The sequence below is a fragment of the Rubrilithobacter danxiaensis genome, assembly GCF_047272945.1.
In the GTDB taxonomy this organism is placed as follows: domain Bacteria; phylum Bacteroidota; class Bacteroidia; order Sphingobacteriales; family Sphingobacteriaceae; genus Rubrolithibacter; species Rubrolithibacter danxiaensis.
On record NZ_JBKOPS010000002.1, the window covers coordinates 286934 to 402276 of the forward strand.

General features: G+C 38.8%; 108 protein-coding genes (2 of these 108 running past the window's edge). 68 read left to right on the forward strand and 40 right to left on the reverse strand.

The genetic code is table 11. From position 1 onward, the window contains the following. From ACLCDL_RS03360 to dcd, 3 genes are all read right to left on the reverse strand, one after another. A protein-coding gene (locus ACLCDL_RS03360; RefSeq protein WP_423146745.1) for an ATP-dependent Clp protease adaptor ClpS crosses the window boundary here: on the reverse strand, window positions 1-268 show its 5' portion. Its footprint begins 29 nt before the window's first position; only the first 268 of its 297 coding nucleotides appear in the window; it begins with the start codon at window positions 266-268; the stop codon falls past the left edge of the window. Window positions 269-358: 90 nt separating this feature from the next. After that, window positions 359-3052, reverse strand: coding sequence for an alpha-2-macroglobulin family protein (locus ACLCDL_RS03365; protein WP_423146747.1), 2694 nt, complete (start codon window positions 3050-3052; stop codon window positions 359-361). A 62-nt stretch (window positions 3053-3114) separates the two neighbouring features. Beyond that, on the reverse strand, window positions 3115-3651 hold the full coding sequence (dcd, locus tag ACLCDL_RS03370; RefSeq protein ID WP_423146749.1) for a dCTP deaminase: 537 nt from the start codon (window positions 3649-3651) through the stop codon (window positions 3115-3117). A 72-nt stretch (window positions 3652-3723) separates the two neighbouring features. On the opposite strand from dcd, the gene ACLCDL_RS03375 reads away from it, so the two are divergent. The 6 genes from ACLCDL_RS03375 (at window position 3724) to ACLCDL_RS03400 (ending at window position 10507) form a co-directional block, all read left to right on the forward strand. Further along, window positions 3724-4371 carry a 4'-phosphopantetheinyl transferase family protein gene (locus tag ACLCDL_RS03375; protein ID WP_423146751.1) on the forward strand — a complete coding sequence of 216 codons (648 nt, stop codon included), beginning with the start codon at window positions 3724-3726 and terminating at the stop codon, window positions 4369-4371. Beyond that, window positions 4368-5087 (forward strand): lipoyl(octanoyl) transferase LipB, encoded by a 720-nt coding sequence (lipB, locus tag ACLCDL_RS03380; protein ID WP_423146753.1) that lies wholly within the window; start codon window positions 4368-4370, stop codon window positions 5085-5087. Before ACLCDL_RS03375 ends, lipB begins: the two co-directional genes overlap by 4 nt. 45 nt (window positions 5088-5132) lie before the next feature. Beyond that, on the forward strand, window positions 5133-5606 hold the full coding sequence (locus ACLCDL_RS03385) for a low affinity iron permease family protein (protein WP_423146755.1): 474 nt from the start codon (window positions 5133-5135) through the stop codon (window positions 5604-5606). Window positions 5607-5777: 171 nt separating this feature from the next. Then, window positions 5778-8285 carry a glycoside hydrolase family 9 protein gene (locus ACLCDL_RS03390; protein ID WP_423146757.1) on the forward strand — a complete coding sequence of 836 codons (2508 nt, stop codon included), beginning with the start codon at window positions 5778-5780 and terminating at the stop codon, window positions 8283-8285. A 407-nt stretch (window positions 8286-8692) separates the two neighbouring features. Next, entirely contained in the window at window positions 8693-9721 is a 1029-nt protein-coding gene (locus tag ACLCDL_RS03395) for an aldo/keto reductase (protein WP_423146759.1), read from the forward strand. Window positions 9722-9799: 78 nt separating this feature from the next. Next, window positions 9800-10507: a 3-keto-disaccharide hydrolase gene (locus ACLCDL_RS03400; RefSeq protein ID WP_423146761.1), complete on the forward strand. Its 708-nt coding sequence runs from the start codon at window positions 9800-9802 to the stop codon at window positions 10505-10507. Between the two features lie 14 nt (window positions 10508-10521). Here ACLCDL_RS03400 and ruvB read toward each other — a convergent pair whose 3' ends face one another. Both ruvB and ACLCDL_RS03410 read right to left on the reverse strand, forming a co-directional pair. Further along, window positions 10522-11547: a Holliday junction branch migration DNA helicase RuvB gene (ruvB, locus tag ACLCDL_RS03405; RefSeq protein WP_423146763.1), complete on the reverse strand. Its 1026-nt coding sequence runs from the start codon at window positions 11545-11547 to the stop codon at window positions 10522-10524. Window positions 11548-11569: 22 nt separating this feature from the next. Beyond that, window positions 11570-12004, reverse strand: a complete 435-nt coding sequence (locus ACLCDL_RS03410; protein WP_423146765.1) for a winged helix-turn-helix transcriptional regulator — start codon at window positions 12002-12004, stop codon at window positions 11570-11572. Window positions 12005-12097: 93 nt separating this feature from the next. Between ACLCDL_RS03410 and ACLCDL_RS03415 the strand changes: the two genes are divergently transcribed. After that, on the forward strand, window positions 12098-12748 hold the full coding sequence (locus ACLCDL_RS03415) for an NAD(P)H-dependent oxidoreductase (protein ID WP_423146767.1): 651 nt from the start codon (window positions 12098-12100) through the stop codon (window positions 12746-12748). A 270-nt stretch (window positions 12749-13018) separates the two neighbouring features. After that, window positions 13019-14083 (forward strand): branched-chain amino acid aminotransferase, encoded by a 1065-nt coding sequence (locus ACLCDL_RS03420; RefSeq protein WP_423146769.1) that lies wholly within the window; start codon window positions 13019-13021, stop codon window positions 14081-14083. A gap of 131 nt (window positions 14084-14214) precedes the next feature. Here ACLCDL_RS03420 and ACLCDL_RS03425 read toward each other — a convergent pair whose 3' ends face one another. After that, window positions 14215-16101, reverse strand: a complete 1887-nt coding sequence (locus ACLCDL_RS03425; protein ID WP_423146771.1) for a hypothetical protein — start codon at window positions 16099-16101, stop codon at window positions 14215-14217. 242 nt (window positions 16102-16343) lie between these two features. On the opposite strand from ACLCDL_RS03425, the gene miaB reads away from it, so the two are divergent. The 8 genes from miaB (at window position 16344) to ACLCDL_RS03465 (ending at window position 24755) form a co-directional block, all read left to right on the forward strand. Next, window positions 16344-17783 (forward strand): tRNA (N6-isopentenyl adenosine(37)-C2)-methylthiotransferase MiaB, encoded by a 1440-nt coding sequence (gene miaB / locus ACLCDL_RS03430; RefSeq protein WP_423146773.1) that lies wholly within the window; start codon window positions 16344-16346, stop codon window positions 17781-17783. A gap of 98 nt (window positions 17784-17881) precedes the next feature. Continuing rightward, window positions 17882-19123 carry a sigma-54 interaction domain-containing protein gene (locus tag ACLCDL_RS03435; protein ID WP_423146775.1) on the forward strand — a complete coding sequence of 414 codons (1242 nt, stop codon included), beginning with the start codon at window positions 17882-17884 and terminating at the stop codon, window positions 19121-19123. Between the two features lie 8 nt (window positions 19124-19131). After that, window positions 19132-19644 carry an LptE family protein gene (locus ACLCDL_RS03440; protein WP_423146777.1) on the forward strand — a complete coding sequence of 171 codons (513 nt, stop codon included), beginning with the start codon at window positions 19132-19134 and terminating at the stop codon, window positions 19642-19644. A 29-nt stretch (window positions 19645-19673) separates the two neighbouring features. Next, a complete protein-coding gene (locus tag ACLCDL_RS03445) occupies window positions 19674-21104 on the forward strand; it encodes a hypothetical protein (RefSeq protein ID WP_423146779.1) in 1431 nt (476 codons plus the stop codon). Between the two features lie 6 nt (window positions 21105-21110). Then, a complete protein-coding gene (secG, locus tag ACLCDL_RS03450; RefSeq protein ID WP_423146781.1) occupies window positions 21111-21443 on the forward strand; it encodes a preprotein translocase subunit SecG in 333 nt (110 codons plus the stop codon). 222 nt (window positions 21444-21665) lie between these two features. Next, window positions 21666-21941, forward strand: coding sequence for a co-chaperone GroES (locus ACLCDL_RS03455; protein WP_423146783.1), 276 nt, complete (start codon window positions 21666-21668; stop codon window positions 21939-21941). Window positions 21942-22084: 143 nt separating this feature from the next. Then, window positions 22085-23722, forward strand: coding sequence for a chaperonin GroEL (gene groL, locus ACLCDL_RS03460; RefSeq protein ID WP_423146785.1), 1638 nt, complete (start codon window positions 22085-22087; stop codon window positions 23720-23722). 247 nt (window positions 23723-23969) lie between these two features. Beyond that, window positions 23970-24755 (forward strand): mechanosensitive ion channel family protein, encoded by a 786-nt coding sequence (locus ACLCDL_RS03465; RefSeq protein ID WP_423146787.1) that lies wholly within the window; start codon window positions 23970-23972, stop codon window positions 24753-24755. Between the two features lie 2 nt (window positions 24756-24757). Here ACLCDL_RS03465 and ACLCDL_RS03470 read toward each other — a convergent pair whose 3' ends face one another. From ACLCDL_RS03470 to ACLCDL_RS03480, 3 genes are read right to left on the reverse strand one after another with little or no spacing between them, the layout of a single operon-like run. Continuing rightward, window positions 24758-25450: an SGNH/GDSL hydrolase family protein gene (locus tag ACLCDL_RS03470; protein WP_423146789.1), complete on the reverse strand. Its 693-nt coding sequence runs from the start codon at window positions 25448-25450 to the stop codon at window positions 24758-24760. Window positions 25451-25504: 54 nt separating this feature from the next. Beyond that, window positions 25505-26800 (reverse strand): HAD-IB family phosphatase, encoded by a 1296-nt coding sequence (locus tag ACLCDL_RS03475; protein ID WP_423146791.1) that lies wholly within the window; start codon window positions 26798-26800, stop codon window positions 25505-25507. Then, window positions 26793-27773: an NAD-dependent epimerase/dehydratase family protein gene (locus ACLCDL_RS03480; RefSeq protein ID WP_423146793.1), complete on the reverse strand. Its 981-nt coding sequence runs from the start codon at window positions 27771-27773 to the stop codon at window positions 26793-26795. The genes ACLCDL_RS03475 and ACLCDL_RS03480 overlap by 8 nt, the downstream gene beginning before the upstream one ends. A gap of 76 nt (window positions 27774-27849) precedes the next feature. Between ACLCDL_RS03480 and ACLCDL_RS03485 the strand changes: the two genes are divergently transcribed. Beyond that, window positions 27850-29031: a formimidoylglutamase gene (locus ACLCDL_RS03485; protein ID WP_423146795.1), complete on the forward strand. Its 1182-nt coding sequence runs from the start codon at window positions 27850-27852 to the stop codon at window positions 29029-29031. 36 nt (window positions 29032-29067) lie between these two features. Further along, window positions 29068-30207, forward strand: a complete 1140-nt coding sequence (locus ACLCDL_RS03490; protein WP_423146797.1) for a redoxin domain-containing protein — start codon at window positions 29068-29070, stop codon at window positions 30205-30207. A gap of 10 nt (window positions 30208-30217) precedes the next feature. On the opposite strand, the gene ACLCDL_RS03495 is transcribed toward ACLCDL_RS03490, so the two are convergent. Further along, window positions 30218-30808: a hypothetical protein gene (locus tag ACLCDL_RS03495; protein WP_423146799.1), complete on the reverse strand. Its 591-nt coding sequence runs from the start codon at window positions 30806-30808 to the stop codon at window positions 30218-30220. 94 nt (window positions 30809-30902) lie between these two features. Continuing rightward, window positions 30903-32177, reverse strand: a complete 1275-nt coding sequence (gene purD / locus ACLCDL_RS03500; RefSeq protein WP_423146801.1) for a phosphoribosylamine--glycine ligase — start codon at window positions 32175-32177, stop codon at window positions 30903-30905. Between the two features lie 184 nt (window positions 32178-32361). On the opposite strand from purD, the gene secA reads away from it, so the two are divergent. The 8 genes from secA to ACLCDL_RS03540 all read left to right on the forward strand — a co-directional run bounded on the left by secA (window position 32362) and on the right by ACLCDL_RS03540 (window position 42021). Continuing rightward, the gene (gene secA / locus ACLCDL_RS03505) at window positions 32362-35664 is read left to right on the forward strand and encodes a preprotein translocase subunit SecA (RefSeq protein ID WP_423146803.1); all 3303 of its coding nucleotides are present in this window, start codon (window positions 32362-32364) and stop codon (window positions 35662-35664) included. A 128-nt stretch (window positions 35665-35792) separates the two neighbouring features. Then, window positions 35793-36977, forward strand: a complete 1185-nt coding sequence (locus ACLCDL_RS03510) for a M20 metallopeptidase family protein (RefSeq protein WP_423146805.1) — start codon at window positions 35793-35795, stop codon at window positions 36975-36977. Between the two features lies 1 nt (window position 36978). Next, entirely contained in the window at window positions 36979-37917 is a 939-nt protein-coding gene (locus tag ACLCDL_RS03515; protein ID WP_423146807.1) for a hypothetical protein, read from the forward strand. An 82-nt stretch (window positions 37918-37999) separates the two neighbouring features. Continuing rightward, on the forward strand, window positions 38000-38215 hold the full coding sequence (locus tag ACLCDL_RS03520; protein ID WP_423146809.1) for a hypothetical protein: 216 nt from the start codon (window positions 38000-38002) through the stop codon (window positions 38213-38215). Further along, the gene (locus tag ACLCDL_RS03525; protein WP_423146811.1) at window positions 38206-38649 is read left to right on the forward strand and encodes a type II toxin-antitoxin system VapC family toxin; all 444 of its coding nucleotides are present in this window, start codon (window positions 38206-38208) and stop codon (window positions 38647-38649) included. Before ACLCDL_RS03520 ends, ACLCDL_RS03525 begins: the two co-directional genes overlap by 10 nt. Window positions 38650-38671: 22 nt before the next feature. Next, window positions 38672-40588 (forward strand): DNA primase, encoded by a 1917-nt coding sequence (gene dnaG / locus ACLCDL_RS03530; protein WP_423146813.1) that lies wholly within the window; start codon window positions 38672-38674, stop codon window positions 40586-40588. After that, window positions 40588-40944 carry a YraN family protein gene (locus ACLCDL_RS03535; protein WP_423146815.1) on the forward strand — a complete coding sequence of 119 codons (357 nt, stop codon included), beginning with the start codon at window positions 40588-40590 and terminating at the stop codon, window positions 40942-40944. The genes dnaG and ACLCDL_RS03535 overlap by 1 nt, the downstream gene beginning before the upstream one ends. A 6-nt stretch (window positions 40945-40950) precedes the next feature. Next, on the forward strand, window positions 40951-42021 hold the full coding sequence (locus ACLCDL_RS03540) for a glutaminyl-peptide cyclotransferase (RefSeq protein ID WP_423146817.1): 1071 nt from the start codon (window positions 40951-40953) through the stop codon (window positions 42019-42021). A 129-nt stretch (window positions 42022-42150) separates the two neighbouring features. On the opposite strand, the gene ACLCDL_RS03545 is transcribed toward ACLCDL_RS03540, so the two are convergent. The 6 genes from ACLCDL_RS03545 to pgi form a co-directional block, all read right to left on the reverse strand. Next, the gene (locus ACLCDL_RS03545) at window positions 42151-42603 is read right to left on the reverse strand and encodes a QcrA and Rieske domain-containing protein (RefSeq protein WP_423146819.1); all 453 of its coding nucleotides are present in this window, start codon (window positions 42601-42603) and stop codon (window positions 42151-42153) included. Window positions 42604-42620: 17 nt separating this feature from the next. Next, a complete protein-coding gene (locus ACLCDL_RS03550) occupies window positions 42621-43544 on the reverse strand; it encodes a DUF5777 family beta-barrel protein (protein ID WP_423146821.1) in 924 nt (307 codons plus the stop codon). A 2-nt stretch (window positions 43545-43546) separates the two neighbouring features. Then, window positions 43547-44107, reverse strand: coding sequence for a YceI family protein (locus ACLCDL_RS03555; protein ID WP_423146823.1), 561 nt, complete (start codon window positions 44105-44107; stop codon window positions 43547-43549). Then, entirely contained in the window at window positions 44088-45242 is a 1155-nt protein-coding gene (locus ACLCDL_RS03560; RefSeq protein ID WP_423146825.1) for a hypothetical protein, read from the reverse strand. The genes ACLCDL_RS03555 and ACLCDL_RS03560 overlap by 20 nt, the downstream gene beginning before the upstream one ends. Further along, window positions 45239-45805, reverse strand: a complete 567-nt coding sequence (locus ACLCDL_RS03565; RefSeq protein WP_423146827.1) for an RNA polymerase sigma factor — start codon at window positions 45803-45805, stop codon at window positions 45239-45241. Before ACLCDL_RS03565 ends, ACLCDL_RS03560 begins: the two co-directional genes overlap by 4 nt. 145 nt (window positions 45806-45950) lie before the next feature. After that, a complete protein-coding gene (gene pgi / locus ACLCDL_RS03570; protein ID WP_423146829.1) occupies window positions 45951-47597 on the reverse strand; it encodes a glucose-6-phosphate isomerase in 1647 nt (548 codons plus the stop codon). A gap of 230 nt (window positions 47598-47827) precedes the next feature. On the opposite strand from pgi, the gene ACLCDL_RS03575 reads away from it, so the two are divergent. Together ACLCDL_RS03575 and prfB are read left to right on the forward strand one after the other, a co-directional pair. After that, window positions 47828-49393 carry an FAD/NAD(P)-binding protein gene (locus ACLCDL_RS03575; protein WP_423146831.1) on the forward strand — a complete coding sequence of 522 codons (1566 nt, stop codon included), beginning with the start codon at window positions 47828-47830 and terminating at the stop codon, window positions 49391-49393. Between the two features lie 55 nt (window positions 49394-49448). Next, window positions 49449-50526 (forward strand): peptide chain release factor 2 gene (gene prfB / locus ACLCDL_RS03580; protein ID WP_423146833.1). Its coding sequence is split into 2 segments (ribosomal slippage): window positions 49449-49508 and window positions 49510-50526, totalling 1077 coding nucleotides; the frame shifts between segments, so codons are not numbered across the junction. A 3-nt stretch (window positions 50527-50529) separates the two neighbouring features. On the opposite strand, the gene ACLCDL_RS03585 is transcribed toward prfB, so the two are convergent. Continuing rightward, the gene (locus ACLCDL_RS03585; protein WP_423146835.1) at window positions 50530-51384 is read right to left on the reverse strand and encodes a transglutaminase-like domain-containing protein; all 855 of its coding nucleotides are present in this window, start codon (window positions 51382-51384) and stop codon (window positions 50530-50532) included. Window positions 51385-51441: 57 nt separating this feature from the next. Here ACLCDL_RS03585 and ACLCDL_RS03590 point away from each other — a divergent pair, with 57 nt between their 5' ends. Continuing rightward, window positions 51442-52227 (forward strand): O-methyltransferase, encoded by a 786-nt coding sequence (locus ACLCDL_RS03590; RefSeq protein WP_423146837.1) that lies wholly within the window; start codon window positions 51442-51444, stop codon window positions 52225-52227. On the opposite strand, the gene ACLCDL_RS03595 is transcribed toward ACLCDL_RS03590, so the two are convergent. From ACLCDL_RS03595 to ACLCDL_RS03605, 3 genes are all read right to left on the reverse strand, one after another. After that, window positions 52224-52574, reverse strand: a complete 351-nt coding sequence (locus ACLCDL_RS03595; protein WP_423146839.1) for a HepT-like ribonuclease domain-containing protein — start codon at window positions 52572-52574, stop codon at window positions 52224-52226. The two genes, ACLCDL_RS03590 and ACLCDL_RS03595, sit on opposite strands and share 4 nt — an antisense overlap. After that, window positions 52561-52869: a nucleotidyltransferase family protein gene (locus ACLCDL_RS03600; protein WP_423146841.1), complete on the reverse strand. Its 309-nt coding sequence runs from the start codon at window positions 52867-52869 to the stop codon at window positions 52561-52563. The genes ACLCDL_RS03595 and ACLCDL_RS03600 overlap by 14 nt, the downstream gene beginning before the upstream one ends. A gap of 92 nt (window positions 52870-52961) precedes the next feature. Next, complete coding sequence (locus tag ACLCDL_RS03605) at window positions 52962-54107, reverse strand: BamA/TamA family outer membrane protein (RefSeq protein ID WP_423146843.1); 1146 nt, start codon at window positions 54105-54107, stop codon at window positions 52962-52964. A gap of 124 nt (window positions 54108-54231) precedes the next feature. On the opposite strand from ACLCDL_RS03605, the gene ACLCDL_RS03610 reads away from it, so the two are divergent. The 19 genes from ACLCDL_RS03610 (at window position 54232) to ACLCDL_RS03700 (ending at window position 73671) form a co-directional block, all read left to right on the forward strand. Beyond that, a complete protein-coding gene (locus ACLCDL_RS03610) occupies window positions 54232-55212 on the forward strand; it encodes a deoxyhypusine synthase family protein (protein ID WP_423146845.1) in 981 nt (326 codons plus the stop codon). A gap of 247 nt (window positions 55213-55459) precedes the next feature. Continuing rightward, window positions 55460-56746 (forward strand): cytochrome c3 family protein, encoded by a 1287-nt coding sequence (locus tag ACLCDL_RS03615; RefSeq protein WP_423146847.1) that lies wholly within the window; start codon window positions 55460-55462, stop codon window positions 56744-56746. A 42-nt stretch (window positions 56747-56788) separates the two neighbouring features. Continuing rightward, a complete protein-coding gene (locus ACLCDL_RS03620; protein ID WP_423146849.1) occupies window positions 56789-59818 on the forward strand; it encodes a TAT-variant-translocated molybdopterin oxidoreductase in 3030 nt (1009 codons plus the stop codon). A gap of 29 nt (window positions 59819-59847) precedes the next feature. Further along, a complete protein-coding gene (gene nrfD / locus ACLCDL_RS03625) occupies window positions 59848-61317 on the forward strand; it encodes an NrfD/PsrC family molybdoenzyme membrane anchor subunit (protein ID WP_423146851.1) in 1470 nt (489 codons plus the stop codon). Window positions 61318-61319: 2 nt separating this feature from the next. Next, the gene (locus ACLCDL_RS03630) at window positions 61320-61856 is read left to right on the forward strand and encodes a DUF3341 domain-containing protein (RefSeq protein ID WP_423146853.1); all 537 of its coding nucleotides are present in this window, start codon (window positions 61320-61322) and stop codon (window positions 61854-61856) included. After that, window positions 61849-62436 carry a c-type cytochrome gene (locus ACLCDL_RS03635; RefSeq protein WP_423146855.1) on the forward strand — a complete coding sequence of 196 codons (588 nt, stop codon included), beginning with the start codon at window positions 61849-61851 and terminating at the stop codon, window positions 62434-62436. The genes ACLCDL_RS03630 and ACLCDL_RS03635 overlap by 8 nt, the downstream gene beginning before the upstream one ends. 18 nt (window positions 62437-62454) lie before the next feature. After that, a complete protein-coding gene (locus ACLCDL_RS03640) occupies window positions 62455-63675 on the forward strand; it encodes a quinol:cytochrome C oxidoreductase (protein WP_423146857.1) in 1221 nt (406 codons plus the stop codon). A gap of 34 nt (window positions 63676-63709) precedes the next feature. Then, entirely contained in the window at window positions 63710-64921 is a 1212-nt protein-coding gene (locus ACLCDL_RS03645; protein WP_423146859.1) for a cytochrome c oxidase subunit II, read from the forward strand. 18 nt (window positions 64922-64939) lie between these two features. Next, a complete protein-coding gene (locus ACLCDL_RS03650; protein ID WP_423146861.1) occupies window positions 64940-66832 on the forward strand; it encodes a cytochrome c oxidase subunit I in 1893 nt (630 codons plus the stop codon). 155 nt (window positions 66833-66987) lie between these two features. After that, on the forward strand, window positions 66988-68004 hold the full coding sequence (locus ACLCDL_RS03655; protein ID WP_423146863.1) for a COX15/CtaA family protein: 1017 nt from the start codon (window positions 66988-66990) through the stop codon (window positions 68002-68004). A 9-nt stretch (window positions 68005-68013) separates the two neighbouring features. After that, window positions 68014-68883, forward strand: coding sequence for a heme o synthase (gene cyoE / locus ACLCDL_RS03660; protein ID WP_423146865.1), 870 nt, complete (start codon window positions 68014-68016; stop codon window positions 68881-68883). Between the two features lie 10 nt (window positions 68884-68893). After that, on the forward strand, window positions 68894-69472 hold the full coding sequence (locus ACLCDL_RS03665; protein WP_423146867.1) for a cytochrome c oxidase subunit 3: 579 nt from the start codon (window positions 68894-68896) through the stop codon (window positions 69470-69472). Window positions 69473-69492: 20 nt separating this feature from the next. Continuing rightward, the gene (locus tag ACLCDL_RS03670) at window positions 69493-70185 is read left to right on the forward strand and encodes a cytochrome c oxidase subunit 3 (RefSeq protein ID WP_423146869.1); all 693 of its coding nucleotides are present in this window, start codon (window positions 69493-69495) and stop codon (window positions 70183-70185) included. Between the two features lie 17 nt (window positions 70186-70202). Continuing rightward, window positions 70203-70541, forward strand: coding sequence for a cytochrome C oxidase subunit IV family protein (locus tag ACLCDL_RS03675; protein WP_423146871.1), 339 nt, complete (start codon window positions 70203-70205; stop codon window positions 70539-70541). After that, window positions 70541-71242: an SCO family protein gene (locus tag ACLCDL_RS03680; RefSeq protein ID WP_423146873.1), complete on the forward strand. Its 702-nt coding sequence runs from the start codon at window positions 70541-70543 to the stop codon at window positions 71240-71242. Before ACLCDL_RS03675 ends, ACLCDL_RS03680 begins: the two co-directional genes overlap by 1 nt. Before the next feature lie 9 nt (window positions 71243-71251). Continuing rightward, entirely contained in the window at window positions 71252-71791 is a 540-nt protein-coding gene (locus tag ACLCDL_RS03685; RefSeq protein WP_423146875.1) for a DUF420 domain-containing protein, read from the forward strand. A 25-nt stretch (window positions 71792-71816) separates the two neighbouring features. Then, window positions 71817-72092 (forward strand): hypothetical protein, encoded by a 276-nt coding sequence (locus ACLCDL_RS03690; RefSeq protein WP_423146877.1) that lies wholly within the window; start codon window positions 71817-71819, stop codon window positions 72090-72092. A 67-nt stretch (window positions 72093-72159) separates the two neighbouring features. Next, a complete protein-coding gene (locus tag ACLCDL_RS03695) occupies window positions 72160-72822 on the forward strand; it encodes a DUF2461 domain-containing protein (protein ID WP_423146879.1) in 663 nt (220 codons plus the stop codon). Window positions 72823-72831: 9 nt separating this feature from the next. Continuing rightward, window positions 72832-73671, forward strand: coding sequence for an OmpA family protein (locus tag ACLCDL_RS03700; protein ID WP_423146881.1), 840 nt, complete (start codon window positions 72832-72834; stop codon window positions 73669-73671). Between the two features lie 18 nt (window positions 73672-73689). Here the strand turns inward: ACLCDL_RS03700 and rfbC are convergent, their stop codons facing one another. From rfbC to ACLCDL_RS03715, 3 genes are read right to left on the reverse strand one after another with little or no spacing between them, the layout of a single operon-like run. After that, window positions 73690-74238, reverse strand: coding sequence for a dTDP-4-dehydrorhamnose 3,5-epimerase (gene rfbC, locus ACLCDL_RS03705; protein WP_423146883.1), 549 nt, complete (start codon window positions 74236-74238; stop codon window positions 73690-73692). Beyond that, window positions 74238-74543 carry a DUF4286 family protein gene (locus ACLCDL_RS03710; protein ID WP_423146885.1) on the reverse strand — a complete coding sequence of 102 codons (306 nt, stop codon included), beginning with the start codon at window positions 74541-74543 and terminating at the stop codon, window positions 74238-74240. Before ACLCDL_RS03710 ends, rfbC begins: the two co-directional genes overlap by 1 nt. Window positions 74544-74567: 24 nt before the next feature. Next, window positions 74568-76373 carry a tetratricopeptide repeat protein gene (locus tag ACLCDL_RS03715; protein WP_423146887.1) on the reverse strand — a complete coding sequence of 602 codons (1806 nt, stop codon included), beginning with the start codon at window positions 76371-76373 and terminating at the stop codon, window positions 74568-74570. 239 nt (window positions 76374-76612) lie between these two features. Here ACLCDL_RS03715 and ACLCDL_RS03720 point away from each other — a divergent pair, with 239 nt between their 5' ends. Genes ACLCDL_RS03720 through ACLCDL_RS03730 form a run of 3 tightly spaced genes read left to right on the forward strand, consistent with a single transcriptional unit; the run spans window position 76613 to window position 80919 of the window. Continuing rightward, window positions 76613-78508 (forward strand): S9 family peptidase, encoded by a 1896-nt coding sequence (locus tag ACLCDL_RS03720; RefSeq protein WP_423146889.1) that lies wholly within the window; start codon window positions 76613-76615, stop codon window positions 78506-78508. After that, complete coding sequence (locus ACLCDL_RS03725; RefSeq protein WP_423146891.1) at window positions 78508-80175, forward strand: sensor histidine kinase; 1668 nt, start codon at window positions 78508-78510, stop codon at window positions 80173-80175. The genes ACLCDL_RS03720 and ACLCDL_RS03725 overlap by 1 nt, the downstream gene beginning before the upstream one ends. A 54-nt stretch (window positions 80176-80229) precedes the next feature. Continuing rightward, a complete protein-coding gene (locus ACLCDL_RS03730) occupies window positions 80230-80919 on the forward strand; it encodes a response regulator transcription factor (protein WP_423146893.1) in 690 nt (229 codons plus the stop codon). Window positions 80920-81023: 104 nt separating this feature from the next. On the opposite strand, the gene ACLCDL_RS03735 is transcribed toward ACLCDL_RS03730, so the two are convergent. The 8 genes from ACLCDL_RS03735 to hemW all read right to left on the reverse strand — a co-directional run bounded on the left by ACLCDL_RS03735 (window position 81024) and on the right by hemW (window position 89761). Then, window positions 81024-81902, reverse strand: a complete 879-nt coding sequence (locus ACLCDL_RS03735; protein WP_423146895.1) for a UbiA prenyltransferase family protein — start codon at window positions 81900-81902, stop codon at window positions 81024-81026. A 38-nt stretch (window positions 81903-81940) separates the two neighbouring features. Next, the gene (locus ACLCDL_RS03740; RefSeq protein ID WP_423146897.1) at window positions 81941-83200 is read right to left on the reverse strand and encodes a metallophosphoesterase; all 1260 of its coding nucleotides are present in this window, start codon (window positions 83198-83200) and stop codon (window positions 81941-81943) included. Window positions 83201-83240: 40 nt separating this feature from the next. Next, complete coding sequence (locus ACLCDL_RS03745) at window positions 83241-84752, reverse strand: sigma 54-interacting transcriptional regulator (RefSeq protein ID WP_423146899.1); 1512 nt, start codon at window positions 84750-84752, stop codon at window positions 83241-83243. 32 nt (window positions 84753-84784) lie between these two features. Further along, window positions 84785-85885, reverse strand: a complete 1101-nt coding sequence (locus ACLCDL_RS03750) for a vWA domain-containing protein (RefSeq protein ID WP_423146901.1) — start codon at window positions 85883-85885, stop codon at window positions 84785-84787. Between the two features lie 86 nt (window positions 85886-85971). Then, a complete protein-coding gene (locus ACLCDL_RS03755) occupies window positions 85972-86871 on the reverse strand; it encodes a carbohydrate kinase family protein (protein WP_423146903.1) in 900 nt (299 codons plus the stop codon). Window positions 86872-86948: 77 nt separating this feature from the next. After that, the gene (locus tag ACLCDL_RS03760; protein WP_423146905.1) at window positions 86949-87830 is read right to left on the reverse strand and encodes a cupin-like domain-containing protein; all 882 of its coding nucleotides are present in this window, start codon (window positions 87828-87830) and stop codon (window positions 86949-86951) included. A 143-nt stretch (window positions 87831-87973) separates the two neighbouring features. Next, a complete protein-coding gene (locus ACLCDL_RS03765; RefSeq protein ID WP_423146907.1) occupies window positions 87974-88528 on the reverse strand; it encodes a fasciclin domain-containing protein in 555 nt (184 codons plus the stop codon). A 99-nt stretch (window positions 88529-88627) separates the two neighbouring features. Then, window positions 88628-89761 carry a radical SAM family heme chaperone HemW gene (hemW, locus tag ACLCDL_RS03770; RefSeq protein WP_423146909.1) on the reverse strand — a complete coding sequence of 378 codons (1134 nt, stop codon included), beginning with the start codon at window positions 89759-89761 and terminating at the stop codon, window positions 88628-88630. A 222-nt stretch (window positions 89762-89983) separates the two neighbouring features. Here hemW and ACLCDL_RS03775 point away from each other — a divergent pair, with 222 nt between their 5' ends. Together ACLCDL_RS03775 and ACLCDL_RS03780 are read left to right on the forward strand one after the other, a co-directional pair. Next, entirely contained in the window at window positions 89984-90706 is a 723-nt protein-coding gene (locus ACLCDL_RS03775; protein WP_423146911.1) for an EcsC family protein, read from the forward strand. A gap of 105 nt (window positions 90707-90811) precedes the next feature. Further along, window positions 90812-91618: a glycosyltransferase family 2 protein gene (locus ACLCDL_RS03780; protein ID WP_423146913.1), complete on the forward strand. Its 807-nt coding sequence runs from the start codon at window positions 90812-90814 to the stop codon at window positions 91616-91618. Window positions 91619-91672: 54 nt separating this feature from the next. Here ACLCDL_RS03780 and ACLCDL_RS03785 read toward each other — a convergent pair whose 3' ends face one another. Continuing rightward, the gene (locus tag ACLCDL_RS03785; RefSeq protein WP_423146915.1) at window positions 91673-92101 is read right to left on the reverse strand and encodes a hypothetical protein; all 429 of its coding nucleotides are present in this window, start codon (window positions 92099-92101) and stop codon (window positions 91673-91675) included. Window positions 92102-92269: 168 nt separating this feature from the next. Here ACLCDL_RS03785 and ACLCDL_RS03790 point away from each other — a divergent pair, with 168 nt between their 5' ends. Continuing rightward, window positions 92270-92470 (forward strand): hypothetical protein, encoded by a 201-nt coding sequence (locus ACLCDL_RS03790; protein WP_423146916.1) that lies wholly within the window; start codon window positions 92270-92272, stop codon window positions 92468-92470. Between the two features lie 106 nt (window positions 92471-92576). Beyond that, window positions 92577-92993 carry a Dabb family protein gene (locus ACLCDL_RS03795; RefSeq protein ID WP_423146918.1) on the forward strand — a complete coding sequence of 139 codons (417 nt, stop codon included), beginning with the start codon at window positions 92577-92579 and terminating at the stop codon, window positions 92991-92993. Window positions 92994-93060: 67 nt separating this feature from the next. Here ACLCDL_RS03795 and ACLCDL_RS03800 read toward each other — a convergent pair whose 3' ends face one another. The 4 genes from ACLCDL_RS03800 to mgtE form a co-directional block, all read right to left on the reverse strand. Then, window positions 93061-93813, reverse strand: coding sequence for a sulfite exporter TauE/SafE family protein (locus ACLCDL_RS03800; RefSeq protein WP_423146920.1), 753 nt, complete (start codon window positions 93811-93813; stop codon window positions 93061-93063). A 37-nt stretch (window positions 93814-93850) separates the two neighbouring features. Then, entirely contained in the window at window positions 93851-94852 is a 1002-nt protein-coding gene (locus ACLCDL_RS03805) for a sugar phosphate isomerase/epimerase family protein (protein WP_423146922.1), read from the reverse strand. 88 nt (window positions 94853-94940) lie between these two features. Further along, window positions 94941-95237 (reverse strand): DUF3892 domain-containing protein, encoded by a 297-nt coding sequence (locus tag ACLCDL_RS03810; protein ID WP_423146924.1) that lies wholly within the window; start codon window positions 95235-95237, stop codon window positions 94941-94943. 74 nt (window positions 95238-95311) lie between these two features. Then, on the reverse strand, window positions 95312-96682 hold the full coding sequence (gene mgtE, locus ACLCDL_RS03815; protein ID WP_423146926.1) for a magnesium transporter: 1371 nt from the start codon (window positions 96680-96682) through the stop codon (window positions 95312-95314). Between the two features lie 144 nt (window positions 96683-96826). On the opposite strand from mgtE, the gene ACLCDL_RS03820 reads away from it, so the two are divergent. From ACLCDL_RS03820 to ACLCDL_RS03850, 7 genes are all read left to right on the forward strand, one after another. Further along, entirely contained in the window at window positions 96827-97225 is a 399-nt protein-coding gene (locus tag ACLCDL_RS03820; RefSeq protein ID WP_423146928.1) for a hypothetical protein, read from the forward strand. 299 nt (window positions 97226-97524) lie between these two features. Then, window positions 97525-98085: a hypothetical protein gene (locus ACLCDL_RS03825; protein ID WP_423146930.1), complete on the forward strand. Its 561-nt coding sequence runs from the start codon at window positions 97525-97527 to the stop codon at window positions 98083-98085. 13 nt (window positions 98086-98098) lie between these two features. After that, the gene (locus tag ACLCDL_RS03830; RefSeq protein ID WP_423146932.1) at window positions 98099-98905 is read left to right on the forward strand and encodes a hypothetical protein; all 807 of its coding nucleotides are present in this window, start codon (window positions 98099-98101) and stop codon (window positions 98903-98905) included. Window positions 98906-98908: 3 nt separating this feature from the next. After that, the gene (locus ACLCDL_RS03835; RefSeq protein WP_423146934.1) at window positions 98909-99589 is read left to right on the forward strand and encodes a response regulator transcription factor; all 681 of its coding nucleotides are present in this window, start codon (window positions 98909-98911) and stop codon (window positions 99587-99589) included. Beyond that, window positions 99586-100935, forward strand: coding sequence for a sensor histidine kinase (locus ACLCDL_RS03840; RefSeq protein ID WP_423146936.1), 1350 nt, complete (start codon window positions 99586-99588; stop codon window positions 100933-100935). Before ACLCDL_RS03835 ends, ACLCDL_RS03840 begins: the two co-directional genes overlap by 4 nt. A 74-nt stretch (window positions 100936-101009) precedes the next feature. After that, window positions 101010-104036, forward strand: coding sequence for a glycosyltransferase family 117 protein (locus ACLCDL_RS03845; RefSeq protein ID WP_423146938.1), 3027 nt, complete (start codon window positions 101010-101012; stop codon window positions 104034-104036). Between the two features lie 55 nt (window positions 104037-104091). After that, on the forward strand, window positions 104092-104529 hold the full coding sequence (locus tag ACLCDL_RS03850) for a hypothetical protein (RefSeq protein ID WP_423146940.1): 438 nt from the start codon (window positions 104092-104094) through the stop codon (window positions 104527-104529). 63 nt (window positions 104530-104592) lie between these two features. Here the strand turns inward: ACLCDL_RS03850 and ACLCDL_RS03855 are convergent, their stop codons facing one another. Beyond that, entirely contained in the window at window positions 104593-104817 is a 225-nt protein-coding gene (locus ACLCDL_RS03855; protein ID WP_423146942.1) for a hypothetical protein, read from the reverse strand. Between the two features lie 146 nt (window positions 104818-104963). On the opposite strand from ACLCDL_RS03855, the gene ACLCDL_RS03860 reads away from it, so the two are divergent. The 6 genes from ACLCDL_RS03860 to porN all read left to right on the forward strand — a co-directional run bounded on the left by ACLCDL_RS03860 (window position 104964) and on the right by porN (window position 111640). After that, window positions 104964-105965 (forward strand): DUF4271 domain-containing protein, encoded by a 1002-nt coding sequence (locus ACLCDL_RS03860; protein ID WP_423146944.1) that lies wholly within the window; start codon window positions 104964-104966, stop codon window positions 105963-105965. A gap of 7 nt (window positions 105966-105972) precedes the next feature. Continuing rightward, window positions 105973-106740, forward strand: a complete 768-nt coding sequence (locus ACLCDL_RS03865; RefSeq protein WP_423146946.1) for a uroporphyrinogen-III synthase — start codon at window positions 105973-105975, stop codon at window positions 106738-106740. Between the two features lie 275 nt (window positions 106741-107015). After that, the gene (gene porK, locus ACLCDL_RS03870; RefSeq protein WP_423146948.1) at window positions 107016-108332 is read left to right on the forward strand and encodes a T9SS ring complex lipoprotein PorK/GldK; all 1317 of its coding nucleotides are present in this window, start codon (window positions 107016-107018) and stop codon (window positions 108330-108332) included. A 51-nt stretch (window positions 108333-108383) separates the two neighbouring features. Then, complete coding sequence (gene porL, locus ACLCDL_RS03875) at window positions 108384-109193, forward strand: type IX secretion system motor protein PorL/GldL (protein ID WP_423146950.1); 810 nt, start codon at window positions 108384-108386, stop codon at window positions 109191-109193. Between the two features lie 46 nt (window positions 109194-109239). Continuing rightward, complete coding sequence (porM, locus tag ACLCDL_RS03880) at window positions 109240-110769, forward strand: type IX secretion system motor protein PorM/GldM (RefSeq protein WP_423146952.1); 1530 nt, start codon at window positions 109240-109242, stop codon at window positions 110767-110769. Between the two features lie 7 nt (window positions 110770-110776). Then, entirely contained in the window at window positions 110777-111640 is an 864-nt protein-coding gene (gene porN / locus ACLCDL_RS03885) for a type IX secretion system ring subunit PorN/GldN (protein ID WP_423146954.1), read from the forward strand. Window positions 111641-111667: 27 nt separating this feature from the next. Here porN and uvrC read toward each other — a convergent pair whose 3' ends face one another. Beyond that, window positions 111668-113482, reverse strand: a complete 1815-nt coding sequence (gene uvrC / locus ACLCDL_RS03890) for an excinuclease ABC subunit UvrC (protein WP_423146956.1) — start codon at window positions 113480-113482, stop codon at window positions 111668-111670. A 26-nt stretch (window positions 113483-113508) separates the two neighbouring features. Beyond that, window positions 113509-115343, reverse strand: the 3' portion of a protein-coding gene (locus tag ACLCDL_RS03895) for a penicillin-binding protein 1A (protein WP_423146958.1). 433 nt of this gene lie beyond the right edge of the window; the window shows 1835 of its 2268 coding nt (coding positions 434-2268); its start codon lies off the right edge, out of view; the stop codon is at window positions 113509-113511.

Sequence of the window (115343 nt, forward strand, 5' to 3'; positions counted from 1 at the left end):
GTTGGAGTATTTTGCGGTACACTTCAAGCTCGGTGTACGATCCTTCCAGTATGGCGCACTTTCCCTGGGTGTGAACGGTCCAGGCAATTTTTTCTGCCTGAGGATCAGAATAGTCCAGGTATTTTACCAGGCAATAAATAACATGATCAAATGTATTTACTTCGTCATTCCACAAAATCAGCCGTTTATTAGTTTTTAAGCCGGCCAAGACCTCTTCAAGTGTTAATGTTTCCTCCTGAGTCTCAGTATCAGCAAAACGAATATTCATCCTGCAAAAATAAATAAAAATACCCGATTGTTTTTACAGGCGTTGCTACTGGTTAAAAATTCAGATCAGGATATTCTAAAGTTTTATTTGTCATTTCACCTCGAAATAATGTACCTGTCTTCCAAGCTTGCCATCCACGTTTAATCCTTCAATTACTGTTCGGAAGCGGCCACTGGCGCTGGAAGTGTAAAACTCTACTGTCGCTTTTCCCGATTCGTCGGTTATGATATTAGGAGTCCAGAAAATGGTGGATCGCAGATCAGGCTTTTTATTATCCGCTTTTGGATCAGAATAAACAGGAGAATAAAATTCTTTGCTGATAAAATATCCCTGGGGAGAAATGCTGGCAACTCCCCTTGCATATGAATTTGGATTCATGTTTCGTTCGCCGTGTTTGGTGTTAACTATAATTATTCCGTTTCCTCCCTGCAAGCCATAGGTAGCTAAAAAATTTGCATTCCTTAAAACTTCAATGCTTTCTACATCATTAGGATGTAATATACTTAAATAATCAGGGGAGGTAAAAACTCCATCCAGCATTACACGCATAGGGCGGAAACCCCGTGTAGAATATGGAATGCCGTTTCTGAAGTATACTCCTAATAATCGGCCTTCCAGGCAATTTACAAGGGAAATACAGTTTTTAAGATTATCGGCTGTTACTATCTGATCAGCATTACCTGCACCGTTGAGGTTGCTTGAATGCGGCACCTTGGGTTTTTTATCTATTACTTTTACCTCCTGCAGCACAATACTCTTTCCTGAAAATACCTTTTGTCTGAGATTATCGTAATAGGCCTTGTTGTTTTTAAGATATGGCAATATGCTTTGATTTACATTTATTTCTATATCAGGAGTGTTTTTATTTCGGGTAACCAGGGGTGCGGGAATTTGATTTATATCGATGTACACATTCTTCTTGTTTTGTGCCGAGCGTGCTTCTATAACAAACTTGGTATTATCAGTAAACATAAGATTGGGGAAAGAAAAGCGTCCTTCGGCATCGGTTATCGTATCAAGGGCTATACGGTCTCCGCTGGTAGAAAGCACTTTTACTTTTCCGCCTACTACCGGTTTGTCTCTGGCTGTTGTCACTCTTCCGCTTATTTCTAAACTTTGCTGCGGAAAATAACTCAGGGGCGGAAAAGATTCCTGCATGATATTTTTCCACGAAAATCTGCGCCAGCCCTGCGTAAGCATTAAATTATCCAGGTGCTTTTCTTTTTCAGCAGTTGTGGCGGTAAAGTAATAATTGGGTTTTTCAATATATCCTTTCAGGTCAGACGTCAGCAAGAGATCAGAAAAAATAGTGTTTTCAGAATCTTCGTCCACAGGTACTTTGGTATTATCGGTAACAGCTATAGAAAAAGTTCCTCTAACCGGTTTCCCATCCGGGCCTTCTGCCTGTACTACCATTTTAACTTTCTCTTTTTGAGTATAGCTCTCTTTATCACTAACTGCTTTGAGTTTTAATTCGTCATTATTTTGAATAAATACCAGTCTTTCTGCTACGGGCTGGAAAGAAGGTGAAAAAAGAGTTAGCTGAAGAATTCCAGTATTAAAGCGTTTTTTAGGTAAAGTAGCTGCAACAACTGTCTTTTCAAGCTTACTTCTGGAAGCATATTGAACAATACCGTTGCTTTGGCCAACAACAGCAATTTCTCCTTTGTTAAGTAATGAGGGACTTGTTGTTACCTTAATATAGAGATTGTCGGGATCCTGGGTGCTTACTGATAACACATATCCTTCTTTTGCTGCTTTTGGTAATGCAATCTTTTTTTCAGACCCGTCCGGAAGTTTTATGGATGCAGAATAAGTGGCTCCATCGGCGGGTGTAAGGCGAAAACTTCCCATCCCTGCATGTTCAGAGTTAAAATCTGTAATTTTAGTATTGTTTGCATCGATAATTTCACCCGATATATCCACTCCCAACCCGTCTGCTCCAACAGCTTTAAAGCCTACTTTAGATGGGATGTTGTTTACCAGTTGCCCGCCTTCCGGGAAAAACTGAATATCTACATTATCAGATGTTGATTTAATTGCAAAGCTTTTGCTTACAGATTGTTTATCAGAAAGTTTTAACGAGGTATTTAGTTTTCCTGACTTTAAAAGAAAGGGCTGGGTATTCGTAAAATCTATTACAATCTTTCCCTGCTTATTTGTTACTCCTTTCCCTTTTGCGATATTTCTAAACTGGAGAAGTACTTCGTAATTAACCTCTTTGCCGGCAAGAGGATTCCCGGTTAAATCGGTATAATTAATTTCTGCCCGCACTTTTTCAGTATTTCCAACTTTTGAAAAATGGTAGGTTACGTTGGTAAGAATATTATTGGAAAATGAATTACCGATTTTTATAGTTTTATCAAAGAAAAATTCTTCACCGAAATTTCGCATCCAGTTGGTATAGGCTCTTATACGGTAATTTCCTTCATCTAATGAATCTGTTAAAGGAATATCTCCCCAGCTAAGCCCCGATGCCACAGGTAGCAGCAATGATTTCTTTATTGAATCTCTTTCATTTATCAATTCTACATATAGTATTTTGCTAAGAGCTGATAGCTGATTTTTTTCAGCATTAGCAAGATAGGCTTTAAACCAAATGGTATCGCCTATACAGTAATAGGGCTTGTCAAAATGAAGGTGTATTTTTTCCTGCGGATACCGGTCTGTGAAAAGAGTAAGCTTGCCGAGAAGATTCTTTAAAGGATCTTCATCCTTTATAAACCCAAAAGTAAAAACAGCTAAAAAGCAAATAGCTGCAAAATATGGGAGGCGGGTTTTCATACGAAAAAAATTAAGCCTCAATTTACTAAAATTGAGGCTATTATTCTTAACAAATGAAGTACTTAAAAAGTGTTACGCCACATCATACTTTCTACCGGCCGCGTAGTTTTATTGTTGTATTTCGCGTTCCCCTTAGTGTTATACATAATTTCTATTTCGCCGGCCACCTCAAAATAAATTAACTGACCTATAGGCATGCCGGCGTAAATTCGTACGGGTTGCGCTACAGAAATTTCAAGTGTCCAGGTGTTGCAAAAACCAACATCGCCTTTTCCGGCAGTAGCATGAATATCAATTCCCAACCGTCCGGTACTTGATTTTCCTTCCAGAAATGGTACATGGCTGTGCGTTTCCGTATATTCCATTGTTACACCCAGGTACAAGGTATTAGGCTGTAAAACAAAACCGTCTTTCGGTATTTCAAAATGATCAATTTCATTATGCTGTTTGGCGTCGAGTACACGGTTTCGGTAAGTTGCCAGGTATTTCCCAAGATGCACATCGTAGGAGTTTGTTCCCAGGCATTCTCGTTTAAAGGGTTCAATGATAATGCTCCCTTTATCGATTTCTTCTAAAATTCTTTTATCAGAAAGGATCATAAATAAGGTGAAGGTTCGGCCTAAAATTATAATTATTTTAAGATAATTTTACACCTAAATTTATTTTAACTGATGAGTCTGGTATATCGCAAAGAGCTGGATAAGACAACTGCTTTTGGCTTGTGGAAAATTGAGGAAACAGAAGAAGAACTTTTAAGTCAGCTGCAGCTTAAGGAGCACGAAACCGATTATCTTGAAACTTTGAATGGTGGTAAACGTCACCTGCACTGGCTAAGTACCCGGGTTTTATTAAGAAAAATGCTGGGAGATCCGGCCTATATTGATTGTCGTATAGACGAGCATGGTAAACCTTTTCTTACCAACTTCCCTTATCATATTTCACTTAGCCACTCGTTTGAGTATGCTGCGGTAATGATAAGTGAAGATAAAGAGGTTGGAATTGATATTGAACAGATCAGAAATAAAATTGAAAAAATTGCAAACAAGTTTATGACAGATGCTGAACTTGAATTTATTTGTGAAGAACAGCGTACGCATCATTTATACATCTGCTGGTGTGCAAAGGAAGCAGTTTACAAGCTGCAGGGAAAAAGGAACGTTTCTTTCAAAGATCACATCCATTTAAAGCCCTTCCCATATACTGAAAAAGGTAAATTTGAAGCCCGCTTAGAATCTACGGAAGATAACAGAACTTTCGATGTTTATTTTGAAAGATTTGAGGATTACATGATCGGTTATTGCGCTGCAGAAAAAGTATGAAAAATAAGGATGTTTTTTTTGAAGACTGGGGTTTGATGGATTATCGGCAGGCCTGGGATAAACAGGAAGCAATTTTCTCTAAGATAGTACAGGTAAAAACTGAAAACAGGATAAATGATACAAACCTTTTAACACCTAATTACCTTGTTTTTGTAGAACATCCGCATGTTTATACTTTAGGTAAAAGCGGCAAGCCGGAAAATCTGTTGCTGGATGAAAACGGCCTAAAAGAGAAGAACGCGTCATTCTATAAAATTAATCGCGGAGGGGATATAACTTACCACGGTCCCGGCCAGATTGTTGGGTATCCCATTCTCGATCTGGATAATTTTTTTACAGATATTCATTTATACCTCCGTACGTTAGAAGAAGCCGTCATATTAACCCTGGCAGAATATGGAATACAAGCAGGGCGTTATCCGGGATATACTGGTGTATGGCTGGATGCAGATAATGAAAAAGCAAGAAAAATTTGTGCAATGGGAGTACGCTGCAGCAGGTGGGTAACAATGCACGGCTTTGCATTTAATGTAAATGCCGATCTGGATTATTTTAACAATATAGTCCCATGCGGAATTGACGATAAGGATGTTACCTCTATGGAAAGGGAACTTGGGAAAAAAGTGCCTCTTGAAGAAGTAAAGCAAAAACTTTCAGCAAATATAGCCGCATCATTCGGCATGAACCTGATACATGCTCAGGATGCTAATTCTTAAAAACCATGACTTATATACAAGGTTGAATTATAAAAATCAACCTTCATGGAAAAGCAGACAAAAAATTTATTTGAAAGAGTAGCAAATAAAATTACCTGGTGGGCCGGCAGTTCATTCGCATTTTTATTTGCAATAGGAATAGTAGTTATATGGATTGTTACGGGTTCTGTTTTTCACTATTCTGACAGCTGGCAGCTTGTTATTAATACCGGAACTTCTATTATTACATTTCTGATGGTATTTCTTATTCAGAAAGCCCAGAATAAAGATTCGAAAGCAATACAGCTAAAGCTTAATGAACTTATTGCTGCAAGCAGACATACCAGTAATCGGATGGTTGATATTGAAGACCTGGGGGAAAAAGAGTTAGATGAATTAAGGCGTTTTTATAAAAAACTTTCAGATTTAGCTGAGCAGGATGACGATATTCATCGTTCTCATTCTATTGATAAAGCTGAAAAACTGCAGGATGAGAAGCGAAATTTAGAAAATCGAAATAATGATGCAGGATTGAGTTGAAATCAAAACTGTTTTTTGCAATGTCTTAATTCTCAGCAAAGTTTACAGCTAGGTTAACATATAAGTACCTATTTGGAAACATTTTTGTCCCTGTATCTTTTTTTTCTTCTTTATTTTAGCGATTACCAATTGAATAAGTAATTAACTAACCTTTTCGCTAAAACTTCATTTATGAAAGAACCCTTAATCAGGAAAACTCTATCCGGGTTTTTAATTTTTTTCGCATGTTCTGCATATTACCCCTCTTTTGCTCAAAGTAAAAATCCATCCGACCATTTGACCCTAAACGAGCAGGAGTATTTAGAAATGACGGGATTGAATGTAATGCTTGCACATGATTTCTATCCTGAAAGCCATCAGGGTGGAGTAGGTATAATACAAAACGGGTTGCGGGTAGCTACCAACGGGGATATTCGTTTAGAACCAACTCCCGGGCAATGGCAACCCGTTCCGAAAGTGGGTAAACGGATGGTTGATCGTTCTACCGGTGAAATAAGCGTAAGAATGCAATATCCTGATCCGGATAAAAACCGGAAGGGATTTAACCCGATTATTTATCCGAATTTAAATTTTAGTTATAACCTCCGTGTAGTGCCCGAGGGCAGATCTTTCAGAATAATTGTTGATCTGGACAAAGCCCTTCCCGATGAATGGATTGGAAAAGTAGGATTTAACTTCGAATTGTTCCCGGGTATTCTTTTCGGTAAAAGTTTTTACATGGATAAAGAATTTGGAATATTTCCGCGGCAGTTGAATGGTCCCGGCTTTTACGATAAAGATAAAGAATACCAGACAAAGCCGATGGCAACAGGCCATAAGCTTGTTATTGCTCCCGAAACTCCGCGGCAGACAATGACGATCCAAAATTTAAAAGATAATGAACTGCAGCTAATTGACGGACGGGCAAAGCACAATAACGGCTGGTTTGTAGTTCGCTCTCTGGTTCCTAAAGGCGCTACAAAAAATGCCATTGAATGGCTTGTTACTCCCAATGCAATTCCCGGCTGGAAATACGATCCTGTAGTGCAGGTATCTCAGGTAGGATATCACCCGAAACAGCAAAAAGTTGCTGTTATAGAAACAGACAAAACTGATACGAAACGTTATCCGGTAACTCTTTTCAGGATTAAGGAAAATGGCGGACTGGAGAAAGTGATAGAAACCGCTCCGAAAGAATGGGGAGATTTCCTGCGCTACCATTACCTGCAGTTTGATTTTACAAAGGTTGAAAAACCTGGAATGTATCAGGTTAAATACGGCGACTATGAAACAAGTCCTTTCCAGATCAGCGAGCAGGTTTTTGAACGCAATGTATGGCAGCCTGTTCTCGAATATTTCCTGCCTGTTCAAATGTGTCACATGCGTATTAACGATCGTTATAAGGTTTGGCATGACGTATGTCACCTTGACGACGCCCGCATGGCTCCGGTAAATCATAATCATTTTGATGGCTACCTGCAGGGTTCAAGTACCCTGACAAAATATAAATCAGGTGAGCATGTTCCCGGTCTGGATGTGGGAGGATGGCACGACGCAGGCGATTATGATATGCGTGTGGAATCGCAGGCAGACGAAATACGGATACTTTCTCTGGCGTTTGAAGAATTTGGAGTGAAATATGATAACACTACCATCGATCAGAAAATTAAAGTGGCAGAGCTTCAGCAGCCCGATGGTAAAAACGATATACTTCAACAGATTGAACACGGAGCGTTAACCATTGTCGGCGGGTACCGATCGCTGGGGAGGCTTTACCGGGGAATTATTGAACCTGACCTGCGTCAGTATGTATTGTTAGGAGATGCAAGTTCACAAACTGATAATAAGGTTTTTACTGCTTCAACAGCTCCTGACCCTGTTCCGGCTATCGGATTGCCTGGGTCGCCGGACGACCGTTGGGTATTTACGGAAGAGAATCCCGGAAGGGAACTTTTAGTGGCTACCGGACTTGCTGTAGCTTCAAGAGCCTTGAAAGGGTATAATGGCGAACTTTCAAAAGAATGTCTTGCAATAGCTGAAGAACTTTGGACTCGTACTAAAGAGAATAATAAAATGCAACGGGTTAATGCAGCAGTAGAATTATTCCTTAGTACAAAAAATAAAAAGTATGCAGATTTTTTAGTGGGGATGACCGCTGACATTAGCAAAAATATTGAACGTACCGGTTGGGTTGTGGGCCGCACCGTACCTTTAATAAAAGATAAAAACTATAAGAATACTATAATTGAAGCAGTTAAAAGGCTGAAAGCAAAAGTAGATGCACAGGAAAAAGAAACTCCTTACGGAATGCCTTACCGGCCGGATATTTGGGGTGCGGGCTGGGGAATCCAGGAGTTTGGGGTGGAACAATATTTCCTTCACACGGCTTATCCCGATATCTTCCCGGCAAATTATATGCTTCATGCCATGAACTTTATTTTAGGAGTTCATCCCGGTACAAATGTTTCCTCTTTTGCTTCGGGTGTAGGAGCAAAATCATTAACAGTTGCTTATGGTAATAATCGCGATGAGTGGTCCTATATTCCGGGTGGAGTAGGTTCGGGTACAGCACTGATCCGGCCAGATTATCCCGAATTATTGACCTGGCCGTATTTGTGGCAGCAAACAGAATATGTTTTAGGAGGAGGTTCGTCTAATTTCATGTTCCTGGTACTCGCTGCTGATAAGATGCTGAAATAGATAAAAAATAAAGCCGGGAGGATCTAAAACTGTCGGTCTTATTTTTAAAATTTCGCTCTTTGGCCTTTGGGATATCCATCGCTTAGAGGGAGAGAGTAGCATGAACTTTAAATTTCTACCCGTTAATTTTTAGGGCCGCTTAACTAAAGTTAAAGGAAGTACACACTAATTTCTTTTCGGGATTGCAAGATCCTGATCTCCGAAATTTCTGAAAGTGTGAGTTCATCGTAAATGAAGGTTTCTTTGCTTTTTCTATTTTTTGTTGAACAAGATAATCTTGTCTTATCACAAATATCCTTATAGAAAGTTTAAAAATTTTCAATAAGCTGTCGTTAAAGGTTCGGCAATTAGGATATCCGTTAAAAGATCAATAATTTTAGCTGTCTGCGTTAAAAATCACTTCAATCATGCAATATAAATTATTAGGAAGATCAGGCTTAAAAGTGTCTGAAATCTGTCTCGGAACAATGGGATTTGGCACTGAAAACGGCTGGGGAACTGATGAAGCCCAGAGCCGGGAAATATTTAATGTATTTACCGAAGCAGGAGGCAACTTTTTAGATACTGCCAATTATTACACGAAAGGCACCAGCGAAAAGTTTCTGGGTAAATTTATAGCTCGCGAGCGTGATAAGTACGTAGTTGCAACCAAATACAGTCTGTTTGAAAACAAGGAAAGCGTAAATGCCAGTGGCAATAGCCGTAAAACCATGATGCAAACAGCAGAAGCGAGCCTGAAGAGATTAAATACTGATTATATCGATGTTTTATACCTGCACATCTGGGATAATTTAACACCTATTGATGAAGTGATGCGTGGGCTTGATGATTTGGTGCGTCAGGGTAAAGTGCTTTACATTGCAATTTCTGATACGCCTGCCTGGGTTGTTTCAAAGGCAAATACACTGGCGGAATTGATGGGTTGGTCGCGGTTTATAGGTTTACAAATAGAGTACAGTTTGATTCAGCGCACTCCCGAGCGGGATCTCATTCCGATGGCCAATTATTTTAATATGACGGTTTTACCATGGGCACCGCTTGCCGGCGGAGCTTTAACAGGCAAATATTTAAAAGGCGATAGGGGAAGGATCAAAGAAGGAAGCCTGCGTTTAAATGAAAGGAGTAAAAGGATTGCTTCGGAAGTAGTAGCAATAGCTGAAGAGCTTGGAGTGAAAGCATCAAATGTGGCATTAAAATGGACCATGCAACAAGGATTTTCATGTATTCCAATTGTTGGTGCTACAAAGCCAGAACAATTACAGGAAAACTTTAAATCGCTTGATCTGGTACTTAGCCAGGATCATTTAAAACGTTTAGATGAAGTAAGCAAGATTGAAATAGGTTTTCCTCATTCTATGTTTCAGGAAGAAGCTGTTAAAACAAACTTGTTTGGAGGCTTTTATGATAAAGTCGAACACCGGCCTTTTTTAAAATAAAATTGTGCTGCAATAACCTACAATACGGAAAATAAATAAAATACTATTTTAGGCTTGTTTAACAGAACTTAAACTAATATGAAACTTAAATCGCTTTTATTAATTTTTTCTTTATTTCTTTCTGCCGCCCAGGCGCAATCCGTTAATACATTAACGTCTGCAGAGAAAAATTCCGGATGGAAATTACTCTTTAATGGCAAGAATTTTAATGGCTGGCATAATTATAACAAAAAAACAGTAGGGCAAAGATGGGTTATAGATAAGGGAGCTATAAAACTGAATACGGGTGCTGAAGAAGGCGGTGATATTGTAACCGATCAGGTAGTTGCCGGTGATTTTGAATTCAAAATTGATTGGAAAATTGCGCCTTACGCTAATAATGGGGTTTTCTTTTTTGTTTCTGAATCACCCGCTTTTAAATCCATGTATGATACAGGGCTTGAATTGCAGGTAATTGATAATGCGGTGTATAAAGATGAAAAAAAAGATAATAAACATCTGGCGGCAGACTTTTTTGGTATCATGAAAGCGAATAACACGACTTTAAAACCGGTAGGCAAGTGGAACCAGTTTCATGTTATTCATCAAAAAAATAAGCTCATGGTATTTTTAAACGGGAAAAAAGTACAGGATATAAATTTGAAAAGCCCGGTTTGGCAGCAAGCAGTTTCAAAGAGCTTTTTAAAATCTGCGCCATTTGCAAAAGGGAAATTCCAGGGAAATATAGGCATACAGGACTGGCACAGCGAAGTATGGTATCGTAATATAAAGATCAGGCAGCTTTAATCTTTACAGTATTATTAAAACAAAGTGCCGCTTCCGCCGTGTTTTAAGCGTCCTAAATGTTTATAGGCTGCTTCAGTGCATTCGCGGCCACGGGATGTCCTCATAATATACCCTTCCTGGATAAGGAAGGGTTCATAAACCTCCTCAATTGTACCTTCATCTTCGCCAACCGCTGTAGCAATGGTTTTTAATCCAACCGGGCCTCCTTTAAATTTATCAATAATGGTAAGCAGGATTTTGTTATCCATTTCGTCCAGGCCGTGTTCATCTACATTTAAGGCATTAAGTGCATATTTAGCAATTTCGGTATCAATTTTTCCGTTTCCTTTTATTTGTGCAAAGTCCCGTGTCCTGCGAAGCAGGGCATTTGCAATACGGGGTGTTCCGCGACTGCGACGGGCAATTTCAAAAGCACCTTCTTCGGTAATGGGAGTTTTTAAAATGGATGCTGACCTCAAAACAATCGTGGTTAATAGTTTTGCATCGTAATATTCTAAACGCGAATTAATTCCAAACCTTGCCCTTAAAGGAGCTGTAAGCAAACCTGAACGGGTTGTTGCGCCAATCAGGGTGAACGGGTTTAAAGAGATTTGCACTGAGCGTGCATTAGGTCCGGATTCCAGCATAATATCAATGCGGAAATCTTCCATGGCAGAGTACAGGTATTCTTCAACCAGCGGACTAAGGCGGTGAATTTCATCTATAAAAAGAATATCGCCATTTTCCAGATTGGTTAAAAGTCCGGCAAGATCGCCCGGTTTATCTAAAACAGGCCCGGATGTGATTTTTATATTCACACCCATTTCATTTGCAATAATGTTTGAAAGGGTAGTTTTACCTAATCCCGGAGGACCATGGAGCAAAACATGATCCAATGCCTCACCCCGAAGTTTGGCTGCTTTAACAAAGATCCGTAAGTTTTCCAGCACTTTATACTGACCTGTAAAATCTTCAAATGCCTGAGGGCGAAGTACTTTTTCTATTTCGCGTTCAGCAGAAGATAAACGTTCAGCAGCAGGATCAAGATTCTCGTTTAGCATAAGGCTAAAATACAAACATTAATTAAATGCTATTTTCTTTTTTGGGGCAATGGCTCTCCCGTGAATGAAGAATTTCACCCATATTTTCTGTTGCCCACTTTGATAGGGAAACTAATTGCTGCAGTAAGCCCCTCCCCAATTCTGTCAACTCATATTCAACCCGTGGAGGGATTTCAGGATAAATGGTTCTTGAAATTAAGCCGTCTTCTTCGAGGTGACGAAGCGTTACTGTCAGCATCCGCTGGGAAATTCCGCTGATCGCTTTCTTTAATTCGTTAAATCGCATTTTGCCATTGCACCCCAATTTTGTTATGGCATAAATGGACCATTTATCGGCGACACGATCAAGGACATCTTTAATCGGGCAAAAAACATTTGTTAATTGTTTGTCAGAAAAAGAATGTTCTGAATTTTCTTTTGCGTGTTCTTTCGCTGCTTTCTCAAGAGTTACTTCCATGATACTGAGTAATAAAATAATGCCTTCTTGTTTGCTGCTAAGTTACTAAATAGTTTTGAGTTACTAAAAGTAACTTATATAAATACTTGTATTATGAGCATTATCAATCAATTAAACTGGCGCTACGCTACAAAACGTTACAACGGAAAAAAAGTGCCGACTGAGAAACTTGACAATATCTTAGAAGCCATTCGTTTGTCAGCATCATCCATCGGCTTACAGCCTTACTCCATATTAGTGATTGAAGATCCGGAGTTAAGGAAACAACTTGCACCTGCAGCCAACAACCAGCCACAAATTACAGAGGCTTCTCATCTTTTAGTATTTGCAGCCTGGGAAAATATTACATTGGATGATGTGGACGAATACCTTCAGCAGACAGCAGAAATAAGGAAAGTAAGTTTAGAGTCACTCAGTACCTTAAAAGCATACTTGTTAAATATTGTAAATAATCCTGCTGAGCAAAATTTTAACTGGGCGGCAAGACAGGCTTACATTGCCCTGGGAACTGCATTAGTTGCAGCTGCAGACGAACAGATTGATGCAACGCCGATGGAAGGATTTAATTCAGCGGAATTTGACAGATTATTAGGGCTGGGTGAGAAACGTTTAAAAAGCGTGGCTTTACTTTCAATAGGTTACCGCGATGCGGAAAATGACTGGAACGCGAATCTTCCGAAAGTAAGAAGAGATAAAGAAAAACTTTTTATACAGATGGAAAGCCTTAAAGAGGAAGCAGCATAACCTCAGAATCAGAGCTTTAAAGTGTTGGCATGTAATGTCAGCACTTTAACTTTTGGATAATCTTAAGTACCAATAAACAGGTATTTGATCTTGGGGGCAGGAACAAGGATGATACCTGCAACACAACAATCTAAAGCTATTCTACATTGAAAACAAGCGTTAACAAAGAAGTATATTGAATAACCCGCTTCCTCATCTCTTAATTCTTCACTTTGACTAAAAAAAATCCAATAAAAACTGTTTATTTGCAGCTCGACAAATTATTAACAAATGACTGATACATTGGATATTAAAATTAACAGAACCAATGCATCGCGTTTGCAGGAAACAGACTTTAATGATATAGGATTTGGGAAGATATTTTCCGATCACATGTTTGTAGCAGACTATGCAGATGGGCAGTGGAAGAATTTTGAAATAATTCCTTATGGAAATTTATCGCTCAGTCCGGCAATTTCAGTCCTCCATTACGGACAGGCTTTTTTTGAAGGGCTGAAGGCATATAAGCATGCAGATGGGAAAGTGGCTTTATTTAGACCGTATAAAAATGCCGAACGCTTTAACCGTTCTGCGGAAAGGCTCAGTATGCCTGCGCTTCCGGAAGATATTTTTGTTCAGAGCATTGCATCATTGGTTGATACAGACCGCGTTTGGATTCCAACCGAACTGGGCACTTCGCTCTATATTCGCCCGTTTATGTTTGCTACCGATCCGTATCTTGGAGTTCGTCCGTCTTTAACCTATAAATACATCGTTTTAACAGGCCCTGCCGGCGCATACTATTCTGCAAACTTAAAAGTCAAAATAGAAACAAACTATTCCAGGGCGAGTGAGGGAGGCTTTGGTTTTGCGAAAGCTGCAGGAAATTATGCCGGATCTTTGCTTCCTGCAAGCGAAGCGGTAAAAGAAGGCTTTGATCAGTTAATCTGGACCGACTCGAAGGAGCATGCTTATATTGAAGAGCTTGGCACCGCAAATATAATGTTTATGCTGGATGGTAAACTTGTAACTCCATCTACCCGCGACACTATTTTAAAAGGCGTTACCCGGGATACGATTACAATTTTAGCCCGAAGCTGGGATATTGAAGTAGAAGAACGCAGGGTGAGTGTCGCTGAAATTATTGAAGGTCTTAAAACAGGAAAAGTAACCGAGGCTTTTGGTGTGGGCACCGCTGCTACCATAACTAAAATCGCTTCAATCAGTTACGAAGGAACTCAGTATAATTTGCCTGACCCGGATAATGCAGAATTTTCAAACAAAGCGTTGGCAGCTTTAAATGACATTCGATACGGGTTAAAACCCGATCCGTTTGGATGGAATTATGCTGTATAAAAATAGAAAAAGGGCTTCTTAAGCCCTTTTTTGTTAAAGCCCTATTATGATCCTGTAACCATGCTGAAAAAATATGAAAGTTCGGATTTTAAATTACTGGAAAACTGGATAGTTGATGAAGATCTTTTATTTCAATTCGATTTTAAACTGTCCTGTTCCTCTGTTTCCTGCTCTTTTTTCTTTTCTTCTTTTTCTGCCTTTTTTTCTTCCCTTTCTTTACGTCTTTCCGCTCTTCTTTCTTCTCTTTCTGCTTTATTTTCTTCGTGTTTTTCCTTTAGTTTTTGCAAAAACCCGCCAATTTTGGAAGCTGTATTTTTAATTTTTCTTTCTTTTTTACTGCTTACTCCAACACTTTCTTTAATTCCGGTAAACAGACTCTTCCATAAAAAACTAAAGAACGAGGCATAATAAGGTCGTTTATAATAAATTGTGCCAGGTGTAAAATCTCCCCGGAAGTTTGGGTTGTTTTCGTGGACAACAAAAATATTAGCAATCTGTGAGAGGAACCCTTTCGTTTCCAGTTTTCCGGTTTCTTCATCGCGTTTCAATACCTGCACATTCAAATTGCTGTAATAAAATTGCATAGTACCGGTAGCAAGTGTGTTATTGGCTTTTAAATGAAAGGTGAGTTTTTTTACATCAGCTCTTTTAATTTCTATCAAGCCGAGGGGCTTTGTAATATTATTTAAAACGGTGCCATCAATTTTATATAGTGTTCCCGTGCAACTAAAAGCGCCCTTAGTGTCAGTCAGATTAAAGTTAAAGCTGGTTTCAAATCTGCCTGCATCCATAAAGCGGCTTGTTAAGGATGCTTTCATAAAATGATTCTTTTTCAGAGAGGCCGAATCATTTGTCAGATTGGAAAATTTGGCACTGGTGTTATTGAAAGTAATGGTACCCGTCCTTTTCGAATCGGGATTATACTCAGAATAACTGATAAGGGCGTTTCTGATATTCAATACATCGATCCTGACATTTAAGGCAAGCTTTTGTAATTGCTGGTGAGGAAAACGACCCGTTTTGTTTTCCATATTTCTTTTATAAGCCATGTTATTGTACACTTCAACACGTGCCTTTTTAACGATCATGTTGCCTGCATATAAGGTTTGATCCCGTAAGAAACGGTTTAAATTGATTTTATTGATTGAAATCCCCGTGAAACCGATATCGTACCTGTCTTTAGCAAATCCTGCTTTTTCATAATGTTTCAGTTTGGAGTACCGTGGAATCACGGAAACCTTATCAAGCAGCAATTGCTTGTCTGACGATGAGAATGACAGGTTATTGAAATCAATGAAGTACAGCCCATCACTTGTTGCTATACGGTAACTCTTCAGCTTGACAGCTATATTTTTTGAATGATAGAACCTGGAACGATCGTTTTCCGATAAAGAATCAATCAGCAGATCTGTAGCGTTGATATTGAGGTTTTTAATAGCCGTTTTCTTTTTCCTGGAGTTACCCGTATTAATTAAAGTGAAATCAATATCCTGTAATAAAATTTTATCTATCCGTATTTCAGTAAAGACTTTGGAAATAACCTGATAAAGCGATTTTGGCTTTGTATTATCTTCATCGTTATTATAAGGCAGCGGATGATTGGTAATAGTAAGCGTTGGATTATCAATAATAATTGTATTTATATTAAGTTTTTTGTCGGAATAAAGCCTTTTTGGATGAAATTGTCTGATCACTACATTTTCGACACTTAAATCAAACAGGTTGTCAGGTGCCTTTTTTTGAGCCAAGAGTTTTTTATAAACCGACTGGTTCGGAATCAGTTTCAGGTCTTTAACGGTAGCATTGCCTGTAACCGGATTCAGGTTCAGATAAGAATATTGTATACTGTAAAGGCTGTCAGTAGATGCAATTACCAACTCTTTAAGCTGAGTCTCCAGAGCAGGTTTTAACTTGTTGCTATATTGTTTATATATTCCCCAAAGGCACAATGCAGCTACAACAGTTATTGCAACTACCCAGGCCCAGATTCTTGGAGAGGAAAACTTCTTTCTTCGCATTTAACTATGAACCAACATATAAGTCTGCTTGTTTGTACCAAGAATGCTGAAATGAATACAAAAAGAGTTTTTATGAATATCAGAGCTAAGAACTTAATTTTTAATACAATTGTTGGCGGATGAATTATAGATTATGTAATAATAAAAACTTCCACTATACAGTTCTCTTTTTACAAATCCCTTGCTGTCAGAATGTCATTTTATATAAAAAAAGAGTATTTTTGCGCTCCAATAGTTAGAATATGTTCAATCCGCAAATCAGCTCAAAAGATACGATACGCCTTTCTGCAGGCGAGCATGACGAAGCAAGGCAGGGAGAGGCTTTAGTGCTTGAAAAGGGTTCAAAAAATAATGACCGTAAGCTTTACATCGAAAGCTATGGCTGCGCTATGAATTTCTCCGACAGTGAAATAGTAGCCTCGATAATGATGGATATGGGTTTTCAAACTACAGGCGACTATAAGGAAGCCGATGTGGTTTTTATAAATACCTGCTCTATTCGCGAAAACGCCGAGCAACGTGTAAGAAACAGGCTTAAAGAGTTTGGAAGTGCCAAAGTGCGCAAGCCTGGAATGGTAGTGGGGGTTTTGGGCTGTATGGCAGAACGTTTGAAATCCAAGTTCCTGGAAGAGGAAAAACTGGTAGACGTGGTTATTGGTCCCGATTCATACCGTGATCTTCCAAATTTAATCGAACAGGTAGACGAAGGAAACCGGGCGGTAAACGTATTATTGTCACGGGAAGAAACATACGCAGATATAAGTCCCGTAAGATTAAATTCAAACGGAATAACAGCGTTTATTTCTATAATGAGGGGATGCGATAATATGTGCTCTTTCTGCGTGGTTCCATTTACCCGTGGAAGGGAACGCAGCCGCGATCCGTATTCTGTTGTAAATGAGGCAGAAGAACTTTTTAATCAGGGGTACCGTGAAGTAACCTTACTCGGACAAAATGTAGATTCATACAAATGGACACCCGAAGGAGCGGAACCGGTAAATTTCGCCCGTCTGCTGGAGCTCGTTGCACAGGTGAATCCACTTTTACGTGTCAGGTTTTCAACTTCTCATCCCAAGGATATTACCGATGAGGTTTTATATACCATTGCTCGTTACGACAATATATGCAACTATATTCACTTGCCCGTTCAGTCTGGTAATTCTAGAGTATTGGAATTAATGAACCGTACTTACGATCGTGCATGGTATATGGAAAGGGTGGATGCAATTCGTCGTATTATTCCTGAATGTGGAATTTCTACTGATATGATTGCCGGCTTTTGTACAGAAACAGAAGAAGAACACCAGGAGTCGCTCAGTATGATGGATTACGTGCAATACGATTTTGCGTATATGTTTACTTACTCTGAACGCCCGGGCACTTTAGCAGCTAAACGATACAAAGATGACATTGCCGAAGATGTGAAAAAAAGAAGGTTAAACGAAATTGTTGCAAAGCAGCAGTTTTACTCACATCAACGTCTTACAGAACAAATTGGCAAGGTTCATAAAGTGTTAATTGAAGGCTTTTCTAAGAAATCCGATAAAGATTATTCAGGACGGAATGATCGGAATTCAACCATTGTTTTTCCGGTTGATGAACGATTTAAACCAGGCGATTATGTAGATGTTATTGCCGAAAAATGTACCCCGGCAACGCTGATAGGAAGAATAGTAAACTGAAGTAAAAGCAAAGTTGAAGGTATAAGCAGGATTTACAACATAGAGTAACAGCGAGTTTTTGACCTGTAACTTACAACTAAAAACTTACAACTTATTAAATGGACGCTCAGGATATAAAAAACCGTTTTGGGATAATTGGAAACTCCCCATTACTTAACCGGGCAATTGATATTGCACGGCAGGTAGCACCGACCGATATATCTGTGCTTATTACCGGTGAAAGCGGCAGCGGAAAGGAAGTTTTTTCACATATAATTCATCAGTTAAGCGCACGTAAGCACGGGCCTTTTATTGCCGTGAACTGTGGCGCAATTCCTGAGGGAACAATAGATTCTGAATTATTCGGCCACGAAAAAGGATCTTTTACCGGAGCTCACGAAGCTCGTAAGGGATACTTTGAAGTAGTTAACGGCGGAACAATATTTCTGGATGAAGTTGCAGAATTGCCGCTGGGCACCCAGGCACGCCTTTTACGGGTGCTGGAAACAGGCGAATATTTGAGGGTGGGTTCTTCTAAAGTTCAGAAAACAAATGTGCGTGTTATAGCTGCTACTAATGTGGATGTGTTTGACGCAGTAAAAAATGGCAAATTCAGAGAAGATTTGTATTACCGGTTAAATACGGTGCCGCTTAAAATACCTGCTTTACGGGAGCGAAAAGAGGATATTTATTTATTGTTCAGAAAATTTATTGCAGATTTTACCGATAAATACCGCAGTCCGAACGTTCAGCTTGATGAAGGAGCAAAGCAGGTTTTGATAAATTACAGCTGGCCAGGAAATGTACGGCAGCTGAAAAATATTGCAGAACAAATCGCTGTTCTTGAAAAAGACCGTAATCTTACTGCAGAATCAATTACTAATTACATCCCCGTCGAATCTTCCAGCTCTTTGCCTGTACGTGTTGCCAGGGATAATAAAGAAGATTTTTCTGAACGCGATATTTTGTACAAGGTTTTATTCGATATGAAAAGGGATATGATGGAGCTGAAAAAACTGGTAGCAGAAATTATTCAGCATGGAGGAAGTGCGCCTGTAATATCTCAAAATCCGCATCTTATAAGCCAGCTTTACCGGGATATTGAATTGTCATCACAGCCCGAACCTGATCATCAGCCTTTAACAATTCATCAGCCTGATAAGAATAATCAGGGAGCACATAATTTTGACTTTGCTCACCATGCCGAAGAGGTAGAAGAATCCTTATCTTTAGTTGAAAAGGAATCAGACCTTATAAAAAAAGCGTTAAAAAAACACAAGGGAAAACGTAAACTTGCAGCTCAGGAGTTGGGTATTTCAGAGCGTACATTATACAGAAAAATAAAAGAGTTAAATCTTTAACATAACCAATGAGTTTATCATTTAAAAGAATTTGCCTGTTTATGCTTCCGCTGATGTGTATCGTCCAGTCTTGCGGAATTTATTCATTTTCGGGTGCATCAATACCGGCAGAAATGAAAACCGTTTCTGTGCAGTTCTTTGAGAATAATGCACCGTTGGTTGTTCCGTATTTAAGTCAGCAATTTACCGAAGCACTGAAAGACAGGATTAGAACCCAAACCCGCTTAAGCATGGTAAGAACCACCGGAGATGCTAATTTTGAAGGAAGAATTACCGATTACAGTATAAGGCCCGTTGCTGTGGAAGCCAATGAAGTACAAAGAGCCAGTATGAACCGCCTTTCTATTACTATAAGTGTAAAATATACTAATTCATTAAAACCAGAGTTAAGTTTTGAGCAGTCTTTTTCGCGGTCAGTAGATTTTCCGGGTTCAATACAGTCGGAAGAATCGAAGCGGATTACAGAAGTAAATAAAATGCTTACTGAAGATATTTTTAACAGAGCTTTTGCTAACTGGTAAAAACAGAACTTGAGAAATATAAACTAAAGGTGGAACAAAGTTTTCAGGAACATCAGGAACAATTTTCTTCTCTTTTAAAGAGTTATGGCAGCATTGGATACGAAAAACGGCGGCTGCTTGAAAGTTTATTGGAAAAATATCCATACTGCCAGCCTTTACATGTTCTGTATGCTTTAGCACTTAAAAATGAAGGGGAGAAGTTTAATGACTATTTGCCTGTAGCCGCAGTTGTAATTCCAAAACGGGAAGTTTTATTCAGGGTAGTGAATAACCTTGAAAACCCGGGGGAAGAGAACTACGACTTAAATTATATTGATAATAATAGAACAGAAAGCAATGTTCAGAGTGAAACTGAAGAATTAGTTATTGATGATGTCAATGAAATTGTAGTATCAGAAGATGAAGTTGATGAAATTGCACAAAGTAACGCTGGTATAACTGAGAGTGCTGAAGAAACCCAATTTCTGGCTGAAGAAATTCTTGAGGATGAAGAAGAAGATCATCCCTCACAAATTTTAACTGATGTTGCTGAGCAGGAAATTCCTGGAGAAAGGCAGGAAGAGACTGCTGAAGAAGAGGCTGAAAGTATTTCAGAAATTTCAGTGTTTGAAGCCACAACTGAAGCATCAACTCACGGCGACCCGCGGAATGAAGTAGAAACAATCATTCCGGAAGCAGAATTTCCATTTCTTTTTGAAAAGGAATCAGAGAATCAGAACGTTCATTTAACTGAAGATTCAGGTACTGAAAAAGCAGAAAATCAGGCAAAGACAGAACCGATTTTTGACAGCATTGCTGCTGCTGATTATTTTGTTTTTGACCAATCTGCGGCGGATCCCTTGAAGCAAAAAACAGAAAGTGCCTTTCCTGAAGCTGTTGAAGAAGAAGTTGCGGTTTCGGCAGGTAAAGAAAGCCCGGAACATAAAACGGAAAGTAAAGACCTATCAAAATATAATGATGATAAAATGCCTTTTACTTTTCTGTGGTGGCTTCATAAAACAAGAAAAGAGTATTCTGATACATATCAGCCTTATGTAAGCTTTCATCCTGTTCCGCTAAAGCCTGGTAAAACGCAGGGGCAGGAGGAACTCAACCACCAGATTATTGAGAATATTTTCCACTTACAGGTTCCGCTCCCTCCGGATGCGATTGATGAATCTTCATATTCTGCCGATAACCCTGTTGTCAATAAGAAAGAAGAGGACCTGATAGAAAGGTTTATAAAAGAAGAACCGCAAATTCGCCCTCCTAAATCTGAAAAATTAGATACAGAGAACAAAGCCCGTAAAAGTTCTGAAGATAATTTTGATCTTGTATCCGAAACTTTGGCTCAAATCTATATTGAACAAATGCTATATCATAAAGCAATAGATACTTATAAAAAATTAAGTTTGAAATTTCCGGAAAAAAGCACTTACTTTGCCGGTCAAATTATTGAGTTAGAAAAGAAAATAAGCTAATTATATATGTATTACGCACTAGTTATTCTGGCAATTATTGTCTGTGTTTTGTTGGGATTGATCATTCTGGTCCAGAATCCAAAGGGAGGCGGTTTGGCTTCAGGCTTTACCGGCTCGAATGTTATGGGAGTTCAGCGTACAGGAGATTTCCTTGAAAAAGGAACCTGGACCTTAACTATTATTTTAATGGTTCTGGCATTGCTGATAAATGTTACGATGCCTAAAGCCGGAAGCACCAACAGCCAGGGGGATGAATTACAAAAGCAAATTAATAAACCAGCGGTAGCTGCTCCTGTAAGTCCTTCACTTCCCGGAATAAAAGATACCACAAAGAAATAAATTTGAAAATATAGCTGAAGGCTCCTTAAAGGAGCCTTTTTTGTTTTCCATTTGTTCTGACATTTGGCTGACAGCATGACATTTTGTATCATCAATCAGAAACAGATTTTTTCTTTAAAATGAAATTTTGACAAGAAGTATTCTTTCCGGACGGTTTAAATCCGTTTGGCATAAAAAGTGAGAATCAAGGCTCAGAAAACTTAAATAATAAACAATACACTTATGGCATTGAATATTAAACCGATTGCAGACCGAGTAGTAGTTGAAGCTGCTCCTGCAGAAGAGAAAACAGCTTCGGGTATTTACATCCCTGACACAGCTAAAGAAAAACCTCAGAGAGGAACTGTAGTTGCCGTTGGAGAAGGCAAAAAAGATGAGCCATTAACAGTTAAGGTAGGAGATCAGGTTTTATATGGTAAATATGCTGGTACCGAAATTACGTATGATGGTAAAGAGTATCTGATTATGCGTGAGTCTGATATTTACGCAGTTCTGTAAAGAGGTATTAGTGCCGATAGCTATCGGATAAGAATATCCGTATCAGAAATAATATCAGCAAAATAATTAAACTAATGACACAAGAGATTTGGCTGTTTGACTTAAGTCTCACATCTAAAATCTCACATCTAAAATCTTAAAAAATGGCAAAGCAAGTAAAATACAATGTTGAAGCTCGTGACGCTCTGAAAAGAGGCGTTGATATCTTAGCCAACGCGGTTAAGGTAACTCTTGGACCAAAAGGTCGTAATGTTATTATTGATAAGAAATTCGGCTCTCCGTCTATCACAAAAGACGGTGTAACTGTTGCTAAAGAAATCGAATTAAAAGATTCTTTAGAGAATATGGGAGCTCAGATGGTTAAAGAAGTAGCATCAAAAACTGCTGATATAGCAGGTGATGGTACTACTACCGCAACAGTTTTAGCTCAGGCAATTGTAACTGCAGGTATTAAAAACGTAGCTGCAGGTGCTAATCCAATGGATTTAAAACGTGGTATCGACAAGGCAGTTGCTGCTGTTGTTGAAAATCTAAGAAGCCAGTCGCAAACTGTAGGTGAAGACAATAATAAAATCAAACAAGTAGCTTCTATTTCTGCAAACAACGACGAAGTTATCGGATCGTTAATTGCTGAAGCAATGGGTAAAGTTGGTAAAGACGGTGTTATAACTGTTGAAGAGGCAAAAGGTACAGAAACTGAAGTTAAAACTGTAGAAGGTATGCAGTTTGATCGCGGTTACCTTTCTCCTTATTTTGTTACCAATGCTGACAAGATGGAGGCAGAATTAGACAATCCTTACATCCTGATCTATGACAAAAAGATCAGCAGCATGAAAGAATTGCTTCCGGTATTAGAAAAACAAGTGCAAACTGGTAAACCTCTATTAATTATTTCTGAAGATCTTGACGGCGAAGCGTTAGCAACTCTTGTAGTTAACAAAATTCGCGGATCTTTAAAAGTAGTTGCTGTTAAAGCTCCTGGCTTCGGCGATCGTCGTAAAGCAATGCTTGAAGATATCGCTATCTTAACAGGTGGTACAGTTATCTCTGAAGAAAGAGGTTATAAATTAGAAAACGCTGATCTTTCTTACCTGGGTCAGGCTGAAAAAGTTGTTGTTGATAAAGATAACACAACTGTTATTAACGGCGCAGGTCAATCTGATGATATTAAAGCCCGCGTTAACCAGATCAAAGCTCAGATAGAAACTACAACTTCTGATTACGATCGTGAAAAATTACAAGAGCGGTTGGCAAAATTAGCTGGTGGTGTTGCAGTTCTTTATGTTGGTGCTGCTACCGAGGTTGAAATGAAAGAAAAGAAAGACCGTGTTGATGATGCTTTACATGCAACCCGTGCTGCGGTAGAAGAAGGTATTGTTGCCGGTGGTGGTGTTGCTTTCATACGTGCTGTTGAAGCTTTAGCTAACCTAAAAGGCGCTAATGAAGATGAAAACACAGGTATCCAAATCATTCGCCGGGCAATTGAAGAGCCTTTACGTCAGATCTGTGAAAACGCAGGTATTGAAGGATCTATTGTTGTTCAGAAAGTAAAAGAAGGAACTGCAGATTATGGATATAACGCCCGTACAGATGCTTACGAAAACTTAATCGGAGCTGGTGTTATCGATCCAACTAAAGTTTCACGTGTAGCATTAGAAAATGCAGCATCTATTGCAGCTATGCTGTTAACTACAGAGTGTGTATTAGCAGATGAAGCGGAAGATGAAAAAGCCGGTGCCGGTATGCCTCCAATGGGTGGCGGAATGGGTGGAATGATGTAATTTCATAAACCTTAATACTATCTTTATGAATCCCGGGTCGCAAAAATCCGGGATTTGTTTTTAGCAAGTGTATAGTATTTTAAACAAATCTATCTTTAAATACTTCCTAGGAGGCATTTTAATACATTGGCATAATTTTTAAAGAACTGGTATAGATGAATAAATATATTCCTTCTCGTACCAGAGTGTTTGAATGGATAGTTTTAGAAGCTCCTAAAATATTATCCGCTCTTATCGTTTAGTTTTAATGAATCCTGAAAAATTGTATGATAAAGGATATACCTGGATCATTAATCACGGTCCAAGTTTTATTCTTGCTGTTATTGTTTTATTTCTCGGCTTGTGGTTTATTAAGCTGATTCGTAAATGGCTTGTGGCAGGAATGCACCGCAGGGAACTGGATCCCTCACTCCGTCCTTTTTTGCAAAGCCTGATCATTATAAGCCTGCAGGTGCTGCTGATAATCGGCATTATGCAGATTGCCGGTGTTGAACTTACCATTTTTACTACTATCATTGGTGCCGTATCGGTAGCAGCCGGTTTAGCTTTATCCGGAACCTTACAGAATTTTGCCAGTGGAGTAATTATCCTTCTATTGAAACCCTTCAAGGTAGGAGACAATATTCTGGCTCAGGGTCAGGAAGGGACGGTTTCCTCTATACAGATATTTTATACAGTAGTTACAACATACGATAATAAAACAGTTATTATCCCCAACAGCAAGCTTTCCAATGAAGTAATCATCAATATCAGCAGGCAGGGTAAACGTCGTTTGGATATTGAAATGAAGTTCGGTTTTGGCACTGATATCGGTGCGACAAAAGATATAATTTATCAGTTTATTAATACTACTAAAAATATTCTTAAGAATCCCGCTCCAAGAATAGGGGTTTCGGTAATTGATACCGATGGGTATAAACTAATGATTAATATCTGGGTAAATGCGCACGGATTTCAGGATGTAAAACTGCAATTGCAGGAAAAGCTGGTAAATGACCTGAAAAATGCCGGAGTTAAACTGCCTGGTATGTAGGTTTAAAAGTCCTGTTTTAAAAGCGCTTCTTTTAGCTTTTCTACCCACATTGCATACATTTTTGCAGAAGGATGCAGCCCGTCGCGGGCGAGAAGAGATGAATCATTTTTTGCCAAACGTGATATAGAAGTTATATCGACATAATTAATGCCGGCGGTTTCTGTTATATTTTTATTTGCAGTGTTAAAGGCATCTATTTCTTTACTTATCTCCGGGTCGTTCCCACCGAAAGGGGTTACTCCATAATCAGGAATAGATAATACGAAGACATGGCTTTTTACACCTCCGGAATATTTCAATGCCCTATCAAGCAGCTCTTTAAACTCCTTTTCATAACGTTCAATTGAGCCTCTCTGAAATTGATTATTAACACCTATTAAAAGTGTAACTATGTCGAATTTACCTTCAGGTTGTTCTTTTTCAAGGGCTTGTATTAAATCAGCAGTAGTCCAGCCATTTTGCGCAATTATTTTTACTTTTTTTAAGGTTATGCTATCAGTTTTCACTGAATCTGATAGTTGATAGGGATAAGATTCAGCAGGACTGACAGAAGTACCAATGGTATAGGAATCCCCTAAGGCAAGGAAGTTGAGGCTTTTTTCGTTCGTAAGCTGTAATGAAGGAGTCAGGACTTCTTTCTCCTCATTACTGCAACCTAAACATATCACTAAAATAACGGCAAAAAGTAACTTCATACAGGTACATACGAACTTTCCTGTTTTGCAGTTTTTTATGAGTAATTTAACTAATTAATAAAGTACCCGGAATTTAATGGTGTTTTCTATCTGCTTTAATTCTTTTAAAACTTTATTATCATATTGCGACGTTACATCTGTAATTACATAACCAATTTGAGGGTTTGTCATTAAAAACTGTCCTACTATATTCATTCCGTTTTTAGCAAATATCTGGTTGATCTGTGCCATTACTCCGGGAACGTTTTTATGGATGTGCAATAAACGGGTTCCTTTATCCACTTTGGGAAGAAGCAGATTTGGAAAGTTACAGCTTAAATAAGTGTCGCCTTTATTAATAAAATCAGCTATTCTTCTTGGAATAAACTGGGCGTTTCGAGGGTTATTTTTCGGATCATCGAAAACGACAATTCCCATTTCGGTAGCCAGTTCCAAAGAAATTTTGTTGCGGATATTTCCCAGGTAACCGATTGTTTTAAGCTTTACCGCTCTTGCAAGTTTTTCTTCTTCCAGTTTCTCGCCATCTCCGAGCAGCAGCATGCCGATATCGGCAATGTATTTATCTTCAACAGCAGTTTTATGTCTGATAGAGAATCCGTCTTTTTTTAAAATAGTTATAGCCTGTTCGGGAACATTGCCTACTATCAGACACAAAATCCGGTTCTTTGGATACGATATAGCACGTGGCAGATTATTTACATAAAGAAATTCGTCAAAGCTGGGTGTAACATGATCTGCTTTTTCCAAAACATTTTTACGTGCGATGTTTTCGGTAAAAGCGTAAAATTTCTGAATTAAGCCCGATTCTTTTAATTGAAAATCAGAATGGCCATCTCCTATGCCGAAAATATTACCCTCTAAATTTAAATGACGCAGCAGTTTTACCTTTCCTCCTTCTTCAGAAAGCGGGTTTCCAGTATCATAGCCAATAATATTTCCTTCATCGTCAAATACGAAAGTATTGGCATAAATATTTTCCTTTTTGATTCCATAAGGCAGCACTACCGGTGTTATAAACTCTTTAAATCCTCCCGAAACGATCATCACGTCATCTGCATGCTTATGAAAAAACGTTTTATTTCTTGAGAAGGATGCAGAAACCTTTTTCTTCAGCCGGGATACCAGTTGTTTTAGGTGCTGCTGGTTTGCATGCAGTAACTGAACCCTTTTTGTTAAACTTTCCCTGAAAGAAAGCCTTCCCTCCATTGCTGCATTGGTGAAATCTTCAATCTGTTTATAAATTAATTCCCTGTCCGGATGGTCTTTCAGTGAAATTGTTGCTAATTCGTCTAATGCTTCAACCTGGGTAAAGGTGCTGTCAAAATCAATAATGTAAAAGTTTTTATTCACGTGTATGTTCTTTCAGAGATTCACAAATTTCTTTAATAGTTTGCTTTATAGGTTTGAATGTAAAATTAAGGGTACTTTTTATCTTTTCGTTAGAATATTCATGGATTTTACTGGCGCTTCTTGCAGTACCTTTTGTTATTCCAAATTTCTTTCCTGTTATAAGTGAGACAATTTTTGCGCTTCTCCAGGCCAGTCCCAGCATCCAGGGTTTTGCTTCTGCAGAAGGAGCCTTAATGCCTAAACTACTTGCAATTTCATTAAAAAGGCTTTTATAGTTCCAGTTTTCAGCATTTACCAGGAATCGTTCGCCCGAAATATCACTTTCCATCAATACAATCATAATTTTTGCAACGTCTTCCACATCCACTAATCCACAACTGCCGCTGGGGTAAAATTTCATCCCTTTTTTTACAGTTTCAAACAGTTGCCCGCTTCCCTTTTTACCGGCATTTTTACCTATTATTAATGAGGGATTCACGATTGCTGCATTTAATCCTTCTGCAATAGCCCTCCATACTTCCATTTCGGCCTGGTATTTAGAAATAGAATAAGCATGCTGCCTGCCATCGAATTCCCAGTGGTCGTTTTCTGTTATTAACCGGTCTTTTTTTGCTTCGCCGATTGCAGCTACCGAACTTACATGAATCAGTTTCTCAATATTATTCTGGAAACAAAGATTCACTACATTCGCCGTCCCTTCGGCATTCTGTTTAATCAGTTGATTTTTATCGTCGGGATCAAAGGAAATAAGGGCGGCGCAATGATAAACTTTGGTAATACCTTCAAAAGCATCTTCTAACGAATAATAATCCAATATATCGGCTGTTGCCCATTCTATCTGATCTTTTCCCCTCAGAATTTCGGGTATTACCGAACCTGCTCTTTTAACTGCCCGGATACGCTCTCCTTTGGTAAGTAATTGCAGAACAAGCTCAGAACCTAAAAATCCTGTAGCACCTGTTACAAGAATCATTCTAACAGATTTTTTTAAAATGCTTTCAAAAGTAAGTTAATAAAGTGGATATTTGAACGGTTTGTAAGCATATTCGATGTCATTAGCAGATTTTTTTTCTCCGGTAGACTTAAAAAAATATACCCCTTCGGCTGGTTTTTACGCCAGTCAGTTAGGAACTCTGTTAGATATACACGTTTCGGATTTCCCCGTTTTAGAGGAAAAGGTAACAGATATAGCAATTTTCGGTGTTCAGGACGATAGAAATTCTGTAGATAACCAGGGCTGTGCGTTAGGGCCGGATTATATTCGTGAAAAGCTTTACCGGCTTCACCAGGGAAGCTTTAACATGAAAGTCGCCGATTTAGGAAATATAAAGGCAGGCGAAAAAGTTTCAGACACGTACATAGCGGTAAAAACAGTAGTTTCTGAACTGATAAAAAAGAATATTTTACCTGTTATTTTAGGCGGAGGGCAGGATATTACTTACGCCCAATACATGGCTTATGAGGATCTGGAACAAAAAGCAGACCTGGTAGTAATAGATTCCGAGTTCGACCTGGACGATTCTTCAGGCAGTACTATAGAAACAACTTCTAAATCTTACCTGAATAAAATATTTCTTCACGAGCCAAATTATCTTTTCAATTTCAGTAACATCGGGTACCAAACCTATTTTATAAACCAGGACAGCCTTCGGGTGATGGAGAAACTGCTGTTCGATGTTCACCGCTTAGGCGACTTTAATGATAAAATAAGTACTACCGAGCCTATCATAAGGAATGCCAACCTTATAAGCTTTGATATATCTGCAATTCGTTCGTCTGATGCGGGTGCTAACGGCAATGCCGGCCCGAATGGATTTTACGGAGAGGAGGCATGTCAGATAACCCGATACGCAGGAATGAGTGATAAATTAACTTCCATTGGATTTTACGAGTTTAACCCTGCTTATGATAGGAATGGCCAAACTGCGATGTTAATGGCGCAAATGATATGGTATTTTGTAGATGGTTTTTATCACCGGAAGAAGGATTTTCCGCTACAGCCAAAATCGCAGTATCTTATTTACCGTGCTTCTTTAAAAGATGATACTCATGAGCTTGTTTTTGTAAAAAGTAAGAAATCCGATCGGTGGTGGATGCAGGTACCTTATCCAAGTGGTACATCTAAAAATGAGCGTTATCATTTAGTTCCATGCCGCTATGATGATTACCAGACCGCAGTAAATGGAGAAATGCCTGACCTTTGGTGGCGTACTTATCAAAAGTTAGTATAATATTTTAGCTTTTAGATTGTTATATTTAAAAATAATATGAGGAATTATACAGTAGTTTTATTGCTTTTAGCAAGTTTGGGTGCAACCGCACAATCGGGCCCGTTTACAATTAACGGGAAAGTAGGAAAGTATAACCCTCCTGCTAAAGTATATTTTGTGTACAAAAATAACAGCCAGAATACGGCAGATTCTTCGCTTGTAAAAAATGGTGTGTTTCAGTTTAAGGGTACTATTAAAGAGCCTTTCCCTGCTACTTTAATACTGGATAGTAAGGGTTCGGGTTTTAAAAACATCAGTCCCGCAAGTAATGCCGATGTATTAAATATGTATATAGAGAAAGGCACAATAACTCTTGAAAGTCCTGATTCTATTTCCAAAGCAAAGATTTCAGGTTCTCCGCTAAACAAAGACGGGCAAGAGCTTAAAGCGATGCTGGCTCCTGTTCAGCAGAAAATGCTGTCGCTTAACCAGGAATGGCAATCTGCATCAGAAGAAAAGCAGAAATCAACTGAGTTTAACGACGAAATTTCTAAACGCTATGAAGCAATCCAGCAACAGCAGAAAGACTTACTAAAATCCTTTATTAAATCACACCCCGGCAGTTATGTAAGCCTGGAAGCTCTGAGCGCTTTTGCCGGTCCCGAACCTGAATATGCTGAAGTATCTCCGCTTTTTAATTCATTGTCTGCAAATTTAAGAGAAACTACTGTTGGTAAAGCAATTGGGGAAGCACTTGAAGGAGGTAAGAAAACCGCTGTAGGTGCAATGGCAATAGATTTTACCCAAAATGATGTAAACGGAAAACCGGTAAAACTTTCAGATTTTAGGGGAAAATACCTTTTGTTGGACTTTTGGGCTTCCTGGTGCGGTCCCTGCCGTCATGAAAATCCTAATGTAGTACGGGTTTATAATAAATACAAGGATAAAAACTTCACTGTTCTCGGAGTTTCCCTGGATCGGCAGAATGGAAAAGATGCATGGCTGAAAGCAATAAAAGACGATCAGTTAGAGTGGACTCAGGTATCAGATCTGAAGTTCTGGAATAATAAGGTGGCTGTTCTTTATGGTATCAGGGCGATTCCGCAAAACTTTTTAATAGACCCATCGGGGAAAATAATAGCAAAAAATCTGCGGGGCGAAGACCTTGAAAGGAAACTGGCTGAACTGATTAAATAGTTGCTGGAGTTTATCTTATAATGAAGCCGATCAAGATAAACAAAACCCCGGCAACAGAGATCATCAGCGATACATTTCCAAACATTAATGCAAATACTACGCCTGCAAGCAGAAGAACTAATCCGATAGTCAAATAACTTCCTTTGGCTGTTTGTGTTGTTTGGTGTTGTTCTGCAGGCATTGCATATTCATTTGCCAGCAGCATGGAATCAACAGACATTAAGGCGCTGTCTGCTGGTACGGCAGTGGCAAGGCTATCTGCATCTGCTGTGTTTTCATAGCTGGGAATAGAAGCAGTGTCACTGTAAAAGGTTTCTGTTGCTGCATCAGAATTTGAACCGGAAAATGTTATTGAATTTGAGGATGGGTATGTGGCAGTGTTTGAAACAGGTTCCACAGGAGTCGGGCGGGCAATAGCGAGACGGGTAGCCTGAAAAATGCTATCGTAATTAATAACTTTCTTATTTTTTTCTTTTAAAAAAACGGTAACGTTAACTCTTTTTATAGAATCTATGCTTATCGGTTTTTCAGAAGATTCTTTAAAAGCAAAAGCTGTTAATAGTGCTCCGCTAATAAAAATACCTTTTAAAGTAATATTCATCTTGAGAATTTCTTACTAATACCGAACTATTACGGAAAAAACCGAATAAGGTTCAATTATTAGCGTGAAGGAAAGATGAGCAGGTTTAGTGCATTTAAAACAGGTCAAACCCAATATCGGTACGGAAGTACTTGCCATCATAATAAATCCTTCCTGCATCAGTAACTGCCTGCTGCACCGCATCAAATAAGTTGTTTTGCAAGGATGTTACTGCCAGCACTCTTCCTCCATTGGTTTTAACTTCTCCATTATCCAGCTCTGTTCCCGCGTGAAAAACGAAGGAGCCTCGTACGTTGGTAATTCCTGAAATTACTTTTCCTTTCATATAATTTCCCGGGTAACCGCTCGATACCAGCATGACTGTGGCAGCTGTTTGAGAGGATATTTTTAATTCCTTTTCCGACAGATTCTCATATGCTACACCAAGTAAAAGGTCAACAAAATCACTTTCAATCCGAGGAAGCACGCTTTCTGTTTCCGGATCGCCCATCCGTACATTATATTCAATAACATACGGATCGTCGTTAACGTTCATTAGTCCGATAAAAATGAAGCCTTTATATGGGATTAGATCTATTTTAAGGCCTTTTACAGTGGGAACGATAACACGTTCTTCCACTTTACGTATAAATTCTGCATCGGCAAAAGGCACAGGAGAAACCGAACCCATACCACCTGTATTTAGTCCTGTATCGCCTTCGCCAATCCGTTTGTAGTCTTTCGCTTCTGGAAGGATTTTGTAAGAATGACCATCCGTTAACACGAATACAGAGAGCTCAATTCCGGATAGAAATTCTTCAATAACTACGGTGCTGCTTGCTTCACCAAATTTTGCATCCTGCAGCATTGCTTTCAGTTCTGCCTGAGCTTCTTCCAATGTCTGGCAAATCAGTACTCCTTTTCCTGCCGCAAGGCCATCCGCTTTCAGAACAACCGGGAAACGATGTGTTTCCAGATAAGATAGTCCTTCGCTTAATGAATTAACAGTAAACGAGTGTGAAGCTGCCGTTGGAATATTATGCCTCCGCATAAATGCTTTTGAGAAAGTTTTGCTTCCTTCTAACTGCGCTCCCTGCTGTTGTGGCCCGATAACCGGAATATGCTTTATGTCATCATCCTGAAGAAAATAATCATGAATACCTTTTACAAGGGGTTCTTCAGGCCCTACTACTACTAAAGCAACTTCATTTTTAAGCACAAAATGTTTAACTGCATCAAAATTAGTTGGATTAAGAGCTACATTTTTACCATAAGTTCCTGTTCCGGCATTGCCTGGTGCAATGTAAAGCTGTTTGCAAAGGCTGCTCTGAGAAATTTTCCAGGCAAAAGCACTTTCTCTTCCGCCCGAGCCAAGTAATAGGATATTCATCTGGCAAAGATATTTTTTAGATGCGATAAGTACGATACTGATATAATATTTGTTTGGAGTTTTCGATTTTCCTTTATCCAATCTTCATTAAAAAAATAGTAATTTTGACTTCTTTCTATGCCATATTGACTTTATTTATCAGCTGGCGTAGTTGTTGTGAATTAGAGATTTTTATTATTAAAAGATGTTAGCATTCCTTAGTAAAATTTTCGGGAGTAAATCCGAACGAGATATAAAAGTAATACAGCCGCTTGTTGAGAAGATTAAACAGGAGTATGAGAAGTTATCTGCTATAAGCAATGATGAACTCCGTCAGAAAACGCTGGATTTTAAGCAGAAGATCAAAGAATATTTAGCTGATATTGATCAGAAAATAAGTGCGCTCAAGTCTAAAGCAGAAAATCCGGAGCTTCCAATTCATGAAAAGACAGAAATTTATGATGAAGTAGATAGTCTTGGGAAAGAAAGGGATAAGGAACTGGAAAAGGTTTTAATGGAAATCCTTCCTGAAGCCTTTGCAGTTGTGAAAGAAACTGCCCGTCGTTTTACTGAAAATAAAACGATTGAAGTTACCGCTACTGGCTTTGACCGTGATCTGGCTGCGAAGAAAACAAATGTAGTAATCCAGGGTGATAAAGCAATTCACCACAATACATGGCTTGCTGCCGGTACCGAAGTTACCTGGAACATGGTTCATTACGATGTTCAGCTAATAGGTGGTATTGTGCTGCACCAGGGGAAAATTGCTGAAATGGCTACAGGTGAAGGTAAAACACTTGTTGGAACGTTGCCGGCATATCTCAATGCACTTGCCGGTCAGGGCGTTCATATCGTTACAGTAAACGATTATCTTGCCCGTCGTGACTCTGAATGGAATGGTCCTCTTTTTGAATTTCACGGGCTTTCTGTTGATTGTATTGATAAGCATCAGCCAAATTCAGAAAACCGCCGTAAAGCATACCTGGCCGATATTACTTTCGGGACCAATAACGAGTTTGGCTTTGATTATCTGAGAGATAACATGACCTTAACTCCGGATAGTCTTGTTCAGCGCAAACTTCATTTTGCTATGGTGGATGAGGTGGACTCTGTTTTAATTGATGACGCCAGAACTCCGCTAATCATTTCCGGTCCTATTCCGAAGGGTGACGAGCACGAGTTTTACGATCTTAAACCTCGCATAGAGCGCCTGGTTAATGCACAACGAAATTTTATAACCGGCGTTTTAAATGAAGCAAAGAAGCAGATAAACGAAGGGAAAAGCGGTGTAAACGAAGGAGGCCTGGCTTTACTGCGTGCACATCGCGGTTTGCCAAAAAATAAAGCGCTTATTAAATTTTTGAGCGAAACAGGCATTAAGCAGATTCTTACAAAGACCGAAAATCATTACATGCAGGATCAGGGTAAGGATATGCCGAAAGTGGATGAAGAATTATATTTTGTTATCGATGAAAAAAATAACCAGGTAGAACTTAGTGAAAAGGGTATTGAACTGATCACGGCTTCAGGCGAAGATCCTCAATTCTTTGTAATGCCCGATGTGGGTACTGAAATTGCAGAGATTGAAAAATCCAGCCTATCCAACGAAGAAAAGATTGCCAAAAAGGATGAGCTGATGCGTGATTTTTCAATTAAATCGGAACGTATTCACTCTGTTAACCAGTTACTGAAAGCCTATACTTTATTCGAAAAAGACGTAGAGTATATCATCGACGAAGGAAAGGTAAAGATAGTTGACGAGCAGACCGGCCGTATAATGGAAGGTCGTCGTTATTCGGATGGCTTGCATCAGGCAATTGAAGCAAAGGAAAATGTAAAGGTTGAAGATGCTACGCAAACCTACGCTACTATTACCTTGCAGAATTACTTCCGGATGTATCATAAACTTGCAGGTATGACCGGTACTGCTACAACCGAAGCAGGAGAGTTATGGGAAATATATAAACTGGATGTGGTAGAAATTCCTACCAATGTGCCTACCCAGCGTAAGGACATGGAGGATAAAGTTTATCGCACTGTTCGCGAGAAATATAATGCTGTTGCTGACGAGATCACGGCCCTTACTCAGGCTGGCCGCCCGGTGTTGGTCGGTACAACTTCGGTTGAAATTTCAGAGTTGCTGAGCCGTATGCTTAAATTGCGAGGGATTAGGCACAATGTGTTAAATGCTAAGCTGCATCAGCGGGAGGCTGATATCGTTGCTGAAGCAGGTCAGGCAGGTACGGTTACAATTGCAACTAATATGGCCGGTCGTGGTACCGATATTAAATTAGGGCCAGGGGTTAAAGAAGCGGGAGGTTTAGCCATTGTTGGTACAGAGAGGCATGAATCCCGTCGTGTTGACCGCCAGTTGAGAGGTCGTGCCGGACGTCAGGGAGATCCCGGGTCTTCTCAGTTCTTTGTTTCGCTGGAAGATAACCTGATGCGCTTATTTGGTTCAGAGCGTATTGCTAATATCATGGTGCGCATGGGTATTGAAGAGGGAGAAGTAATTCAGCACTCCATGATCACCAAATCTATTGAAAGGGCTCAGCGTAAAGTGGAAGAAAATAACTTCGGTATTCGTAAACGGCTGCTGGAGTATGACGATGTGATGAACTCACAACGTACAGTTATTTATGCCCGCAGACACAATGCTTTATTTGGGGAGCGTCTGGAAGTGGACCTGAACAATACCATTTACGATGTGGTAGAAGATATTGTCACTGAATACAAACAGGATGGGAACTACGAAGGGTTTCAGATGGAAATTATCCGTATATTCTCTGTTGATCCCGAAATCAGCGATAAGGAGTTTGCCGATACCAATATTTCTAATTTAACTGAAAAGATATTCAGTCTTGTTAACGACTTCTATCATCGCAAATCAGAAGGTATTGCACAGCAGGCTTTGCCTGTTTTGCAGCAGGTGTTCAGAGAGCGTGGGGAGTATATTGAAAATATTATTGTTCCCTTTACGGATGGCGTAAGAGGCTTACAGGTAGCGGCTAACTTGAAAAAATCTGTAGAAACCCAGGGCCGCGAAGTATTTAAAACTTTTGAAAAAACAGTTGTACTTTCTTTAATTGATGATGCATGGAAAGAACACCTGCGTGAGATGGATGAGTTGAAGCAATCGGTTCAGAATGCGGTATATGAGCAGAAAGATCCATTGGTGGTTTATAAAATGGAAGCTTTTAGTCTTTTTAAACAAATGCTGGCTACTGTAAATAAAGAAGTGGTAAGCTTCCTTTTTAAAGGCGGAATTCCTGTACAGCAATCAGAAGAAGTTCGGGAGGCAAGGCCTCAGCCAAAGCAGGACTTGAGCAAGCTGAAGGTTTCAAAGCCGGAATTAGTGGGAGCAGGGTCAGAAGTGCCGGTAGAAGACACTCGTGAGCTACAAAAACCTCAGCCTGTAAGGGTAGAAAATAAAATCGGGCGAAATGATCCATGCCCATGCGGAAGCGGCAAAAAGTACAAAAATTGCCATGGAGTAGGGCTTGTATAAGTCTGAAGGATTAAAAAGGTTAGGATTATTCTTAACCTTTTTTTACTAGCTTCTTATTGATCTTTCATTCTTATTTTTGTTTTTCTGATTAGCTTATATCGCTGTCAGTTCTAAATCCTTTATTGATTATGTTACTAAACCGCATAAAAGAGCTTGCGCAACAAATTCACAAAGAAGTAATTGATACCAGAAGACATCTTCATGCAAATCCCGAGCTCTCTTTTCAGGAATATCAAACATCGGCGTATGTTAAATCGAAGCTTGATTCTTTTGGCATTTCCTGGAAGCCGATGGCTGATACAGGAATTGTAGCCTTAATAAAAGGTGAAAAAGAGGGAGAAGAAGTAGTTGCTTTGCGTGCAGATATGGATGCACTGCCGATAACAGAGGCAAATGAAGTTGAATATAAGTCAAAGAACACTGGAGTAATGCATGCTTGCGGGCACGATGTGCACACCTCATCCTTGTTAGGCACAGCAAAAATTTTGCAGGAACTTAAAGCGGAATTTGGTGGAACTATAAAATTAATCTTTCAGCCTGCCGAGGAAAAACTTCCGGGGGGAGCAAGTATTATGATAAAAGAAGGTGTATTGGAAGCCCCCAAGCCACAGGCAGTAATTGGCCAGCATGTAATGCCTTTAATCGAAGCCGGGAAAATTGGAATTCGTTCTGGCAAATACATGGCTTCAACGGATGAAATTTATGTGACAGTAAAAGGAAAAGGCGGGCATGGAGCCCAGCCACAACAAAATGTTGACCCGGTGGTTATCACAGCACATATTATTGTTGCTTTACAGCAGGTGGTCAGCCGAATGGCCGATCCTAAACTTCCCACCGTGTTATCTTTTGGAAAAGTAATAGCAAACGGGGCAACGAATGTTATTCCGAAAGAAGTTTATCTTGAGGGAACATTCAGAACGCTGGATGAGGATTGGCGTGCAGAAGCTCATAAACGGATGAAGAAAATGGCAGAAGGAATAGCAGAAAGCATGGGGGCAAACTGCGATTTTAATATTGTAAAAGGGTACCCTTATTTAGTAAATGAAGAGCTATTGACTGCTAAAGTAAAAGAATTCGCAATAGAATATCTCGGCGAAGAAAATGTAGAAGATCTTGACATCTGGATGGCAGGAGAAGACTTCGCATATTATTCTCAGCTTGCCAACGCGTGTTTTTATCGTTTGGGTACAAGGAATGAAGCACTTGGAATAACATCTTCTGTACATACTCCAACTTTTAATATTGATGAAAAGGCATTGGGCTTAAGCACCGGACTTATGGCTTATCTGGCTATTAAACGTTTAGGAAATTAGCATGCTACGAATAATTGTCTGTTGTGCGGGATTAGTGCTTTTATCTGTTCAAGGTTTTTCGCAACAAATCTCGCGTTTTAATCCGGATACAATCCGCACAATTGTAATTGACTCCGCTGTAACAGTTAAGGCCAATAAATTAAATGTTGAAGGCTTTATTAACGAGATAATAAGCGATACCAGCTTTTATAAAGCTTTCCGTAATATGAAGAAGTATAACTTTATTGCCGAAAACAGCATTTTTACTTACGATAAAAATGACAGGGTAAACGGTCGGATTTACCGTAAGATTCTTCATAATCCGGGACCTCCCTATATAAAATACCTGGCCAAGTCCGATAGCGGAAAGGTTTACAAGAAAAACGGTAAATACCAGTTTTACACAGCCGAAATGTTTGATTACCTTTTTATGAATGCGTATAAGTCAGATTTTGTTCCTTCTACCGCTATAGATAAAGGTGAAACACATGAGTCATACAAAGAGAAGTTAAAAACTTTAATCTTTAGTCCCGGACGGCCGGTTAAAGGCATTCCTTTTATCAGTAATAAAACAGAGATCTTCTCTGCAAATATGCGCCAGTATTACGATTACCGGTTTTATAGCGGTACATATCTTGATTCTATCCCCGTTTACCGTTTTAAAGCAACTGTAAAGCCAGACCTTTCCGCGTGGACCCAGGACGGTATTATGATAAAAGAGCTGACTACGATCTTCGATAAACGAAATATGCAGATACTGGGAAGGTTCATTGATATGAAATACAGCAATATGCTCTTTGACTTTGACGTGCAGATGAACATAGAACTCGGTTATTTTGATGAGGTGTTGCTTCCGACAAAGGTAAGCTATCAGGGCAACTGGGATGTACCTATGAAAAAAGAAGAACGGGCAAGCTTTTTGGTTCTGCAGAAAGGGTACTCTATAATTAAGAATAATTGAACTTTTTACTAAATTTAAGTTAGATTTTAAGTATCTGTATTCTTCTAAAGCGGTTGAATGTTATTTGTTTAATAATTTAAATATGGCAACAGTAAAAGCAGATGATATTTTGTTGGAAATAAAACAATTAAGTTTCCCTGATAAAATCTACATTCTCGAAAAGATAGTCTCGCTGATTAAAAAAGATAATTTGGAAGAAACTGAAGCTAAATTGTATTCATTAAAAGGTTTGGGAGCTGAAGTATGGAAAGATGTAGATATTGATGAATATATCAAAAAAGAGAGAGAATGGGATTAGGCGAATTCAAGTCGCAGGTAGTTTTTCTTGATACATCTCCTTTAATATATTTTATGGAAGGAATTAGCATCTATCAAAAAAAATTGTCTGAATTATTTCTTCTTCATGATAAAGGCTATTTTACTCTTATTACTTCAGTTTTAACTTTATTAGAAGTACTTGTACAGCCTCTTAAACTTAATAGGACAGATTTAGTAGAACAGTATAAGAAAATCTTGACTGATTCATCAGGATTAAAAGTAGCGGATGTTAATGTTGGTATCGCTTCAGAGGCAGCAGAACTTAGGGCAAAATATGGTTTGAAAACACCTGATTCAATACAAGTTGCTACAGCTTTAGTGCACAATGCTAAACTCTTTTTCACCAATGATAAAAGACTTAGGGTAATTGAAGAACTAAAAGTAATTACCTTATCTGACTTTGGTAAATTTTAAGTTTCTGTTTAAATCTCCTCCAATGATCATCAAAGAAACAGTTGATAAAATACTTGAAGTTTCCCGTATCGAGGAAGTAGTAGGGGATTTTGTGCATTTACGTAAACGTGGTAGCAGTTTAATAGGTCTTTGCCCTTTTCATAACGAAAAAACTCCTTCCTTTCATGTTTCTCCTGTAAAAGGTATTTATAAATGTTTTGGTTGCGGAAAAGGCGGCGATTCTGTCCGCTTTATCATGGACCACGAAAAGTACTCGTATCCCGAGGCATTAAAATACCTGGCTAATAAATATCAGATTGAAATAGAGGAGGTTGAACAAACTCCCGAGCAGCAGGCGGTAGATAACCAGAGAGAAAGCCTGTTTATCGTTTCTAATTGGGCCGGTAAATTCTTTCAGCAAAGCCTGTGGGAAGATGAAGAAGGAAAGAATATTGGACTAACTTATTTCAGGGAAAGAGGATTCAGGGAAGATATCCTGAAGAAATTTGAGTTGGGATATTCTCCCGATGAGTGGGATGCCTTAACTCAAAAGGCCCTTTCAGAAGGACATAAACTCGAATTTCTGGAAGAAACCGGGCTTACCATAAAAAATGATAAGGGAAAATTGTACGATCGTTTTCGAGGCCGTGTCATGTTTCCGATTCATAATTTTACTGGTAGAATTATTGGTTTTGGTGGCAGAACACTTAAAACGGATAAGAATGTTCCCAAATACGTAAACTCGCCGGAAAGTGATATCTACCATAAGTCCAATGTACTTTATGGATTGTTTTTTGCCAAGAAATCTATAAGGGATGAGGATAACTGTTTTCTGGTAGAAGGGTACGCGGATGTTCTATCGGTGCACCAGGCAGGAATTGAAAATGTGGTGGCGTCTTCTGGTACTTCGTTAACTACCGAGCAGATCCGTTTAATAAGCCGGTTTACAAAAAATGTTACTATTCTTTATGACGGTGATGCTGCAGGAATAAAGGCTTCTCTTCGCGGACTGGATATGATTCTGGAAGAAGGTCTGAATGTGAAAGTCGTTCTGTTCCCCGATGGGCACGACCCGGACTCGTACGTGCACCAGGTTGGTAATGCGGCTTTTAAAACCTATATCGATCAGAACCGAAAAGATTTTATACTGTATAAAACAGGTATTTTATTAAAAGATGCAGGCTCTGACCCAATAAAAAAAGCCGGTGTAATCCGGGAAGTTGTTGAAAGTATTGCTAAAATTCCAGACAGCATTAAAGCTTCCGTTTTTGTGAGGGAATGTTCTTCTTTGATGCAGATTGAGGAACGCGTATTAATAGCAGAGTTAAATAAGCTCCGGCTTGCAAAAGGAAAAAAGGAAGCTCCGCAGCCAGTTTCTTCGCCTCAGGAAGAAATTCCGGTTCAGATTGAAATTGCTGATAATTTTACTGAAACACACGAGTATCAGGAGCAGGAAATTGTACGCCTCCTTTTAAATTACGGGCATGAACTGGTTCATTGGGATGGAATTACCGATACTTATATCGGGCCTTATGTAATATCCAATCTGTCAGACGTTGAATTTGAAAATCCCGCCTGCAAACGTTTTCTGGAACTTTATAAGGGGAAGATAGAAGACGGTGAACTGCCAAACGAACAGGAGTTTGTATCGCACGATGATCCCGAAATCGCTGCTCTTTCCATCTCACTGATTTCTTCACCTTATATTTTAAGTGAGAACTGGTACGCAAAAAGGAAGATTTATGTTCGAAGCGAAACAGAAAACCTTCGTGCAACCATTTTGGGTGGTATCTTTCACTTAAAAAAAAGAAAGGTAGAGCGGATTTTGCAAAATCTTCGTGAAGAACTACTACACGAAGCTGATCCGGATAACCAGGTAATTCTGATGCAGCGTTATCTACGCATTAAGGAAGTGGAAAAAGGTATTTCTAATTTTCTCGGTTCTGTAATAGTGAAGTAATGGCTGTACATAATCAACTTGGAAAGCGGGGTGAAATAGCAGCGAAAGAATTTCTGGAAAATGGCGACTACGAAATACTTGACGAGAACTGGTGTTTTGGAAAGGCTGAAGTTGATTTAATTGCTTACAAAGATAAAAAGATTGTATTTGTTGAAGTTAAAACACGTACATCGGTAACATTTGGAAATCCGGAAGACTTTGTGGAAGAAACCAAACAGGACAATGTTAGGAAAGCAGCAGAAGAATATATATACTTGATGAACTTTCAGGGAGAAATAAGGTTTGATATTATTTCAGTTCTGTTTAATAAAGAAGGAAAGTTTACGTTAAAACATATTGAAGACGCATTTTGGTAATTAATAATGATTAGAAGAATACTTTTATTTATCTCAGCTGCTTATTTTTTAATAGCTTCCTGTAAATCTGATAAGAATTCAACGCAAACATTTTACATAGCACCGGAAGCCGGAACAATGATTAAATCCGGAGAGGATGTTGTAGTAGATCTGCAATTCAGTCCTGACTTGAAAGTCGATTCGGTTGTTTATTTGTTAGACTCTGCGATTGTTTCCCGCCAAACTGATACTTCCAGTGTAAAAATCAGTACAAAGGGCCTTCCTCTTGGCTCTCATCTTATTGTCTCTAAAATTTATTCAAACGGACAGGCAGATGAACAGACGTCAAATATTGTCCTTATTGCTGCGAAAGCCCCTGAACAATGGAGTTATAAAGTGGTAAACACATTCCCTCATGATACGGCTTCGTATACAGAAGGCCTCGAATATCATGATGGCATTTTGTATGAAAGTGATGGACAGTACGGAGAGTCCAGCTTACGTAAAGTAAATCTCAACACTGGTAGCGTTATAAAGCAAATTCAAATTCCCGCCCGTTATTTTGCTGAAGGCATTACTATGGTTGGAGATAAAATAATAATGGTTACTTATAAGGAAGGAATAGGCTTTGTATATGATAAAAATACGCTGGAAAAATTGTCTGAGTTTAATTATCAGGCGGGCAATGAAGGCTGGGGCCTGCATTTTGATGGCAAACATATTTTGAATACCGATGGCAGCAACCGCATTTATTTATTAAACAAGGATACTTACCAGAGTGAAGGATATCTCGAAGTATATAATAATGAGGGGCCTGTTAATTCTTTAAATGAGTTGGAAGTTATTGATGGGAAAATTTATGCGAATGTTTATCTGTCAGATGTAATCGTAGTGATAAACCCTGAAACAGGTGCAGTGGAAGCAGAAATTGACTTCTCAGATTTATTTCCTGAAAGGCCGAAAGATGAAGACCTCGTTTTAAATGGTATTGCCTGGGACGCTGCTAAAAGAAGAATGTTTATAACCGGGAAAAAGTGGCCTAAGCTTTTTGAGGTTAAGATAGAAGGTGGTGGAAAAACTGCTGCCTTGAAAAAATAATTTAATTCCTACTTAACTGCTTTTGTTATCCAGACTGCCAGAGGGACTTTAGATGTCATGCTGAGCCGTGTAAGCACCGTGCAAAAGGCACCGTGTATTTTTTCGGTAAGCTCAGCATGACTAAAACCATTACCCCACGTTTGCAGTAAGCGTATTTCCTTCTATGCTTGTGGCATATATTTTCAATTTCCTTGTGGCTCCTCCGCCTTGTGGCTGCTGTAATATGGAACCATCCGCCGAATATTCTGATGCGTGCAGATTGCAATGTATTTTGTTCGCATCTGCCATCCATACTAAAGTTCCTCCCTGGTGTGGGCAAAGCTTTTCTGTTGCTATAAATGAATCAGGTACATTTTCTTCAGCTATACGTATAAACAGAACACTTCCTGAGGTAACAGAAGATCCTACTGTTTGAAGTTTAGTGGCTAAATCAACGGATGCTTTAGTAGAACCACCACTTCCGGGAGGAGGGTTTGGGGTATTATCGCCATCTTCTCCTTTTTTACATTCAGAAAAACAAGCTCCGGTACAAACTAAAGCAAGGCTTAATCCTAATGATTTTAAAAACTCTTCGCGTTCCATATATTCATAGTTTTAGGTTAATAGATTTTACTTTCTATATCTTTATTTTTTGGTTTTTTTAGTGTGAAGTTCCTCGAAATAGTAAACCCGAATCGAACTCCGCCATTCTGCCAGGATTTTTTGGTATTGGGAATGAAATTATTTTCGACGATATATTCCGAGTTCATGAAGTTCAGGGAAAAAATGTGCCCACCGGTTTCAATTTCTAAACCGACTCCCAGTGGATTGTAATATGTTTCTGATAAGTCAGAAGGCCTTCCAAAAGCATTTACTAATTGATAATCCGCCACAAAGGATAAGCGCTTTGTAAGTTTTAAGCGTCCGGCAAAACCAAGGCTGAAAAGGTTTTCGTTATCAAGAACATCAGTTGCCTGGTTACGGATCAGGTAACCTGGTAAAAGTTCAAGTGATAAAGCATGGCTGAATCGCCTTGCGACAATCCCCTGAAAAAAGTATGAAAACCGGCTGGAGTAATTATTGAATTCGTTGCTGGAAAAGGGCTTCCTCATAATCCAGCCACCCTGCCCAAAAAGAGTAAGTGTAAATGGCATTTTATCGGGCGATTGCTCCAGTAATTTATATTTTAAAAGCAGATTATACAGTTCGTCCTGCCTGCTACGGCCAATTCCAATAGTAAATTTGTCGGAAATTCCATAATCAAGGCCAATAAACAAATCCGAGGCTGCATCAAGGCCAAACAAAGTGTGCGAGCCGCCAAAGTTACCGCCGATGTCGCCGAAATGATGCCTTACACGAAAGTCCAAATCATATTTCTTCTGCGTTTCACTTGATTGTACTAAGACTATCCGTGTTGATTTAAAGGTAGAACTGATGCTTTGCAACGAATCCGGATTTAGTTGTTTAAGTAACGAATCAGCATCCTGCGCTAAACAAGAAAATGTGGCAAAAAAAAGTAGTACGGGTAATATAAGTTTATTCATAATTATTTTGATAAGGAATTCATTGTAGCTTCAACATTAACTGCAATAACTTCTGCAACTTTTGTGATCACCAGTGTAGGAATTTTGATGTTATGATCTACACAGGCAACTTTAAAATCCGACAGCACTTTTACCAGTCCGTTTCTTACTGTTACTTTAGCAGGAATAATTCGTTCTTTGCTCACTCCGTGTACTGTCAAAGTTCCTTTCGCATTTACAGTATAGTCTCCGTCTTTGCTTAAGTCTGGCAATTGTTGAATAGTGCCCTTGAATTGAGCATAGGGATATTTGTCGCTTTCGAGGTAATTTTCGTTAAAATGTTCCTGCATTAAGCCTTTTGCAAACTGAAAGCTTTTTATGGGCACCTGGAATGCAAACTGGCCGTTCTGTGAAATGATTACTCCACTTCCACGGTTTGACGACGCTTTTATATCTTCGATCGGCGTAGACGAGAAGAGATTAACTTTTACATTTTTTGATGTATATGTTTGAGAGAAGCCGGCAGTTGTTACGAACAGTAGCAGCAAAAGAAAAAACGCACTGTTATTTTTTAGACAGGTCATAGTATAGATTTAATGAAATTCCACTTGATTTAAGATTTACCTTTCCTTCGCCGATGCCTTGAAGCGGAACCTTTATGTACGGTTCAATACCCAGGGCCGCTTTTTGGCCTTTTAGTTTTGTTTTAAAACTTGCAGAAATATCAAGGATGCTTAGATAATGCTGGTTGGCATTGTGCTCCTGCAAAACATAATCGTTAATTTTTGACTGAGGAGTGTATTTAAATACGTAGCGCTCTTTTAACATGAGGTAAGAAGAGAGCCCGCTATTCAATGTAATGCTGTTTGGTTTTTTGCTGAATACTGTGTAAGAAGCTCTCAACGGGATCTCCAACACATTACACGAACCCTCTATTTCTGTGATCTGGCTTTTTAATGAAGGACTTAGATTATAGTTGAATCCGGAAGCATTGTAGTCTTTCCCTCCATATTTTACGCCAGTTGATAAGGAGAATTTATTGGATATTGCTGCATTCAGCATAATGCCAAAACTCCATGTGGCCTTATTTCCAATCAGAGAATTTACAGAACTAAAATCAGGTCCTGTGGAGAAAGCCAGGCTAAGCGGGAGTTTGAATGTTTTATTTTTTCTCTCTTCACTTTTCGTGGTTTTATTCAAATTAGAGAAGAGGTCATTATCAATCGTATGAGTGTATTCAATAGCTGTTGCTACCAGAGAATCATCAGCAAGGCGTTCCGTCATTAAAGCTTTCGGAATCTCGTACTGTGAAGGATGTTCTGTTTTTAGTGAGAAAGCTGTTATAACAGGATTGATATCGTTTAATGTAATTCCTGTTGTTAAGGGAGCAGTATCTGTACTTTTTTTCTGAGCTAAAGCAATTGGAGCACTTTCAGATGGGATTGTTTTTTCTGCCACGTTAGTACTGTTCGAGCCGTGCCTGCTTTCTTTTTTAACTATATTCTGACTGGCTTTTTGCGGCATCAGAAAGTAGAGGGCAAAGGCACACATCAGCAATACGAAGGCAGCAGCGCTTAAATTTCCGATAAAGACAAAGCGGTCTCTTCGACGGAGTTTCTGTTCCATCTTATTCCAGGCACTTTCCTCAAACTGGAAGTCATATTCTTCTACTCTCTTTTGGAAAATCCGGTCAAACTCGCTGTCTGAAATTTCTTTCATATCGATTTAGCGCTTTTTATTGCATTTGTATCCTCAATATCCCGAAGCATTTTTTTTAAATGTTCGCGGGCTTTGAAAAGGTTAGATTTTGATGCCCCAACAGAAATAGCAAGCATTTTTGAAATCTCTTCATGAGAATACCCGTCAATAACGAAAAGGTTAAAAACCGTTCTGTAGCTAACGGAAAGCCGTTGTACAAGCTTAATCAGTTCTTCATAATTTAATTTTGAAAGGATGTGCTCACTTTCTGGAGGTTCATGAGTCGTTTTTAATTCTTCCATGCTAATTTTTTTAATTTTTGAGCGGTAATGATCAATGGAAATATTGATCATGATGGTGCTGAGCCAGGATTGAAAGGAAAAGTTTTCATTATACCGGTCGATGTTTAAAAATATTTTCATAAAGCCATCATTCACTAATTCCAGCGCTTCTTCCTTGTCTTTTGAGTATCGCAGGCAAATCTTCATGGCAAGTCCGAAATAAAGGCGGTAAAGCTCTTTCTGGCTTTTCCGGTCCTTTTTTCTGCAACCTTCAATCAGATTTTTTTGAATCAGAGGAATCACTTCAGGTATGTTGGTTTATATGTCAGTACGCTTCTTTTATAAGCCAGGTTGCCTGGCCTGCAAAAACTTTAATAAATTTATAGGTATTGGGCAAATAAAAAAGGGATGACTTTTGCCATCCCTTTTTTAGTGAGGTTGTTTAGTGCTATTTCCAGTTTTTATACTGATTGATTAAACCGTTGGTTGATGAGTCATGACTAAATACTTCTGACTCATTTTTTAGTTCAGGCAATATATTATTAGCAAGCTGTTTGCCGAGTTCAACTCCCCATTGGTCGAAACTGAAAATATTCCAGATTATTCCCTGGGTAAAGACTTTGTGCTCGTACATAGCAATTAGCGAGCCCAGAGTTCTGGGAGTAATCTTTTTTACCAGAATAGAGTTTGTAGGACGGTTGCCTTCAAATACTTTAAAAGGAGCAAGTGTTTTTATTTCTTCCTCCGATTTTCCAGCTTTTGTTAGTTCTTCTACAACTTCTTCAGCAGTTTTTCCGTTCATCAATGCTTCAGTTTGTGCAAAAAAGTTAGAAAGGAGCAGTACATGGTGTTGCCCCAATGGATTATGACTTTGCGCAGGTGCAATAAAATCGCACGGAATTAGCTTTGTGCCCTGATGGATCAGTTGGTAAAAGGCATGCTGGCCGTTTGTTCCGGGTTCTCCCCAGATTATAGGTCCGGTTTGGTAATCTGCTACATGTCCGTTCCTGTCTATATACTTTCCGTTGCTTTCCATATCTCCCTGCTGAAAATAAGCTGCAAAACGATGAAGGTATTGATCATAAGGAAGAATGGCCTGGCTTTCTGCTCCAAAGAAATTATTGTACCAGATTCCTAAAAGGCCTAAAATTACCGGGATATTTTCTTCAAACTCCGATTGCTGGAAATGCTGATCCATTTCGTGAGCTCCCGAAAGCAATTCTTCAAAATTCTCAAAACCGATACTTAAGGAGATTGATAAACCAATTGCGGACCAGAGTGAGTATCTTCCACCCACCCAATCCCAGAATTCGAACATGTTTTTGGTATCAATGCCAAATTCAGAAACGGATTTTGCATTGGTGGATAATGCCGCGAAATGTCGGGCAATGTCCGTTTCCTGTGCACCGTGCCCTAAAAACCAGTTTCGTGCAGAATGAGCATTAGCCATGGTTTCCTGCGTAGTGAATGTTTTGGATGCAATAAGGAATAGCGTAGTTTCGGGATTCACTTTTTTTAATGTCTCAACAATATGGGTGGCATCCACATTTGAAACAAAATGTACATTCAGGTGATTTTTATAAGCTTTTAGCGCTTCAGTTACCATTACAGGGCCTAAATCAGAACCACCTATCCCAATATTTACGACATCAGTAATAGCTTTACCTGTATAACCTTTCCAGCTTCCGGAAGTAATGGCCTCTGTAAAGTCTTTCATCTGTTGTAAAACTGAATTTACATCAGTCATAACATCTTTTCCGTCAACAATTATCGGTGTATTGCTTCGGTTACGCAAAGCAGTATGCAGAACCGCTCTTCCTTCTGTTTCATTGATTTTCTCTCCACTAAGCATCGCTTCAATAGCTTCTTTTAAACCGCATTCTTTAGCAAGCTGAATTAAAAGGGCGATCGTTTTATCATTTATCCTGTTTTTTGAATAATCAATTAAAATATCATTTAACTTTATAGAAAATTTATTGAAACGGTTTGTGTCCTTTTTAAATAAATCACGCAAATGCAGTTCAGAAATTTCCATAAAATGATCAGAAAGGTATTCGTAAGATTGCGTTTGCGTAAAATTCACTTTTGGTAACATAGTATTTAGTATTTGATGCGAAGATAGAATACAAATTTTAAAGAATAAGATAAAAAAGACAAAACCTGAACAGCCAGGCAAGCAACTCAAAATAATCTTTTATCGTACTCATAGTAAAACGTCTATTTAAATTTTAAAGAGAAAAAACAAACATTTAACACGAAAAAATAGTTAAGTCTTCTCTACCTGATTCTAAACGATTTATAATACTAATACATCTATAAAGTCCCATGAGCGAAAAGATTGGGGATATCGCATTTGTGGGTTCAGGATTATCCTGTACGTATACTTTATTGCACTACATTGAGATGCTTGAAAAACATCCGCCGGGCTATAAAGTAATGTTACTGGTTCTTGAAAAGGATAGCGAGTTCTGGACGGGCATACCTTACGGAAAGCGTTCGGGGTATAATTCTTTGATTATTAATCCTTTAAAAGATTTTATCCCTTTAGCCGAACGGGCTCTTTTTATAAACTGGCTGAAAAATAACATCAACTGGATAACGGATGATATCAAAGAAAGAGGAGGAAATGTCGCGGAAGAATGGTTAAGAAATAACCATAGTTTTATCAGCGAAAATACCTGGGAAGATATTTATATTCCCAGATATGTTTTTGGAACTTTTTTAAAGCAGCGTATAACAACTTTACTTGACTGTGCAGTCAATAACGGGTTGTTGGAATACCAGTTAATTAAAGCCGACGTTGTTAATATTGATAAAAAGAATGATTTGTATTTTATAGAAGCTCTTGACGAGAATAAGTCTTCAATTACAATACCTGCTAAAAAAGTTATTTTATCTATCGGGAGCCCCCCGAAAAAGCCTTTAAACCCTTTTGCGCAAGAGGCAGCTGATAGATCGATCTGCTATATAGAAGATATATATGAACCTGATCTGACCCAAAATTTGCGCTGTGTTTATAAGGTCTTAAAAAAAACTGCAACAATAGAAGATAATAATATTTTGATTATCGGCTCGAATGCCAGTGCGTTGGAAGTTTTTTATAATCTGGAAAATTTTAAAGAGTTAAAGTCACTTGTAAATAAATTTTACATTATTTCTCCCGACGGAACTTTTCCTCACCGAATTAATACACAAACAGCTGCGTTTCAACCGCATCACCTAAATCTGCTTAAAAATGATGGTTCGTGCACGGCACGAAAAATATTTAATGCTGTAAGAAAAGATGTAGAACTGGCAAAAGCAGCTAATATAAGTATTGCTGATACTATAGATCCTGTTTCGAAGTCGGTTATCGAACTGTTAAATAATCTGAATTTTCATGAACAAAAGCTGTTTGTTTCCAAATATGGAGGTGAAATAGGAAAACTTCAAAGACGTGCCGGTGGAGAATATCGGGATGTAGTTGACACTCTGGTAAGCGGGAATAAGGTTGAATTTATTAAAGGGAAATTTTTAAAGCCCTCGGTAACTGGTCAGGATAATTTTAAGTTTGAATATCTGGATCAGCAGGGCCGAAAACGAGATATAGATAAACCAATTAAAGTAATTATTAATTGCAGTGGTTTCCAGGATTTGTCCCGATATTCAACATCTTCGTTAATTTCTAACCTGATAAGTAAAAAGATTTGTGTTCCTAATAGCTCGAAAAGGGGATTTGCTGTAAATGAAAGTTTTGAAGCAAGCCACAATTTTTATCTTATGGGTCCACTTCTGGCAGGGAATATCAATAGTAATATCCGGGTTTGGCATGCCGAGAGCTGTTCGAGAATTTTCTCGCTGTCCCAGCAACTCGCAGAATCGTTAATTGAAAGGGGAGTAGCTGCTCAATGATTTTATTTCAATCATCTTAACCTGATACTAACAGGTAATTTTCTATTTTTGCCGTATGACAAAAGAACAATTGCAGGATTTAAGGGACAGAGTAAAGTCCCTGAGGAGGCATCTTTGACATCGACAAGAAGCTTGATGAATTACATATAGAGGAAGAATTAACACTCACTCCCACCTTCTGGGATAACCCCAAAGAAGCTGAAAAAGTTCTTCATTCCATAAAAAATAAAAAAGTATGGACAGAAGGCATCGTTGCAGTAGAAGCAGCGGTAGAGGATGCTTCTGTAATGCTAGATTTTTTTCAGTCTGGCGATGCTACAGCTACAGAACTTAAAGATCAGTTTGATATTGCAACCGCAAAAGTGGAGGAATTGGAATTTAAGAATATGCTAAGTTCTGAAGAGGACCAGCTGAACGCGGTAATGCAAATTACTGCAGGTGCAGGCGGTACAGAAAGCTGCGATTGGGCGTATATGCTTATGCGGATGTACATTATGTGGGGTGAGAAAAATGGCTATAAGGTTACCGAGCAGGATTCGCAGGAGGGAGAGGTTGCAGGTATAAAATCTGTAACTATCCAGTTTGAAGGTGATTTTGCTTACGGATACCTGAAAGGCGAAAACGGGGTTCATCGTTTGGTGAGAATCTCTCCATTTGATGCCAATGCAAAACGCCATACGTCTTTCGCTTCGGTATATGTTTATCCTTTAATTGATGATACCATTGAAATTGAAGTAAACCCCGCTGATATTGAGTTTGAAACTTTCCGTTCGGGCGGGGCTGGCGGACAGAATGTAAATAAAGTAGAAACCGCCGTTCGTTTATACCATAAACCTTCGGGAATTATAATTAAGAACCAGGAATCCAGATCGCAGTTGCAAAATAAGGAAAATGCAATCCGTTTGTTGAAATCGCAGTTATATGAAGCCGAACTGCGAAAACGTATGGAAACTACGGCAGCCATTGAGGGAAGTAAAAAGAAAATAGAATGGGGATCACAGATCAGAAATTATGTCCTCCATCCGTACAAACTGGTTAAAGATCTGCGAACGAATTATGAAACTTCTAATGCCCAGGCAGTATTAGACGGAGAACTAAATGACTTTCTTAAAGCGTATTTAATGGAATTTTAATCTTTAAGGAAGGATTGTTAATAATTCTTCCAGTTCTCTGACTTTTTCCATTGCCCCCAGATTGGTATAAGCCGAAATCAGGTTTCGTAAAATACGTTTTACAATCTCTTCATTAGTGCAGGGTTCATAAAATTGTTTTTCAGGTTGCAGTGAAAGTTGTTTTAAAAACGAATCAACATCCCTTTTGCCAAAAATAAAACCCTTGTTAAAGGCATTGATATAGAACAAAACCTGGTTGTCATAATCAGCTTCAGGAGTGTCGTCAATATATGCAAGTATAAAATGCTGTGGCAGGTTTACGCCAAATACGGGAATATCAAGCTTTTGTGCAACAATTGAGTAAATAATCGCCAGTGAAATCTGGTTCCCCCGTTTACTTTCCAGTACCTGGTTAAGATACGAGTTTTGCGGATCCTGATGATTTTTTGTATTGCCAGAAAACCCGTAGAGGGTGTAAAAGACATGGTTAATCAGTTTTACTTTTTCTACCGGGCTCATGTCATAGAGCATCTGGAGCCAGATATCCCGTTTTATATCTTCGATCTGGTTAATGATCTTTTGCTCATCTAAATCAGGGAACTGGTATTTATTTATAATAAGTACGCCCTGCAAAAGATCGAAAGAGCCACCCAGATGCCATAATTCGAGCTCGTGTTTTACATTATTGAATTGAATTTTATGGACAAGGTTTTCAATCCGTTCCTGTAAAACGGCATCTAACGAATGTTCCCATACGTTTTCAAGATATTCTACAACATCACTTCCATATGTTAAAAGTTTGTATTCAACATGCTGGGCTATTTCCGTATCCGGATCGTCAAGTAACTTAATAAGAGACTCTATTTCTTTAAAATTCATCTTTAATACACCAATTTAACATTCTTTTCAAATAACTGGTTTCTATATTTTTGCGGCATGCTAAATATATCATTAGTAAAAGCTTTTATTCGTCATCGCTTAAAATCAAAAACCCGTCATGGTATTCATTCCCCGTTTGTTTATAAATTAGTTGATGAAGTAATATACGATGTTAAGCCCCGAAAGATTTTTGAAAAAATAGAGCTTTTACGATCTGACCTTTTAAAAGACGAAAGAACGATAACCATAACCGACCTTGGTGCCGGCTCTCATGTAAACAATAATAAACAAAAACTAGTAAAGACTTTAGCAAAAGCTGCCTTAAAACCTGCACGGTTGGCACAGTTACTTTACAGATTAGCAAACGAATTACAGCCTTCAAATATTGTGGAACTGGGCACTTGCCTGGGTATAACAACCGCTTACTTTGCAGAAGCAGTAACCGAAGGAAGGATTATTTCAATTGAGGGATGCCCCGAAACGGCAGCTATTGCAAAAGAAAATTTGAAAACCTTAGGAATTACAAATGTAAATATCATAGTAGGTAATTTCGACAAGGTTCTTCCGGTGGTTATTTCTGATGAGGATTCTATTGATTTTGTGTTTATTGATGGCAACCATCGTAAAGAGGCAACTTTAAATTATTTTAACATGCTGCTTCCTAAAATGAATGAAAGATCAGTTATGATATTTGATGATATTTATTGGAGTAAAGGCATGCAGGAAGCCTGGGAAGAAATAAAGGCAGACGCGGCTGTAACGGTAAGTATTGATTTGTTCTGGATCGGTATAGTATTTTTTAAACAGGGCCAGGCGAAAGAGCATTTTCGGATAAAATTTTAAGAATTTTCTTCTTGTTCTTTTATAATTAATTCAATGCCTTCCTTTAATAACGGAATATCTGTTTTAACTGTATCCCAGATAATATCATAGTCTATTCCGAAATAGTTATGAATAATTCTATTTCTGATATCACTCATTTCTCTCCAGAATATCAAAGGATATTTTTGCTTTAAATCTGGATTTACTTTACTGCTTGCTTCTCCAATAATTTCTAAGCTTCTGCAAATAGCTTTTGACAAGCGCTCATTTGTAATAAAATCTTCAAATGTATTTTCTTTATATTCTTTTGTTAAGTATATACATTCATTAAGAATATGCCTTAAGAACTCAATTTCAGAGAGCGGCATATTTTACAGATTTTAATATGTACGGGCCAATATACGGACTTAAAGATTGCTTTGTGATCAAATCTACCCTGCACTTAAAGAGATCTTCGAGGTAATATGCCAAAGCCATAAAATTCCGGAATGTTTTTTTGGATTTATCAATATCTACTAATAAATCAATATCACTTTCCTTCCGTTGCGTTTTTTTAGCATAAGAGCCAAATAAACCAATTTCTAACACTCCAAAAGATTTCAGTTTGTGCTGATGCTCATGTAGTGTTTCTAAAATTGAATCTTGTGTTAATGCAATTGGCATAATCAAATTTATAAAATTTAACTTTTAAATTGATTTTACAGAACCATTTTTATAAACAACTATTACCAAAATACTGATTGATAAAAAGAGGTTTAAAAAGCCTCTCCGAATGAAATATAGAAACTGCTTTGCCTTCCTTCTCCGGATCTTTTTTCGCCTAATGCATAATCAAAACGTACGTTCATGCCACGTTCTACATCAAAAAAGTAGCGAAGTCCGCCACCATAGCTCGGTTTTAAATCACCTAATTTGAAAGAATTTTTGCTGTAACTTGTTCCCATTCCAAAAAATGCTGCTGCTCCTAAACGTGGAATAAACCGGTAGCGGAATTCAGTTTGAAGTGCAAGTAAATTCTCATTCCTGTATCTGCCTGTATAATAGCCTCGCATAATCAGGTCTGATCCGAATTGCGGTAGTAAATAAAAGGGAGCACTTTCACCTCTTAACGACTGATATACTGCATTAAAACCCAGTACTGTTTTTTTACTTAAGCTGTTAAATGATCTTGCATCTGCTTTTATCAGGCTCCCGGTAAAGTTTTCATCTTTAAAGAAATCGGGGGCGTAAGAATAGTTAAGCTTCAGGTAAAGCCCTTTGGTAGTATATGTATTGGTATTTCTGGAATCGAATATTTGTGAAAGGCCAAAAAACAGAACCTTTCCGCCATCTTTGTCTAATATAAACGGATTAGTTGTATAAATTCCTCCGGTTTCCCTGTCTTTAAAACTATAATTCTCGAAACTTACGTTTACGCCGCCATAGTAGTTTTTCAGTAATAGTTTTTCAAGTTCACTTGTTAGACGGAAAAGGTTTTGAGTGATGTTATCTTCATCTGCTTCTATTGTTTTATCTCCTATGCCGTAAAATTTAAACGGAAAATTCCGGTAGCGGATCTCACCTGTATAATGGTAAATATTTTTCGGCGACCAAATATCTGCTTTCAGTGAAAAGTTAGCTTGCTTCTTTGTTGTAAAAGTGGCTAGTCCTGTAAAATTACTGCTTCTGGTTAATGTGTCTTTTCTGTCTGAATAAAAAGAATATAAGCCTGCTAATCCCAATTCCAGGCCTGTGACTTTTGAATAGGCAATAGCAGGCAGCGGTAAGAAACTTGGTGAACGGGTGGTGTCAGGCTCGTTAGACATTAGCTTTTTTAATATCCTGCTTTGAGAATATCCTGTGAAAATAGTTGAACATAAAATAAGGACAGAAGCCAATACGAAACGAGCATTAATTTTCATGTTTGCGAATATAGCATTGTTTTTGTTGCAAACTACACACCGTTGCAGCGCACTTTATGCAATTAGAGAAATCCACACCTGAAAATTTATAAATACGTACTTTTGCAATCTTAAATACTATATTATGAATACAGAAAGAGGACCAATATCAAGGTTTATTGAGCATAATTACCGGCATTTTAATGCAGCTGCTTTAATGGATGCTGCAAAAGGCTACGAAATGCACCTCGAAGAGGGCGGAAAAATGATGATCACGTTGGCGGGTGCTATGAGTACTGCCGAGTTAGGCATCTCCCTTGCAGAGATGATCCGCCAGGATAAAGTATCCATTATATCCTGTACGGGAGCAAATCTTGAAGAGGATATTATGAACCTTGTTGCACATACGCATTACAAACGGGTTCCTAACTACCGTGACCTGAGCCCCCAGGAAGAATGGGATCTTCTTGAAAACGGATTTAATCGTGTTACAGATACCTGTATACCGGAGGAAGAAGCTTTCAGAAGGATACAAAAGCACATTCATAAAATTTGGAAGGAGGCCGAAGATAAAGGCGAACGATATTTCCCTCATGAATATATGTACAAGCTTCTGCTAAGTGAAGCAATGAAAGAACATTACGAAATTCCGCTCGAGAACAGCTGGATGATTGCAGCAGCAGAAAAAAACTTGCCGATTATTGTTCCGGGTTGGGAAGATAGTACAATGGGAAATATTTTTGCATCGTATGTTATAAAGGGCGAGCTGAAAGCGAGTACAATGAAAAGCGGTATTGAATATATGGGCTGGCTCGCAGACTGGTACCGGAGCAACAGCAGCGGAAAAGGCATCGGTTTTTTCCAGATAGGCGGCGGCATAGCCGGCGATTTTCCGATTTGCGTAGTGCCTATGTTGTATCAGGATCTTGAAATGCACGAAATTCCTTTCTGGAGTTATTTCTGCCAGATTTCGGATTCTACTACCTCTTACGGTTCCTATTCTGGGGCGGTTCCAAACGAAAAGATAACCTGGGGAAAGCTGGATATTCATACTCCGAAGTTTATTGTAGAATCTGATGCTACAATTGTTGCTCCACTGATTTTTGCCTGGGTTTTAAAACAATAAAAAAAATATTAATTAAATACAAACGGTTATCTGTAATACTAAGAGCAGTTTTTTTGTAAAACTGCTCTTAGTATTATTTAGAGGCATATTTTAACTTATTTAGAATAATTATAAATTAGGAATAACAGTCATTCAACTGTCATCCATAGCTGAATTAATTATACTTTTGTGCACCGAAATGTGAGCTGGATCATTTTAGCTTCTTTTGGCAATATAAAATTCAAAAATTTAAGTATAAATACTCAATATGAGAAACATCTCATTGTTTTTTAAAAGTGTTGCGAAGTTTTTACTCTTAATTTCAATTCTGGGTCTTGGTTCTTCTTCTTCTTATGCGCAGGATGCTGCAGAAGGAGGCGCCTTATTTAAACAAAAGTGTACGGCTTGCCATGCTTTAGATAGAAAAGTAGTAGGGCCGGCGCTTAAAGGTATTACAGAATCGAAAGAAGAAGCCTGGCTTTTGAAATGGATTAAAAATTCACAGGCCCTTGTTGCATCGGGTGATGCGGAAGCCGTAAAAATTTTTAATGAGTACGGTAAGGTTGCAATGCCTCCTTTTCCAGAGCTAACAGATGATAACGTTAAAAGTATTCTTGCCTACATAAAGCAGGAATCAACAAAACCTGCTGAGGCAGCAGGAGGTGCAGCTGGGGGAGCACAAGGCAAAGGCGGCGATTCCGGCGAAGTTAGCAACTTTATGCTCGGCGGTTTAATTGTGGTAGTAATTGTTGCTCTGCTGGTTATCCTGGTTTTAAACAGGGTGATTTCTACCTTAGAGAGATTATTGCTTCAGAAACAAGGAGTTGTAATTGAGGAAACTGAAACTGAAGAGACTTCTTCCGAAGCGAAAGCGGCACGCTACCGTAACTTATTGAAAAATAAGAAATTTATCTTCTTTGTGGTATTGCTCTTAGTGATCTTTTTAGGATCAGCGGGATGGAAGCAGATGTGGGATACCGGAGTGCATCAGGGTTATCAGCCGGTTCAGCCTATAAAATTTCCGCATGACGTACACGCCGGAGTAAATAAAATTGACTGCCAGTATTGCCACAGCGGAGCTTACAAATCAAAGAACGCTACTATACCTTCCCTTAATATTTGTATGAACTGCCACGATTATGTTACCGCAAGTGAAAAATACAACGGGCAGACTTCTCCGGAAATTATGAAGATTTATAAAGCGCTTGATTATAATCCGGATACAAAAGAATACGGCCCCAATAAAAAGCCCATTCAATGGATTAGAGTGCATAACTTACCGGATCTTGCTTTTTTCCCTCACTCCGTACACGTAAAAGTAAATGGTATAAAATGCCAGAAATGTCACGGCCCTGTTGAAACTATGTCTGAAGTATACCAATATGCTCCTTTAACCATGAAATGGTGTATCAATTGCCACCGTGAAACAGAAGTGAAGTACAAAGGAAACGCATACTACGACAAACTTATTGCTGCTCACGATAAAATTAAAAAAGGTGAGAAAGTTACAGCTGCAGTACTTGGCGCTACAGAGTGTGCTAAATGTCATTATTAATAAATTAGTATAAGATCTTACTCATACAGTTATATAGCTTAAATGGAAAGCAATAAAAAATACTGGAAAGGTTTGGAAGAACTGAAAAGTACTCCTGAATTTGTTGAAAGTAATAAAAATGAATTTGCAGAATCACTTCCTATTGAAGAAGTTCTGAACGACGCCGGTTTAAGTACAGTTGCTCCTCGTCGTGATTTTTTAAAAGCTTTAGGTTTTGGTTTGGGTGCTGTTACATTGGCTGCTTGCCAGCGGGCACCTGTTGCTAAATCTATTCCTTATCTTATTAAACCGGAAGAAGTTACTCCGGGCGTTGCTAATTACTACGCTTCGAGCTTTAATGGTTACAGTGTACTTGTAAAAACACGTGAAGGCCGGCCTATTAAAATTGAAGGAAACCCCAATTGTATATTAGCCAAAGGACGCTTAGATGCGATCGGGCAAGCTTCTATTTTAGATCTTTATGATGTATCTAAATTAAAAGGTCCGATGATTAATAATCAATCAGCTTCATGGTCAGCTGTTGATTCTTACATTAAAGGAGAACTTAATAAAGTTCAGGCAGCAGGAAAAGGTATCCGGATTGTTTCATCTACAATAAACAGCCCCTCAACACTTGCTGTAATAGCCGATTTTACTGCACAATATCCAAATACCCGTCATATTCAAACAGATGCGGTATCCTATACGGGTATTATCAGAGCAAACGAAAATAGTTTTGGAAAGGCAGTACTTCCTCACTACTATTTTGATCGTGCCGATGTAATTGTAAGTTTTGGAGCAGATTTCCTTGGAACATGGATCTCTCCTCTGGAATTTAATCGTCAATATGTTTCAAACAGAGGGATGAAGTCATTGAAAAATGGCAAAATGTCCCGTCATATTCAGTTTGAAGCAGGAATGACACTAACAGGTACCAATGCTGATGCAAGAATTACGCTAAAACCTTCAGAAGAGGGACTGGCTTTAATCAGCCTGTACAATGCTCTTGGCGGAACTTTGACAGCTTCAAAGAAACTCTCCAATGCAAAGGCAGAAAAGGCAATTGCTTTGGCCGCAAAGGAATTGATTGCTGCAAAAGGCAAGGCATTAGTAGTTTCTGGCTCGAACGATGTTTCTGTTCAAACCCTTGTAAACGCAATAAATTCTTTAATTGGCAGCTACGGAACTACAATTGATCTTGATAATCCATCTTATCAATATGCAGGTAATGATGCCGCTTTTGTTGATTTTGTTAATGAGGTAAAAAGAGGTGATGTTGGTGCTGTGTTCTTTATAAACAGCAATCCGGCTTATGATTCTGTAAATGCTAAAGACTTTGCTTCTGTCATAAATAAAGTTCCTCTTAAAGTTTCATTTGCAGATCGTCAGGATGAAACCGCGGCTTTATGTAATGTAATTGCTCCGTCTCTTCATTATTTGGAAACATGGTCTGATCATCAGGCGACTGCCGGATATTACACCTTGGTTCAGCCTGCAATTAATCCTGTTTACAACGGCCGTGCTGTTGAAGAAGGATTTTTAAACTGGTTAAACGCACCGGTAAGAGATTATTATCAGTACGTACGTAATAACTGGGAGAAGAATATACTTCCAATAGCCGGAAAAAGCTGGAAAGAGTTATTGCAAACAGGTTCTGTGGTTGCAGTAAGCAAACCTGCAGGAACCTATACTTTAAGTCTTGACTTGAATGCAGTTGCCCAAACAGCAATTAATGCAGGCAATGCCATCAGTAAGTCAGGCGAAAATGCTGCAGAACTTCATCTGTATCAGTCTGTAGCATTACGTGATGGAAAATATGCAAATAATGCATGGCTTCAGGAATTGCCCGATCCGGTTTCAAAAGTAACCTGGGACAATTATGTAGCTATGAACCCTAAATATGCCCAAAAGTTAGGTGTTGAAGAGTTTGATTTAGTTACAGTGAAGTCAGCTCAGGGAGATTTTTCTGTTGAACTTCCCGTGCTGTACCAGCCGGGACAGGCAATGGGAACGGTATCTGTAGCTGTAGGTTATGGTCGTGCAAAAGCAGGTAAAGCAGGCAGCGGAGTGGGCAAAAATGCTTATCCGTTTATGCCTTACGTAAACGGAACCTATCAAACTGCAACTGCTGTAACAATAGAAAAAGCAGGTGGTAAATACGAACTTGCTCAAACTCAAACTCACCACTCTTACGAGGGAAGAAACATAATTCGGGAAACTACTTTCAAAGAATACCAAAAAAATCCGTTTGCAGGAACAGGTAAGGCTGAAGAAGGACATAAAACATACGATTTATGGCCTGAACACAGCCAGCCGGGGCACAGCTGGGTTATGGCAATCGATTTGAATGCCTGTACCGGATGTGGCGCCTGCATCGTAGCTTGTAATGTTGAAAATAATGTTCCTGTTGTAGGACGCGATGAAGTTCGCCGTCGTCGTGAAATGCATTGGTTACGTATCGACCGTTATTATACATTTAATGAAGGTGGTAAAGGCGTAACTGAAGAGCGTGAGATCGAACATCTGGAAGATATGGAGGATGTATCGGTTATTAACCAACCGATGCTGTGCCAGCATTGCGACCATGCCCCATGCGAAACTGTTTGTCCGGTATTAGCAACGGTACACTCTTCAGACGGTTTAAACATGATGGCTTATAACCGTTGCGTTGGTACTCGTTATTGCGCAAACAACTGTCCGTATAAAGTTCGCCGTTTTAACTGGTTTAACTACTGGAACGATTCCCGTTTCGATAACTATTTAAATAACGAGTTTACACAGTTAGTACTTAATCCGGATGTCACCACACGATCACGTGGTGTTATGGAGAAATGTACGCTATGTGTTCAGCGTATTCAGGCTGGTAAACTACAGGCTAAAATGGAAAAACGTCCGTTAAGGGATCTGGAAGTTCAAACAGCCTGTCAGCAAACTTGTCCGGGAGATGCGATTATATTCGGTGATTTTAATGATCCTAATTCAGAAGTAAGAAAAGCGTTAGGTAACGAGCGCACGTATTATGTATTGCAGGAATTAAATACGCAGCCTGGAATCGGATACCAGACAAAAGTTAGAAACACAGTAGAAGCTTAATAATTTCATAAATAGAAATTTAAAGATATATGTCTCATAATGAATCAATAATCAGGGAGCCCTTAATTACAGGTGAGAATATTACGTATTCTAAAATAACTGCTGATATTCTGTCTCCTGTTGAAAATAAACCCAACAAAGCCTGGTGGATAGGATTTACTGTTGCTGCCATCTTTGCATTAGTTTGGGTATGCGCCGTTAGTTATACTTTCTGGACAGGTATTGGTGCCTGGGGATTAAATAAAACAGTAGGATGGGCATGGGATATTACCGGTTTCGTATGGTGGGTTGGTATTGGTCACGCCGGAACGCTAATCTCTGCGGTACTTTTATTGTTCCGTCAGAACTGGAGAAACTCGATTAACCGTTCTGCGGAAGCGATGACCATATTTGCGGTAATTTGTGCGGCAACATATGTGGTTTCTCACATGGGCCGTCCCTGGCTTGCTTACTGGCCTTTGCCTTTGCCTAACCAGTTCGGGTCTTTATGGGTAAACTTTAACTCTCCGTTAGTGTGGGACGTATTTGCGATCTCTACTTATTTTTCGGTATCATTAATTTTCTGGTATATCGGTTTATTGCCTGATATTTCAACAGTTCGTGATCGTGCAAGTGGTTTACGTCGCCGTATCTACTCTGTAATGTCTTTCGGATGGAACGGATCAGTAAAAACATGGCAGCGATTTGAAGCAGTATCGTTGATCTTAGCTGGTCTTGCTACTCCACTGGTACTTTCGGTTCACACCATTGTATCTATGGACTTTGCTACCTCTTTGGAACCAGGATGGCACACTACCATTTTCCCTCCATACTTCGTTGCCGGAGCTATTTTCTCTGGTTTCGCAATGGTACAAACCTTATTGCTTGTTGCCAGAAAAGTAATGAACTGGGAGAATTATATCACCATGTTCCATATAGAATCAATGAACAAAATTATTATTGTTACTGGTTCTATTGTGGGTGTAGCCTATCTGACCGAGTTATTCATTGCCTGGTACTCCGGTGTTGAATATGAACAGTATGCTTTCCTGAACCGGATCAGCGGGCCATACTGGTGGGCATACTGGAGTATGATGACCTGTAACGTAATTTCTCCTCAATTATTCTGGTTTAAGAAAATACGTACCAGCATTCCTGCCTCATGGGTATTATCTATCGTGGTAAACATCGGAATGTGGTTCGAGCGCTTTGTTATTATCGTTACTTCTTTGCACCGTGATTTCCTGCCATCAAGCTGGGTAATGTTTTATCCTTCTATTGTTGACGTGCTTGTATTTGTCGGATCAATTGGCTTGTTCTTTACCTTATTCCTGCTTTTCCTTCGGGTACTTCCAGGTATCGCGATTGCTGAAGTGAAACTTTTATTGAAAACTTCAAGTGATCAAACCAAGCAAAAACTTATTCGTGACGGCAAAGTAAAACCTGAGCAGGCAGAATTTTACCGCGAATCATTAACAAAATACGATAGTGTTTCAGAACCTGAATACGCAAAAATTTAACAATGAGCAATACAAAATATATTTTAGGTCATTTTGAAGATCCTGATGTAATGATGCACGGGATAGATAAGTTGCAGGAGAACAATATCAGCATATACGATGTGTTTACTCCGATGCCTATTCACGGGATAGAAGCCAAGTTAGGGTATAAACGATCACGTTTGCCTATTGCTGCTTTCTGTTTCGGTATAACTGGTACATGCTGCGCTTTTTCCTTATTGTATTATTGTTTAGTAGCAGACTGGCCGATGAACATAGGTGGTAAGCCAGCTTTTGCAATGCCCGATTTTATTCCGATCATGTTTGAGATGACGGTATTGTTTGCATCATACGGAATGTGCTTTACTTATTTCTTTGCTAATCATTTATTTCCGGGACGTGCGCCGCGGGTAATGGATTTCAGAGCTACTAATGATCGTTTCGTAATTGCAATTGATGCTCAATCCAATCCGGATACGGACAAAATTAATAATTTATTAAATGAAGCCGGTGCTGTAGAAATACTGCACAACGATAGAAAATATGTTAGTTATGAATAAGCTTAGGATATTAGGCGCTGTTTTTTTAACTGTAGCATGTGCTTCGGTTATATCCTCCTGCAGTGATAAACGCAGTCCTGGGTTGGAGTATGCAAGAAATATGTACGATCCTATTGCATACAACTACGACCAGCCAAATAAGAATTTTAAGAATGGGCAAACAGCTCAGCTTCCACCGGCAGGAACTGTGCCTGTAGGATTTGATGCGGTGTCATCGGAATACCCCAACACACCTGAAGGCCTTATAGCTGCAGAAACAAATCTGAAAAACCCACTTCCGGCTACTAATGCAAATTTGCAGGATGGTAAATTATTGTACTTACACATGTGCTCTCATTGCCATGGTGCCGAAGGTAAAGGTGATGGTCAGATTATAAAAAATGAAAAGTTCCCGGCACCTCCTTCCTATTCAACAGGAAGTTCTTCTCGTGGCGGAGCTATGAAAGATTTAAACGACGGCCGTATTTTCCATACCATTACATACGGTTTGAATTTGATGGGACCTCACCGTTCTCAGCTGGATCCAAACGAGAGATGGAAAATTGTAATGTACGTTCATCAATTGCAACAACTACAGTAGTTAACAGGTAATAAAAAAATGGGAAGTCACAATCATACTCATAACTTCAACGAACAATTTGAATTTGCAGGTAAAGCAAAAACCTGGAGTTTAATTGGAATATTAATTGGCATTGTCGCTATCGCTTTTGGATTCTTTACCGGTCATGCAGAGCGTACTTTTGCTAATCTCCTCCTAATGGGATATTATTTTACAAGCGTGTGTGCAGCAGGTGCTTTTTTCCTTGCAGTTCAATTCGTTTCACAGGCAGGCTGGTCTGCTGCTTTGCTTCGGGTTCCGCAGGCATTTGCAAAGATATTGCCAATTGCTTCTATAATACTTATTATTATTTGCGGCGCTGGTTTAGCTACACATAACTTATATCATCACTGGAATCACGAAGGGATCACAGATCCGTCAAGTCCCGAATACGATGCTCTTATTGCCGGTAAAGCAGGTTTTCTGAATGTTCCATTTTTCATGGGACGTGAAATAATCTTTCTAGGAATATACAGCATTTTTGCTGTTCTGCTTGCACGTATTTCTGCCAATGAAGATTTAGCCGGTGGCTTGAACAGTTACAAAAGAAGCTTTAAGCTATCTGCTATATTTTTGGTGATCTTTGGGTTTACAACACCTATATGGGCTTTTGATACCATCATGTCACTGGAAGCTCACTGGTTTTCAACTATGTTTGGCTGGTATAATTTTGCGGCTATGTGGGTTAGCGGATTATGTGTCATCACCTTAACAATTATTCTTTTAAAGAAAGCAGGTTACATGAGCTGGATCAATGACAACCATTTACACGATCTTGGTAAGTTCATTTTTGCATTCTCTATTTTCTGGACCTATGTATGGTTCGCCCAGTTCCTGTTGACATGGTATGCCAATATCCCAGAAGAGTCAGTTTATTTTTATAAGCGCTGGGAGCCCGAATATAAATTCTGGTTTTGGCTTAATATCCTTATTAACTTTGTAGCACCGGTTCTTATTCTGATGTCAAGAGATAATAAACGTAAAACGGATATGCTGATGTTTGTTTGTATCCTTTTAATATGCGGTCATTGGCTTGATTATTATATAATGATTATGCCAGGAACAGTAGCTGAACACAGAGGTTTTGGTATTATTGAAATAGGTACAGCTTTTGGGTTTGCCGGATTGTTTTCGTTCCTGATGTTGAACGCTCTAAGCAAAAAGCCATTAGTTCCTGTAAACCATCCATTCCTGGAAGAAAGCTTGCATCATCAAATCTAATTATTCGAATCAAATACTGTTAGTAGATAAAAAAATGGTTTTCAAAAATTTAAAAACGGTTTATTCATTATTGGCTCTGGTTGTTTTTACTGTTTTAATGGCAACAGCTAATGCTTTTGCTCAGGTAACGCCCGGTACTGAAAATGATGCTGCCTCGCAAGCCAATACAGAAGCATTGCAAAATGTTACTGCAGAAGTATATAAATCTGCAGCATATTATGTACTGCTTTTCATTTTGCTTTGTATTTTTATTGGGGTTATAGGTAAAGTATTAAAGGTTTATGAGCTGACAAAAGAAATTCAGGGTAAGAAAAGCACTGTAAACTGGAATCAGATTCAGAGTGTTCTTTTTGCTGTAATACTGATAATTTCTATGTACGGTACATACTGGACTTACAGCCACTGGGGATATGTAGCTGATAGTAACGCAGGATCTAAACATGGTGAACGGATCGACCTTATGTTTAATGTTACGCTCCTTATTACAACCATTGTTTTTGTACTAACGCATATACTATTATTCGGATTTTCGTTTAAATACAGGGGATCAAATAAAAGGAAGGCATATTTCTATCCGCACAATAACGCAATAGAAAGATTATGGACCATTATACCCGCGGTTGCACTTACTGTATTGGTGTTACTAGGTTTCTTTACATGGAGAAGCATTACCAACGTTCCGGAAAATGAACAAAAAAGAGCGATAAGCATTGAAGTGATTGGCGAACAGTTTAAATGGAATGTTCGATACGCTGGTGCGGATAATCAACTTGGATTAAGAAATTACAAGCTTATCACTCCTACAAACTCAATGGGTATTGATTTTAAAGATCGTAAAAGCTGGGATGACAAGCTGGGTGGAGAAATTGTAATACCTGTAAATCGTCCGGTTCGTGTAACCATCGGTTCAAAAGATATCCTTCATAGTTTTTATATTCCAACTATGCGTGTTCAGATGAATGCAGTACCTGGTATGCCAACGTATTTTCAGTTTACTCCGCAATATACTACTGCAGAGATGAGAGAAAAGAGGAATAATGAGACGTTTGATTACGTACTGTTGTGCAATAAAATTTGCGGTGCCGGCCATTATAATATGCAAATGAAAGTAACGGTTGTGAGCGAACAGGAATATCAGGAGTGGCTTGCAAAACAACAATTCTTCTTCAACGATGATGTAAAGAAAGAACTTCAGATGGCGGATAAAGATAATTCATCTATTAAAAATTTGGCTTTAAATAAATAAAATAAGATAGCGGCGATTATGGCAAGTACAGCAATTCAATATGATACGGATCATCATGCACACGACAGTCATGATGGACATGCGCATCATCACGAAACTTTTCTGACTAAATATATATTTAGCCAGGATCATAAAATGATAGCTAAGCAGTTTCTGATTACCGGGATAATTATGGCATTTATAGGAATGTTTCTATCCATATTATTCCGTATTCAGCTTGGCTGGCCCGATAAAACATTTCCGTTGTTGGAAACTTTTTTAGGAAAGTTTGCAGAAGGAGGCAGAATACGACCTGACTTTTTCCTTGCGTTAGTTACTATACACGGTACGATCATGGTATTTTTCGTACTTACAGCAGGACTTAGCGGTACATTTAGTAATCTTTTAATTCCTTATCAGATCGGTGCTCGCGATATGGCGTCACCTTTTGTTAACATGTTGTCATACTGGTTCTTTTTCCTTGCCTCTGTAGTAATGATTTCATCATTCTTTGTGCAGAGCGGACCTGCCAGTGCCGGTTGGACTATTTATCCACCTTTGTCGGCCTTGCCGAAAGCAATACCTGGCTCTGGAACAGGAATGACACTGTGGCTGGTAAGTATGACTTTGTTTATTGCATCTTCTTTAATGGGTTCTCTGAATTATATCAGTACCGTACTGAACATGCGTACAAAGGGTATGGATATGTGGAAGATGCCTTTAACTGTTTGGGCATTCTTCTTAACGGCTATTTTAGGAGTACTTTCTTTCCCTGTTCTCGTAGCAGCAGTAGTATTGCTGATTTTCGACAGAAGTTTTGGTACCAGCTTTTATCTGTCTGATATTGTAATTCAAGGCCAGGTATTGCCAAATCAAGGTGGTAGTCCGGTTCTTTTCCAGCATTTATTCTGGTTCCTTGGTCACCCGGAAGTGTACATCATCATTATGCCGGCATTTGGTATTACTTCTGAAGTAATTTCTACAAATGCAAGGAAACCAATTTTCGGTTACCATGCGATGGTATATTCCCTTATCGGAATTGTTGTGCTTTCAATGATTGTATGGGGACACCACATGTTTGTAACAGGGATGAATCCATTTTTAGGTGGGGTATTTATGATCACTACCCTAATCATTGCCGTGCCTTCTGCCGTTAAAACGTTTAATTATCTTGCTACGTTGTGGCGCGGTAATATACGCTTTACACCAGCTATGATGTTCGCAATTGGTTTAGTATCTTTCTTTATATCTGGTGGTTTAACAGGTATCTTCCTTGGTAATGCTTCCCTGGATATTAATCTTCACGATACGTATTTCGTTGTGGCGCACTTCCATTTGGTTATGGGTTCTGCAGCTATTTTCGGAATGCTTGCCGGAGTTTATCACTGGTTTCCTAAAATGTTTGGAAGAATGATGGATGAGAAACTGGGTTATCTGCATTTCTGGATCACCTTTGTGTGTGCTTATCTTGTATTTTTCCCAATGCACTTTATGGGTATCGACGGTGTGCCCCGACGGTATTATGCCTTTACAGAATTTGAATTTATGAAAGAATGGCTTACCGTCAACAAATTTATTTCCTGGTCTGCAATTGTTGCGGGTTTAGCGCAGATAGCTTTCTTGTGGAACTTCTTTTACTCAATTTTCTATGGTAAAAAAGCTACACAAAATCCTTGGCAGGCCAATTCATTAGAGTGGACAACTCCTGTGAAACATATCCATGGTAACTGGCCGGGTGAAATCCCTACAGTTTACCGCTGGCCTTATGATTACAGTAAGCCAGGTCATTCAGAAGATTTTATTTTGCAAACTACTCCTTTCTCTGAAACGATGAGTTCTAACTTGCCGCACGATTTTGAAGGAAATCCTGAGGCGGAACGCATACAGCAGGAATGGATAAATAAAGAGACTGCCAAAAAGCAGGAGGTGTAGAAGTACATACACCCTTACTATGTAAGTTTTAGATTTTAAATTGAATATAGAATAGGGTATCTGAGAAGTAAGGCTTTCTACCAGATACCCTAATTTTTTATATAAGGTAAGAAATGTTCCCATCAAGCGAAAGGAGATTCCTGGTTATAAATTTTTTGACTATTCTATCTCTTTATGTCTTGATTTTAGCGGGTGGTGTAGTAAGAAGCTCGGGAGCAGGAATGGGATGTCCCGATTGGCCACGGTGTTTTGATCAGGTAGTTCCGCCTACACATGCTTCACAGCTTCCCAAAGATTATCAGGATAAGTATGTGCAGAAGCGGGTTGAAAAAAATCAACGTTTTGCAAAAAGCCTGGATGTACTTGGTTTCGGGAAACTTGCATCAGAGATAAGGAATGATAAGAGTATTCTTAAACCGGAAGAATTTAACGCAACAAAAACCTGGACAGAGTATGTAAACCGCGTTATTGGTGTTATTACAGGATTTTTAATTATTCTAACAGCCTGTTTCTCTCTAACTTATTTGAAGTCGAGTAAACGAATCTTTTTCCTGAGTTTTTTGAACGTACTTTTAGTTGGATTTCAAGGTTGGTTGGGCTCTATTGTTGTATCCACAAATCTGCTGGCATGGCTGGTTACAGTGCATATGCTCCTTGCACTGCTCATTCTGGCGATAGCAATCTATACGTATTTTAATGCGAAGATTTTGCGGGCCCGAAACATTTTGCCAAGCAAATCTGCGGGGCTTATTAAAATTTTTGCCGTATTGGTATTGATAATTACGGTTATACAAATAATTCTGGGTACAGAAGTAAGAGAACTTATCGATATGGTTTCTTCGGTAAATCCAGTACGCTCAGAATGGTTATCAGAAGTAGGTTTTACATTTAATGTGCATCGTGATCTGGCTATGCTGGTGGTATTGGGTAACATTGTATTATTTTTCTTTATTCGCAGCCGGTATCCTATAAACGGGCTTCAATACAAGTATATAATTTATGTAATAGTAACTCTGGCAGTACAAATAATTACCGGAATTATTTTATCCTATTTATCATTACCTCCTGTAGCCCAGGCATTACATATTTTGTTGGCCAGTTTGTTATTTGGGTCAGAATTTTATTTGTTGTTGCTGCTGGGAAGAAATAAACTTTATAAAAACAGATATTGAGGTAGAAGAGTGAAAGATTTTATATCAGATTTTAAAAAGCTTGTCAAATTACGTCTTACCTTCCTGGTAGTTTTTTCAGCGTCGGTTTCTTTTTTAATTGGCAGCAGAGAGCAGGGAGAAATTAACTGGATCAACTGGCTTATTTTAACTATTGGGGGTTTTCTGGTTACAGGATCGGCGAACGGCTTTAATGAAATAATTGAAAAGGATTTGGATAAGCTGATGCAAAGAACCAGCGACAGGCCGATTCCTTCCGGTAGAATGACAACCGGCCAGGCATTAGTGCTCAGCATCCTTATGGGAATTCTCGGAACACTGATACTGGTACGCCTCAATTTTTTAACCGGTGTACTTTCAGTTTTTTCTATTTTCTTATATGCAATTCTTTATACGCCATTAAAAAGAAAATCTCCCATTGCTGTATTTGTTGGCGCTTTTCCGGGTGCTCTTCCTCCGTTAATCGGATACTTTGCCGCATTTAACGAACCAAGAATTTCCTGGATACCGATTATTTTATTTCTTATCCAATTTGTATGGCAGTTTCCGCATTTTTGGGGTATTGCCTGGGTGCTGGATGATGATTATAAAAAAGCAGGGTTTCGATTGCTGCCAACTACTAAAAGAGATAGAATAAGTGCTCTTTTTACGCTCGCTTCAACCATTATACTGGTGCCGGTAAGCCTTCTTCCAACTATTATGGGTTTTGGAGGTTATATTATCGGGGTAGTTTCCCTTATAGCCGGTGTTGTATTTTGCTGGCAGGCATGGAAACTTTATAGAAATTTAGATATTGTTTCTGCACGGAAAGTAATGTTCGGATCTTTTTTTTACCTGCCATTGGTGCAGTTAGTTTTATTGTTTGATTTTATTGCTAAATAATATGTTAGTTATGGCACAAAGCCCTTTAGAACAGGATAAGTTGAATTTGCGGGCAAAAAAGTTTTTGATGTGGCTGTTCATCGTTTCATCATTTATTCTTTTTGCCGGCCTTACCAGTGGTTACATTGTTTATACCGCCGGCGATCCGTCTCGTGGAATAAAAGTAATTCTTCCACAAGCCTTTACGTACAGTACTGCGGCCATCATTGCCAGTAGTATAACTTTGCATTTTGCATACCGTTCTGCTAAGCGATTACAGTTTGACAGGCAAAAGCTTTTTCTGGTACTTACTATATTACTGGGAATTACATTTTTTATTATTCAGTTGTTTGCATGGAAAATACTGATAGCAGAGGGCGTATATTTTGTTAATACGAATGCATCACAGTCCTTTATTTATGTATTTACCGGAATGCACCTGGTACACATTTTTGCCGGGATATTAATGCTTATAAATGCCCTGATAGGAAAAGTTAGAAACATACCGCAGGTGATGAATTTGTTTCGACTGGAAGTAACTTCGATATTTTGGCATTTTATAGATATACTATGGATTTATCTATATGTTTTCTTACTTTTGAACCAATAAATTAAAATAAATTTATTTAAATGAGTACTACTACTGTATCACAACTAGACGAGGTAAAAACCGGCCCATGGGATGGTGGAAGATCACCATTTTCTATTGAATATGGTAAAATCATGATGTGGTTTTTTCTTATTTCAGATGCATTTACATTTTCCTCTTTTTTGATTTACTACGGGGCGCAGCGTTTCAGCAGAGTGAGCTGGCCTGATCCTGATGAAGTGTTTCAATCCATACCCGGAATAACCGATCATGGAGCACCGCTCGTATTTGTTGGTATAATGACCTTTATACTTATTATGAGTTCGGTAACCATGGTACTTGCTGTTGAAGCAGGGCACCGCGGTTCTAAAAAGGAAGTAGTCAATTGGATGATCTGGACGATAGTTGGTGGGCTTACCTTCTTAGGATGTCAGGCAGCAGAGTGGACTCACTTGCATCACGAAGGTTATTGGTGGGGAAGTATCCCAGAATTTTATAAGGGTGTAGATACAATAGGAGCGCAGCAGTTTGCCAATCTTTTCTTTACAATTACCGGTTTTCATGGATTTCACGTATTCAGCGGGGTAGTTATTAATATCATTATCCTTTGTATGACTTTAAGTGGAACTTTTCAGAAAAGGGGGAGTTATTTAATGGTTGAGAAAGTTGGTTTGTACTGGCACTTTGTTGATCTTGTGTGGGTATTTGTATTTACATTTTTCTATTTGGTTTAATCTTTCAATAAAAATATATGGCTTTAGAGCATACACATGAGCATGCAGAAGAACATGCATCAATGTCAAAAGGTAAAATATGGCGGGTATTTTTTTACCTGTTAGGTATAACAGCACTGGAGTTCTTTATTGCTTTATATCTTATACCACGTGAGATTTTAAGTCACGGTATAGGTAACTTTATTTACATCGTTTTAACCCTGGTTAAGGCATTTTATATTGTTGCTTATTTTATGCACCTTAAATTTGAGAAAGTAGCATTTAAAACAGGTATCATTGTTTCATTAGTCTTCATTGTATATTTCATCGTATTACTGCTTACAGAAGGTTCTTACCTGCATGTGCATATGAATTAATGAACAATAAATTTTCTCTGAAAAAATTAGTAATCCTGGTAACCATTCTTGCAGTACCAGGATTTTTATATTATTTGCTGCAGGAAAAAGGCAAAAACAGATACAGGCCACTATCCTTTTTCGGTCCCAAGCAAGTTGCTTCTACCTTTCATACTGTTCGGGGTAAGCAAATACCCGATACTCTTTATCATAAAATAAGTAACTTTCAACTGCTGAATCAGTTTGGCGATTCTGTTAAATTCAAAACTGACAGTTCAAAAATAACCGTAGTAAATTTTTTTTATACGCGTTGCCCGAGTTTCTGTGATAATATGAATAAAGAATTGGCCAGGGTGGTTGATAATTTTAAGAAGAATCCATTCCTTCAGTTCTTTTCTATTAGTGTTGATCCCAGTTATGATACAGCAGAAATACTGAACAAATATTCAGAAAAGTTCGGAGCAAAACCCCCTAAGTGGCAATTTCTTACAGGAGGCAAAGAAGAAATTTTTAAGCTTGCGCATAAGGATTTTCTTGTAGATGCGGTGGTTGATACAACTCAGGAACATAATATTATACATAGCCCGCTTTTTATTCTTGTGGATACTCAAAAAAGAATTCGTGGATTTTATAATTCTACAGACAAGGAGCAGGTGGATAAGTTGATTGATGAGGTTAAGGTTTTGATAGCAGAAGAATTAAGGAAAGTAAAAAACCGTTAAAGAATCAGCATGAGTGATAAATTAATATTTAGGATTGTTACAGGAATTTCAGTTTTGGTGTTCTTGCTGATTGCGATCCTTCAAGCCAAAGTTTTTACTTTGTTCCCAGATAAAAATGCGATACCAGCTTGGGTTTTCGAACTTCCAAAAATTAATTCTATTATAAACGGAACCTGTTCCATCTTGCTACTAATATCGTTATACCAAATAAAGAGAAAGAACATCAATACACATAAAAAGCTTAATATTGCTGCTTTTATTTTGTCTTCACTTTTTCTTGTTTCATATATTATTTTTCACTCCACCGGGATACGTACAACCTATGGAGGAACAGGAATCATTAAAATAGTTTATTATTTCATTTTAATTACACACATTATACTTGCTGCAATTGTTTTACCGTTAGTATTATTAAGTTTTAATAGCGGATTAAAGCTTCAGGTAGAAAAACATCGCAGGCTAGTACGCTGGAGCTTTCCAATATGGTTGTATGTTACTGTAACAGGTGTGCTGGTTTACCTGATGATTGCACCATATTATTCGTTTTAACCATTATAGTACGTAAATTAGCAGTATGAAAAAGATAAGAACACTATTCGTATTATTTTTCTTCTTTTTTATAAGTTTAGCATCTTTTGAAGCCTCTGCTCAATGTGCCATGTGTACCTTAAATGCAGAAAACTCTGTACAAAATGGCAATACACAGGGAAAGGGATTAAACAAAGGGATTTTATATCTCCTGGCGGCTCCTTACCTCGCCGTTGCCGGAGTTGGTTTTATCTGGTACAGGAAATACCGCAAAAAAAATGTGCTGATTGATATGAAAGACGAAAAAATTAACCTGAATTAACAGGTTCAACTGTACACTTTCTTATTCCTGGTATAATTAGTACTTTGGCTACCCAAAGTTTAATTTCATGGTACAGCCATCTACTCTTCAATTTTTAAAAGACGTATCTGAAAATAATAATCGCGAATGGTTTGCCAGCCATAAGGATCAATATATCAGGTCCCGGGAGAATTTGCTTGAGCTTACTGCGCAAATAATTCAGAAGCTTTCTGAGACAGATAATCAGATACCCGCAGACCTGAATCCGGATACATGTGTTATGCGTATTTATCGTGATATTCGTTTCAGTACGGATAAAACCCCTTATAAAACAAATTTCGGTATTGGAATTTCTCCGAGAGGAAAGAACTTTAACGGGCCGGGTTATTACATACAGATTGAGCCGGGAAAGTCTTTTATTGCAGGAGGTTCCTGGTATCCGGAAAGTGAGCAACTCAAAGCAATCCGCCAGGAAATAGATTATAACAGTTCAGATTTTAAAGACATTATTGAGTCGGGAGATTTTAAGAAATATTTTGGTGACTTTGATCCCGAACAAAAATTGAAAACCATGCCTAAGGGTTATCCGGCAGACCATGAAATGATAGAATACCTGAAGCTAAAATGTTTTGTCGCCAGCCGCTCAATTACCGATGAAGAGCTGCAGAAAAAAGATGTGGTTGATAACATAGTGGATACATTGGAAAAATTATATCCTCTAATGGTTTTTTTACGTAACGCTATTTCTTAATATTGCAGGATGAAAAGAATTAACCTTTCAGTTTTATCAGTACTTTTTGTCCTGTTTATAAGCAGTTGCAGGATTCTTTCCATTAAAGAATATAATAATTTACTTGCCGAAAGAGATTCAGTGTCTTCGGGCTGGGGTGTGGCAAAAGTGAAGATCGAAAGCCTGGAAGATGAATTAGAGAAATTAAAATCAGACACTGCCGATCTGCATAATCAAATTGCCGGATTACAATCAAAAGTGGAAGGACTGGGCACTAATTATGCCAGTCTGAGGGCGAACAGTTCATCAGAAATAAAAAAACTTGCAGATGATTTGAAAAAGCGAGAAGCCCGACTGAAAGAAGTTGAAGATATTTTGAGAAAACGGGATGCGGCAAGCAATGCGCTAAAGGAAAAGCTTCAAAAGGCATTGTTAGGTTTTCAGCAAAGCGGACTTTCTGTTGAAAGAAGAAATGGGAAAGTATATGTTTCCTTAACAGATAAGCTGCTTTTTAGTACCGGAAGCATTGTGATAGATGAAAAAGGGAAGCAGGCTTTGACCGAACTGGCAAAAGTTTTAAAAACACAACCTGAAATAAATATTTCGGTAGAAGGGCATACGGATAACCAACGGGTAGTTAACCTTGGCCAGATAAAGGATAACTGGGATTTAAGCGTACTTAGGGCTACTTCAGTTGTTCGTTTCCTTACTGATGTTCAGAAAATAGAGAATGACCGGATAACAGCAACCGGAAAAGGCCAGTATCAGCCTCTCGAAGAAGCTAATACACCGGAGGCAAGGAGCCGTAACCGGAGAATTGAAATTGTATTATCTCCAAAACTGGATGAACTGTACGATCTGATAAAGTAAATCAAAGAATTGAGAGGCCTAAAATGGACTCTCAAAGTCTTTAAAGAAGGGAAGAACCTTATCTTTTTCAGAAAGGATAATTTCATCTGCAGGAATTTCCCAGTCTATATTTAAATCCGGATCATTCCATCGTACCCCAATTTCAGAAACTTTACTGTAAATATTAGTGACTTTGTAAGTGAAGATAGTATCATCTTCAAGCGTTACAAATCCGTGCAGAAAGCCTGCAGGAACCCAAAACATCTTTTTGTTTTCTCCTGAAAGTTCAACAGTAAAATGCTGACCATAAGTTTCTGAATTTTTTCGGATGTCGACGGCAACATCAATTACTTTACCCTGAATTACGCGTACAAGTTTACCCTGCGAAAAAGGATCTTTTTGAGCATGTAAACCTCGTAAAGTGCCTCGTTGCGAAAGAGACTGATTGTCCTGAACAAACTCTGCATCAATTCCTGCTTCAGAGAATATCTTCTTGCTATAGCTTTCGTAAAAATGTCCACGATCGTCGTGCCATACCTTTGGTTCAATAATGAACAGGCCTTTAATAGGAGTTTCTGAAAAATGCATTACTGATTTATAAATTCCATTACTGTACTGAAGGAAACAAACTTGTTTTCAAAGTTCGCAGAAAGCTTTGCCTGAATGGCGGGTTCGAAGTTTTGCTGAAAAGCCTGACAATTACTATAAGTATCTGCAATAAGCTGCAGACAATAGGTAATACCTTCGTTCGGTGAATCAAGTACTTTTAACAGCCGGTTCGATACAAAAAGATCAGTACTCATCGCTTCCGGTATAAATTCGTCCTTTGCCCAGCTTAACCAGCTTTTGTCTATCTCTTCTTCAATAATTACCGTTAGATTGTATAAAACCATTCGCGAAAATACTACTTTGACTCGTTAATTTAAATTATCACCCCGTAAATGCCTGTAGCGTTTTCTTGCTTCATTTATAAAAAGACTATTGGGATATTGTGTAATTAGTCTTTGATAATAAGTACTTGCTTTTTCAGGAGATTTCAATGGGTTTTCAGATAACTCTGCCAGCATAAATACCGCATCATCTGCCCAAAGGTCAAAACTATAGTTGGAAACAATCAGTTCCAGTTGCGTTATAGCCTTTGTGAAGTCCTTTTGCCGTAGAAAAATTTTTGCCTTTAACATCAGAATATCATCTGCCAGAGAAGTTCCGGGATTTTTCTTGCTGATGCTATCCAGTGCAGATACGGCTTCCGGAAGCTGGTTTTTGAATGTAAGAAGCTCTGCATGAGCATAACTTTTCAAAGCTAACGTGTCGGTTTCAGAAGCGGTATTCTCAGCTATTACCAGGCTCAGATTTAATGCATCATTAGCAATTAACTGGGAAGTTACGCTTTTTAACACATCCAGCTGCGCTTTTGCCCATCCGAAATCGCCGGTGTAATACGATAGTCGGGCATTTCTGAACTTCGCTTCCTGACCCATAGGTTCGTTGGGGAATTGCTTTTCAACCTGACCGTAAATTAATGTGGCTTCCCATGGCTCGTCTGTTAAAATATAGATATCTCCAAGTTCTAATTTTATTTGCCCTGTGGTATTAACAGGAAGTGCCGTGTTTTTAAGTAATTCTTCTAATAACAATTTAGCCTGCCGGGGTTTGTTCAGGTAAAATGCCTGAAGATGTGCAAGCTGCCTGACAGCAAAAGTTGTTTGTACTGTTTTCCCTAATTCGGCAAGAACAGAGAGGTAGTCTTTTTCTAATTGCTGCAGACTTTCGGTGTCATAAATGCCCTGCAATAACATCTGATTTTTAATAGTAAGGAGCTGGATTCTTGAAGGAATATAATATTGGCTTTCTCTTCCTTTATTTATCAGGTAATTTAACCCCTCCGTAGCAACAGCATATGCTTTTTCTGAAATCAGAGTGGCACAGAGCTCAAAAATTCGCTCTCCGCCTTCTTTTAGTCTTTTGTCCAGGGATATAACCTGCTTTAACGCCAGGTCAAACTCATTTTGCTGAAGATAAAGCCATGAAAGCAGTTCGATATAGGAAATGTTTTGCGGCTCTTTTTGTATCCGGTTAAAAAGGATCTTTTTAAACAGGTCGTAATCCTCTCGTTTATCCAATGCATTCTCCAACCCGTTTTGGATAGAGGGAAGTGTTTGCGGGTTAAGTGTAAGGGCATTCAGATATTCATTGATCAAAAGATCTTTATTTTTCAGGTATTTGTACAGCGCAATCAGATCGTAAGTGAAAGCCGCTTCATTATTTAAAAGCTGTCGGCCTGCCTGAAGCGTTTTTATGGAAAAGTCATAAGCGCCGGCGCGATAAAATGTAGTTGCCAGGCTTCGGATATCAAAATCGTTCGGCTGCAAGTTTTTTATGAGTTCATTGTAAAGCTCCCGGGCTTTTTCCTGCTGGCCCTGTTCCTGCAATATACGTCCGTAATCTATCTTAAACAGACTATTGCCAGGGTAGAGTTTAATAAGCTTTTTTACCAATTTTTCTGCTTCTGAATAATTTTTAAGCTGCAAGAGGCTGTCAAAGTAAGGATCGTAATAAGATAAATCGGCTTTCTGGCTAAAAAGCTGCTGATAAAGTGGTAAGGCTTTCTGATAATCTCCCTTCTGATAATATTCGTGTGCGAGTTCAGCTGTCGAAACGGTTTGTGCAATGCAACTACATGTAGCGAATGCGAAAATTAAATTAAGTAACAATATTCTCATACAGCTTTGTAAAGATAAAACGAAAAATGCTTTTATGAAGTACAGGGGTATTATTTAAGTACGCGTATTTCAATTGTTACCTGAGGCCGTTCAGGTGAAATAGTAATTTTTTTTATCTTCACGTTTATCTAAAGAATTAACCAGTCATAAATCGATTGATGAATTGTAAAAAGGCGGTTGCACTGTACTATCAGGCTGCTTTTTTAAGATATTGAGGGGTTGCAAAATTATTGGTGTTAATGCAAATAAGTTTAAAAAGGGTTTTCTGGATATTCCTGTTGTTTGTGGTGAGCGCTTGTGAAAAGGAGCATCGTGCCAAGAAAGTGCCGGTCGAGGCCTTTTTTAAAAACCCGGACAGAATAGGGTTTCGTATATCCCCGGACGGTAATTATATTTCATTTCTCCAGCCTGACAAAGACCGGCTGAATCTTTATGTAAGACGTTTGGATGGAAACGGCCTTACTCAGATTACGCAGGACGATGACAAGAATATTTCAAACTACCACTGGATAAATAACGAGGAGCTTTTATATACAAAGGAATGTACAGTAGACGAGGATGAACATTTATTTACGGTAAAGCGTGATGGCAGTAATTCAAAAGATATTACACCTGATTATAAGGGAAAGGTTAAAATATTAAATTCAAATACCAAGCAGAATAACAATAATATACTGCTGGCCTTAAACAAAAGAGACTCATCAGTTTTTGATGTCTATCAGTTAAATATCAGGAAAAAAGAACTAAGCCTTGTAGCAACAAATCCCGGTAATATTACAGAGTGGTTTGCCGATGGCGAAGGTGTAGTACGGCTGGCCATAGCAAGCGACGGAGTAAATTCAACACTTCTATTTCGCTCCAATGGGAATGAGCAGTTTAAGCCTGTTATTACAACAAATTTTAAAACAGCCATTCGTCCCATCGGTTTTTGCAAGCATAGCAAATCATGTATTTATGCACTCTCAAATTTGAACAGGGACAAAATGGCCCTTATTGAATTTGATTGCAAAGAAGGGAAGGAAGATAAAAGCTTGTTGAGCCATCCTGACGTAGACATAAGCGATGCAGGATATTCCTATACCAAACAGAAGATTCAGTTTGCTTCCTATGTTAAATGGAAGAAAACGCTCCATTATTTTGATCAGGAATTGAAAATTGTTTACGAGGAGCTTCTTAAGCTGCTTCCCAATAATGAAATTAGGATAATAGACCAGGATGCTGCGGGAAAAAAATATATTGTCAGAACATTTACCGATAAAACTCCCGGAGCCTATTACTTATACATCCCGTCAGAAAAAAACCTGACTAAGTTAAGTGATGTAAATCCCTCGATTCAACCCGAAGACATGTGTTCGATGGATCAGGTATCTTACAGGACCCGGGACGGGCTTACTATAAAAGGATACCTTACCCTGCCAAAAGGAGTTTCTCCTTCAAATCTGCCGGTAGTGGTTATTCCTCATGGAGGACCCTCAACACGTGATTACTGGGGATTTGACTCGGAAGTACAATTCCTGGCGAACCGTGGTTACGCCGTTTTTCAGATGAATTTCCGGGGATCAGTAGGCTTTGGGAAAGAGTTCTGGAACGCAGGGTTTAAGAAATGGGGAACCAACATGCAGAATGACATTACGGACGGCGTTAAATGGCTGATCAATACAGGTATTGCCAATCCGAAGAAGATAGCTATCTATGGTTCTGGTTTTGGCGGGTTTTCCGCCTTGCATGGCCTCTGTTTTAATCCGGATCTGTATGCCTGCGGTGCTTCGTACGGAGGGTTGATCAATCTTTTTACTTATATGAAAGATATCCCGCCATATTATAAACCCTATCAGCAGATGTATTATGAAATGGTGGGTAACCCGGAAAAAGATGCGGATTATTTCAGCGCGGTTTCCCCGGTGTTTCATACTGATAAAATTCAGGACCCCTTGCTGATAGCTCAGGGAGCGAAAGATCCTACGGCTAATTTGAATGAAATTAACCAGTTTGTTAAAGAGATTAAGAAAAAGGGAACTCCCATTTCCTATATCCTAAAAGAAGATGAAGGCGCTTATTTTAAAAAGGAAGAGAACCGGATAGAATTTTATCAAAAACTGGAAGCATTTTTGTCAGAAAATCTGAAAGGTAAGTAATGAAAGATATTAAGCCTTTTTATCGGAAAAACCTGATATTGATTACGGTTTTCCTGGTATTAATTGCAGCATCGCTTATTACAGGTTTAATATTAGCTTTCGGATTTACCAAGAAGTATGTAGAAAACGAGTTTGCTTCCAAAAAGATCGATCTGCTGGAAGAAGCCGTACGCCCTTACAATGATTTTTTTCAAAATAAAATTATGGAAATCTCTTTTTACCAGGGATTTCTTGATTCTGCTTCGGTAGTAAAATATGCTGATACCGTTTTTAACAAATATTCCTTCGTTAAAAATATCTTGTTTTATGATGTAGAAATCACCAATCATAAGCTATCCAACGGGTACAGGCTTAAAAGCTTTTACATTGCTCCAAAAGCTGTATATCAATACAGCCCGAATGCTTTTCCCGAAGTAATTTATAAAAAAAATGAGAGTGAGGATCTGCCGGATAAGTATGCAGATGAGTTTGAAAGAATAGCTATGAAGTTTTCCAACTTCATCCAGGCAAGAGACACTACTAAATCTTTAAATAATAACGAGATATTTAACATTTTCTACAGCATTTCGCCCAACCAGATTTCTTACATGAATATCCCCCGGAGGGAAGAAATGCGGGTATTTAAAGATCTGATGCTGCAAAAAGTAGAAGGATCGCCGGTATATGAACAGGATATTTTAAGTTTTAATTTAAGTCCCGGTGGTCTTCGGATAAAAAATCTTCACCCAGAATTGTATGAAGAAGTTAGCATTAAGCCCTTAATTTATGAGAAACTCGATGCAAGCCCTGATATTATCACTACCGAACTGCCCTTACCGGGTGCTTTCTCTGAATATAAAATTTATTTTCTTTCATCCAGAAGTTTCCTTAACAAAGAAATTTTACGCCGGTTCTTGCCCTTAGGAGTAATATTGCTGTTCATATATGCTGTTTTAGGGTTTATCGGCTTCCTTATTTATCGCAATTTGAATATCAATAGAAAGATGTTTAAACTGCAATATGACTTCATCAATAACTTTACGCATGAGTTTAAAACACCTGTAAGCGTAATTAAAATTGCTGGCAATAATATCCGGGGTTCCAGAGAACTTTCTGAAAATGAACGATTGCATTACGGCAAAATTCTGGATGAAGAAGCGGACAAGCTGAATGACCTGATGAACAAATTGCTTTCGTTCACCCAGATTGAAAATAAATCTATCCCGATAAAACAGGAGCTTATAAACATGGAAGTTTTTATTCAGAATATCATCGATGAATATGAGATTAAATACCCAAACTATATAATTACTTACCGGTTCGATACGGAAATTGAATATTTTAAAACCGACCCCCTGCTTCTTGCCAGCATCTTTCATAATTTAATTGATAATGCCTACAAATATTCGCTGCCAGATTGTAAGGAACTTGAAATAAGCGTGGTGAAGGAGAAACGTGTGGTATCGTTCGTGTTTAAAGATAAAGGCATCGGCATACCGCAAAAAGAGATTGATAACATCTTTAAAAAGTTTTATCGTATTCAAAACGAATTTAACCAGCAAGGAAGCGTTGGTTTGGGCTTGGCATTCTGTAAAGAACTGGTTAATTTTATGCAGGGCGATATTTTTGTAGAAAGTAAGGTAGGAAGTGGCTCGGAATTTACTATAACTTTACCCTTTGAAGATTAAGTTTAAAATAAACAGCATTTACTTTAATATTGCATACTATATCTGGTAATAAATATGAATAAAGAAATAAAAATGGCGGTTGTAGAAGATGATGAAAACCTTCGGTTTCTGGTAGTTCATCGTTTAAAAAGCGAAGGATATATAGTTATGGAAGCAGCCGATGGAAATACCGCCGAAAAGATTATTCTTGACGAAAAACCTGAAATTGTTCTTCTTGACTGGATGCTGCCGGGCTTGTCTGGTGCAGAAGTTTGTAAGAGTGTAAGAGAGCAGGGGTTTAAAGGCCAGGTGATTATGATGACAGCCAAAGCACAGGATATTGATAAAATTGACGCTTACAGTTTTGGCGTATCAGATTATGTAACCAAACCATTTAATATGGATGTGCTTGTTGCGCTGATTGGCAATAAAGTACGCTATGTTGTAAATAACGAAAAATCTGAAGTACATCAGTTTGGCGATATGGAACATCAGCCTAATACGCATTCAATTATTAAAAACGGGAAAAAGATTGAGCTCACCATTCTAGAGAACCGTATTCTTTTATATTTCCTTCAAAACATGAATAAGGTGATTAACCGGGATGAACTGATGATGGTTGTATGGGGTTATAATTCGGATGTAAACACCCGAACGCTTGATATGCATATTGTACGGTTGCGGAAGAAAATTGAGAGCAATCCGGACCGGCCTGCTTTCCTTCAGACTATCCGCGGGATTGGATATAAGTTTGTTGTGGAATAATAGAATAATTGATTAGTCTGTTTTCTGAAGCTGAAGCAATAATGAATAGTTTTATATAACAATTGTTAGAGCTGCTAAAGAAGACTTAAATACGCATTCTTGAATCAAAACCTGATCGCATTGCACATAAGCAAAACGAAGTATTGAAGCAGTAATGTACCGTCTAAAAAGAAAAAGTAATAATACTCGTTTCTTTCCCATTCCGACTTGAATATGAGCCATGCGGTTAGAATAACTGTGAACATGAGCCCGATGAAATTCAGATCGATTTTGTTATTAAAAAGAAACAGCAGAGCAAGATAAATAACCAGTAACAAAAGGCAGAAAAAGTAAGCTTTTCTTTCTCCAAGTATTACAGGAATGGTTTTTAACGCATAGGTTTTATCCTGAAAAAGATCCCGGATGTCAAAAGGAACCGTGATAGCTGCTACAAAAAGAAAGCGTTTAGCAATTAGCAGAATAGTGTCGTGGGCAGATACAGCGATTGTTTGATGGCTTTCTAATTCGAGAATGGGTAAAAGCACACAGCTTAACGACCAGATAAGAGCGATAAGAAAGAGCTTAATTCCCGGTATATTTCTTAAGCCGAATTTCTGATCATTGACTGTAAATATTGGCAGATTGTAAGAGATTGAAATGAAGGCAAGGAAAAATAAAAGAATTTTAGAGGCAGTTGAAATAAACAGGAAGAGAGGAATGAGCGAGAGAATACAAATAATGGTGATGGTAATGGTGATCCGGTAATGCGAAAAAATCCATCGGACTCTTCTAAACGGTGAAAGCTCGGGGTTTTTAGGTTTTGCAAGCAAAATACTGTAATTATACATTGCAACAGTAGAGCAAAACATCAAGCCGAGCATATACTTATCTGGCTTAGCTTGTAACAGCTGATAGGTTACCATAACCTGCGCAACAGCACATAAGGCAATAAAAATGTTGCTGAAGAGAAGGAAATCCAGAATTTGCCTGAAAACGGTTTTCATGTATATTTTAGGCTGAATACTCAGGTTTTCAGTCTAATTTACGATTGTTTCAATTCAAATATCGTGATTTCAGGCAGAATTCCAACTCTTCCCGGGTAACCTAAAAAGCCGTAGCCTACATTTACATAAAGCTGTTGCTCACCTTCACGGTAAAACCCGGCCCACTCGGGATAAACATATTCAATAGGGCTCCATTGATAATTCTCGGTTAAAACGCCAAACTGCATGCCGTGGGTATGTCCGCTAAACATCGCATCAATCTGTGGATATTTGGTTAAAACCTGGGCCCGCCAGTGTGATGGATCATGCGACAAAAGGAGCTTTACAGGTTTATCTTCAGTTCCCTTAACGGCAAGGTCCATTATTCCGTGCTTTGGAAAACGGCCGGCACCCCAGTTTTCTATTCCAACAATGCTTATCTCTTCGCCGTTAACTTTTAAGGTTCTGTTCTCATTCATTAACAAATCCCAGCCCATAGTTTTATGTGTTGCAATTACCTGCTGGAGGTTTTTTGCTTTTGCCGGCGAAGGTTCTTTTCCATAATAATAATCGCCGTAATCGTGATTCCCTAACGTAGAAAAAACACCAAGGGGGGCTTTTACTTTGGTGAAAATATCCTGGTAGTCCCTCATTTCAGAAGCCTGGTTGTTTACAAGATCACCGGTGAAAAAAATAAAATCCGGCTTTTCAGCTAAAAGCATCTCTACACCGCCTTTAACAGCCTTTTGATTATAGAAACTCCCAGAATGGATATCTGATATTTGTCCGAGTTTAATTCCGTCAAAGGCTTTGGGTAAATTTTTCAGGTATAGTGTGTTACGTTTTACCTTGTAATCGTAAGCTCCGGAAACAATTCCCCACGTTAAAGATGCAAAAGGTACAGCGGCAACTGCAATTCCGGCTTTTACCAGAAATTCAGAACGGCTGATTGTTTCCCCCTCAACAGTTTTCTGCGGTTTTATATTTTCTTTTCTATGTGGTAGTTTCCGTTTAATCCATACAAATCCTCTTCGGATATCATCCATGAAAATAAACGGGAGAAAAAATATCTTGCTTACAAATGTGATAAAAAATGCAACCAGTATAATTGCCCGCAATGTTAGTCGTAAATTGAAATAGATGCCAATAAATACTCCGGCAATTAAAAATAAACTATAACCCCACCAGATACAGGTGAAAAGTTTAACCTGTTTATTTTTCCATTTTGGAAATACAGAGCGAAGTGCGTTGTAGATGTATACATCTAACAAAAGCAGAAGAATACTGACAATCAGTAAGGGAATAATACGATCAGACATAAATTAAGCGGCAAATTAAAGGATAAAATTTTAAAAAGATTTAGAATCTTCTTTGATCGTCATCGTAATCCTCGTCATCGTCCTCGTCAAACTCAGTACTGAACAGACTGCCAAACATATCTTTAAATGCGAAGCCGTTATCCAGATAGGTTTTGCTTAGCTGTGAAAATTCTGCCAAACCGTGAAGTAAAAACTCCATCAATAAGAATTGCTGGTTTTCACTAAGGCGCGGATGAAATTGCTTAACTACTGCTTTTAGTCCCGGTACAGATTGAAGCATATTCCTGTATTTTGCCTGCGGAAGGTCGTCCTGTATGTTTACTGTATTGCCAGATGCGAACCAATTAATAATCTCACTGTACGGATTTACACCTTTTGCTTTCTTCTGTTTTTCAGGATCGGGGAAATATTGAGCCATTAATGTTTTAATTGCTTTCCCTACCAGAATGTTTGCAACTTTAGCGGGCCCTTCCTGCTCTCCTTCGTAAACCAATTCTATTTTACCTGTTATGGCAGGAATCACTCCTAAGAAGTCTGCAATACGAACGGCTGTGCGCTCTTCACCATTAATTAACATTCGCCGTTCTGCATTACTGATCAGGTTTTCATAAGCTGTAATAGTTAAACGGGCAGAGACACCTGATTTTTTATCAATGTACTCCGAGTTCCGGGCTTCAAACGCTATTTGTTCAACAAGATCTTTTACAAGTCCGTCAGCTTCAATTTTTTCAAGCTGATCTTCCGTAAGTCTTGCTTCCTGTTGTGTAATCTTGCGGGATATTTCTATGCTTCGTGGATAATGTGTCAGGATCTGGCTTTCAATCCGGTCTTTTAGCGGGGTAACAATAGAACCACGGTTGGTATAATCTTCGGGGTTTGCAGTAAATACAAATTGTATGTCTAAAGGCAGCCGAAGCTTAAAACCTCTTATCTGGATATCCTTTTCCTGTAAAATATTGAACAGTGCTACCTGTATCCTGGCTTGCAGGTCGGGAAGTTCGTTTATTACAAAAATACCGCGGTGTGCCCTGGGAATTAACCCAAAATGAATAACCCGCTCATCAGAATAAGTTAATTTTAAGGTGGCTGCTTTTATGGGGTCTACATCGCCTATTAAATCGGCTACCGTTACGTCTGGCGTAGCCAGTTTTTCAGTATAGCGTTCAGAGCGGTGCAGCCAGGCAACAGGAGTATTATCACCTTGTTCTTCAATGATAGTCCTCGCATGCCATGAAATAGGATTTAGAGGATCATCATACAGTTCAGAGCCATCCACATATGGTACATATTCATCTAAAAGGTCAATCATTAAACGGGCAATTTTGGTTTTTGCCTGGCCACGTAAACCTAACAAAAGGATATTGTGATGCGAAAGAATGGCGGTTTGAAGATCTGGAATTACGGTATCTTCGTATCCGATAATTCCGTTAAATCCTTCTTCTTTACTTTTTAATTGTTTAATCAGATTTTCACGTAATTCCTGTTTTACTGAACGGCTTTTATATCCGGAGCTTTTAAGTTCTCCTAATGTTTTTATACTGGTATAATTCATTTGCTTTATTGTGTTGTACATCCTTAAATGCACTATCTTACTGTTCTTCTTCTGTTACGGATATAGTCTTCAAAAATATATTCTCCCAATCCTTTTAATGAACTGTAAAAAGCTTTACCGCCGTTGATTTCGGTAAACTTTCTTACAAACTGCTGCAGGTACGGATCGCGGGCTATCATAAACGTTGTAATAGGAATGTTAAGCCTTTTACACTGTGCAGCCATGTTAAGCGTTTTGTTTACCACTTTGCGGTCGAGCCCGATACTGTTTTTGTAATATTTAGTACCTTCTTTCAAGCAGGTGGGTTTTCCATCAGTGATCATAAAAATTTGCTTGTTGTGGGTTTTCCTCCGCCTTAAAATATCCACGGCAAGTTCAAGCCCGGCATAGGTATTTGTGTGGTAAGGACCCACTTGCAGATAGGGGAGATCTTTCAGGCTGATTGGCCAGGCATCGTTGCCAAAAACTACAATATCCAGTGTATCCTTCGGGTATTTGGTATTTATGAGTTCTGCCAACGCCATTGCTACCTTTTTTGCCGGAGTAATGCGGTCTTCACCATAAAGGATCATCGAATGGGAAATATCGATCATTAACACAGTAGAAGTAATCGTTTTAAAATCTTTTTCTTCCACTTCAAGATCGCGTTCGGTCATGGTAAAATCCGAAATTCCGTGATTGATCTGTGCATTGTGAATGGAAGCCGTCATGTCAATCTGGTCCAGTGCATCGCCGAACTGGTATTCGCGGCGGTCGGCATTCTTCTCTTCTCCCTGGCCTGATCGATTGGTATTGTGCTGACCTTTCCCTGATTTTTTTAACTTTCCGAAAATTTCTTCCAGCGCAGATTTGCGGATGCTTTGCTCTGTTTTTGCGGTAATTACAAAACCGCCTTTATTACCCTGGTCGTCATCAATATATCCCCGCTTTTTCAGATCTTCAATAAAATCACCCATACCATACTCATCGTTGGTGATATTATATTGCTTATCCAGTTCGTTCATCCATGCAAGCGCTTCATTCGCATCTCCCGATGTATAATTCAGCAACTCCATAAATAACTTGAGCAACTCTTCAAACCCGCCTTTTGGAAGTTCGTTAGGAAGATAGTTCGAAAAAATATGTCCCCGCATGATTAACCTTTCAATTTACTAACGAAAAACCGAAGTTAAAAGTTTGATGATCAAGGCGTGTTACTGCGATGTCATTTTGGAAAAAATTAAGAGGTCTTCGATTGATCTTGATATAATTTATAAATATCAGCAAGGGTATAATGTGGATTGGCTCCCGGCAGCGAGGCAATTAAAGCACCGGCAGCACAAGATTTTTCCAGGACCGTTTCAATAGGTTCTTTTTTTAGAATTCCATTGATAAAACTTGCTAAGAAGGCATCGCCTGCTCCAACTGTATCTGCAACTTCAATAGTATATCCCGGATGTTTGTAGAGGGTTGCTCCGTCCCAAACCATCGCTCCATCACCTCCTAAAGTAACGCATATTAACTGCATCCGGTACTTTTGCAGCAAAAAGTTAAGTTGCTCCTGTTCAGACCAACCTTTTATCTCGTACAATTCGTTTATATAATTTAACTCGTCTTCATTCAATTTTACAATATCGCTCAACAGCAGCAGTTCTTCCAGCAGTTCGGTTGTAAAATGGGGGAAGCGAAGGTTCATGTCGAATACTTTGAACTTTGCCTGGGCGAGCAATTTCAAAAGTGTTTGTTTGCTTGTTTCTTCGCGACAGGCCAAACTGCCGAAAACTACCGCATCTGCATTGCGGATTAATTCTCCTGCTTTTTCTGAATAGTTAATTGCATCCCACGCTACCGGCTTTACAATGTTGTAAGTTGCCTGCTGTTTTTCGTCGAGATATACATCTACAACCCCCGTCTGTAAAACTGAATGTGTTTGAACGTATGAAGTTGTAAGTCCTTGTTCCCTGAGAAAAGTAAGGAGTTCATTGCCGTTTTCATCTGCCCCGACTGCACTGATAAGTTCAGTACTAATTCCCTGTTTATTTAAATGAAAAGCGACATTCATGGGAGCACCGCCCGCTTTTTTTACGTCACCAAACCGATCCCAAAGAATTTCTCCGAAACAAACTACTTTATAATCCATAAACTATAGTACGATTATTTTAAGAACAAAAAAAGACTACCGGAGCAGTCTTTAAATTTAAATGGGATATTGAAATCTTATTTCGGTTGGCCTTCTGCTAAGGCTCGTTCTGCCCGTTTCATGGCAAGACTTTCTTTCCAGCTCATATACCTGGCATTGAAGTTCTTTTTCATTATATCATCAAACTTTCGCTGAATGGTAAGATTATATAAGCTTTTTGCTTTCACGGCCCATGATTTGTCCCACGCTCTTAATGAAATTGAGAATGAACCATCCAGGTATTTCATCCAGTGCCACATTCCGGTTGGCATAAATAAAGTATCTCCATGTTCAAGAAAAGCTTCCTGTCCTTCAATGCCGTTTAATGCCGGGAATTTATTAAAATCCGGATTTAAAATATCGTAATCTTCCAGCGCATAGGTTGCAAAGGGAATGCAATACAGTCGTTCACGCCATTTATAATCAAATAAGATAACATGCTTTCTTCCATGAAAATGAGTATGGAAAATGTGAGCAAGATCTATATCGTAATGTAAAAAGGTTACAGAGCCTTGGCCTCCAAAAAACATATTCGGATAACTGTCGAGAAAACCGCCCATTAGGTCTTTCGGAGCACGGTAATCATCTAATAGTTTAGGAGCTTGCTTAATAGGATCAAATAAAAATATTCTGAGGTCCGTTGGTTCGCGGCGGATGAGGTCAATATAATCGCCAAACTTCATCTCTGCTGCCGCTGCATTGATAGGTTTTGAGGGATCTGCTTTTGAACTGTCATACAAAGGCACAACTTTGTCTCCAACAGTTTCTTTCAGGTAATCAAAAGTCCATTTTTCAAAAGCTGGCCACTGATGTGCCATTTTCTTTATAACCAGAGGACGGCGGGGATTAAGGTAGTTTTTGATGAAGTCTTCGCGACTGATGTTTTCTACTACATCTATCGGGCTAAGTTTAATTGACATGTTAATGAAAATTTAACCCAACAAAAATAAGTAAAAAGCTATTTCAAAGTGTCCGGTTGGATGCTTTTTATACTTTCTTATGACTAAAAAGCCCGGCACAAATTCTGTGCAGGGCTTCTATCTAATCAAACCTTTTTCTCTACTTATGATTTTGGAGTAACTACATGGTCAATTACATGAATAACTCCATTTTTTTGGAAAACATCCGCAATAGTAATTTGTGCCGTCCCTCCATTTTCGTCTTTTAACCAGATCTTTCCATCTTTTTCCATAAGCCAGAGTTTATCACCGCTGGCAGTAGTGTATTCTGCTGTTCCTTTTCCGGCTTTTATTGCTTTCATCAAATCTTTTGCACTTAAATGCCCCGGCACTACGTGATAAGTAAGAATTTTAGTTAAAGTTGCTTTGTTTTCAGGCTTTACCAGTGTTTCTACAGTTCCGGCAGGCAACATATCAAAAGCCTCGTTTGTGGGAGCAAAAACAGTGAAAGGCCCGGCACTTTTTAAAGTTTCTACTAATCCAGCTGCTTTAACTGCTGCAACAAGTGTAGTATGATCTTTTGAATTAACGGCATTGTCAACAATATCTTTTGTAGGATACATGGCTGCTCCGCCTACCATTTTGGTTTGCTGAGCAAAAGTTTGTGTGCTGAATGCAATAGCTGCTATTGCAACTGCGGTTTTGAAAATCCTTTTCATTTTTAATAATATTTTTTTCTGTTGTTTGAAAAGAATTACGAAAACGAAATAAATCCGGATTTTCAGATAAAAGAAAAAGTGATGTTTTTTTGTAAATGATTATATATCAGTAAGAAATAATTCGGAAGCAATATGATCGGCAAAGAGCTTCCCTTCTTCCGTCAGTGTAATAATACCATTAACGTTCTTTACCCAGTTTTTCGATAAAAATTCTTCCAGGTTAGCTTGGATCATATGCCGGTAATCGGAACTAAACCTCCGTTCAATTTCCTCAAGGCTCATTCCCCAGCTTGTTCTTAAGGAAGTCATAATGTATTCATTGATCCGGTCGAGGACAGAGAGAACTTCTACTTCTGCGGGTACCGTTTCTTTTATCAGCGAATCAATATATTTTGCATTATTGGTTATATTCCATTGCCTTGTTTCTCCATTAAAAGAATGTGCGGAAGGGCCGATTCCAAGATATGGAATTCCTTTCCAGTAATTAGCGTTATGAACAGCATAATGGCCTGGCTTGGCAAAATTAGATATTTCATACTGTTCATAGCCCGCTTCCTGAAGTAAAGAAATCAACAACTTAAATTGTGCAGCGCTTTGGGCTTCGTTCATCGGGATTTGTTTTCCCTTACGAATAAAGGAAGCAAGTGCTGTTTGTGGCTCAACCGTCATTGAGTAAGCAGAAACGTGCGGAATGGAAAGCGCAATAACCTTTTTTATATTCGATTCCCATTTGTTATCACTAAGCAGCGGATAGCCATAAATAAGGTCGACTGTGATGTTCTCAAATCCTGTGTCCTGCACCCTTTTTACAGCGCTTTCTGCTTCCTGTGCCGTATGAGCCCGGTTCATCCAGCGCAGGTCCTCTTCAAAAAAAGACTGAACGCCGATACTGAAACGGTTAACGGCAGTATTTCGAAGCTCTTTCACCTTTGGTGCCTCCAGGTCATCAGGGTTTGCTTCGAGCGTTATCTCTGCATTGGAAGCAACAGTATGATATTTTGCAATTTTATCAATCAATGATTGGATTTCAGAAGCATCCAGAACAGAGGGAGTACCACCACCAAAATAAATAGTTTCTATGGGAGCACCATGAAGAAAGCTTTTTTGCAGCTCAATCTCGGTGTGCATGGCCTGCAGCATTTCCTCCTTGTACTTTAATGATGTGCTGAAATGAAAATCACAGTAATGGCAGGCTTTTTTACAGAAAGGGATATGAAGATAAATTCCGGCCATTGATTCTGCAAAGATAGGATGATAAAAAATCAAGAGAAAGAAAGATCTGAAATATAAACAGATTACATAAATTAGCTGTAATCTTCTATATTAAGTAAACCTGAAATTCTAGTTTTTAATTATTAATGATGCTTTTAACTGTATGAAACCAATCCGGTATTTTATTTTTTTATCCATCTCCTGTTGTTAAAAGAGCTAATTTTCCTTCAAAGATTTTTAAGGATGACAAGTTATGAAACCGCAGCCTTGGAGGAATTACAAAGATGGCAGCGAAAAATGCTGGAAAATCCATCTTTGTTCGATAGCCTGTCAAAAAAAGTACAAAACAGACTGAATAACTTCATTCCTGAAAAGGTGCATAAAGTAATAACGGTTACCATTCAGAAAATGATAGAAGCAGTGTTGTTTGGAGCAAAATATACCACAACTGCTGTACTGAAAGAAGGTTCGTTATTATATAGGGAAGCCCATATCAGGGAGAAGGTTGATTTTTATAAAAAAACGGCCGCAACCGAAGGTGCACTTACGGGTGCAGGCGGAATCCTACTGGGCCTTGCTGATTTTCCCTTGTTAATTGGGATAAAAATAAAACTGCTCTTTGACATAGCTGCGTTATACGGGTACGATGTGAAAGATTATAAAGAAAGGTTATATATCTTGTATGTTTTTCAGCTGGCTTTTTCAAGTGCTAAAAGACGAAAAGAGGTTTACCAACTTTTAGCCGACTGGCCGTTGTATAAAGAGACGCTCCCGGAGAATGTAGAAGACTTCGACTGGCGGACATTTCAACAAGAATACCGCGATTATATTGATCTGGCTAAAATGGCACAATTAATTCCTGTAATAGGGGCCGCAGTAGGTGCAGTAGCCAATTACAGGTTAATTAATAAGCTGGCAGAAACAGCGAGGAATGCCTATAGGATACGTTATTTTGATAAGCAATAAATTTCGTGCTGTAGAAGAAATTAATGAAACTTTTTATACTCATACAGCTATAAGGTTAAAACTTCTGATTCTATTAGTTACATTAGTTCTCTTATTTAATCTTACATGCGCCCGATTACTATTCCTGATTATATACACCAGTTCTGGAGCCAGGGAAAAGCGCCAGAAACGCTTATTGAATCCACCCGAACTGCTTATTCTTCTTTATTAAAGGGTGATCCGGAAGTTTCTGTGGTTATGCCTGCATATAACGAAGAAGAAAATATTGTACAAACGCTGGCTTCTCTTTGTCATAATCAAACTTCCCGGTCTGTTGAAATTATTGTAGTGAATAATAATTCGAAAGATAATACGGAAGCCCTGGTTAAAGCATGCGGAGTTACCTGCATTACAGAAACAATCCAGGGAATTACACCTGCACGTAATGCAGGCCTGACGTATGCCCGCGGTAAGTACATTCTTAATGCGGATGCAGATACCATTTACCCTAAAGACTGGATTGAAGAAATGGTAAAACCTTTAGATACTGCTGAAGTAGCGTTAACTTATGGACGTTTTTCTTTTATTCCTATCGGGAGCACCGGCCGTTTTACCTATTTTTTTTACGAATACTTTGCCGATCTGACCCGGCTGCTGAATAAATATATCAAAGATGAAGCGGTAAATGTATACGGGTTTAACTCCGGGTTCCGCCGTGAGCAGGGATTACAGGTAGATTGTTTTAATCACCCTCCGGGTACAAATGAAGATGGATATCTGGCATGGAAGTTACGAAACAAAGGTTTTGGAAAACTTTTTTATGTTAAAAATATCAAGGCGATGGTTTGGACTACCGATCGTAGAATCCAGATTGACGGGGGACTTTGGAAAGGGACTTTTAAAAGACTGAAAAGAGTTTTTCTCAGGAGATGATAGCAGGCTTGTGAATATGCATCTTTCTACATATTCACAAGCTGCTTTTTCTTTTTAATGGCGGCCTTTTCCTCTTGAATGACCATTTCCTTTTCCATGATGCCCATTCCCCTTAGAATTCGAATACCTGTAAGATACATTCCTTACTTCGTACTTCTGACGGTAATATGCATGACGCAAATAGGGCCTCGATTCATAAACAGGAACATGTCTTACACGATATACATTGCAATCCCGATATCTTCCTGGTAATGAAGTCCGTGAAATCCATACACCATCATCGAAATAGTAATACCGGCGGGTGGGAACATAATAGTATGCCTGAACATCAGGTAAATAATAATAGTCAACGCGACTTACAGGAACAGGCGTTACATACACAGGCGACTGCCCGATGTTTATATCTACATGTACCTGCGCTTTACTCTCGCTGCAAAAAATAGTGACTAAAAATATTGTTCCAATTAAAAGTATTCTTCTCATAAACATATTCTTTTATATGAAAAAACGGCGGAAAGATGAAATGAACATGAATTTTGCAGGATATTTTTAAATTAAGCAGATAGCTTCTTTTTGAAATCTCAAAACAATATACTTTTACAGAAGTTGAACTATAGTTATTTGCTACCTATGAAACATCTTAAAAAGATAATGTTGATCTCTGTAATTGCAATGACTGCATTTGCATGTAATTCAGAACCAAAAAATTCTCAGGGAACTGGTCAGGAAGACGGTATGAACACCATTGACAGTACACCAGCCCAAACGTCAGACAGCGTTGCGCCCGGAACAAATGCTGGTCGTTCTGATACTGCCGAGAATGGCGATTCTCCAAACAGTTCAACGGATTAGGAGTAAGTATTTAATCCTGTTTTTCTCATTTACTGTACACAAAGGCTGGAAAATTTTTATTTCCCGGCTTTCTCTTTATTTTTACACCTTACATTCAGATAATTTTATGATTTCAAAACAATCCAGAAGGGGATTTCTCTCTTTTGCCGCAAAAGCTGCAGCAGTTACAGGAATTACAACACTTTTTGGAAAAACATCATTTGCTATGGCACCAGATAAAGTTTTTATACATCATGTTTATTTTTGGTTAAAGAATCCTGACAGCCAGGAAGACAAAGAAAAGCTTATTGAAGCTTTAAAAAAGCTTTCGAAGGTTAAAACTATTAAAGAATTTCACATCGGCTTGCCATCTTCAACTAACAGGGATGTTATTGATCGCTCATATTCAGTTTCGTGGATGCTCTTCTTCAAAAACAAGGCCGATCAGGACAGCTATCAGGTAGATCCGATACATTTAAAATTTGTGGAAGAGAACTCTTCGCTCTGGTCAAAGGTTGTAGTGTACGATTCTGAAGATATTTAGTTGGAGTATTAAGTAGCAAGTATCAGGTAGGAAGTATTAAGATAAATAGGCGCAAATCTGTTTATTGTTAAAAAAGCATAAAAACAGCCGCTGCGAACGTCATGCTAATGATGAACCAGCGGTAAACTGCTTCCGATAATTTTTGTGTGATCTTAATTCCAAGATAAGCTCCGGCTAAAATAGCTGGCAACGTAATGGTCGCAAGCAGGAAAGTGTTGAGGTTTATTGTATGCCAGACAAAAACATGGAAAGGTACTTTCAGCCAGTTTATAATCATAAAAAACCAGGCTGTAGTTCCAATGTAAGTGTTTTTAGGGAGCCGCATTGACAGGAAATAAAGCGCCATTACAACTCCTGCCAGGTTCCCTACCATAGAAGTAAAGCCTCCTGCAACGCCCATAAATAATGCAATGCCTGCAGAATCGGGCATAGTGGCTTTCTTGGCTTTCTCCAGCCAGATCATTATTGCAAGACTTACAATAATGATAACAGCCATAATCAGTTTAAAAACAGCATCGTTAATGTGATTGCCGGTAATAGTGCCTGCTATTATTCCAAGTATCGACCACGGTAGCAAACGCTTAAGCGATTTCCAGTCTGCATGCCGGTGGTAATAAACCACACCGAAAATATCTGCAAGAATAATAATGGGTAATAAGAGGCCGCTCGAAGCATGACCGCCAAACACAATAGCCATTAACGGAACACATAAAATGCCGGCACCGTGTACACCCGTTTTTGACATTCCAGACAACAAGGCAACCAGCAGGATAATTAGAAATCCATGAAATTCTATCTGATACTGGAGTATGGAAATCAATTTTTTTTGGCGAAACTAAGAATCCGAAACGGATAAATTATAAAATTTCAGCTTCTTTTAACAGTTCTTTTAAATAAAGAAGATCTTTTTTTACTGCTGTAACAAACTCTTTAGTCGAAATACTGATCTTTTTTGCACCTTCTTCTGCTCCGCCAAGCGGGTACTCATAATGCAGGCTCATAGGGCCTGAAATGTTATATTGTTTAATAAGGCTGAAGTATTTTTTAAAATCTACCATACCTTCTCCCAAGGGGACACTTTTCGCCTGCCATTGATTGTTGTTGTTTTTCTCCCAGCGAAAGTCCTTAATATCCAGCGTTCTGATATTGTTCTTAAGAATGTTTAAACCCAGGGGCCATGAATTGGCGCCTTCAACAGTAGCATGCCTGATATCGTACTGACAGGAAATCAAATCAGGATGAAAATCTTTTATAGCTAACCACAAATCCCACACAGGCGAACCGAAATTAGCACCGGCATGGTTCTGATACACTCCGCAGGTTCCGTGTTTTTTATTTAATTCAGACAATCCTGAAAACTGCTCTTTAATCATAGCCAGATTATCCTGAATTGTCGTATCATTTTTATATTCAAACCAGCCTGTACGGTAATATTTAATGTGTTTAGCCGCTGCGGCTTTTAATATTTCTTCTGTAAAAGGCTCCTTCGCATTTTGTATGTCTGTACTCAGCATAAACACATCAACTCCTGCTTTTCTAACAGTTTCAACCGCTGCTGGTAAATCTTCAACTGCCTTTTCAGGTAACACATGACCGCCCTTTCGTACAGTAAGGTCTATGCCATCAAAACCTATTTCGGTTACCAGTTCAGCCATATCTTTGTAGTTTAACCACTGAAGGTGTTTTGAAAAGATACAGATCTTTGGTTTTTCTGCATTGGATGATGACAAAGGTAAAAGTGTATTATTCAGTTCTGTAGCACCTGTTTCTTCCGCGATAAAATTCATAGCTACCGAAAGATTAGCGGCAACTAAAAGAGACGATTTGATAAAGTTTTTGCGGGATAGCTTTTCGTTCATTGTATGAAGATAGGGACTTATAACGGGAGTTTTAAATTCCTGACATACAATTCAACATAACATTCCGGTATAAAACAAATTTAACTATTTATTTTTTCACCGGTTTACATTCTCTTAGCATGGATAGCTGATCCCGCTGGTGATTATCTAAAGGAATCTTAAGGCATTTGCTGCCATCTTTTTCCTCTATCTGAAGCAGTATTTCGTGATTTCCGACTTGAACAAAAAACTCCGCTTCTTTTTCCTCAATTATACGCACCGCTTCGTCTTTTGATATAATATAACTTTTACCGTCGTAGTCCTGGTACCCAAAGGCAGTAATATCACTGTAAGTACCGTTAGCAGGCTTGTTTATACAAATGATTTCATATTGTGGTATTTCCATAGGAGATAGGATTAGCTACTATAAATGTAAGCTAATTTTAAGTAAACAGTTTGATTTTTCTTGAAATCTTCTGTTTAAAGTAAGATTCCCTGCATTAAAACCAAGGCTATGGAAAAGTAAATAACAAGGCCTGTTACATCAACTAATGTTGCTACAAAAGGTGCTGAAGATGTAGCAGGGTCTGCTCCCAGCTTTTTTAACAGTAATGGCAGCATAGAACCGGCAAGGGATCCCCATAGAACAACACCTATCAGCGCTAACCCAACTGTAAGTGCAATCAGCAGCCAGTGCTCACCGTAAATATCTGTAAAAAACGTCCAGGCGTAAATGCGTAAAAAACCGATAATTCCCAGGGCGAGTCCCAGTAAAAGTCCGGAAAGTATTTCCCTGCGCATTACCCGCCACCAGTCAGATAAAGTTACTTCGCCCAATGCCATTGCCCTGATAATTAAGGTAGATGCCTGAGAACCGCTGTTGCCGCCGCTCGAAATAATTAACGGAACAAACAGTGCCAGAACCACGGCTTTTGCAATCTGATCTTCAAAAAAGCCCATTGCCGTAGCGGTAAGCATTTCACTTAAGAATAAAATTACCAGCCAGCCGATCCGTTTTCTTACCAGCTGTATTAATGGAATATCAAGGTACGGTTCGTTTAATGCTTCGGTTCCGCCAATTTTCTGAATATCTTCTGTATATTCTTCGTTTGCTATCCATAAAATATCATCGATGGTAACAATACCTAAAAGAATATTTTCATTGTCAATAACCGGGAGCGCTACCCTGTTGTTCATCCGGAACGTATTAATAGCTTCTTCCTGCGTTTCATCTACGGTAAGAGCTATTAAACGGTTGTCCATTAATTTACGCACAGGAGTTTCGGGTTTTACTAACAAAACCTGTCTTATCCTGATATCATCTAAAAGCGCTCCTTTATCATCAATTACATAAATAACGTCAATCGTTTCTGAGTTCTTGCCGAATTTGCGTATATGCTCCAGAACCCTGCCTACATTCCAGTCTTCCTTTACGGCGATGTAATCGGGGGTCATTAATCTCCCTACGCTCTCCTCCGGATACCCTAAAAGGGAAAGCGCTTCTTTACGGTCTTCGGCAGGCAGCAGAATGATCAGGTTTTTTACAGTATCGCCGTGAAGTTCACTGAAAAGTGCGGTACGATCATCGGGAGGAAGCCCGTTTATTAAACCTGAGATACGTTTGCTTGATAATTTTTTTATTATCCGTTCCTGAGTAGGGAAGTTTAAGATTCTGAACACGTTCACTGCCCGGTTCATAGATAGCATTTCGATAATCTTTGGCCCGTAATCATCGAAATCTTCAATAAGCTGACCAACCTCCGAAATATTAAGGCTATCAAGAAATTTTCCAAGCTCCTGCTCCTTCCCGTTCTCAATAAGGGATTCGATTGTATTTATCAATTCTTCCATGCCTTCATTTCCGGCCGCTAAATTGAGGAATTTATTATAAAGATTTTACCCGGAGGAGGACTTTTAGCAGGTTACACCAATTAAATTGCAAAGGTTAATCTATACAATATGGATTAAGCAAATGTGTTTCTATCTTTGAAGCTGATGAAAAGAAGCATTTATTTTTTTATTCTTTTGGCCGTATTCTGGATCAATTCCTGCAGTTCGGGAATAAATACAGGTGATTTATACGGAGAATGGAAGTATTTAAAAGTGGAAGAGCTTCATGATCCTTCTCAAAACCTTTCAGCGCAGGAAGTAGCGGAGCAATCGCCTTCCATCCGGTTTTCTGAAGATGGAAAGCTGGTAATTATGTGGGGAGGAAAAATCCTTTCTCACGGAAAATTTAAAATGGAAGGAAATATTATCCGTTATACAGAAGATTTACCTGGCGGTACTACTCGCCCAATACCCTTTCTTATTAAAGAAATCAATTCGAAGAAACTGGTCTTTGAAACAATGGCACAGGAATCTACCCGGATTACAGCAGAAAAAATAGACTAAGTCCTTTAAATCCTCTTTCTTATAGCTTCTTTCGAAAAAGAGAAAAAATATTTCAAATTTCATCTTGTTTTCATCTTAGCGAGTGTTATTTGAATAAAATCAATTGAATTTTTGATTGGAAAAGGATGTACGAAGGACAGCGCAGCTTTGCTAAAGTAAAGCTGCCTTTCCAGATTGCAATTTCGCCCGACCAATGCGCTGCTTAAGGTTTTAGTGTATTGTAAGGCTTCTACATATATACTTCTTCACTACAGAAAGTTTGCCTCTTATCAGGCAAACTTTCCTTAATTTTACAACTCATGACTCATTCTGCTTTGTTCCGTGGCCTGTTTCTGCTAATATGTTTACAAGTTTTCCCTGTATTGCTTTTTGCCAAACATTCTTTAAGTATTGCAGGTAATTATGGGGAGAATGAATTTGTTTTGAAGATAGGGCCGGGGCCTGCACAGAAAATGCCTAAAAAGCGTTTTAAGCAGCAGTTGCCCAAAAAACGCGGTATCCGGCAGATACATAAAAAGAAAATCAATCAGGCGGCACCTAAAAAAAAGGTTATTCAACAAGTGCCTAAGAAGAAGGTAACTCAGCAGGTACCAAAGAAGAAAGTTAGCCAGTCTGTACCAAGAAAGAAAGTTAGTCAGCCTGCAGTAAAAAAGACAGGTAATCAGTTAGCGCCGAAGAAAACGACAGTACAAAAAAAGCCTGTAAGGCAGGTGCCGAAAAAAAAACCTGAAATAAAAGAAGTGCCTAAATCGAGGAGGCAGCTAAAACCTCGTACAATAAGCGGTGGGACAAAAGGTAAAACGATTAAAGGGGCAAAACCTAAAACAAAGCAATTCAGGTCAGTAAAAATGCGATTCTAATTAATAATCAGGGATGAACTACATCTTTTTAAGTTTTTTATCTGTTTTATCCTTAAAAAGTATTGCCGCAATAGATACGTTAAAAACCCAAAAACCTCCTGTTACTGTAATTTTTGCCGCTCAGTTCAGTAATAATGCAAATTATTACGGGCAAACAACAGATGAAAAACTTCCTTATATTTTAACAAATGCTTCCGTAACATTTCCCAACGGCGTGTGGCTTTCCGGCGGCGCTTATAAGCTTTTAAATGCAGGTGGCGGATCATCGGTAAGTATTTTAGGTATTGGTTATGATTTTGCCCTGGCCAAGTCTTTAAACGGAAGCGTGAGTTATTCGTATTCCTTTTATCCTCCAAGTTCGCCTTTACTTCAGGCAGGTAATGATAACATGGCGAGTGCCTCTCTAGAATATGAGTTGAAATGGTTTAATACCATGCTAAACGCTGATTATGCCTATGGGGAAGAAAAAGACTTGTTTTTAACATTTACTAACTCGAAATTTATTGATCTGGGGAGTTTACTTACTAAAAAGGATTATATCTCGTTAGAGCCCGCTATTGAATTAGTAGGAGGTACACAGCATTTCTACAGAACCTATACAACGAAAAGGAAGGGAAAATCTAAAAAGAGTAAAACTACTACAGTTGCTACGCAAAGCTTTGAATTCATATCTTATAATTTGAAATTGCCCGTAGCGTATAATCGGGATCATTACAGTATAGAAGTTGGCAATCAGGTATCATTTCTGGGAAAGAAAGTAGCAAGCTATTCAAACAAACCCCGCTATTTTCTTAACCTCAGTTTTTATTATTTATTTTAAGCATTGAAAGTACTGATAGTTGAAGACGAAAAAACACTGGCGTACGAAATAGAAGCATTTTTGAAGAAAGCTTTTTATATCTGCGATCTGGCTCATACAGCCAAGCAGGGAGTGGATAAAGTTGAAGATAATTTTTATGATTTTATCCTCATAGATCTTGGCTTGCCTGATGACGATGGGTTGAATGTGTTGCAGCAGGCAAAAAAGTACAATCCAAATGCTGCTTATATAATTCTAACTGCACGTGGAAATATTGAAGATCGCATAAAAGGATTGGACCTTGGAGCTGATGACTATTTACCAAAACCCTTTTCATTGCTTGAACTGCAATCTCGCATGCACGCCATTTCCCGTCGCAAATTCGGCCTTCAGCAGCATATCATCCCGATAGGCGAGTTTAATATTGACCTTCAGAAAAGAATAGCAGAACATGGTGGTATAGAAATAGAGCTTTCCCGAAAGGAATTCGACCTGTTAAGCTATTTGTTGTTGCATAAAAACCGACCGTTGACACGTTCTCAGCTAAGTGAACATATTTGGGGGAATTTTGCCGATGATGATAACGACTCTAACTATATTGATGCGCATATAAAAAATATCCGTAAAAAGTTAGGTACATACGGACCCACAGAATGGTTAGAAACCGTACGCGGAGTAGGCTATAAAATAAAAAAACAGGATTGAAGTTAGTTAATAAATTAACCTTTTTCATTACCATCTCTAAGCTGGCAATTGTATTGCTGTTCGTTCTTATATTGCCTGCCCTTGTTGAAAGAATTGCTTTTCAGTACACCAATTATTATTTGCGGCAACAGCAGCAGAAAGTAATGGATGTAGTTTCAAAAAATGGGGTGGATTTTTATTTGCAAGGCGAAAAAAGCTACGGTAGTTATACGATGCTTAAGGAAGAGTACATAGCACTGGAGCCTGTGGAAACAACAATTCGGATTGACACGATAGAAACTGCTCAGCGCATTGTGGAACAGGATACGCTAACTTACCGGATTTTAAGCCACTCCTTTAAGGCCGATAAGCAGAATTACCTGCTCGAAATTGGTAAAACCACAGCAACCATCGATCAGTATAATCGCCCCTTGCAAAAAATTGCTTTATATGTATTGATCGGATTGGTTTTAATAACCCTTTTAATAGATATATTAGTTACCCGGCTTTTGGTAAAGCCGCTAGGGCTTATAATAAAAACCAAGCTTGTTAACCAGCGGTTTCCCTTTAATGAGGATGTTTCGCCAGTTAAAACATCTACTATTGATTTTAAGTACCTCGATAATTCATTGATCCTGTTGATGGATCAGATAAACGAAGCTTTTGAAAAAGAACGGGAGTTTACAGCAAATGCTTCTCATGAGTTGATGACTCCAATCAGTATCCTGCAAAGCAAAATTGAAAACCTGATGCTTCATGAAGAGGTAAATGAAACGGTCCAGCAGCGTTTAATTGAGATGATGAAGTCGCTCAACCGGCTTAAAAAAATTGTAAACTCTCTTTTATTGATCTCGAGGATAGAAAACGAACAATTCGTAAAAAAAGATAGTATTGCTGTTTCCGCCCTTATCGAAGAAATTATCGAAGAAATCGGCCACCGACTGGAAGAAAAACAAATTAAAATAAGCATGGAGCTTCGGGCTGCAGCTACTATTATAAATTGCAATAAAACGCTCCTGTTCCAACTTTTCTATAACTTAATTAACAATGCCATTAAATACAATAAAGCTGATGGCGAAATAAAAATCACAGATACATTTAATGTGAAAAATCAGTACGAAATAAAGATTGCCGATACAGGAATAGGCGTGCCTGAATCGCAGTTAAATTCTATTTTCGAACGATTTCGGAAAGCAAATTTGTCTAAAAGCCCCGGTTACGGTTTAGGACTTGCTATTGTGAAAAGCATTGTAAATTATCATGATATTGATTTACAGGTTCAGTCGGAAGTAAATGTTGGAACGGTGTTTACAATTGTTTTTCCACCCGGAATGATCCTGCAAAAGGAAATTAAAGAATTGCATTAAACTTCTTCTCTTATTCTTCAAAGAATAATGATAGCTTTATCTAACTATTACATTATCAAGCTAAAATTATTCCGATGAAAAGTTTTGCCTCTCTTAACAACCTGGTTGGAGTACTTTGTTTTCTTGCTGCATTTGTAATTTATACAGCAACGCTGCAGCCTACTGTAAGCTTTTGGGATTGTGGCGAATTTATTGCTACTGCCTATAAAATTCAGGTCGGGCATCAGCCCGGCGCTCCCTTGTTTATGATGCTGGCAAAAATATTTTCCATGATTGCTGCCGAACCAACGCAAGTTGCTTTCTGGGTAAACATAAGTTCTGCCCTGGCAAGTGCGGCAACCATTATGTTCTTGTTCTGGACCATAACAGCCCTTGCACTCAAATTAATAAAAAAGGAAACAGAATTAAATTCCCATGATGTTTTTACAATAATTGCGGCCGGAGCTGTCGGAGCGATGGCATTTGCAGTTTCTGATTCCTTTTGGTTCTCGGCGGTTGAGGCAGAAGTATATGCCTTATCTTCCTTATGTACTGCAGTGGTTTTCTGGGCGATTTTAAAATGGGAATCCTCTCCACAAGAAAGCAATGCAGATAAATGGCTTGTTTTAATTTCTTATATCATCGGGTTATCAATAGGGATCCATTTATTAAGCCTGCTGGCAGGTCCAGCTATTGTACTGATTTATTACTTTAGGCAAAATAAACAAGCAAGCGCCAAAGGAATATTTCTTGCTTTTTTGGCAGGATGTGCAATTTTGGCCTTTATACAATATGGAATTGTTCAATACCTGGTCCTTTTCGCCTCAAAATTAGAACTGTTTTTTGTTAATTCCCTGCACTTTGCTTTCGGAACGGGTGCTTTGGTATTTGTTATTCTGCTTATTTCCACCATCACTTTTGGAATAATCTATTCGAATAAAAAACAAAAAGCGGCGCTAAATCTGGGTCTGGTTTGCCTTACGTTTATTTTATTAGGTTATTCTTCCTACGCGATGATTTTGATCCGTGCAAATGCCAAAACAACCATCAATATAAGTAATCCGGATAATGCCTTTTCGTTACTTGGTTACCTGGGGAGGGAGCAATACGGAGACAGGCCTTTATTGTACGGAAAATATTTCGACTCAGAATACATCGGCAGTAAAAAAGACGGTAATTTGTATCGCAAAGGCGAAAACAAGTACGAGGTAAAAGGGGAAAAGTTAGTTCCGCAATATGACAGAAATTCTGTTTTCCCCCGTATTTATAGCGATGATGATAATCATATTGCTTTTTATCAAAACTGGTTAGGACTTTCTGCTAATGAAAAAGCAAGTTTCTACAATAATCTTCAGTTTTTTAGTTCGTATCAGCTAGGATTTATGTACTGGAGATATTTTATGTGGAACTTTTCCGGTAGGCAAAACGACGAACAGGGCTTCGGAAATGACAGGAACGGAAGCTGGATTACCGGTATTAAAGCTATTGATAATCTATATTCAGGAAATCAGGAACAATTGCCCGTATCGATAACCAAGAATGCCGGGCATAATAAGTTCTATGCCTTGCCTTTTATTCTCGGATTAATAGGGCTCGTTTATCAGTTTAAAAGAAACCGGAAAGATGGACTTGTGGTAAGTCTGCTGTTCTTTTTTACAGGCATTGCAATTGTGTTGTATTTAAATCAGAACCCCATACAGGTTCGGGAACGTGATTACGCTTACGTAGGGTCATTTTATACGTTTGCCATCTGGATAGGGCTGGGAGTTTTAGGAATTAGAGACATTGTGCGGCGGTTTTCTCCCGCAGCCTTTAGTTCATCTTTCGCTTTTCTGGTTTGTTTTGCTGCAGCTCCGTTTATAATGATTTACCAGGGATGGGATGACCACAATCGCTCCGGGAACTATGTAGCCCACGACATGGCGGTAAATTACCTGCAATCCTGCGCTCCAAACGCAATACTTTTTACCAATGCCGATAACGATACCTATCCTTTGTGGTATGCACAGGAAGTTGAAGGTGTTCGTCCGGATGTACGCATTGTCAATCTGCAGCTCTTATTCAATCCTTCTTATATCGATAAGTTAAAAGAAAAATTATACACCTCCGCCCCTTTGCCTGTAACAATGCCTGCAAACAAATATGTTGATGGGGTGAGGGATGTAATGCCTTATGTAGATTATGGATTAACTGATTCTGTTGAACTGAGTAAAATTCTTGAAGTACTTACCTCCGATAACGAGCAAGATATGGTTACAATGCAGGATGGTTCTAAATCTAATTTTCTTCCTACAAAGAAGTTTCATTTAACAGTTAATCCTGAACAGGTATTAAAAACCGGTACAGTTACCAAAGCACAATTATCTCAATTAAGTTCAAAAATAGAATGGAGTTACGGGAAAAATATAGTTACAAGGGCAGACCTTGCTATGATGGATATCATCGCTCATAACAACTGGAAGCGCCCGGTATATTTTACAGTATCCCTGTCTAAGGATAGTTATTTCGGATTAGACCGCTATTTGTACCTGGAAGGTTACGCTTATCGTTTATTGCCGTTAAAACGGGATGTGAAAGACGAGCGGGATAAATCTGAGCTTACCAATACAACTGCTTTGTATGCGAATGTGATGCAAAAGTTTAAACTCGATTCATTTAATAAAGCAGCCAATCTTGATCCCGAATCGAGGAGAGTAGCTAAAATAACCTGGAATACGATGAATACCTTAACTGAGAATCTGATTTTTGAAGGTAAAACCACACTGGCCCGAGAGGTTATAGAAAAAGCCTTGTCTGATTTGCCCCTAAGAAATTACAGCATTGCAGATACTATTGATAAATACAGGGCTACGGTTAGCTTAAATCAGCTTGGAGAAACTTCCTGGACCTACTCGTTAGCAAAGAGTGCGGTGGATTTTCTGGCAAGCGAAGTTCGTTATTTGGCAAGCCTGAGTGAAGAGGAGCAGCAAAATAATAAGTTTACTATTCAGCAATCTATAGCAATTATGGAGGCTTTTAAGAAAGAAGCAAAAGACCATAATCAGAATGACATTGTTAATGCTGTATCCGATACGTATTCGTCAGTTCAGGGAAAATTGATTTTTCAGTTTCAGGAAGGATAATTTTTTGAACAAATAGTTTTCCGTTCTGTTCTTTTAAATAGTTAACAGAACATATATGGAAAATAATCAAAATTTGGGTGCAGAAGAGGATTTCCTTCAGCCCGATGATCAAAATAATCAAGGAACTGATACTAACGATTTGACGGAAAGAATAAGAAAAGATAACGAAGAACTTGACGAAACTTCAGGAAGTATCACAACAACTGAGAATATGGGTGATTCGATTTTAGGGAGAACTCAGGGAACCTCAGCAGAAGGAGAGGGAATGCCGGTTCCGGATAACGGCCCCGCAAATAAAAATCAGTTAGGCGATAACCCGCCGGGTAGTGAAGAACGGGCTTTTGAAGCAGGAAGTCACGGAGATATGAACAGCGATCAGGTTAAATACCAGGATTCCAACATTATCGAAAACTTTCGGGAAAACATCGATAAAACTAAATCAGAAATAGAACTCGATAAAGATTTGAAGGGCGGCGGGAGAGAGAATACTTGAGTTTATAGAAGTAGGCTTTAAGAATAAAAAGAGGAAGTTACTTAACTTCCTCTTTTTCATTCGTTACCTTCTTAGTCCGTTTAGCTGATTCATAATTCTATCCCGCAGGTCGGTGTCGATATTCTCCGGATTTTCCAGCATTTTCCAGCCGCTTCCCTCACTTTGAAATAATGCCACTGATTTTCCATTCTGCAAAACTTCATAAGTTTCCCCGTCTCTTTCATTCCGTACTTCGTAGTCCGTAACAGAACCGTCTTTCAGCATTACCTGAATTGCCAATGTATCCATAAAGGTATAACCACATTAGGGCAGTATAGTTTAAACGGATTGAAATAATATTTCTATAGGCATCAGGACCATTTCCTGTAAAAGGTATCCCTTAATTTTGATATTTTGGGTACTTTTGAAGAAGTAAAAGAGTTTGTATCTGTTATATGCGTTTTAAGCTGGCCATATTTGTTTCTATAATTTTTTGCTTCACTATCCAGGCATCGGCGCAAACAGATACTTCCGCTTCTGTTTCCCGTAACACGTTTAAGCGATATTATTCTTCTGATTCTGCTGCATTGGCTTTGTATAAGCAGAAACAGGATTCTATTAAAGCGGTACAGGACTCTTTAAAAGCAATTGCAGATTCCGTAAGCATGGTTTGGATTAAAAGGCCGGATCCCAATCGTCCCAATCAGTTCGTTGATAGCCTTGTACAGTTACACACCGTGAAGAACTGGGATTTTAAATCATGGGCCAAAAAGTTTCCATTAAAACCCAACCGTTTAAAGGAGGGCAGGATTCGGTCCAAGGGTGAGCAGTGGTTTTTGGGCTTCGTTGTTTTTCTGTTGCTTTTCTTTGCCATTCTTAAACAAACTTTTTCAAAAGAACTCTCCTTAATTCTTGAATCTTTTTACAGTAACCGTGTACTTGGGCAGATTAATAAAGAGGGGAATCTTTTTAGTTCCTGGTCATTTTTATTTCTTTATATATTGTTCGGGTTTACAATAGGTGCCTTTTTATATTTATGCGGCAAATATTTCGAACTGACTTATTTTCTGGGTGGTTTTCAGTGGCTGCTAACGGTATCGCTTTTAGTAATCGGACTGTTTACTTTTAAGATAGCTATTCTCCGGCTTATAGGATTTATATTTGATATCAGGAAGCTGGTTAAGGAATATGCAACGGTGCTGTTTTTAAGCTATTTTAATGCTGCAATTCTGTTCCTTCCTTTAGTTGTGGCATTTAGTTTAACCCCTTTCCGGTTTGCTCAGATTTATATTTATATAGCTATTGTAACCGTAGTTTTAATATTTTTTATCCAGTTCTTACGGGCAGGAACAATAATATTATCCAATTACAGGTTTCCTAAAGTGTATTTGTTTTTGTATATTTGCACCCTCGAAATTTGCCCATTGGTTATTCTAATTAAGGCACTTAGGTTTTAAAGATTATATGCAATTATCAGACGAGCGAAAGAAAAAAGTGAAAAGTATTTTGGTTACTTTACCAAAACCTGATACCGATAAATCACCTTATTTTGATCTTGCAAAAAAATATAATGTAAAAGTTGATTTTCGTTCTTTTATTCATGTTGAGGGGGTACCTGCAAAAGAATTCAGAAAAGAGAAAATTAACCTTGCTGACTTCACAGCCGTTATTTTTACAAGCAGAAACGCCGCTGATCACTTTTTTCGTATTTGCGAGGAAATGCGTTATGAAGTCCCTGCCGAGATGAAGTACTTCTGTCTTTCTGAAACAATTGCCTTATATCTTCAAAAATACATCCAGTACCGTAAGAGAAAGATCTTTTTCGGAAAACAAACTGCTTCCGACCTTGCTGAAGTGTTAAAAAAGCATGCCAGCGAAAAGTTTCTTTATCCCTGTTCGGATGTTGCTGCTGAAGAAACTCAGAAATTTTTGCAGGAAAACGGATATGATTTTACGCCTGCTGTTTTATTCAGGACCGTATGCAGTGATCTTTCTGATCTGAGAGAAGTATTTTACGATGTAATTGCTTTCTTCAGTCCTTCCAGCATTCAGTCTTTATATAAGAACTTTCCAGATTTTCAGCAAAACAATACCCGTATAGCCGCTTTTGGAGCCAGCACACATAAGGCAATTAAAGAGTATAATCTTATTCTTGATATTCCGGCTCCAACGCCAAATGCTCCCAGCATGACAATGGCTATCGAACAGTATATCAAGCAGGTTAACAAATAGTTTTTGCTCGGAGTTATACAAAACTATTAAAATCTTTTCCCGAATTTACTTTTATAGAAACCTTTGTAATTGCAATTCCGTATCAGAGGTGTTTTCAAAAAGAAAAGTTTATTGGAATTTACCTGTTCTTTTAAAAATATAAAATTTATTTTGCAGAAATCATAGTAAAAGTGTCAGGTACAACTACAAAGCGTTTTTGTTTTTGTAATTTCAAATCTTTTTTTTTTAATATATTCGAAACGATTTTATTGGGTATAAAAGCCTGTAAATAAAAAATGAGAAAACTTTACATTATCGCTCTCGCAGCTTTTGCAGCAATTTCCAGTGGTTGTGGAAGAGGATCAGGTGGGGAACTGGTAGGTGTTCGAAACAAGAAGCTGAAGAATAATAACATTCCGTTGGGGATGGTTTATATTCCGGCAGGAACATTCGTAATGGGCCAGACAGACCAGGATATCACATTCGCACAGATTGCCCAGAATAAACAGGTAACAGTTCAGGCTTTTTATATGGACGAAACCGAAATCACCAACAGTGAATATCGTCAGTTCGTTAACTGGGTGCGTGACTCTATCGCAATTACAAATTATCTCCAGGATCCGAAATTCTATATGAAAACTAAGGGGAATGCGAATAACGCAGCTGCCCCTAAATATATTGATTGGAAAAAAGTCGGAAACGGATCTGCTATCTGGAGCGGAAAGAAAAGCCAGGCAAATGCCAACAAGCTGCAGGGAATGTATTACCAGGGAGATGACCGCATTTTCGACCGCAATGAGGTGGATGTGCGCTTATTGAAATACAACTTTGCTATTATGAAGCAGCGGGAGGCCGCTAATTTCCGTGGTGATCCTACAAAGAAACGTTCAGATTTCATTCTTCGTGATACAGTTGCCGTATATCCGGATACGCTGGTTTGGCTTGCTGATTTTGCTTATGCACAGAACGAACCGCTTACAGAAGGTTATTTTTCGCATCCCGCGTTTGATAATTATCCTGTTGTAGGTGTTACCTGGCGTCAGGCACGTGCTTTTACTGTATGGCGTACACGTTTATATGAGCGATATGCAACAAGTCGTAAAATGCCGCGTTTAAGCCGCTTACCTTACGAACTGCCAACAGAAGCAGAATTTGAATATGCTGCCAGAGGCGGAAGGATAGGAAATGACTACCCCTGGGGCGGGCCTTATATCCGTAACGCAAAAGGCTGTCTGATGGCTAACTTTAAGCCCGGCAGAGGAAATTACATTGATGATGGTGGGGCCTTTACAGTAAATGTTAAATCATATTTCCCCAACGACTTCGGGTTATACAATATGGCGGGCAATGTTTCAGAATGGACAGCTTCAGCTTTTGACGAATCTGCATCCACTTTTGTTCATGACTTGAACCCGACCTTTAATTACGAAGCTAAAGCAAGTGATCCGGAAGTGATGAAAAGAAAAGTGATCCGCGGCGGTTCATGGAAAGATATCGGGTATTTCCTTCAAAATTCAACCCGTGCGTTCGAATATCAGGATACAGCAAAATCTTACATTGGATTTCGTTGTGTAACTCACTTCCCTGGTAGAGATATTAAAGACAAACGTTAATTTATTCCGATTTTATTTTATTTACAATTCTACAAAACGATTAAACTATTTATGGCTGGAAAGAAAAAATTCGATTGGTTACATGTTTCAATTTCATGGGGTGCCAGTGTGGTAATTATTGGAGCGCTGTTTAAAATTCTTCACTTAGGTGGAGTTTATGGAAATTACATGATAGGTGCGGGGTTAGGGATTGAGGCGTTCTTATTTTTCCTTACAGGTTTCTTTCCTCCAAAACCAGAACCGGCATGGCATAAAGTATATCCGGAGCTTTCTGATGATTACGATGGTCCTGCTGCACAGGTAAGTGTACGTAATAGCAACGTTGCTGCAAGCCCTTCTGCAACTGCCGCTTTAGATAATATGCTTGCAGATGCTAAAATTGGTCCTGAACTGATCGGAAGCTTAGGTGAAGGATTGCGTACATTCGGCGACAAGGTAGCCACTATTTCAAACGTAGCAGATGCATCCATTGCAACAAACGAGTTTAGCACAAGAGTAAAATCTGCTACTGCGGGTTTCGATACGCTGAATAGTGCTTTTGAAAAAGCTTCTGCAAACCTGGCTGAGTTAGGTAATTCTAATGTTGATACCAAGGCGTATCATGAGCAGGTGACAAATCTTGCAAAAAATCTTTCAGCGTTAAACGCAGTGTACGAATTGGAATTGCAGGATTCAAGTGCGCATTTAAAGTCAATGAATAAGTTTTATTCAAACTTATCGCTTACAATGCAAAACTTTAACGAATCAATGGAAGATTCTAAACAGTTTAAAGAAGAAGTTGGCCGTTTAGCAAAGAACCTGTCTTCATTAAATGCTATTTACGGAAATATGCTTTCAGCAATGAACCAGCCTCGTGCTTAATTATTTGATCCAAAATTTTTAACCGAATAGAAACTTAGAGAAACGCATGGCCGGAGGTAAAGAAACTGCGAGGCAGAAGATGATCAATATCATGTACCTGGTATTGCTCGCAATGCTTGCATTGAATGTTTCAGATACAATTTTAAATGCTTTTAAGAATTTAAATGACAGTTTGGAAACATCAAAAACGAATGTAAATAACAGTGTAGAACAATTATTTGCTTCGTTTGAAAGTACAAAACTTAAAGAAGAGCCTGAAAGGGCTAAGCCTATCTACGAAAAAGCGAAACAGGCAAGAGCTATTGCTGAAGAACTGAACTCGTATGTAGAGAATTTAAAGAGGCAATTTATAAAAGCCGGAAACGGATACAGCGAAGAGTCGGGCGACTTGGTAGAAAGAGCGAACCTTGATATTGCTCCGGGAATGATGATCAATCAGAAAAAAGGCGAAGAGCTTAAAAATAAGATCAATCAGACACGCGAAAAATTGATCAGTCTGGTTGAACCGAAAGACCGTCAGAGCCTTACTTTTTCACTGGAGGCAAAGGATCCGAAAAAAGCTGTAGAGGGAAAAAGGAAATGGGAAGAAGTTAATTTTGGTGAAGGAACGCCTTTAACTGCTGCAATGACAATTTTAACAAAGATCCAGGCGGATGTGAAAAATGCTGAATCGGATGTTGTTAAAAAGATCTTTGGGAAAATGGATCAGGCGGTAGTAAACCTGGATGCTTTTGCTGCTGTAGCCGTTGCTCCTACGTCTTATCTTATCCAGGGGCAGCCTTACCAGGCCGAAGTTTTCTTAACCGCGTATGACTCCAAGCAAAACCCGGATATTTACGTAGGCGGATCTCGTTTACAAACAAAAGACGGAAGAGGGCTTTATCAGGTAAATACAAACAGCGAAGGTGTATTTAGCTGGGTAGGAACCATCCGGGTAAAACAAACAGACGGAACGACTAAAGAGTACAAAACTCCTGAACAGAAATACCAGGTAGCGCGTCCGTCGGCAGTTGTATCGCCTGATAAAATGAATGTGTTCTATATCGGCGTACCTAATCCAGTTTCTGTTTCTGCTCCCGGTATTCCTAAAGAAAGCCTGCGGGTAAGTATGAAGGGCGGAAGTATTTCAGGATCAAACGGGAAATATACGGTAAATGTAAGTTCAGGTTCTGAAGCAGTTGTAACGGTTGCTGCAGAAATTGGCGGAAAAGTACAGTCAATTGGTTCAACTAACTTCCGTGTAAAACGTATTCCTGACCCTAAAGCAAAATTTGCCGGAAAAACCGGTGGAGCTTTAAGTTCAGTGATAATCAAGTCGCAGGATAATATTTTTGCTATTCTTGACAACTTTGATTTCGACGCTAAGTTTAATGTTACCAGGTTTAATTTAGTAATTGCTAAACCAAGGGCAGATGCTATAGTACTTCAGACTACCGGGAATTCTCTGAGTGGACAAATGAAGTCGGCGATGGCTGGTGTAACGCCGGGTACTCGTGTAATATTTGATGGTATCATAGCAGTTGGTCCGGATGGTACACAACGCCAGTTGGATCCGATCGCTTTAATTGCAAACTAATAAGAGTATGAAAAAGATTATTTTACTCGCAATTTTTTCAGTAGCAGCAACAGTGGCATTTGCTCAAAAAGCTAATTTGGGTAATTCTACTAAACCTGTATCTGATAAACCGCTGGACGGCTACTATAAAAAGAGTAATATTCAGGATGCCAAGGTTACGCCTTATGCAAATTTGAGAGAGTCGGACGTGATGTTTTCAAAACGTGTGTGGCGTGAGATAGATCTTCGCGATAAGATGAACCGTGCATATGCTTCTCCGAAAGCGCGATTGATCGATGTGATTATGGATGCAGTGCAGGCCGGAGAACTTACAGCTTATGATGCTACTGCTTCAAAAGACGATCCGAACGGCGATGAGTTTTCAAAGATATTAAAACCTGAAGAAGCGATGGCTCAGTTTGCCGACAGTGTTTCGGTACCTCAGTTTGATGCAAACGGAAACCAGACCGGGATTATAAGGAAAGCCGGTGAATTTAATCCTGACAGCGTTATTAAATTCAGGATAAAAGAAGACTGGATATTTGATAAACAGCGTTCTATTTTTGAACCCCGGATTATCGGGATTGCTCCTCTTAAAAAAGTAATAGCTGCAGGACAGGATTTAGGTGAGCAGCCTGCTTTCTGGATATATTTTCCAGAAGCACGCCAGGTTTTTGTAACCAAAGAAGTAGTAAACAGAAACAGCGATGCAACCGGGTTAAGTTATGATGATATATTTATGAAGCGGGTATTTGCCAGCTATGTGGTTAAAGAATCAAACCCTGATGACCTGAGAATTAAAGACTATGCGCAGGGGATTGACAAGCTCTATGAGTCTGAACGGGTAAAGAAAGAACTGCTTGACTTTGAACATGACCTCTGGTCGTACTAAATGAAATTTAAAACAACAAATCCCGGTTTAGCCGGGATTTGTTGTTTTATTAAAATGCTCTGTTAAAGCCTTTGCTTGTTTTGTATTTATTATTTTCCGTAATTCTTCTGCAGGAGCCTCTTTTATTTTCTTTACAGATTTAAAATGCTGCAATAGCTTTTCTGCAGAATTCTTACCTATTCCCGGAACGTTTTCAAGCTCTGTAACCAAAGTTCCCTTATTTCTTTTCTTCCGGTGAAAAGTAATGCCAAAACGATGAGCCTCGTCGCGGAGCTGCTGTATGATTTTAAGCGATTCTGATTTCTTATCCAGGTACAGCGGGTATTGGTCGCCCGGATAAAAAATTTCTTCCAGTCGTTTTGCTATGCCTATTACCGCGACCTGGCTTTCAATTCCCAGCAGTTTCAGGCTTTTCATAGCTGCAGAAAGTTGCCCTTTTCCGCCGTCAATTACAATAAGCTGCGGTAAGGATTCACCTTCTTCAAGCAGGCGCCGGTAACGCCGGTAAACAGCTTCTTCCATCGTCGCAAAGTCGTTCGGGCCTTCCACTGTTTTAACATTAAAATGCCGGTAATCTTTTTTTGAAGGGCGGGTATCTTTAAAAACCACGATGGCGGAAACCGGGTATTTTCCCTGAAAATTTGAATTATCGAAACATTCAATATGTCGTGGCAACTGGTTTAGGCGCAGGTCTTTCATCATTTGTTTTAACAAACGTTCGGTTCTTACCTCCGGGTTCAGCTTTTCGTATTGTTCTAATTTATCCCTTTTAAAGAAGGTAACGTTCTTCTGTGACAAATCCAGCAGGTTTTTCTTCTCACCTAATTTAGGAACTGTAAAACGGAGAGAAGAATCTTCTAATTCCAATTCGAAAGGTACAATGATCTCCTTAGCATGACTGTTAAACCGGGTTCTGAATTCAGAAATAGCGAAGCTCAATAATTCTTCATCACTCTCATCCAGCTTCTTCTTTAATTCTAAAGTTTGGGTTTGGATTACCGTGCCATTCATCACTTTAAGGAAATTGACAAAGGCATGTTTTTCATCAGAAGCAATACTGAATACATCCACATCTGTAATAGAAGAATTTACAATAGTAGATTTGCTTTGGTAACGTTCAAGCAGGTCGAATTGTCGTTTAAGGCGATGGGCAAGCTCAAAGTTTAGATCTGTTGCAGCCTTATACAGTTCACTTTTAAGTTTTCTGATTACTGAGCCGATCTTTCCGTTCAGAATATCTTTAATATCCTCTATTTTAGCATTGTACTCTTCTTCGCTTTCAAATGCCTGGCAGGGGCCTTTGCAGTTACCTATCTGGTATTCGAGGCACACTTTGAATTTTCCTGCCGCAATATTTTCCGGCGAAAGCGGAAGGTTGCAGGTTCTGAGGGGATAAATTTCTTTAACGAGGTCAATTATTGTATGCATCATACTTACTGAAGCATAAGGGCCAAAATATTTTGATCCGTCTTTAATAATTTTCCTTGTCCAGTAGATTCTGGGAAACCGTTCATTTTTGATGACAATCCAGGGATAGGTTTTGTCATCCTTTAACATAATATTGTAGCGTGGCTGATGCTTTTTAATCAGGCTGTTCTCCAGCAGCCACGCATCAATTTCGGTATCTACAATGGTAAAAGTTATCTTGTTTATTTTGCTAACCAGTGTCCTGGTTTTTGCGCTTACCTTATAATTGTCTTTATTAAAATAAGAAGAAACCCTGTTTTTAAGATTTTTTGCTTTGCCGATATAAATCAGCTCTCCGGTGACGTCCCAATACTGATATACTCCGGGTCTGGGTGGTATTTTTTTTAAAGCTTCCCTGTAATTAAACTCTTCCATTGCTCACTGAAGCTGCTTGCTTTTTCCTAAAACTTTATATTATCATTCAATTTATCAGCAGTATTTACCGAAGGTTTAGCTATCGAATCGGGACGGGCAGCATCTGCCGAGTAAGCATCACAATCTAACGTAATATTAACCCCCCCTCTTGGTGGTTCAAAATCGCCTTTAGGAACTTTAAGCGTCGCATCAGCATACACCTTTTTCATGTACAGAGCAAAAACCGGTAAGGCGGCATTAGCTCCTTCTCCGTTATTGGTTGCAGAGAAGTGAATAGCCCTGTCTTCGCAACCGGTCCAGACGCCTGTAACCAGTTTGGGAGTAATCCCGATAAACCATCCGTCAGAATTGTTCTGTGTAGTGCCTGTTTTTCCGCCAATGGGGTTGGTAAAGTGGTATTTGTACCGCAGGCGGACTCCTGTTCCCTGATTAACAACAGCCTTCAGCATATCTGTCATTACATAAGCAGTTTGTTCATCCAGGGCTACAACTACTTTTGGCTTATGTTCATACAGCAGATTGCCGTTTTTATCTTCTATCCGTGTAAGATAAATGGGTTCAGTCCACACTCCATGATTCACAAAAGCCGAATAGGCGCCTACCATGTCATACAATGAAGCATCAAACACGCCAAGACAAATGGATGGATATGCCGGGACATCACTTGTAATTCCCATCTTTTTTATGAGAGTTGCAACGGCCGTGGCGCCTACCTGCTTCATCATATAGGCGGTGACGAAATTCTGAGAGTTAGCAAGTGCTTTTTTTAAGGTTAAATAACCTGGAATTGGTTTGTAAGCCCGCGGGCACCAGCCGTCAATACAAACCGGTTCATTTGGTACCTGGTAGCAGGGTGAGTACGCATTGTTTCCGATGGCTACAGCGTAGGTAAATGGCTTTGCTGTTGACCCAACCTGGCGGGTTCCCATTTTTACCTGGTCATATTTAAAATATTCGAAGTCATTTCCGCCAACCCACGCTTTTACATAACCGGTTTGAGGATCCATTGACATCATGGCATTGCGAAGCATTAATTTATAGTACTTGATCGAATCAAGTGGCCGCATGGTCGTATCAATATCACCTTTCCAGCTGAAAACAGTCATCTTAACAGGTGTTCTGAAATTTTTCCAGATGTCGTCGTTTGACAATCCCTGAGTCTGAAGTTCCTTGTAGCGGTCAGAACGTTTCATCCCCTGCACCAGCAGGTTCATCATATCTTTTCCTTTAAACGGATCGCGTCCACCCCATTGCCGGTTAAATTGCCGTTGCAGTTCTTTAAGATACTGTTGCTGAGCTTCCTCCGCATAACCTTGCATTTTAGAATTTATAGTGGTGTAGATTTTTAAGCCATCACGGTCCAGATCATACGGTGTTCCGTCTGCCTTGGTAATGGATTGATCAGCAAAGATCTTCTGGATATCTTTTTTAAGCACTGCTCTAAAATAAGCTGCAGAGCCTTCATTGAAATTTGCGGGATGGAAAGACAAATTAAGTCCCTGACCCTGAAATTCCTCTGTTTCAGATTCACTGAGGTAACCCGCTTTTTCCATGTTAGCTAAAACCTGGTTCCTTCTTTTAATAGCTCTTTCTGGGTTTCTTATAGGTGAGTAATAGGACGGTCCTTTCAGCATTCCGATTAAAAGTGCAGCCTGCGGAGGTGTAAGTTTTGCCGGTGTCGTATTAAAGTAAGTTTGGGCCGCGGCTTTAATTCCGAAGCTGTTATAAGCGCCAAAATCAACTGTATTTAAATACATGGTAATGATTTCCTCTTTGGTATAATAGCGCTCAAGTCTCACAGCCGTTATCCATTCCTGAAATTTTTGAATGGTTCTTTTAAAAGGATTCTGAGCCCGCTCGT

Excerpts from the sequence above, each read along its gene's own strand:
- ACLCDL_RS03690 (WP_423146877.1), top strand. The coding sequence starts at position 71,817 with ATGAAAAAGATAAGAACACTATTCGTATTATTTTTCTTCTTTTTTATA.
- ACLCDL_RS03755 (WP_423146903.1), bottom strand. The coding sequence starts at position 86,871 with ATGGATTATAAAGTAGTTTGTTTCGGAGAAATTCTTTGGGATCGGTTT.
- ACLCDL_RS03630 (WP_423146853.1), top strand. The coding sequence starts at position 61,320 with ATGAGCAATACAAAATATATTTTAGGTCATTTTGAAGATCCTGATGTA.
- ACLCDL_RS03620 (WP_423146849.1), top strand. The coding sequence starts at position 56,789 with ATGGAAAGCAATAAAAAATACTGGAAAGGTTTGGAAGAACTGAAAAGT.
- ACLCDL_RS03735 (WP_423146895.1), bottom strand. The coding sequence starts at position 81,902 with ATGAAAACCGTTTTCAGGCAAATTCTGGATTTCCTTCTCTTCAGCAAC.
- secG (WP_423146781.1), top strand. The coding sequence starts at position 21,111 with ATGTATTACGCACTAGTTATTCTGGCAATTATTGTCTGTGTTTTGTTG.
- ACLCDL_RS03845 (WP_423146938.1), top strand. The coding sequence starts at position 101,010 with ATGAAAAGTTTTGCCTCTCTTAACAACCTGGTTGGAGTACTTTGTTTT.
- ACLCDL_RS03385 (WP_423146755.1), top strand. The coding sequence starts at position 5,133 with ATGGAAAAGCAGACAAAAAATTTATTTGAAAGAGTAGCAAATAAAATT.
- ACLCDL_RS03780 (WP_423146913.1), top strand. The coding sequence starts at position 90,812 with ATGCGCCCGATTACTATTCCTGATTATATACACCAGTTCTGGAGCCAG.
- ACLCDL_RS03740 (WP_423146897.1), bottom strand. The coding sequence starts at position 83,200 with ATGTCTGATCGTATTATTCCCTTACTGATTGTCAGTATTCTTCTGCTT.
- ACLCDL_RS03365 (WP_423146747.1), bottom strand. The coding sequence starts at position 3,052 with ATGAAAACCCGCCTCCCATATTTTGCAGCTATTTGCTTTTTAGCTGTT.
- ACLCDL_RS03865 (WP_423146946.1), top strand. The coding sequence starts at position 105,973 with ATGCAATTATCAGACGAGCGAAAGAAAAAAGTGAAAAGTATTTTGGTT.
- ACLCDL_RS03490 (WP_423146797.1), top strand. The coding sequence starts at position 29,068 with ATGAGGAATTATACAGTAGTTTTATTGCTTTTAGCAAGTTTGGGTGCA.
- uvrC (WP_423146956.1), bottom strand. The coding sequence starts at position 113,482 with ATGGAAGAGTTTAATTACAGGGAAGCTTTAAAAAAAATACCACCCAGA.
- ACLCDL_RS03465 (WP_423146787.1), top strand. The coding sequence starts at position 23,970 with ATGAATCCTGAAAAATTGTATGATAAAGGATATACCTGGATCATTAAT.
- ACLCDL_RS03585 (WP_423146835.1), bottom strand. The coding sequence starts at position 51,384 with ATGAATTTTAAAGAAATAGAGTCTCTTATTAAGTTACTTGACGATCCG.
- ACLCDL_RS03510 (WP_423146805.1), top strand. The coding sequence starts at position 35,793 with ATGTTACTAAACCGCATAAAAGAGCTTGCGCAACAAATTCACAAAGAA.
- ACLCDL_RS03830 (WP_423146932.1), top strand. The coding sequence starts at position 98,099 with ATGAACTACATCTTTTTAAGTTTTTTATCTGTTTTATCCTTAAAAAGT.
- ACLCDL_RS03440 (WP_423146777.1), top strand. The coding sequence starts at position 19,132 with ATGAGTTTATCATTTAAAAGAATTTGCCTGTTTATGCTTCCGCTGATG.
- hemW (WP_423146909.1), bottom strand. The coding sequence starts at position 89,761 with ATGGCCGGAATTTATCTTCATATCCCTTTCTGTAAAAAAGCCTGCCAT.
- ACLCDL_RS03675 (WP_423146871.1), top strand. The coding sequence starts at position 70,203 with ATGGCTTTAGAGCATACACATGAGCATGCAGAAGAACATGCATCAATG.
- groL (WP_423146785.1), top strand. The coding sequence starts at position 22,085 with ATGGCAAAGCAAGTAAAATACAATGTTGAAGCTCGTGACGCTCTGAAA.
- ACLCDL_RS03575 (WP_423146831.1), top strand. The coding sequence starts at position 47,828 with ATGAGCGAAAAGATTGGGGATATCGCATTTGTGGGTTCAGGATTATCC.
- ACLCDL_RS03605 (WP_423146843.1), bottom strand. The coding sequence starts at position 54,107 with ATGAAAATTAATGCTCGTTTCGTATTGGCTTCTGTCCTTATTTTATGT.
- ACLCDL_RS03670 (WP_423146869.1), top strand. The coding sequence starts at position 69,493 with ATGAGTACTACTACTGTATCACAACTAGACGAGGTAAAAACCGGCCCA.
- dcd (WP_423146749.1), bottom strand. The coding sequence starts at position 3,651 with ATGATCCTTTCTGATAAAAGAATTTTAGAAGAAATCGATAAAGGGAGC.
- ACLCDL_RS03680 (WP_423146873.1), top strand. The coding sequence starts at position 70,541 with ATGAACAATAAATTTTCTCTGAAAAAATTAGTAATCCTGGTAACCATT.
- porN (WP_423146954.1), top strand. The coding sequence starts at position 110,777 with ATGAAAAAGATTATTTTACTCGCAATTTTTTCAGTAGCAGCAACAGTG.
- ACLCDL_RS03535 (WP_423146815.1), top strand. The coding sequence starts at position 40,588 with ATGGCTGTACATAATCAACTTGGAAAGCGGGGTGAAATAGCAGCGAAA.
- porM (WP_423146952.1), top strand. The coding sequence starts at position 109,240 with ATGGCCGGAGGTAAAGAAACTGCGAGGCAGAAGATGATCAATATCATG.
- ACLCDL_RS03825 (WP_423146930.1), top strand. The coding sequence starts at position 97,525 with ATGACTCATTCTGCTTTGTTCCGTGGCCTGTTTCTGCTAATATGTTTA.
- ACLCDL_RS03470 (WP_423146789.1), bottom strand. The coding sequence starts at position 25,450 with ATGAAGTTACTTTTTGCCGTTATTTTAGTGATATGTTTAGGTTGCAGT.
- ACLCDL_RS03685 (WP_423146875.1), top strand. The coding sequence starts at position 71,252 with ATGAGTGATAAATTAATATTTAGGATTGTTACAGGAATTTCAGTTTTG.
- ACLCDL_RS03790 (WP_423146916.1), top strand. The coding sequence starts at position 92,270 with ATGTTGATCTCTGTAATTGCAATGACTGCATTTGCATGTAATTCAGAA.
- ACLCDL_RS03725 (WP_423146891.1), top strand. The coding sequence starts at position 78,508 with ATGAAAGATATTAAGCCTTTTTATCGGAAAAACCTGATATTGATTACG.
- ACLCDL_RS03610 (WP_423146845.1), top strand. The coding sequence starts at position 54,232 with ATGAATACAGAAAGAGGACCAATATCAAGGTTTATTGAGCATAATTAC.
- ACLCDL_RS03590 (WP_423146837.1), top strand. The coding sequence starts at position 51,442 with ATGCTAAATATATCATTAGTAAAAGCTTTTATTCGTCATCGCTTAAAA.
- ACLCDL_RS03775 (WP_423146911.1), top strand. The coding sequence starts at position 89,984 with ATGACAAGTTATGAAACCGCAGCCTTGGAGGAATTACAAAGATGGCAG.
- lipB (WP_423146753.1), top strand. The coding sequence starts at position 4,368 with ATGAAAAATAAGGATGTTTTTTTTGAAGACTGGGGTTTGATGGATTAT.
- porK (WP_423146948.1), top strand. The coding sequence starts at position 107,016 with ATGAGAAAACTTTACATTATCGCTCTCGCAGCTTTTGCAGCAATTTCC.
- ACLCDL_RS03710 (WP_423146885.1), bottom strand. The coding sequence starts at position 74,543 with ATGGTTTTATACAATCTAACGGTAATTATTGAAGAAGAGATAGACAAA.
- ACLCDL_RS03700 (WP_423146881.1), top strand. The coding sequence starts at position 72,832 with ATGAAAAGAATTAACCTTTCAGTTTTATCAGTACTTTTTGTCCTGTTT.
- dnaG (WP_423146813.1), top strand. The coding sequence starts at position 38,672 with ATGATCATCAAAGAAACAGTTGATAAAATACTTGAAGTTTCCCGTATC.
- ACLCDL_RS03485 (WP_423146795.1), top strand. The coding sequence starts at position 27,850 with ATGTCATTAGCAGATTTTTTTTCTCCGGTAGACTTAAAAAAATATACC.
- ACLCDL_RS03595 (WP_423146839.1), bottom strand. The coding sequence starts at position 52,574 with ATGCCGCTCTCTGAAATTGAGTTCTTAAGGCATATTCTTAATGAATGT.
- rfbC (WP_423146883.1), bottom strand. The coding sequence starts at position 74,238 with ATGCATTTTTCAGAAACTCCTATTAAAGGCCTGTTCATTATTGAACCA.
- ACLCDL_RS03855 (WP_423146942.1), bottom strand. The coding sequence starts at position 104,817 with ATGGATACATTGGCAATTCAGGTAATGCTGAAAGACGGTTCTGTTACG.
- ACLCDL_RS03495 (WP_423146799.1), bottom strand. The coding sequence starts at position 30,808 with ATGAATATTACTTTAAAAGGTATTTTTATTAGCGGAGCACTATTAACA.
- ACLCDL_RS03760 (WP_423146905.1), bottom strand. The coding sequence starts at position 87,830 with ATGTCAATTAAACTTAGCCCGATAGATGTAGTAGAAAACATCAGTCGC.
- ACLCDL_RS03410 (WP_423146765.1), bottom strand. The coding sequence starts at position 12,004 with ATGGAAGTAACTCTTGAGAAAGCAGCGAAAGAACACGCAAAAGAAAAT.
- ACLCDL_RS03415 (WP_423146767.1), top strand. The coding sequence starts at position 12,098 with ATGAGCATTATCAATCAATTAAACTGGCGCTACGCTACAAAACGTTAC.
- ACLCDL_RS03390 (WP_423146757.1), top strand. The coding sequence starts at position 5,778 with ATGAAAGAACCCTTAATCAGGAAAACTCTATCCGGGTTTTTAATTTTT.
- ACLCDL_RS03695 (WP_423146879.1), top strand. The coding sequence starts at position 72,160 with ATGGTACAGCCATCTACTCTTCAATTTTTAAAAGACGTATCTGAAAAT.
- ACLCDL_RS03635 (WP_423146855.1), top strand. The coding sequence starts at position 61,849 with ATGAATAAGCTTAGGATATTAGGCGCTGTTTTTTTAACTGTAGCATGT.
- ACLCDL_RS03560 (WP_423146825.1), bottom strand. The coding sequence starts at position 45,242 with ATGAAAGAAATTTCAGACAGCGAGTTTGACCGGATTTTCCAAAAGAGA.
- ACLCDL_RS03765 (WP_423146907.1), bottom strand. The coding sequence starts at position 88,528 with ATGAAAAGGATTTTCAAAACCGCAGTTGCAATAGCAGCTATTGCATTC.
- porL (WP_423146950.1), top strand. The coding sequence starts at position 108,384 with ATGGCTGGAAAGAAAAAATTCGATTGGTTACATGTTTCAATTTCATGG.
- ACLCDL_RS03720 (WP_423146889.1), top strand. The coding sequence starts at position 76,613 with ATGCAAATAAGTTTAAAAAGGGTTTTCTGGATATTCCTGTTGTTTGTG.
- pgi (WP_423146829.1), bottom strand. The coding sequence starts at position 47,597 with ATGTTACCAAAAGTGAATTTTACGCAAACGCAATCTTACGAATACCTT.
- secA (WP_423146803.1), top strand. The coding sequence starts at position 32,362 with ATGTTAGCATTCCTTAGTAAAATTTTCGGGAGTAAATCCGAACGAGAT.
- ACLCDL_RS03850 (WP_423146940.1), top strand. The coding sequence starts at position 104,092 with ATGGAAAATAATCAAAATTTGGGTGCAGAAGAGGATTTCCTTCAGCCC.
- ACLCDL_RS03650 (WP_423146861.1), top strand. The coding sequence starts at position 64,940 with ATGGCAAGTACAGCAATTCAATATGATACGGATCATCATGCACACGAC.
- ACLCDL_RS03730 (WP_423146893.1), top strand. The coding sequence starts at position 80,230 with ATGAATAAAGAAATAAAAATGGCGGTTGTAGAAGATGATGAAAACCTT.
- ACLCDL_RS03540 (WP_423146817.1), top strand. The coding sequence starts at position 40,951 with ATGATTAGAAGAATACTTTTATTTATCTCAGCTGCTTATTTTTTAATA.
- ACLCDL_RS03375 (WP_423146751.1), top strand. The coding sequence starts at position 3,724 with ATGAGTCTGGTATATCGCAAAGAGCTGGATAAGACAACTGCTTTTGGC.
- ACLCDL_RS03795 (WP_423146918.1), top strand. The coding sequence starts at position 92,577 with ATGATTTCAAAACAATCCAGAAGGGGATTTCTCTCTTTTGCCGCAAAA.
- ACLCDL_RS03640 (WP_423146857.1), top strand. The coding sequence starts at position 62,455 with ATGGGAAGTCACAATCATACTCATAACTTCAACGAACAATTTGAATTT.
- ACLCDL_RS03435 (WP_423146775.1), top strand. The coding sequence starts at position 17,882 with ATGGACGCTCAGGATATAAAAAACCGTTTTGGGATAATTGGAAACTCC.
- ACLCDL_RS03810 (WP_423146924.1), bottom strand. The coding sequence starts at position 95,237 with ATGGAAATACCACAATATGAAATCATTTGTATAAACAAGCCTGCTAAC.
- ACLCDL_RS03480 (WP_423146793.1), bottom strand. The coding sequence starts at position 27,773 with ATGATTCTTGTAACAGGTGCTACAGGATTTTTAGGTTCTGAGCTTGTT.
- ACLCDL_RS03645 (WP_423146859.1), top strand. The coding sequence starts at position 63,710 with ATGGTTTTCAAAAATTTAAAAACGGTTTATTCATTATTGGCTCTGGTT.
- ACLCDL_RS03455 (WP_423146783.1), top strand. The coding sequence starts at position 21,666 with ATGGCATTGAATATTAAACCGATTGCAGACCGAGTAGTAGTTGAAGCT.
- ACLCDL_RS03525 (WP_423146811.1), top strand. The coding sequence starts at position 38,206 with ATGGGATTAGGCGAATTCAAGTCGCAGGTAGTTTTTCTTGATACATCT.
- ACLCDL_RS03395 (WP_423146759.1), top strand. The coding sequence starts at position 8,693 with ATGCAATATAAATTATTAGGAAGATCAGGCTTAAAAGTGTCTGAAATC.
- ACLCDL_RS03420 (WP_423146769.1), top strand. The coding sequence starts at position 13,019 with ATGACTGATACATTGGATATTAAAATTAACAGAACCAATGCATCGCGT.
- mgtE (WP_423146926.1), bottom strand. The coding sequence starts at position 96,682 with ATGGAAGAATTGATAAATACAATCGAATCCCTTATTGAGAACGGGAAG.
- ACLCDL_RS03665 (WP_423146867.1), top strand. The coding sequence starts at position 68,894 with ATGGCACAAAGCCCTTTAGAACAGGATAAGTTGAATTTGCGGGCAAAA.
- ACLCDL_RS03860 (WP_423146944.1), top strand. The coding sequence starts at position 104,964 with ATGCGTTTTAAGCTGGCCATATTTGTTTCTATAATTTTTTGCTTCACT.
- ACLCDL_RS03820 (WP_423146928.1), top strand. The coding sequence starts at position 96,827 with ATGAAAAGAAGCATTTATTTTTTTATTCTTTTGGCCGTATTCTGGATC.
- nrfD (WP_423146851.1), top strand. The coding sequence starts at position 59,848 with ATGTCTCATAATGAATCAATAATCAGGGAGCCCTTAATTACAGGTGAG.
- ACLCDL_RS03745 (WP_423146899.1), bottom strand. The coding sequence starts at position 84,752 with ATGAATTATACCAGTATAAAAACATTAGGAGAACTTAAAAGCTCCGGA.
- ACLCDL_RS03805 (WP_423146922.1), bottom strand. The coding sequence starts at position 94,852 with ATGAACGAAAAGCTATCCCGCAAAAACTTTATCAAATCGTCTCTTTTA.
- ACLCDL_RS03400 (WP_423146761.1), top strand. The coding sequence starts at position 9,800 with ATGAAACTTAAATCGCTTTTATTAATTTTTTCTTTATTTCTTTCTGCC.
- ACLCDL_RS03550 (WP_423146821.1), bottom strand. The coding sequence starts at position 43,544 with ATGAATAAACTTATATTACCCGTACTACTTTTTTTTGCCACATTTTCT.
- ACLCDL_RS03555 (WP_423146823.1), bottom strand. The coding sequence starts at position 44,107 with ATGACCTGTCTAAAAAATAACAGTGCGTTTTTTCTTTTGCTGCTACTG.
- ACLCDL_RS03750 (WP_423146901.1), bottom strand. The coding sequence starts at position 85,885 with ATGCGGGGACATATTTTTTCGAACTATCTTCCTAACGAACTTCCAAAA.
- ACLCDL_RS03785 (WP_423146915.1), bottom strand. The coding sequence starts at position 92,101 with ATGAGAAGAATACTTTTAATTGGAACAATATTTTTAGTCACTATTTTT.
- ACLCDL_RS03615 (WP_423146847.1), top strand. The coding sequence starts at position 55,460 with ATGAGAAACATCTCATTGTTTTTTAAAAGTGTTGCGAAGTTTTTACTC.
- ACLCDL_RS03425 (WP_423146771.1), bottom strand. The coding sequence starts at position 16,101 with ATGCGAAGAAAGAAGTTTTCCTCTCCAAGAATCTGGGCCTGGGTAGTT.
- miaB (WP_423146773.1), top strand. The coding sequence starts at position 16,344 with ATGTTCAATCCGCAAATCAGCTCAAAAGATACGATACGCCTTTCTGCA.
- ACLCDL_RS03715 (WP_423146887.1), bottom strand. The coding sequence starts at position 76,373 with ATGAGAATATTGTTACTTAATTTAATTTTCGCATTCGCTACATGTAGT.
- ACLCDL_RS03520 (WP_423146809.1), top strand. The coding sequence starts at position 38,000 with ATGGCAACAGTAAAAGCAGATGATATTTTGTTGGAAATAAAACAATTA.
- ACLCDL_RS03600 (WP_423146841.1), bottom strand. The coding sequence starts at position 52,869 with ATGCCAATTGCATTAACACAAGATTCAATTTTAGAAACACTACATGAG.
- ruvB (WP_423146763.1), bottom strand. The coding sequence starts at position 11,547 with ATGCTAAACGAGAATCTTGATCCTGCTGCTGAACGTTTATCTTCTGCT.
- ACLCDL_RS03545 (WP_423146819.1), bottom strand. The coding sequence starts at position 42,603 with ATGGAACGCGAAGAGTTTTTAAAATCATTAGGATTAAGCCTTGCTTTA.
- purD (WP_423146801.1), bottom strand. The coding sequence starts at position 32,177 with ATGAATATCCTATTACTTGGCTCGGGCGGAAGAGAAAGTGCTTTTGCC.
- ACLCDL_RS03515 (WP_423146807.1), top strand. The coding sequence starts at position 36,979 with ATGCTACGAATAATTGTCTGTTGTGCGGGATTAGTGCTTTTATCTGTT.